Genomic DNA, 113,737 nt, shown 5'->3' with positions numbered 1-113,737 from the left:
CCGAAGATCATCGGCACCGTCGGGCCAAACCCGTGGTTGGCTCCTGATGCGAGCAACATCGTGTTGTTGGGCCCGGGCGTGATGGAGGTCACGAAGGCATAGGCGGTGAAGGCAAGAAGAAGATCTGAAGTCACAAGGGGAGCCAAAGAGACTGACGGGTGCTCGGCGGCACTATAAAAACGTGACGCTTTCCGATAAATCGATAAAGCGTCACGTGACACTTTTCTGGACCCTCGATGCGCCTTGCCTCTCCCTGGACGCCCCGCCTGGCCGAAACGAAGGGGCCGCCCTGCCAACGGCTGGTCGCTGCGCTCGCGGAAGATATTGCCTCAGGGGCCGTGCCCGGCGGCGCCCGCTTGCCGCCGCATCGCGATCTCGCCTATCGCCTCGGGATCGGCCTCGGCACCGTCACCAAAGCCTATGGCATTCTGGAACGGCGCGGTCTGGTGCATAGCGTCCGCGGGCGGGGAATGTTCGTCACCGGACTGCCGCCCAGGCCGGCGGGCATCATCGACCTGAGCATCAATACCCCGCCGCAGGTGCTGAGCGATCGCCTCCTGGCGGCGACGCTCACCAGGCTCGCCAGGCGCCTCGACGCCGGAACCTTCGGCGCCTATGCGTCCGCCGCCGGCAGCCACGCACACCGGGCCCGGATGACGCACTGGCTGGGCCTGCAACGGCTGGAGGTCACGCCGGATCGTGTCCTGCTCTGCAATGGTGCGCAGCACGCCCTGGCCGTCGCCTTCGCCGTGGCCTGCCCACGAGACGCCGCCGTCCTGACCGAATCCATCACCTATCCGGGAGCGATCGCACTGGCGCGGCAGAATGGCCACGTCCTGACCGGCCTTGCGATGGACGATCAAGGCCTGTTGCCGGAGGCGCTGGAGCGGGCCTTGCGGTTCCGCGCCGCCGAAATGTCCGCACGCGTTCTTTACGTCACGCCGACCCTGCAGAACCCGACCGCCGCGACGATGGGGCTCGCCCGGCGGCAGGACATCGTTCGACTGTGCCGGGCTCATGACGTCCTCATCGTCGAGGATGACGTCTATTCCATCTTCGCGCCGCCGGACCTGCCGCCGCTGGCGACACTCGCTCCCGAACGGACGCTCTATGTGGGCGGCCTGTCGAAGACGCTGAGCCCCGGCCTGCGGATCGGAGTGCTGGCCGTCCCCGAGGCACTGGTCGGCAGCGCCTTGTCCGCCCTGCAAGCCACATCCTCCATGGCCTCGCCGGTAACCAGCATGATGATGGAAGAATGGCTGACGGACGGGACCGCGGGCTCGGTTGCGGCGTCGATTTGCCTGGAGGCGCGGAAGCGCTGCGATCTTGCCCGCACCTTGCTGCCCTGCGGCCGGGTGTCGGCTTCGGCGGCAGGATTTCATCTCTGGCTGCCCATGCCGGTGACCGAGGCCGAAAATGTGGCGCGACGGGCGGCGGAGAGGGGCGTGATCGTGCCGTCTCCAACCATGTTTCTCGTCGATCCGGACGCCACGCAGTCCGGTGTTCGGCTCAGCCTCGGAGGACCGCCGATCGGCGCGTTGGAGCGGGCGTTGCCCCTTGTCGGACAGCTTCTCGCCCCCGGCGACGTGCAGGAGCAGTCCGGGTTCGCCAGACTTTGAACCGATCAGTGGATACAAAATCATTATCTGTCGGTTATAGGGATTATCTGGCGGCATAGGCGGGATTAAACGGGATCAGGCGGGATCGATCGAGACCGGGAAAGTACTCGTGATCGAGGCGTCAGGGAGAGCCAAGGAAGGCCGGCCCGGCCATGCCGCCGTCGTGAAGTGCGCCCAACGCGCGGCGCGTGCCCCGTTCGACTGCTCCGGCTGCCGCTCGTCCAATTTCCGCTGCCGTCGAAGGCGACGAGGTCTTGATGTTGACGGTATTGCTGACGTTGACAGGCATGTTCTGATTGAGCGTCTGGCTCTGGTCGATTTCGTTGACGACATCGGAGAGCATGCGCGGGACTGGCGCCGTGGGCTGTGCAACTGGCCCGGCCGGCGAATTTGACGATGCTGACGGCTTTTGCCAGCCTATCGTGTTGCGCACCCAGTCGGGGACCATGGCCGACCAGTCGATGGTGAGGGCGCTGCGGATCTCGCTCCCGAGATTGGCGATCCACGCCTTGATGTCCCGAGCGACCGACTTCATGCCCTCCCAGAGGGACATGAGGATGGAGCGGCCGATCTCGGTCAGGTCGATCTCGGCGAACATCGCCTTGATGTCGTCGATGACCTCACCAATCGAGCGGGCGACCTCGCCTTTCCACTCCTGCACGCGGTCGTTCGTCCGGCGGAACCAGCGGCCGAACGCCGTCTCGTTCTCCATCCAGCTGTTGAGGGTGTCGGCGGCTTCCCAGTTCTCGTTGATAAGCGCCAGGCGCTCCTCGCGCGTGCGCTTCAGATCGTCGAGGATCATGGAGCCGATGGCGAGCGCGCCTCCGGCGATCAGGACGCCACGCAGGCTGAGGCCGCGCAGAGCGTTGCGCAGGCCCTCGACCGCTCCGGACGAGCGGAGGAAGTAGCCGGCGAGCGGGGCGAAGGCGCGGACAGTGTTTGCGCCGATCGCGGCGACCCCCGAGGCCAGCTTGAAGAGCGACTGCCGCAACTTGTTGAGCGGCCGGACGAAGTACACTGCGATTGCGGCATAGCCCAGGGTCTTCCAGCCACCGACGGCATCGGCGACCGAGCGCACCGCGTCCGCGATGCCCCGCACGTCGGCGATGACCTGATTGAGATCGAAGCGGCCGAGCATCTCGCCGAAGGCGCGAACGAAGTCGACGATGCCGGTCGACACCAGTTCCCGGTTCGCGGCGATCCAGTCGCGCAATTGAACGAGCATCGGCGTCAGGACAGGCAGGGCCTTGGACGCGATGGCATCGCGCAGGCCGATAATGGTGGTGGTAACGTCACCGAGCGCGTCGTTGAAGGCCTCCGCCTCGCTGCCCGCTTCACCGCCCAGGACGCCCATGAGACGGCGCGCCTCGGCGGTCATGTCCGCCAGCCCATCCTTGCCGAGTTCGGCGATGCGGGTCATGACGAGGCCGGAGCGCCCGAACGCCGCCTGGGCAAGAGCCGCCCGCCGCGCCGGATCCTCGATCTTCGACAGGGCGTCGATCATGAGATCGAAGGCTGCTTCCGGTCCCTTGCTCTTCCTGAGTTGGCCCAGCAGCTTTGGATTGGCGCGTTTCAGATAGGAGACGAGTGAGCCCCGGCCGGTGCGCAGTTCGCCCATCCGCTTGTTGAGGCCGTCGAGCGACGTTGCCAGCTCGGAACCCGAGACGCCTTGCCGGCCCGCGACGAAGTTCAGTTCGCGCAGGCGCTGGATGGTGAAGCCGGTCTGCCGCGCCAGCTTGGCCTGCTCGTCAACCACATTCGCATAGGCGCGGCCCATGGCGACGAGGCCGCCGAAGGAAAGCCCGCCGGCAGCGGCAAGCCGCGTCCCGACGCGCACGCCGAGGCGTGCGGCAGTGGTCGCCTGCCGGCCGGCAAGCGCAACCCCGTCATACATCGACCGGATGCCCAATCCGATGCGCCGACCAGCAGCCTCATAAGCGGGGATGGAGGAGAGAAAGCGACGGCGGGTCTGAATGACCGCGCGGCCGAGGCCGAACTGCTGGCGCGTCAGGCCACGCGTGGATTTGGTCGCAGCGTCCGTCGCCTTGCGGACTTCCTTGGTCGTTTGCTCCACGCCGGCGAGGGAGGCCTTGGCCTTCTTCGCCGGGGCGCTGAGTTTGTCGACGAGCTTGAGGATGACATCGATATCGAGCGCCATCGCGCCCTCCGGCGAGGCGCTAGCCGACGTAGTGCGTGACCAGGAGATCGGCCGCACCGCGCCAGATGTTCGACGTGCCGTCGATGACATCGGCCATCAACAGGCGCCGGGCATCGGCCTCCAAGGCGGGAGGAACCACCAGCAGCTTGGGCGAGATGCCGAGCAGATGGCCGCGATCCCCCCTGAAGTCCATCATCCGCGACCGGGCGTCAGCGAAGTTGTCGGGCGTCAGCCCGGCCTTCGAGCCGAATGCAAGCTGCCAGAGACCGAAGCCGCAGTTCACGCGGGCGCGGATACCGTAGAGATAACGATCCTTGAGAAAGACTTCGGTATCGTTGTGGTCGTTGACCGCCTGAAACTCGTATTTCTCGCGCTCCTGCCAGATGATAGGCTTCACCTCGCGTGAGGTATCGAGCAGGAACCAGGCCGGCCCCGCGCCGGGCTGCATGTTGGACACGGCCTGATCGGCCAGGGGCGTGCCCGGCCCGGAAAGCGGGTGCTCCTCGTCAAAGAAGTTCTGCCCGTCATAGCACTTGGTCGTGAAGCCATCCCGCAGCAGCTTGAACACCAGCGTGTCGGGGTGCTGCTTCGTGACACGCCCCATCTCGGAGAGCATGGGACGATAGAGCCCGATGGTATCGTCGGCGATATCGTCCCGCTTGACCTCGACCGTGCTTTCGAACTTGCGGTTCCTGATCTTGAAGCCGTCCGCGCGCAGCCGGTTGATGTGCCTGTCGCCGATCCACTCGCGCAGTTCCGGGAATTGCCCGAGCCAGCCGTATTCCTCCTCCCGCGTGGAGCTGGAGACGGTCATGGCAATCTTGCTGTAGTGAGATTCCGTCTGTTCGAAGGCATTCGTGTAGATCGACTTGAAGCCCTTGAACAGCATCTGAAGGTTTTGGGAATTGATCAGCACGTCAGGTCTCCAGATTGGCGAAGGCGCTGCCGCATGAGGCGAACGCCACGTTCTGTCATGCCGAGCGCGAGCGCGACCGCCCGCACCGAGCGTCCGTCACGAAAGAGGGCCATGGCCTTTTCCTGGCGAATGCGCGTTGCTGCTGTGCATGCGCTCGATCCGCCAAGTGGAATGGCGAGTGAAAGGGAGCCGACGATGTTCAAGCCATCGGCGATCTTGCGTGCCGTCTCCAGCCCGACCAGTTCGACGAGCCAGTTGCCTTCCTTCATGCGGTCGGCAGGCAGGAAAGAGGTGGTCTGCCCGCCCCTAGCGAAAGCAATCGTCTCGGCGACCTCACGCCCTGCGATTTCCTCGATCTCCCCGAGGATGCCCGGCAGCGCCATGGACCAAACGCTGCCGGGCTCCTCGACCGTGGCGTCAACAGGCGAACCCGCCACGGAGGGAGAGGACGAAGGGCGAGGCTTCGAAGGGGATTTTTTGTCGGCCAGCATGAAGGCACACTGGCATGAGGAGGAACTGCTTCCTCCCCTGAATATCTTCCGGGATGTTGCCGGGAAGGGAGGGGCGCTCTCAGCCGAGCGGGGAGGGCTGCGCGCTCGTGGCTCATTAAGAGCAAATAAGAGCCCCTAAGAGCGGGATCGAAACATTCGCGAAGGGAATTCCCCGTCGCGCCCGCCATGCCCTCTTGTCGGCCTTCTCCGCCAAAACGGCCGATTGGCGATGCAGAGGGAACCACGTTATAAGAACTACGGCGGCCGTGCGAATTTCGCCAGTGCCGGTGCTAACCCGCGGAGGGGTCGCGACCTCCCGGCCGCCGTTCATTTGCCATTGGAAGGCCGGTCCTTGCGGCGGATCATGGCTTTAAGGCCGTTGATGGCGTCACCCGCCTTCGTCGATGACAGGAAGCGAAGCGCCGAGACGCCGAAGCTCCGCTCCAGCCAACGGCCGAGGGCCTGCTCATCGTCAGCGCCGGACCAGTCGCGCCAGAGGCTACGGATCAGGTCGATCTGCCTGGGCGTTGCCATGCCCGGTCTTCTTCCAAAGGTCCTCGCGTTCCACGTCGATCGGAAGCCGCAGGCGTTGAAGTAGCGCATGACGGCCTCAAACCCGGCCGGGGTGAGATCCTTCGCGCTGCTCACACCGGCATGGAACGTCAGAACGGCGCGATAGGTCTCGTCGTCGAGACCGAGGCTCTTCTTGGCGAGATGAATGACCGCCAGCTGGTTGCTCGGAAGAGGCATGGCGCTCACTCCCGAGGCGCGCAGGCGTCGAGCAGGCTCTTGTGGAGCTCCGACGTTTGCTCGTAAGTCTCGATCGCCTCCTTCGACAAGTTGACGATGACATCGAGCAGGGCCTTGGTGCGCGCTAGGCTGTCGCTTCTGCGGCCCTTGACCTTCTCGCGTGCGCACAGCACCAGGGTGTCGATCTGATAGAGGCTGTTGGTCACATCCTTGATGTACATGCGCTGGATAAGGTGCTTGACCTCTTCCGTCGTCGGGTTGCCGCCGTCGCGCCGCGCCTTTCTCGGCCTTTCGCCCGAAAAGGCGATGATGTTGCTGTCGTCAGGGGATACCGAACTGGTGACCTCGGAGCCGGTAACATCGTCCTTCATTGCCTCAACCCTCGTGTTCCTTGGCATTCCTTGAATTCACCTTCAGCGCGAAAGATGCGAAACCGGCGCGCCGATGTATTGGAGCGCCCTTTTCAGATGATCGATGGTCAGGGGCTCTTTCCATTCCACCATGGCGCTCGCTGCCCGGAGCAATTGGATAACCTTGCGCAGGCTGCGGTTCTCGCCGTAGGCGACAACGACTTCCAGCGCATCCGAACCTGAAACGGCCCATGCGCGCGCGATGGCTTCGATGTCGGAGGCAAGCGAGGCCTCCAACTCCACGATCTTCGTCACGCGGTCCTCGATCTGTGCCCAGGCCGCAGCGTTATTGGCCTGCGGCGTCAGGGCTTCGTTGTTGCCGATGAGAACAAGCGGCAGTCCTCCATGCTCGTTGAGGGACAGGAGCGACCGAACGCCGGCACTGTCCGCATTCTGGATTTCATCGACGATCAGACATGCGCAAGTACGGCGCTCGCGGATGCGAGAAAGGACCGCGCCGACATGCTGGCCGGCCCAGCTCGGGACATCCAGCGCAGTGCAAGCCCAACTGACAAGGTTCCGCTGGGTGCCGGCCCCGGCGGGAACCTCGAAGGCAACGATGCGCCATTTGTCGGATGCCAGCAGCTTGCCAACGGTCGCCGACTTGCCGATGCCCGGCGCACCGCGCACGCCGACAGCGCCATTGGTCATGATGGCGAACTCGACAGCATCTTCGATCCGCCTCGAAACGGAAGTCTCGGCGCAGAAATCCGGCGCCATGGGGGTGATGATCTGCAAGCTCAACCTGCCCTCCTCAGCTTGCTCGACATGGCCTTGTATTCCGCGAAGGACTCGATCTCTTCATGGGCCTTCAGCTCCCTCTCACGGCGTTCACGCTTCCGGCGCTCGGCTGGCGTCTCGTTCCACGCCGCAAGGAAACGCTCCGCCTCGTCAGACGCGCCAATGGTCGCGCCGATCGGCGCGACGGGCGCAGGCGGCTGAGCGTCCAGGAAGGCGGAACGCTCCCGCAAGAGATCGACGTCCGGCGCGGACCGCGCCATCGCGATGACTTCTTTCGTATGCAGTCGGGAAATCTCGCGCGCCTCGACGGCGCCGGCTGTGTCGAGCGGATGATAGGCGTGCTGCCGCTCCGCGAATCCGACCAGATTGCCGTCGCGATCCAGCAAGGGCAGACGGTTCCAATCCTCATATTTGGGGATGCGGACGGAGATCTTGCGCTCCTGCCACCTGACCAGTTCCCGGCAGGTCCAGCGCTCTCTCTTGAACGAGATCGCGCCCTGCCAGACGGTCAGCTCGCGCACATGGGAGAAGGCGAGGCGGAAGGCATCCGCCTGCACCGCCGTCATCGTCCACCCGGCGTCGATGGCCTCCTTATAGGCTTGATCCGGCGACCGGCCCTTGAGCTTGCCGCGTTGCTGGCAGATGCGATGATAAAGCCGGATCTGCATGCCGATGAGGTCGCGGAACTCCTCCAGCGTGCCCGGAAAGGGCTCCACCTTTCCGCCGACGCTGCTCGTCTTCTTCTTCATGCGGTCGCCAGCGATCCAGCCGGGGACCGCTTGGAAATAGTTGCGCTCGAGAACGCTGAAGATGCCTTCGATCGACTTCGCGGCGGCATTGTAAGGCTGAGCACGGACTATTCCCGCGCGGCCAGGCTCCACGCGCTCGATCAGCGGCTGTCCGGTTTTGTCCAGGAGTTGGAGCGCGTCGTCGATGAACTCGGCCCAGTTATACTCGCTGCCGTTGTCGAGATAGAGCGTCCTGGGCGCCCCCCATGCATTCACCATGTTGATGAAGCTCTGGATGACATCGCGGTTGCGGATGCCCTTGCCTTTCTCGACAAGAATGATGTCGAGCCAGACGCGTCGGGTCGCATCGTCCAGCCAGCCGATGGCACGGGCATGGGCGGTCGAGCCGTCCTCGCGCCGGAGTACGATATCCACGGGGTGAATGTCGCCATAGACGACTTCCATCGGCGCCCCCGCCAGCTTACGCAGGACGCGGGGCTTCTGATCCTCAAAGGTCTTGCGGTCCCGCCGCAGCAGCGCGACACGCCGATAAGCCTTTTCCTGATCCAGGAACGGCTGGGGGACGCGGCAAAGTTCGCTCGCCTGAGCGCCGAGGTCGCAGCCGGCCTTGCGCGTCAACTGCTCCAGTTTGAACGATGCGAGATCGGCGAGGAGGGCTCGGGCTTCGCCGGCCTTGTGCAGGCCGCGCACATACTGGCGCAGCGCATCGGCAATCCGGTGCTTCCCGGCATCGTCGAGCGGGACGGCCTTGTCCCATCGCCAGGAGACGATGACGCGCGGCGCGCCGGCATCGGCCCGCTTGCGCCGGGCGAGCCCGGCGTATCCCTCATCCTCGAAAGCGGCGATCTTGCGCTGCACGGTGCGCTCGCTGACGCTGACCCAGCGCCCATCGGGCCGCATGTGCCGGCGCGAGACGATTTCCGCGATGGCTGCGCCGCGTGCGCGGGAATGACGCTCGTGAACGAGGGCAGGGGCGATCAGTCCATACCACCAGTCCCGCTCCTGCTGGGCCTTCTCGCCATGCCTGAGAGGGCTCTCAGAGGTCGATTTCAGGGCTCTTAGACGCTCTTGAAGCTCAAGCGGGAGGCTGTCGACGCGGACTTCGTAGCGAATACCGGAACGGCCGCCACGGCCGTGAACTTTGCGGACGACGAGGGTGGCACCGCGCCATGTGGCCCGCTGGCCGGCGACAGTCCGGGTAATAGCTCTCTCAATAGCTCTATTTGTTAGACCAGCTGCTTGGGCAAGCTCCGAGACGGGGATAAAGCGTGTCACGCTTCATCTCCATTGGTCATAAGTTGTTCAATGATTTGCTGCCGGAGTTGCTTTGCTCGCCTGCTGTGTCGCTGCCCTTTCAGCGCTTTCTCAACCGTTTGCCTATTGATGCCCTGTGTCGTACACCAAGCGGCCAAACTCGTGCCACGGGCGACAAATGCCGCGCGTACCGCATGGTACAAGTTGTCCGAGGCCTCAGAAGAATGAGGGAAGGTGCGCTTGATCTGGTGCATAATGCACACGATTGCACCTAAATAGGTATATGTCAACAGCGCTTAACGATTCCCAGCTCGCCGCTCGCATGAGAGAAGTTATGAAGCTGCGGGGCGTTTCAATGAGATCCCTCAGCGCTGATCTAGGCATTCCTTACCGCTCGGTGCAAAATTATCTCAGCGGCGAGGTAAGGATACCTGCAACATTCCTGTTGCTTTTCTGTAGCCACATCGGCGTTGAAGCTGACTATTTTATATACGGAAACTTTCATCCAAGCCATGAAGAGCTTTATGATGCTCTTTTCTCAATTCTGCTGGAAGCCGGATGCCTCCCCGACCCGAAGGTAGCGCGGGATGATGAGACAGGGGGAGAAGTCATCGATTCCAGCGAGCGGATTGCGGTCGCGCGACGGATCACCGCCGTCGTTTCGGAACGATATGACCATTACCGACGTACGTGGCTCACTGAGAAGCATGGGAGCCGGGGCCTTCCGTTTGGCGAACGTCGGCCGTCGTGGAGAGGGTAATCTGGGTTCGCCAATCCGTTCGACAACGCTGCCTTCTAGCCGCGAACCAATATTTTGGGGTTCGGCAAAAAGCCTAGTAGTTGCAAAGGCTTCCGAAATGACTGCCGGAGTTGCGAGCGGCAGGCAGAAGGGGGCGGCAATTCCGCCGCTGCCAACGCCTTATCGATCAACGGGTTAGGTCGCTTTTAGCGACAAATAATTCCCGATCGCCGCCGACAAATATCTTTTGCGCATCCATCAGGGATCGGGGGGACACGCCCGAGCGCTCGCCGGAAATCGCATAAGCCTTCTTATGGAACCAGGCGGCAGCAGCAGTCGAATCACCTCATAGAGGCGTGCCGGTCCTGGTTTCCTGTCGATCTCCGCCAGTGGACCCGCTTTCCCGCGGAACAGTCTGTTGACCCGCCACGGCTGCCGCGATCCGCCGCTGCGGCCGGGCGATCGCGGTTCTCTCCATGCGCTCACTTCAGTGTTTCGCCGATAGCGCTAGCCCGAAGCACGCAGGTTCAGCATGCAAGGAAGGCTGATCGTCCGTCAGCCTGTTCCCCATCATCACGAACAACAGGAACACTCGTGCCGGGACCAACCACGTTCAACCCGATCCTGACCGCAACGAGAGCGGCCACCGATCGTCACAACGAGTGGATGGAGAAGCACCCGCGGCTGCAGCGCCGCAGCAAGGCGGCGCATTTGCCCACCCCTGGCGCGCCGCGCACGGGGGCCTTTCTGGCCCTGATGGCCCTGCTCGCGCATGCGCATGAAGCTGATGCAGCCATCGCTGCCTCCCTCCGCCGGCCGCACGCGCCGCAGCGACCTCAAGCAACAGGAACGGGAAACGGACGGCCGCCGGCCGCCGACGCCGTGGCGTCGAGCAGTGCTGCATCCGGCCATTCTGTGCAGCCCGGCTTCGCCAAGGCTCCTCCGGGCGCAGACCGCGCATCGTCTGACAGGCCGGTCGACATCTCGCACGCCGATCGGCCTTCCCAGCGTGTGCTGCGACAGACCCCGCCGGGCGCTCATCACCATCGGACGGGTGTCGTCAAGAAGGGGCACGACACCGGGACGATTGCGCTTGCCGAGACAGGCCATGCAAACGGAATGAAGCGCGCGGACAACGGGCTCCATGGCGACCTGCCGGTCCGGCACGGCGGCGTCCTCGCGGCACGCATCCTGGCGGCGAAGCGTCTGTTGGGGAAACAAGCCGCGGACCACGAGGACGAAGCCTTTCTCGAGCTCGCCAATATCGCGCATCGCAAGGCAGCCGAGCATCCCGACGATCAGGCTGCCCGGAACCTGTCGCTCGCCCTCCTCGCGGAAGAATGCGCCATCTGGAGCGAGCAAAATGGCGGCAGGCTCATCCACGTGCCGGCGGAGACGCGTATCGCCGCGTTCCAGGAAGCGTGGTCGTTCACCCTCGAAGCCTCTCCCCCACCCGTTTTCAAGACACGGGAACAGCTGGCCGAAGACTATGTCGCCGCCAACGAGGCCGAGCTCACGGCGCGATACAGGCAAGAGCTTCTCGGGCTCGTCGCGAAGTCCCTCGCCCCGCTCGTCAGAAATGCCGACAGCCCTCGGTCGGCACTCGACCCGAAGTTACCGTTCATCGAGGTCGACATTTCACGACCGAAACTCGTCGAACGATACAAGGAGGAGCCGGAAGTCGTCCGAGCCTACTATTCCCAATTCCATGCATACATCAAAGAGAACCTCGCGCGTTTCACCGCGGCGAAAGCCCTGTCTCTTGCCACCGATGCGGGGCTTGGCAGGCTGACGCTCGAGTACAGACCCGAAAAGGCGTGGATCATCTCGCGCGCCGACCGGGTCATCCGAAGACATCACCTCCTGCAGGTGCCAAATATCGTGCCCCGCGTGCACGCCTCGCATACGACCTCCCTCCTCCCCAAGGGCGCCAGCGCCGCCATCGTCGTGCGCATGCCGCGGGGCGAGTTTGGCCTCATAGGCCCCGACGGGTCCTTCAAACGTCTCGAGGGGCCGGTCGTGGGCGCCAACGGGCAGCTCCTGAAATCCGCCGTCCTGCGGGCCTTCGGCATCGGCTTCGGACGGGACAGGCACACCAGCGAGAGGTCGGGGAGATGCCTTCCGACCGATGGCGTGCCCTGCCACATGTCGGACTTCATCGTGAAAAGCGAGCGGGTCGACGCTTCCCGGGGCACCGCCTCGCTGAAGCAGATCATGGAGGGACAGGTCAGAAAGGCCGCCCTCGCGTCCTTCGACGCCTGGAAACAGCAGAGCTACAGTCCTTCGGCCCTGGAATCCGCGCTGAGAGCGATCGTTCCATTCTACGAGGCCACTCATAAAGTCCGCAACGACCCCGGATATCGGCTCAATCTCGGAGACGTTGCCTGGGATCTGGCGACCCTCGGCGTCACGGTCGCAACGATCGGCGCCTCCGCCTTGAGCGTCAGCGCCATCCGGTCCGGCATCGCTGCGGCCAGGGCGATGCAGGGCGCCAGTGCCGTCGCCCGGGCCTCCGCGGTCATCCGCTCGGCCATGGAAGGCTTCAAGACCAGTTCGTTCCTGCTGATGGCCGGCCGCGAACTGACCGATTTCGTCGTTCCGGTGTTCTCGGCCCGGGACCTCGTCATGGCAACGGCGCGCGGTGGCAAGGCCCTCGCCTCCCGCAGCCTGGCCGCTGCCATGCGTCAGCTGGACGCCGTCGTGGCCAAGGCCAGCGACCCGGCGGGCCTGCTCGATCGGCTCTACGAGAGCCTCTACAAGGTGCATCATTTCAGCTGGGCGCATTCGCCGGCGGAAATCAAGGCGATCATCGACAAGGGAGCGGCCCGCCCCATCCCGGGCACCCTTTACCGGGGCCAGTCGGTCACGGGCGCGCAGGACTTTCTCAAGAGCCCGTGGACGATCGACAGCCCCGCCGCCAGGGACGACTATCTCGCCGCCATCATCCGGCATTCCTCCCGCACCGGCGGCAGCCGGGGCGAGGTGCTGTCGCTGAGCGCGGACGAAGCCGTCGCGAAGCGTTTCGCACGCGGAAGGCAGAACGGGCGTGTCCTTGCGATCGATACCACCGCGGCGCCGAGCCAGTTTCGGACGATAGAGCACATCATCAAGCATGACGGACCGCGACTTGTCGCGGACGGGAAGATTACCGCCGCCACGCTGGCGGGCGCCATCAAGCATGCCGGGCGACAGGAGGAAAAGGAAATCTTCTTCATGCTCGGAAGCATTCCGGATCGAATGGTTAGGTTCATCTGATAGCCATCTGCACAAGATCATCGCACCGCCTTCGCCCCACCAAATCTCTTGCGCAGTTGACCAGCTGCCTCCTCGCATCATTGACGAACGGAGCCTCCGATGCCGCAACAGATGAGCTTCAATCCCCTCCTGAGCACGATGAGAGCGGCCATCGATCGTCACAATGAATGGATGGAGAAGCACCCACGGCCGCAGCGCCGCAGCAAGTCGGCGCCGCGGCCGTCGACCGGCGATCAGCGCGCGGGCGTCGCGCTGATCGGGATGGTCGTGCTGGCGCACCTCGGCGAGACGAGCGCGGCCATCTCGGGCGGGGCGCGCGGGTTGGACGGGCGTGGCGGCCATGCCGGGGAGCCGGGCCCGCCCCGGCCGGGCGACGGCGCAACCGCCGGCAAGGCGCCCGGCGCCTCGCGTGGATTCAACGAAACCGCTCTGGCGCCCGGTGCCGCCGGACCCTCGACAAGCAGAAATGCGGCTGCCATGTCCGCCGCAAGCGCCTCTCCCATCGGCAGCCTGCGGGCGCAAGAGGCCCCGCCCCCCTCAGCGTCATCAGGCCCAGCGGGCGGGCGTGCCGTGACGCGTTCGCAGAGCCTTTCGGAACTTGCCGGCCCCGCCCGCACCGTTAGGGCCCCGCGCGCAGCCGCCGCCGAGCCGGTGCGCGCAGGCGTACAGTTCAAGTCCTTCGCGGAGATCAGGAACGAAATATTGTCCGCCATGCCGTTGGAGCAAAGGGTGAAGTTCGAGCTCCCTTTCAACGGCAAAATAGCTGGAGGTCGCGCCCTCCTGCTCGAGAAGGCCGCGAAGAAACTGTTTCACAAGCAGTTTGACGAATACATCAGGACAAAAGTGCCCACCGTATCGTCAGTTCTCGCCCAGTGCTACGCAGGTGCAGCCGGAATAACTGACGCACATCTGAACCACATTCCAAACAGTATATGGCAAATAAACAAGATTTCGCAGTATCATTTCGGACCGCTCATGCTCCACCGGAACGTCGACCTGACGCGGCACATGAACATGCCCGCATATATCGTCGATGCGCCGAACGGCAAGTTCCTGTTCGTCTCGCCGGACGGGAAGCCGAGTATCGTGGGCGGGCAGCTCGCATGGAGACAGAGCAACAGGGCCCTGCTTCGGCTCCTTGCCGTCGAGCCGGGGGATTTTCACCTGGGCCGAAGCTATCTGCGGCGCGATGTGGAGGCGAGAGCCAACACGCAGAGACAGGCGATCAGGCAGCTCGTCGAGGAGAAGATCACGGGGGCTATCGTTCGCCACATCCGGGAGCTGGAGCAGAAGAGCGAGCCCAGCGAGTGGAAGGCGAAGCTCGAGGTGGTGGAGGAAATACTGGAAGGAGCCGCCCTGGCTGCGACCCTCCTGGCCGCCCCGGTCCTGATGCCGGAGGGCCTGGCGGCAGACGCGGTGATCGAAGCGGCGGAGGCGATGGAGGCCGAAGGAGCCCTGGCGGAGGGCGCGGGCGCTTCCGCCATCGCGTCGGAGGTGGACATGGCGGAGGCAGGCGCCCCCGAGATCATCGGAGGCGATGCCGCGCAGGTGCCAGAGGAGGCGGGAGAACTGACGGAAACGGAGACGCTGCTCCGCTGCCGCAGGGGCAATGGCTGCGCCAAGACGAGCGCGGTGGCGGCCCCCGATCCCGCACACATCCTGAACGGCGCTTATGCGGATGTCGCCGCGCGGCACGGCCTGACGACGGAGGCCGTTTCAAATATCATCGACAGCGAAGCCGCGGAGACCATCCCAAATTCCTTTACAGGGGGCAGTCCGGCAGCACCATTCGCAGCTCGGCGACCGTCGCCAAGGGTGACCTCGACGACTATCTCGTCGCCCTCCTGAAACACACGGGAGACGCCGAGGGCGGCGAAGGGGCGTCGTTGTCCATGCACCGGTGGGTCGCCAACGAATTCGCGAACGCGCGGCCGGGAGGAAGAGTTCTCCGGATCGAGACCCGGTTTGACCGGGCCAATTTCCGCACCGCTGCAGACCTCATCAAGAACGAGGGGCCGCGTCTGGTCGCGGAGGGAAAGCTGGAGAAGGCGACACTGGCGGAAGCCATAGATCACCTGATCATATCGGCAAGAACCGGCATGCCCGAAAAGGAAGTGTTCTATGTCGGCGGCACCATCCCGGAGGAATGGGTTCACGCCGCAGGTGTTCCCGTCTGAGGCCCCCATCGCGCCCGGCATGACCGGCGCGCAAGAGGAACAAAAGCTCAGAAGGTGAAGACGCCGCGCACGCCGAGATCGTCGTCGAGATGCACGATCTCGGCGACGGCACCGCGGCGCAGCCGTCCGCGCCGCGCGTCGCCGATGAGCTCGGCCGGATAGAGGCAGGCCATGCGCAGCGCCTCCTCCGTGCCGAGGCCGAGGTCCCGCGCCGCATAGCGCACCGCGCTCGCCATGTCGATGTCGGCTCCGGCCAGGGTGCCGTCCGCGAGCGTGAGCCGGCCGCCGCGGCGATAGACCGTGCGCCCGCCCAGTGTGAAGCTGCCGCCACTCCAGCCGACCGAGGCCATCGCATCGGTGACGAGATAGAGCCGTCCCGGCCCGCGCTTGGCCGCCAGCGCCACGCGCAGGCTCTCCGGATGCACGTGGTGGCCGTCGGCGATGATCCCGCAGAACACGGCGCCGGCCGCCAGGGCGGCGCCGACCATGCCCGGGTCGCGGTTGCCGAGCTGGCTCATGGCATTGAACAGATGGGTGACCGAGCGCGCGCCGGCATCGATGGCGGCCCGCGCCGCGTCATAGCCGGCATCGGTGTGGCCGAGGCTCACGATGACGCCGGCATCGGCCAGGCGGCGGATGAGCCGCAGCGGCGCCTGCTCGACCGCCACGGTCACCATGAGCACCCCGATGCGCTCCCTTGCCTCGATCAGGCGGGCAACGTCAGCCTCCGCCAACGGGCGCATCAGCTCGGCCAGATGCGCGCCCTTGCGGGCGGGCGCCAGATGCGGCCCTTCGAGATGAAGGCCGAGAACGCCGGGGACCCGCCCTGCCGCCTCCGCCGCCGCGGCGATGGCCGCCGCCGTCGCGGCGGGCGTGTCCGTGATCAGCGTCGGCAGCAGCCCCGTCGTGCCGAAGGGCCGGTGCGCAGCTGCGATCTGCTCGATCGCCTGCCCGCTCGGCCCGTCGTTGAGCATGACGCCGCCGCCGCCGTTGACCTGAAGGTCGACGAAACCCGGCGCCAGCAGCCCGCCGTCGAGCACGCGGCGCTCGGCATGCGCGGGCACGTCTTGCGCCCGCACCACGTCGAGGACGGTGCCGCCGGAGACGAGGACCGCCGCCTCCTCCCGGATCCGATCCCCGTCGAAGACGCGGGCGCCGACCATGGCGGTGAGAGACATCAGACGGTTTCCGTAACCTTGAGGAGATGGGGCGGGCGATCGGGATCGAAGCCGCGCAGACGGCTGACCTTCTCCATTAGTCCATAGAAGGACACCGCCATCGACAGAGGATCGAGATGGGCGTGACCGGTCGCGGCCACCGGCAGCCGCTTGCCGGGCGCATCGGCTGTCGCCGCCGGAAAGACGTGGCCGCCGGCCGCCTGCAGGCGCTGCAAGGCGGCGCGCCCGGCCGCGGCCGCCCTGTCTTCCGGCAGGAAGGCGAGGATCGGGAAATCCGCGCGCACGAGGCGCAAGGGGCCGTGCATGATCTCGGCGGTCGAGAAGGCCTCGGCATGAATGGCAGCGGTTTCCTTGCTCTTCAGCGCCGCCTCCTGCGCGATGGCCAGGGCTGGCCCGCGGCCGACCATGTAGCATGAAGAGGCCGTCGACAATGGCTCCTCGAGCGCGGACCAGTCGGCCGCCAGCGCCTCGGCAAGGCTCTGGGGCAGACCCCGGATCGCTGCGAGCAGGCGCTCGTCGCCGGCCCAGGCCGCGACAATGGTGGCAGCCGCGGCGGCGGCAGCGATGAAGGATTTCGTCGCCGCCACGCTGCGCTCGACGCCGGCCTGGAGCGGGATGGCGACATCGGCCGCCTGCGCCACCGGGCTGTCGTCGACATTGACGAGGGCGACCGTCAGCGCCCCGGCCGCCCGGGCGGCGGCCTGCAGCGCAACGATGTCCGGGCTCTGGCCCGATTGCGAGATGGTGAACAGCACAGCGCCGCGCAGGCGCAAGGGTGCGTCGTAGACCGAGGCCAGCGAAGGCCCGAGCGAGGCGACAGGCGTGCCGGTCGCAATCTCGAGGAGGTACTTCAGATAGCCTGCCGCATGGTCCGACGTGCCGCGCGCGCAGGTGGCGACGACCGGCGGCGCCATGCCGGACAGGCGGCGCCCCAGCGCCGCCAGGTCGTCGAGGCTGGCGTCGAGAAGCCGGGCGACGGCCTGCGGCGCCTCCCGCGTCTCCCGCTCCATCTCGGTCATGGGATTCAAGACATCCTCCGGATCGCCGTCAGCTCTCGTCCTTCGGGGTATCGGCGGGCTGCCGCGACCTTCCCTCGAAGGCCGCCATCGCCGCATGCAGGTCGTCGCCGGATGCGCGCAAGGCCTCCTCGGCCTCGGCCGGCGACAGGCCCTGCACCACGAGGATGGCGAGCTTGACCTGGAATTTCGTCTTTTCGAGAGCCGCCCGGGCCTCGGCGGGACTGCAGCCGGTGACATTCGTCACGATGGTCACGGCGCGGCGATGGAGCTTGGCGTTGGTCGCCTTCATGTCGACCATCTGGCCCTGGTAGACCTTACCGAGCCGGATCATCAGCGCGGTCGACAGGACGTTGAGGGCGATCTTCTGGCTCGTGCCCGCCGCAAGGCGCGTCGAGCCGGCGAGAACCTCGGTGCCGGTATCGAGCAGCACGCCGTAATCGGCGGCGGCCAGCAGCGGGCTGCCCGGGTTGTTGGCAAAGCCGATCGTGAGTGCGCCGCAGTCACGCGCAGCGTCGACCGCGGCGAGGGTGAAGGGCGTCGTGCCGCTCGCGGCCAAAGCCAGCACGACGTCGCGCGGCCCGCACGCGGCCTCGGCGATCGCTACGCGCGCCGCCGCCTCGTCGTCCTCGGCTCCCTCGGTCGCTTCCGAAAGGCTGATCGCGCCGCCCGCCAGCAGGAATACCGCGCGCTCCCTCGGCCACCCGAATGTCGGGTGCAGCTCGACGCCGTCGAGCATCGCGACACGGCCCGAGGTTCCGGCCCCGACATAGATCAACCGGCCGAGCGGATCGCGCAGGCGCGGCAGTGCCAGCGCAATGACCTGCTGGAGCGCCGGCATCGCGGCCGAGACCGCGCCGATCGCCCTCTCCTGCCCCTCGACCAGCGCGCGCAGCATCTCCTCGTCCGGAAGCTTCTCGAGGTTCCGGTACTTGGGGCTCCTGTGCTCGGTATGGCCGATCAGGTCCGCCTTCGTCATGCCTCCGCTCCATGAACCAATATAATACCAAAATAGGCCACGACCAAGACCGGTGCAATGGCATTTCCCAGAGACGCCGCCGAATGCCGGGGGATTGCGCCAAAAGAACCTACGCCCATGCCACCCTCCCCGCAAAGGCTTGCCCGCGCGGCAAGGCGCTTGAACGGGGGCGGCAATTGGTTGATAACTGGCACTCTCCGGCCCGCTGGCTGGCTCACCCGGGCTGCCCCCTTGGGAAGGGATGCGTCTTGGACCGACTCGAGATCATCGGTGACGTGCGCTTGGAGGGTACCGTCCAGGTCGCCGGTGCGAAGAATGCCGCCCTCCCGCTGCTCGCGGCCGGCCTCCTCAGTGGCCAATCGCTCACCTTGAGCAATGTTCCGGACGTTGCCGACGTCCATACGATGGCGGCCCTGCTGCGCGGGCTCGGCGCCGAGGTCCGCGAGGGCCCGCCCGGGGTGCTTGCGATCTCCTCCGGCTCGCTGACCAACACCGAGGCAACCTACGATATCGTCCGCAAGATGCGGGCGTCCTTCCTCGTGCTCGGGCCGCTCGTGGCCCGGCTCGGCGAAGCCCATATCTCCCTGCCCGGCGGCTGCGCCATCGGCACCCGCCCCGTCGATTTCCACCTCGCCGCCATCGAACGGCTGGGCGCCAGGGTGGACATCTCCGGCGGCGTCATCCACGTCGACGCGAGCCGCGGCCTCATTGGCACGCGCATCGTGCTGCCGTTGCCCTCCGTCGGCGCCACCCATACCGCCATGATGGCGGCGACGGGGGCCGCCGGCGAAACCCAGATCGTCAATTGCGCCCGTGATCCGGAGGTGGTCGATCTCGCCCACTGTCTCAACGCAATGGGAGCGAAGATCGAGGGCGCCGGCACGCACAGCATCCTCGTCCAGGGCGGCAACAGCTGGCGTGACGCGCGCCACGAGATCATCCCGGACCGGATCGAGGCCGGCACCTATCTGATGGCCGCCGCCATCACCGGGGGGCGCATCGAGGTGACGGGCGGACGCCTCGAGCATCTGGCCGCCGTGTGCCAGGTGCTCGACGAGGTGGGCGTCACCATCTTTCCGAGCGACCGCGGCCTCGTCGCCTCGCGCGACGGCCCCCTGCGCAGCGTGGACCTCGCGACCGAGGCCTTCCCCGGCTTTCCGACCGACCTCCAGGCGCAATATATGGCGCTGATGTGCGTCGCCGACGGCACCGCCATCATTCGCGAGGGCGTCTTCGAGAACCGCTTCATGCACGTGCCGGAACTGCTGCGCTTCGGCGCCGACATCCGGCACCGGGGCGCCACCGCCATCGTGCGCGGCGCGAAGCGGCTCGAAGGAGCGAGGGTGATGGCCACGGACCTGCGCGCCTCGGCCTGCCTCGTCCTCGCCGGGCTCGCCGCGAAGGGGCGGACCACCATCAGCCGGGTCTACCACCTCGACCGCGGCTATGAGGACATGGAGCGCAAGCTCAAGCGCTGCGGCGCCCAGATCGAGCGTGTGTCGGAGCCATGAGCGCGCCTGCGAAGGAGCCGGACGGGCGCACGCTCTATCTCGGCGTGGACGGCGGCGGCACGGGCTGCCGCGCCCGCATCGAGACGGCGGACGGCCGGGTGCTCGGCCGTGGCGTGGCAGGTCCCGCCGCCACCCGCTTCGGGATCGACAAATGCTGGCAGGCGATCGAGACCGCCTGGCGCGGCGCCATGGCCGAGGCCGGGCTGTCGGAGGCGGATCTCGGCCGTGTCCGTGCCGGCATCGGCGTCGCCGGCATTGCCCGCGAGGGCGCACGGGCGGCGCTCGAGGCCATCCCCCATCCCTTCGCCTCGATCAGCTTCGCCAGTGACGCGATCATCGCCTGCCTCGGGGCGCATAATGGCGCGGACGGCGGCATCGTGATCGTCGGCACCGGCAGTTGCGGCATCGCGCGCATCGCCGGCACCGATATCAAGGTCGGCGGCTACGGCTTTCCCATCTCCGACGAGGGCAGCGGCGCCTATCTCGGGCTGCGGGCGGTCCGCATGGCGATGCTCGCCTATGACGGGCGGCTCGATGCGACGGCGCTGCTCGAGGAGGTGCTGAAGCGCTTCGATCACCAGCCGCAGAACGCGGTGGCCTGGATGGACCGGGCCACGGCTACGGATTATGCGACCTTCGCGCCGATGGTGGTCCGCCACGCCGATCAGGGCGATCCGGCCGCGCGGCGGCTGATGCAGGAAGCCGCAGGCAAGATCGAGGGGATCTGCCGTGCACTGCTCGACAAGGGGGCGCCCCGGCTCGCCCTCGTCGGCGGCCTCGGCAGCGTGATGGAAGGCTGGCTGCCGCCCGACCTGCGGCGGCGGCTCGGCGCCCAGGCCGGCGATGCCATGGACGGCGCGGTGATCCTCGCCGGCCGCGCGCCGGTGGACAGGCCCGCCTGACGGCGCAGGCGGAGCGCCGCCTCTCGGAACGCGGGGCTTCGACGGGCCATCGGCACAAAGCGAACAGGGCAGTCATGAAGCAGAACGTCAACGCCGGTGTCCTCTACTTCCGCGACTGGCTGAGGCAGCACGAGGACGACCCGACGCCCCTCTACATCCAGCTGGCGAACGGACTGCGCAGCCTCATCCAGGACGGCAAGCTGAAGGTCGGAGAGGCCCTGCCCTCAGAGCGCTCGATCGCGGAGATGACGTCGCTGTCGCGCGTGACCATCCGCAAGGGCATCGAGCTCCTCGTGCGCGAAGGGCTGCTCAGGCAGCGCCGCGGCTCGGGCACCTATGTCACGGGCACCGTCGAGCGCATCGAGCAGCCGCTGGCGCGCCTGACGAGCTTCAGCGAGGACATGATCTCCTACGGGCGCAGGCCGTCGGTGCGCTGGATCGCCAGGGAATATGCCAGGCCCTCGGCGCGCGAGGCGATGGCGCTCGGGCTGTCCCCGGGCGAGGACGTGGTGCGCCTGCACCGCATACGGCTCGCCGACGATCTGCCGCTGGCGGTCGAGCTCGCCGTGGTGCCGGCGAAATACATCCCCTCGCTCGACCAGCTCGGCGATTCCCTCTACGAGGCGCTCGCACGGGCGAACGCCCACCCCGACAAGGCGCTGCAGCGGATGCACGCCTGCGCGCTGCCGCCCTTCGAGGCGCAGCTGCTGGAGGCGGATGCCGGCGAGCCCGCCCTGCATATCGAGCGCATCTCGCGCACGAAGGCCGGGACGGCCGTGGAGTTCACCCGGTCCTACTACAAGGGGGACCGCTTCGACTTCGTCGTCGAGCTCACCTTGCCGCGGCAAGAGGCGCCGCCCGAGAAGGCGTGAGCCTTCCCCCCTCCCCTTCCATGGCGAAGTGGCAGGCCGCCAGCCGCGCATCGGCGCCGCTCTGACCGACCTGCGACAGCGGCGGCGAGCTCGCGCGGCAGATGTCGGCCGCGGCGAAGCAGCGGGGATGGAACCGGCAGCCGGACGGGGGCTGCGACGGATCGGGCACCTCCCCCGGCAGGACCCTGCGCGCGCGCTTTGCGATGCCGCGACCGGCCGCCGCCGGCGGCGCCGGAATGGCCGATATCAGCGCCTGCGTATAGGGATGCCGCGGGTCGGCGAAGAGCGTGGCGGCGGGCGCGACCTCGACGAAACGGCCGAGATACATCACCGCGACGCGGTCGCTCAGGTGCCGGACCACGGACAGGTCGTGGCTGATGAAGATCATCGACAGCCCGAAGGCGGCGCGCAGCTCCGACAGGAGGTTGATGATCTGGGACTGGATCGACACATCGAGAGCCGAGACTGCCTCGTCGGCGACGATGATGCGGGGCGACAGGGCCAGCGCCCGGGCAATGGCGATGCGCTGGCGCTGGCCGCCCGAGAACTGATGCGGCAGCCGCTCTGCCGCGTTCTGCGGCAGTCCCACGAGGTCGAGCAGCTCCCTGACGCGGGCGCGGGCGTTCGGCCGGCGGTGGACGATGAGCGGCTCGGCGATGATCGTGCCCACCGTATGGCGCGGGTTGAGCGAGCCGAAGGGATCCTGGAAGACCATCTGCAGGTCGGCTCGCGCCCGCTTCAGCCCGGCGCGGCTGCATTGCGCGAGGTCCACGTCGCCGAGGCGGATCTCGCCGGAATCCGGCGGGTTGAGATAGAGGAGCGCGCGGGCGAGCGTGCTCTTGCCGCAGCCGGATTCGCCGACGATGCCCAGGATCTCGCCGGCGCCGAGATCGAAGCTGACATCGTCCACGGCCCGCACCGTCCGCCCGTCGGCCGTGGCGAAATGCTTGACCAGATGTCTGACGCTCAGGACGGCGTTCATGACGCCGGATTCCAGCAAGAGGCGACATGGTCGCCGCGCCGCACGAGCGGCGGCGCCTCGTCGCGGCAGCGCGCGGTCACGGCGCTGCACCGGTCGAAGAAGCTGCAGCCGCGCGCCCGCGCGCCCGGTGGCGGGACCATGCCGGGGATCGCCGGCAGCGTCCGGCCCGGCTCGTTCGAGGCGGGGATCGTGTCGATCAAGGCCCGCGTATAGCGGTGCATCGGCGCGCCGAAGAGGGCCTCGGCCGGGCCGGTCTCGACGATGCGGCCGGCATACATCACCGCGATGCGGCCGCACATCTCCGCCACCACGCCGAGGTCGTGCGTCACCAGGATGCAGCCCATGCCCAGCTCCGCCTGCATGCGCGCGATGAGCTCGAGGATCTGGGCCTGCACCGTCACATCGAGCGCCGTCGTCGGCTCGTCGGCGATGAGGAGATCGGGGCCGCAGGCGAGCGCCATGGCGATCATGACCCGCTGGCGCTGGCCGCCGGACAGCTGGAAGGGATAGCGGTGCATCTGCGCGCCGGCGGACAGGCCCACCATGGCGAGCAGCTCCGCCACGCGCGCCTCGGCGGCGCGGCCCCGCTGTCCCCGGTGGATCGCCAGCACCTCGGCGATCTGGCTGCCGACGGTCATGACCGGGTTGAGCGAGGTCATCGGCTCCTGGAAGATCATCGCGATCCGGCTGCCGCGCAGGGCCGTCATCCGCCGCTCGTCGCAGCCGGCGAGATCGTCGCCCTTGAACAGGATGCGCCCGCCCCCGATGCGCACGGACTGTTCCGGCAGCAGGCCGAGGATGGACAGCGCCGTCAGGGTCTTGCCGCAGCCCGATTCCCCGACGAGGCCGACCATCTCGCCGCGCGATACGGTGAGGCACACGTCCTCGACGATCGGCCCGACCGCCGTTTCGATGCGCAGATGCTGAATGTCGAGCAGCGGAGCCTCGCCTGCCATCATCCGCCCAACGGCCTCTCCACCAGCGGGCTGCGGCCGGCAGCCGCCACCCCTTGCCAGCCGCCGGCACCTACGCAGACCACGCCTGAACCGCACTTGAAATTGGTATTCATGTGGACTACGGTACCGCCCTGGAGGAACACGGGCAAGGCAAAAACAATGCACTCCAGCTCCCGGTCTCCTCCCGCTTCCGAGGAGGAGTAGCATGAACCGGTCTTGCATCGCCACGCTGTGCCTCGCCCTCACGGGGCCCGTGCTCTTCGGCCTCCCCCAGGCTGCGTCCGCCGCCCCGATCGCCGTCGCCGTCGATTCCTCCCCGTCGGGCCTCGACCCGCACATCGTGACGGCCTTCTCCTCCTTCCAGATCATCGAGGGGACGATCTACGAGGGCCTGACCGCGCTCGACAAATCCCTGTCGATCGTCCCCGGGCTGGCCGAATCCTGGACGATCTCCGAAGACGGCAAGACCTATGCCTTCAAGCTCCGCTCGGGCGTCAAGTTCCACAGCGGCGCGGCGATGACCTCGGCCGACGTCGCGGCCAGCCTGCAGCGGGTCATGAAGAAGGAGACGGGCTCGCCGCTCGCGAGCCGGCTGGCGACGGTGGAAGGCATCGACACGCCGGACGCTGAGACCGTCGTGATCCGGCTGTCGGCACCGACCGCCCCCCTGCTCTCCTCCCTGTCGAGCATCGCCATCGTCCCGGCCAAATACCTCGACGACGTCGACACCCTGCAGCGCAAGCCGGACGGCACGGGCGCCTTCAAGTTCGCCGAGTGGCAACCGAACGTCGCCATCCGCCTCGTCGCCAATCCGGACTATTGGCAGGCGGGCCTGCCCAAGCTCGAGGGTGTCAATTTCGACATCGTGCCCGAGGCGGCGACCCGCCAGGTCGGCCTTGCGAGCAACCAGTACCAGATGCTGCCCAATATCAACGCCGTAACGGCCCTGCAGCTCAAGGGCCAGCCGGGGGTCGAGCTCGTCGACACGCTGGAGCTCTCCTATACGCTCGTCGGCATGAACGTCACCCATCCCCTGCTCGGCAAGGCGAAGGTGCGCGAGGCTATCAATTACGCCATCAACCGCGACGACATCGTCAACGGGGCCCTGCTCGGCGCGGGCGTGCCCGGCGGCCCGCTGTCGCCGGCGCTCAAGCAATGGGCGGCGTCGGTCGACCGCTTCGCCTGCTTCAAGCACGATCCCGCCAAGGCCAAGGCCCTGCTGCAGGAGGCGGGCGTCGCCGGGCCGGTGTCGCTCAAGCTGCTCGTGCTGCCGCGCGACGACACGCGCGCCATGGCGCAGATCATCCAGCAGCAGCTCGCCGCCGTCGGCATCGACGTGACGCTCACCATCCCCGAGATCGGCCAGTTCGTGCAGGACTGGCGCAACTCGAACTTCGATCTCTTCATTTCCGCCAATGCCGGAACGACCGAGCCTGACGATTACTTCTACCGGTCGTTCCGCACCGGCGGCTCGACCAATGTCTTCAAATACAGCAACCCGGAGCTCGACGCGCAACTCGACCGCGGCCGCGCCGAGGTCGATCCGGCTGCACGGCGCGCGATCTACAACGAGGTCCAGTCCGTTCTCGCCTGCTCCGGCCCGGCGGCCTTCCTCACCTATGCGCAGCTCTACACGGGCATGCGCTCGAGCGTCGAAGGCTTCGACATCCTGCCGAACCGCTCGCTGGGCTCCCTGAAGAACGTCACCTTGAAGTAAGGCCGCGCGCCGCCGTTCGTCCGGGGGCCGACGGCGGCGTGGGAGCATTGCGGAAGCGTTCCATGATCAAGATGTTGCGCAGGCGTCTGGTCGATCTCGCCGTCGTGCTGTTCGGCGTCTCGATCCTCACCTTCGCCTTCATACGCCTCATCCCGGGCGATGCCGTCGCCATCATGCTCGGCGCCAATGCCGAGGTGACGCCGGAGCGGATCGAGGCCGTCCGCGAGCGCCTCGGTCTGCATCTGCCGTTCTACCAGCAATATTTCGTGTGGCTGCGGGACGTCTTCACGGGTGATTTCGGCGTCTCGATCTGGACCGGCCGGCCGGTCATCGAGGAAATCGCCGGCCATGTCTGGCCGACCCTGCAGCTGACGGTGCTCGCCCTCGCGCTGGCGGTCGTGCTCGCCATCCCGCTCGGCATCCTGATGGCGCAGTTGCGCGGCCGCCGCGCCGAGGCGTTCGTCCAGGCCGCGTCCGTGATCGGGCTGACCGTGCCGCCGTTCTGGCTCGGCATCCTGATGATCCTGTGCCTGTCCATGGTGGCGCCGCACCTTCAGCTGCTCGGCTACGTGCCGTTCAGCAAGGATCCGCTCGGCAACATCGCCCGGCTCCTCCTGCCGGCGATCGCGGTCAGCCTGCCGATCCTCGCCAATCTTGCCCGCCTCCTGCGCTCGACGCTGCTCGAGGCGATGCAGCAGGACTATATCCGCACGGCGCGCGCCAAGGGCGTCTCGCGACGCGGCCTGCTCTATCGCCATGCCCTGCGCAATGCGCTGATCCCCTTCGTCACCAGCGTCGGCATCATGGCCGGCTACCTCCTCGGCGGCGCCATCGTCATCGAGCAGGTCTTCGCCATTCCCGGCCTCGGCCGGCTCATCCTCGGCGCCATCGCCGAGCGCAACTATCCGCTGCTGCAGGCGACCATCCTCCTGGTCACGCTGAGCTTTGTCCTCGTCAACCTCATCGTCGACCTGCTCTATGCGGTGATCGACCCGCGGGCGGCGAAGTAGCATGGCAGAGCATGCCGACAACAGCCCGCGTCCGGCGACCGGCCCCGGCGCCCTGATGCGCTATTTCCTCGGCAAGTCCGTCCTCTTCAACATCGCTGCCGCGCTCGTCGCGCTGCAGGCCGTCGTCGCCCTTTGCGCACCGCTGCTGGCGCCCTACGATCCGCTGTACCAGGACATCCTGCAGCGCATGAAGGGCCCGAGCGCGGCCCATTGGCTGGGCACGGACCAGTTCGGGCGCGACGTCCTCGCGCGCATCATCTACGGCCTGCGCGCCTCGCTCGGCATTTCCGCCTCCGCGGTCGTCCTCGCGTTGCTCGTCGGCGGCACGCTCGGCCTCGCGGCGGCCTATTACCGCGGCATCGTGGACCGCATCATCATGCGCGTCATGGACGTCTTCTTCGCCTTCCCGGTCATGCTGCTCGCCATCGGCGTGATCGCGACGCTCGGCCCGGGGGCTCTCTCGACCGCAATCGCCATCGCCATCGTCTATTCGCCGATCTTCGCGCGGCTGCTGCGCGGTCCGGCGCTGGTCATCGTCGAAAGCGACTATGTGACGGCCGCGCGCTCGATCGGCGCCTCCGATGCGCGCATCATCTTCCTGCACATGCTGCCCAACCTCGCCAGCGTGGTCGTGGTGCAGTTCAGCCTGCTGCTGTCCTCGGCCATTCTGGTCGAAGCCTCGCTGTCATTCCTCGGCCTCGGCACGCAGCCGCCCGTTCCCTCGCTCGGCATGATGCTGTCGGAGGGCCGCGCCTTCCTCTTCCTGTCGCCCTGGGCGGCGGTGTTCTCCGGCCTTGCGATCCTCATCGTGGCCTTCGGGCTGAACCTCTTCGGCGACGCGCTGCGTGACGATCTCGACCCGCGCCTGCGCCAGGCCCCGTCCTGACCTCGAAGAGATGCGATGCAGGCCTGCCTCGCGTCCTGGAGGCCGGTCGCGGCGATCGGCGCCTCAGCCGAGCGTATGGCTCGCGAGCGCCATGCGGCGCGGGCCGTCGGCGCTCGCCGGCCTGAAGGGCGCGCGGCCAAGCCCCATCGACGTCACCGTGTCATAGACCTGCATGCCGGCGGCGGCGAGAAAGCCGGTAAAGGCCGCGTTGGCGGCCGGCGTGTCGGCGCGCAGGAAATTTCCGACATGGGCCTCGACATGCGGCATCGCGACGGCGATCGCGTCCTCTTCTGAGGCAGCGATCACCGGACCGATGACATGGCCGCGCCCGAACTGGCGGCAGAGCGCGAAGGCGACCGTCTCGCCGTTGCGGACGAGCACATGGCCCTTCGATAGCGGCAGCAGCCGGCGGAACATGGCGGACCGGTCGCAGCCCACCGCCGCCCGGTCGAGGCCGAGCAGGGCGTCGTGATCCTCCGGGCGGACGGGCCTGAGGCTGCCCGCGACGACGGCCCGCACATCCGCGGGCACGACGGCCCGGCCCTGGCACTGCAGGACCTTCTGCTCATGGCCATAACCCAGCGAGCGATAGAGCCGCCTCGCCGCACGCGTCGCCGTGAGGCCGAACACCGACCCCTTGTTCAGATCGTGCACGCGCTGCATCAGCCAGCGTCCGGCACCCTGCTCCTGCAGGCGTGGCGAGGTGATCAGCATGCCGACCTTGACGAAGTCCGGCGCATAGCGGAACCACATGACAGAGCCGACCACGCGGCCGATCTCGTCGACGGCCGCGATGCCCCGTCCGAGGTCGAGCAGCATGCGCCAGTCGCTCTCACGATGGGGCCAGCCGACGGCAACGGACAGGGCGTGCAGCTGGTCGATGCCCACCACCGCGATGTCGCGCAGGGTGATCTCGAAGGCATCCAGCTGCAGTTGAACGTCCGTCTCCAAAACCGAAAGCTCCGGCGAGTCACCGCCTCGCGGGCGGCACGATCGGGCCACCAGCCCAGAGCTGTTTCTAAACCATTCCGTCGACAGGAAGCACTGTTCTTCCGCGGCATTTCGGCAGGTTCGACCGTCGGCGCGCGCACAAACGAAGGGACGGCCGCTGCGCCCGGCCTATCTTGTTCGCGACCCCGATAGCCCGATGTTGCCGGAGAACGCCTCTTGACCTTCCTCTTCAACTCCACCGAGGAGCGCGCCAGGGTGTTCGCGGCGCGTTTTGCTGAGGAGCTCCCCGACATCCGCTTCGTACAGAGCGGCGACGCCTTCGATCCCGCCGACGTGCGCTACCTGATCACCTGGACGGCGCCGGACGATCTCGGCCGCTTCTCCAGCCTCGAGATCCTGTTCTCGATCGGCGCCGGCATCGACCAGATGAACACGGATGCCCTGCCCCCGCACGTCCTCGTGGTGCGCATGGTCGAGGAGGGCATCACGCGCATGATGCAGGAATATGTCACGCTCGGCGTGCTCGCCCTGCACCGGCAGTTGCCGCTCTATATCGCCCAGCAGAAGGAGGCGCGCTGGCAGGCGCACGACCTCCTCCCGGCAACGCAACGACGCGTCGGCGTGCTCGGCCTCGGCATGATGGGCTCGGCCGTCATCGAGCGACTGAAGCCCTTCGGCTTCCCGATCGCGGGCTGGAGCCGCTCGCCGCGGTCGCTCGACGGCATCCGCTCGTTCCACGGCAAGGAGGACCTGGCCGCCCTCCTCGCCGAAACCGACATCCTGATCTGCCTGCTGCCCCTCACCCCGGAAACCGTCGGCATCCTCGACGCCGATCTCTTTTCGCGGCTCCCCGCCGGTGCCGGGCTCGTCCATGTCGGGCGCGGCCAGCATCTCGACCAGGCGGCCCTCATCGAGGCGCTCGACAGCGGCCACCTGTCGGGCGCCGTCCTCGACGTCACCGACCCGGAGCCGCTGCCGGCGGATCACCGGCTCTGGAACCACCCCGGGGTGATCCTGACGCCGCACATCGCGAGCAAGGTCGAGGCCGAGCCGGCGGCCAAGGCCGTCATCGAGAACATCCGCCGCCACCGGGCCGGCCTGCCGCCCGTCGGCCTCGTCGACCGCGGCCGCGGCTACTGACACCCCACCAGGAAAGGTTGACCCATGTCCCTTCTCGTTCAGCTCGATCTTGCCCCGACGGGCGAGCCCAGGCACAGCAGGCCGGCGCCCGACCGGCTCGTCGCCGGCGATCCGGCCTTCAAGACCTGGGCACAGGACGCCTCCCGCGACGACACCGTCAGGACCGGCATCTGGGAGGCGACGCCCGGCGAGACCCGCTCCATCAAGGGCGAGACCTTCGAGTTCTGCTACATCCTGTCGGGCGTCGTCGAGCTCACGGAGGAAGCCCAGGCGCCGCGCATCTTCCGTGCCGGCGACAGCTTCGTCATGAAGCCCGGCTATGTCGGCGTGTGGAAGACCATCGAGACCGTGCGCAAGATCTACGTCGTCGTCGGCTGAACGCCTGGCGGCAGGTTCCCCCGTCGCGGGCGCGGCGAACGGGATTTCCCGTCGAGCCGGCCCGCCCTTCCGATCTCACCTGCGGACCGCGGCATGCGAGGCTTGCGCCCGCATCCGGAGATGAGCCCTTGTCGCTGAGTTTCGATCCTGCCGCGGTCGTCATGCCGCAGGCCCATTTCATCGGCGGCGAGCGTGTGGCCGCGGCCGATGGCATCACGCTTCACCGCCCCTCAGACGGCGCCGCCTTCGCCGGCTGCCCGGTCGCCGATGCCGATGTCGTCGACCGCGCCGTCGGCGCCGCCAGAAGGGCCCTCGCGACCAGCGGCTGGAGCCGGGCACGGCCGCGCGAGCGCGTCGATGCCCTCCACCGCTGGGCCGATCTCATCGCGGCCGAGGCGGTGACGCTGGCGCGGCTGGAGGCGGTGGCGTCGACCCGGCCGGTCGCGGAGCTGATCAGGTTCGACATTCCGATTACGGTCGAGCAGATCCGCTTCTTCGCGGAATTCGCCGACAAGGAAGGGGGCGACCTCGCCCCCACCGCCGCCGACAGCGTCGGCATGATCGCGACGGAGCCCTATGGCGTCATCGGCGCCATCACGCCGTGGAACTTTCCGATCTCCATGGCCGCCTGGAAGCTCGGCCCGGCTCTCGCCGCCGGCAATGCCGTGGTGCTCAAGCCGTCGGAGATGACGCCCTTCGCCACGCTTTTCATGGCGGAGCTGTCTGTGCGGGCGGGATTGCCGGCGGGGCTGATCAACGTCGTGCTCGGCGACGGGCGCACCACCGGCGCGGCGATCACCGGCCATCCCGACATCGCCAAGGTCAGCTTCACCGGCTCGACGGGCGCCGGGGCGGCGATCATGGAGAACGTCGCGCGCACCGGCATCAAGCCGATGACGCTGGAGCTCGGCGGCAAGAGCCCGCAGCTCGTCTTCGCCGACGCGGACCTCGCGCTCGCCGCCGGCGCCATCGCCCGCAGCATCCTCGCCAATGCCGGCCAGGCCTGCGTCGCCGGCTCCCGGCTCGTCGTCGAGGCCAGCGTGGCGGACGAGCTCATCGGCCTGATCGCGACGCACATGGCCGCGATCCGGCCGGGCCCGACCTGGGACGAGGCCACCGGCTATGCGCCGATCATCTCCGCGCGCCAGCTCGGCCGCATGGAGAGCATCGTCGGCGCCACGCTCGCACAGGGCGCGCAGTGCCGCCTCGGCGGGAAGCGGCTCGACCGGCCGGGCTTTTTCTACGCCCCGACCCTCATCGACGGCGTCGACGCCACCTCTCCCGCCGTCGCGGAGGAAATCTTCGGGCCGGTGCTCACCGTCCAGACCTTCCGCGAGGAAGAGGAGGCGCTCGCGCTCGCCGAACATCCGACCTACGGTCTCTGCGCCGGCCTCTACACGCGGGATCTGTCGCGGGCGCTGCGCCTGAGCGGCCGGCTCCAGGCCGGCACGGTCTGGGTCAACCGCTATGGCCGCTCGCGCGACCACATCCTGCCGACCGGCGGCTACAAGCAATCGGGGCTCGGCAAGGACCTCGGTCGGGAGGCCTATCTCGCGAACCGCAAATCGAAGAGCGTCCTGATCGCCATCTGAGGAGGAAGACCGGTGAAATCCTACAAGATCGCCCTCATTCCGGGTGACGGCATCGGCGGCCCCGTCACCGAGGCCGCCTGGGAGGTGCTCGGCAGGGCCGCGCGCGGCGCCGGCTTTTCCCTCGAAGGCACGACCTTTCCCTGGTCCTGCGACTTCTACGAGCGGACGGGCACGATGATGCCGGCGGACGGCATCGAGACCCTGCGCGGCTTCGACGCCATCCTGCTCGGCGCGGTCGGATGGCCGGCGCGCGTGCCCGATGCGGTCTCGCTGCACGGGCTGCTGCTGCCGATCCGCAAGGCCTTCGTGCAATATGCCAATATCCGGCCGCACCGCCTGCTGCCGGGCGTCGAGGGGCCGCTGCGCGCAGGCGCCTTCGACATCCTCTGCATCCGCGAGAATACCGAGGGCGAGTATTCCGGCGCCGGCGGCCGCGTCCACAACGGCACGGACGACGAGGTCGCGGTGGAGACGTCGATCTTCACGCGCAAGGGGGTGGAGCGCATCCTGCGCTTCGGCTTCGAAGAGGCGCGCCGGCGGCGCGGCAGGCTCGCCTCCGTGACCAAATCGAATGCCCAGAAACATTCCATGGTGTTCTGGGACGAGGTCACGGCGCGGCTCGCAGCCGACTATCCGGACGTCACGGTCACGAACTACCACATCGACGCGATGGCGGCGCGGATGGTGATGGCGCCGGAGAGCCTCGACGTCGTCGTGGCCTCCAACCTGTTCGGCGACATCCTGACCGATCTCGGCGCCGCCATCCAGGGCGGGCTCGGCTTCGCCGCCTCCGCCAACATCAATCCGGACCGCACCGCCCCGTCGATGTTCGAGCCGGTGCACGGCTCGGCGCCGGACATTGCCCATCTCGGCATCGCTAACCCGATCGCGGCGATCTGGTCCGGGGCGATGATGCTGGAGCATCTCGGCGAGCCGGCCGCAGCGGCAGCCGTCATGGCCGCCATCGAGGCCGCGACCGCACGCGGCATCGGCACAGAGCCCGGCAAGCACCGCACCACCGAGATCACCGCCGCCGTGCTCGCGGCACTCGCCTGACAGGAGACGAACGACATGACCATCGAAGGCCTTCGCGATCCCGGCCTCGTCCGGGAGGCCTGCCTCGTCGGGGGCCGCTGGAGCGGAGCCGCCTCCGGCCGGACGCTCGACGTGATCGACCCGGCCACGCAATCCGTGCTCGGCACGGTGCCCGATGCCGGCGCCGAGGAGACCCGCGCCGCGATCGACGCGGCGGCCGCCGCATTCGAGCCCTGGCGCGCCAGGACGCCCGCCGAGCGCGCGGCCCTGCTGGAAGCCTGGCACGCGCTGATGCTGGAGCATCTGGAGGACCTCGCGCTGATCCTGACGTGCGAGCAGGGCAAGCCTCTCGCCGAGGCGCGCGGCGAGATCCGCTACGGCGCCTCCTTCGTCAAGTGGTTCGCCGAGGAGGCGCGCCGCATCTACGGCACGACGATCCCCGCCCCGACGGCGGACCGGCGCATCCTGGTGCTCAAGCAGCCGGTGGGCGTCTGCGGCATCGTCACACCCTGGAACTTCCCCAATGCGATGATCACCCGCAAGGTCGCCCCGGCGCTCGCCGCCGGCTGCACGGTGGTCATCAAGCCCTCGGAGCTGACCCCCTTCTCGGCGCTGGCGCTCGGGGTGCTCGCCGAGCGCGCGGGCATTCCGGCCGGCGTGATCAACATCGTCACCGGCATGCCGACGCCGATCGGGGCGGAGCTGACCGGCAACACCGCAGTGCGCAAGCTCTCCTTCACCGGCTCGACGCGCGTGGGCGCCCTGCTCATGCGCCAGGCGGCCGACAGCATCAAGCGGCTCAGCCTCGAGCTCGGCGGCAATGCGCCCTTCATCGTCTTCGACGACGCCGACCTCGACCTCGCCATCGAGGGCGTCCTCGCCTCGAAGTTCCGCAACGGCGGCCAGACCTGCGTCTGCGCCAACCGCATCCTCGTGCAGGACGGCATCTACGACCGCTTCGCCGAGAAGCTGTCCGCCAAGGTCGCGGCGATGAAGGTCGGCCCCGGCACGCAGGAGGGCGTCGCCATCGGCCCGATGATCAATGCGGCCGCGCTCGAGAAGATCGAGCGCCACGTCGCGGACGCGCTCTCCAAGGGCGCCCGGCGGCTCGCGAGCGCCGCCGAGGTGCCGGACGGGCCGCAATACGCGACGCCGACCGTGCTCGGCGGGGCCAGCACCGAGATGCTGCTCGCGAGCGAGGAGACCTTCGGGCCGGTGGCGCCGCTCTTCCGCTTCCGCCACGAGGAGGAGGCGATCGGGATCGCCAACGGCACGCCCTTCGGGCTCGCGGCCTATTTCTTCACGCAGGACCTGCGGCGCTCCTGGCGCGTCGGCGAGGCGTTGGAGTTCGGCATGGTGGGGCTCAACACCGGCGCCATCTCGATGGAGGTCGCGCCCTTCGGCGGCGTCAAGCAGTCCGGCCTCGGCCGCGAGGGCTCGCAGCTCGGCATCGAGGAATATCTGGAGGTCAAGGCCTTCCACATGGGCGGCCTTGCCTGAGCGCATGGAAAAGGCGCCGGGAGGATCCTCCCGGCGCCTGCAGCGTCATGTGGCCTACTGGATGCGGTCGAGCATCTTGTAATAGAGCCCGACCAGCGGCAGGAACCACGGCTTGCCGAAATGGCCGGGCACCGCCGGCCAGGCGAGGTCCTTCAGGGGATTGCGGTCGGACCGGCCGAGGATCGCATCGGCCATGATCATGCCCAGATGCGTCGACAGCTGCGCGCCGTGGCCGGAATAGCCCATGGCGTACCAGACGCCGTCGGTGCGGCCGGCGCGGGGATAGCGGTCCTTGGTCATGTCGACGAGGCCGCCCCAGCAATAGTCGATCTCGACATCGGCCAGCTGGGGGAAGATGCGTGCAAGGCTCGCCCGCAGGATGGCGCCGCTCTTCGCATCGGACGCCTCATCGGAGGTGGCCGAGAAACGCGCGCGCCCGCCGAAGATCAGTCGGTTGTCGGGCGCGAGGCGGAAGTAGTTGCCGATGTTGAGCGAGGTCACCGCCGTGCGGTTGCCCGGCATGGTCGCCGCGATCTCGGCCTCGCTCAACGGCCGCGTCGCGATGATGAAGCTGCCCACCGCGATGATGCGCCGCCGGAACCAGGCGAAGGTCCCGCTGGTATAGGCCCCCGTCGCCAGCAGCACCTCCCGGGCCGAGACGCTGCCGCGCGGCGTGTCGAGAACATGCCGGCCACCCTCTTCCCGCCGCGCGGTCACTGGGGCATGTTCGTGGATCACCGCGCCATGCCGCACGGCCGCATCGGCCATGCCGGTGACGAAGCGACCCATGTGCATCATGGCGCTCTTCTTCGAAAGCATGGCGCCGTGGAAGCCGTCGGAGCCGATCTCGCCGGCAAGATCCGCCCGGCCGAGGAGGGCCGTGTCGGGATCGACCTCGCGATGCACCGCTTCGAAGTTGCGCGCGATCGCGTCAAGATGCCCGGGCTTGGAGGCGAGCTTCAGCTTGCCGGCGCGGCGGAAGGCGCAATCGATGCCCTCCTCGGCGACGAGGCGCTCGATCGTGTCGACCGCATCGTCGAAGGCTTTGTAGAGCGCGATCGCCCGCTCGGTCCCCAGCGCCGCCTTGGCGGCGATGAAGCTGTGCGCGAGGCCGTTGTTGAGATGGCCGCCGTTGCGGCCGGAGGCGCCGCAGCCGACGGTGCCGGCCTCCAGCACCACGACTTTTGCACCCGCCATCGCGAGCGCACGCGCGGCGGCGAGCCCCGTGAAGCCGCCGCCGACGACGGCGACGTCATAGGCGCCCTCGACCGGGCCGGAGGCTGCGCCCGCGAAGGGCGGCGCCGTGTCGTGCCAGTAGGACCGGAACTGCATGGGCTGCCTCACAGGCCGAAGACGCCGGGAAGTCCCGAGATGTCCTTGATCTCGACGTAGCCGTAGTAGGGGTTCGCCGGCTCGTGGCCGCGGTTCACCCAGACCTTGTGCCTGATGCCGAGATCGTGTGCCGACATGAGGTCGTAGCGGAACGAGGACGAGCAGTGCACGATGTCCTCCGGCCCGCAGCCCAGCATGTCGAACATGTATTCGAAGGCCTTGAAGCGCGGCTTGTAGGCGCCGGCCTGCTCGGCCGTGTAGACGGCATGGAACGGCGCGCCGAGCTTGGCGACATTGGAGGGGATCTGCGCATCCATCGCGTTCGAGAGGATGACGAGCGGGATTTCCTTGGCCACCTTCGCGAGGCCGGCCGGCACGTCCGGATGCGGCCCCCAGGTCGGGACCTGCTCGTAGACCCAGCGCGCATCCTCCGGGTGGAAGGCGACATCGTTCCTGCGGCAGGTCCGCGCGAGCGCGTTGTAGACCACCTCCTCATACGGCTTCCAGTCGCCGAGCACCTCGTCGAGCCGATAGGCGGCGAAATCGGCGATGAACTGCTGCATGCGCGGCTCGTTAAGCCTCTCGCCGTAGAGCGTGCGCGCGGCATCGGCCATGGCGAAATAGATCAGCGTGCCGTGGCAGTCGAAGGTGACGTATTTGGGCTTGAAGGCGCTCATGGGTTCATTTCCTGCTGGCGAAAGGTCGGTTCGCTCCCGCACCGATCATAGTCCGGGCCGATCCGGCCCCGGGCACCGCATTGCCGCCGCAGGGAAGCACAAAGTGCCGTCAGCCTTGCGGCCTTTGGCAGAGAGTTGCGCCTGCCACCGCCGCGCGGACTGCCGGAGGGACCCTTCGCCCACCCATTGCAGGGGGCTTTGGCATTCCATGCGGTCCCCGCCCACTCCTTCGGTCGAAGATGTCGCTCGGTGCCGATCCACAAGAGCAACTGCGCCGGCGTCTGTCTTATTCATGGAGCAAGGGAAACGGACCGAGGCACATGAATCAGGACACCATCGACCTCGCGATTTTCGACGAAAGCCACCTCGACGGCGCCCACGTCCTGTCGCGGGAGGCGAACTGGCCGCATCGGCGCGAGGACTGGGCCATGGTCCTGTCGCTCAGCCGCGGCTTCGTCGCCTTGGAGGACGGCGCCGTCGTCGGCACGGCGATGATGACGCCCTTCGGCGACACCGCCGCGACCATCAACATGGTCATCGTTGCCGCCGAGATGCGCGGCCGCGGCCTCGGCCGCCGGCTGATGGACAGGGCCCTCGCCGCCGCCGGCCCGCTGGAATGCCGCCTCGTCGCGACCGCGGAGGGCCTGCCGCTCTATGAAAAGCTCGGCTTCCGCGCGACGCACGAGATCCGCCAGCACCAGGGCGTGCCCGACGGGATCGCAGCGGTTGCGGTGCCGCACGAGGGCCGGGTCGACTGGGCCGGCGCCAGGGACCTGATAGCGATTGCCGCGCTCGACCGCCTCGCCCTCGGCATGGACCGGGGTTCTCTGCTGCGCCTCCTCGCCGAAGCGGGGCGCATGGCCGTCCTGCGCGCTGCCGACGGGCAGATCGCGGGCTACGGCGTGCTGCGTCCCTTCGGGCGCGGCGAGGTGATCGGGCCGGTGATCGCCGGCAGCGAAGAGGAGGCGCAGGCCCTGATCGCCTTTCTGATGGCGGCCCGCCCGGGCGCCTTCCTGCGTGTCGACACGCCCGAGCTCACGCGCCTTTCGCCCTGGCTCGCCGCCTGCGGCCTCAAGGAGGCGGGCGGCGGCATCGCCATGCGCACCGGGCCCGCGTGGCCCGAACCGTCCGCCCCGTGCAAGCCCTTCGCCCTCGCCAGCCAGGCGCTCGGATAACCGGAGAACCGCCATGTTGAGCAATTCGCTGATCGAGCTCGATCGCGCCCATTGGGTCCACCCGGTCGCCTCCTATCGCGGCCACGAGAAGGCCGGCGTCCGCGTGCTGCGCTCCGCCAAGGGCGCGACCGTCACCGACGCGACCGGCCGCCAGCTCATCGACGGCTTCGCCGGGCTGTGGTGCGTCAATGCCGGCTACGGCCACGACAGCATCGTCGAGGCCGCCGCCAACCAGATGCGGGAACTGCCCTACGCGACGGGCTATTTCGGCCTCGGCTCCGAACCGGCCATCCGGCTCGCGGCGGCGCTCGCCGAGCGGGCCCCCGGCGACCTCGACCATGTCTATTTCACGCTGGGCGGCTCCGACGCCATCGACAGCACGGTGCGCTTCATCCGCTATTACCAGCAGGCGCGCGGCAAGCCGCAGAAGGACCAGTTCATCTCCATCGAGCAGGGCTATCACGGCTCGTCCACCGTCGGCGCCGGGCTGACGGCGCTGCCCGTCTTCCATGCTGGCTTCGGCGTGCCCTACGACTGGCAGCACAAGATTCCGTCGCACTACACCTACCGCAACCCGGCAGGCTCCGAGCCGGCGGCCGTCATCGCCGCGTCGCTCGCGGCGCTCAGGGCGAAGGTCGACGCCCTCGGCGGCCCCGAGCGCGTCGCCGCCTTCTATTGCGAGCCGATCCAGGGGTCGGGCGGCGTCCTGGTGCCGCCCCCCGGCTGGGTCAAGGCGATGCGCGATCTGTGCCGCGAGCTCGATATCCTCTTCGTCGCCGACGAGGTGATCACCGGCTTCGGGCGCACCGGGCCGCTCTTCGCCTGCGAGGACGAGGGCATCGTCCCCGACCTGATGACGACAGCCAAGGGCCTGACCTCCGGCTACGTGCCCATGGGCGCCGTGCTGATGGCGAGGCACGTCTACAACGTCATCGCCGACGGGGCGGGCGCGGCGGCGATCGGCCATGGCTATACCTATTCCGCCCATCCGGTCAGCGCCGCGGTGGGGCTCGAGGTGCTGCGCCTCTATGAAGCGGAGCTGCTCGACAACGGCCGCAGGGCCGGCAGGCGGCTGATGCAAGGGCTGCGCAGCCTCGCCGACCACCCGCTCGTCGGCGAGGTGCGCGGCCGCGGCATGCTGGCCGCCGTCGAGCTCGTGACCGACAAGGCGCGGAAGACCCCCCTGCCGGCGGCCTCTCTGCCGGCGCAGCGCATCTTCGACCGGGCCTGGGACAACGGCCTCATCATTCGTGCCTTCGGCAACGGCGTGCTCGGCTATGCGCCGCCCCTGTGCTGCACCGAGGCCGAGATCGACGCCATCGTCGAGCGCACGCGCGCGACGCTCGACGAGACGCTCGCCGACCCGGACGTGCGGGCCGCGATGGCATGAGGCAGGGGCTGCGGCCCGGCCGGCGCCGCAGCCGATATTCCGCCAGGCCGGCGAATTCGGAATTTTGTGCCGCTCTGTTTTCGACATTCGGCGAATCCGGCGATCCGGGCGTGAGACAGTAGAGTTCAGAGCCGACGCAGACGCGGCAGGGGAACAGAGCGTAAGCATCGCAACAGGCGCCCGAGCGGCGCGGCGATGACGTGACTGTGCATTGCAGGTGATCACGGGATGTCCCGCCGGCGACAGGCGGGACGGACGCGGAGGGACCATGGCCAAGAGTTTCGGCGATTTCCGCTACATGACCTTCGACGTCGTGGGCACGCTCATCGATTTCGAAGGCGGCCTTGTCGGCTGCCTTGAGGAGATCGCCCGAGAGGCCGGCGTCTCCTTCGACGGCGAGGGGGCCCTCGCGCTCTATCGCGCCGCCCGCTACATGCCGGATGTCGGGCATTTCCCCGACGATCTCGCCCGGGTCTACGGCGTGATCGCGCCGCAGCTGGGCCTGCCCTCGGGCGCCGCCCATGGCCAGCGCCTGCGGGACAGCGTGAAGGACTGGCGGCCCTTCCCCGACAGCGCCGACGCGCTCGCACGGCTGGCGCGGCGCTACAAGCTCATCGCCATGACCAATGCCCAGCGCTGGGCCTTCGCGCACTTCTCCCGCGCCCTCGGCGATCCGTTCTACGCCGGCTTCACGGTCGACGACACCGGGACGGAAAAGCCCGATCCCGCCTTCTTCGAGCATGTCTTCGCCTTCGTCGGGAAGGACGGCGGTTCGCGCGACGAGATCCTGCACGTGGCGCAGAGCCAGTACCACGACATCGGCATCTCGCGCCGGCTCGGCCTCACCAATTGCTGGATCCAGCGGCGCCATGCCCAGCCCGGCTACGGCGGCACGATCGAGCCGGAGCGCTTCACCGAGCCCGACTTCCATTTCATCTCGATGGCCGGCCTCGCCGATGCCGCCGGGACCAAACCGGCCGCCTGAAAGGCGGAACCGGACAAAAAGCCGGCGGCAAACGCCGGCGACAAAACCAGAGAAGGGAAAGACCGTGAGCGAGAAGATCACCTCCAGCTGGACGGGCGCTGACGACGCCCTTGTCGAACATGCCATCCGCCGTGGCGCCAGCCGCCGCGACCTCCTGCAGATGCTGATGGCCGGCGGCCTCGCCGCCTCGGCCGGCAGCCTCGTGCTCGCCCGCGCCAGCTCGGCGCTGGCCGATACCCCGGTCAAGGGCGGAAGCCTGAAGGCGGCCGGCTGGTCGTCCTCCACCGCCGACACGCTCGACCCCGCCAAGGCCTCGCTGTCGACGGACTATGTCCGCTGCTGCGCCTTCTACAACAGGCTCACCTTCCTCAACCAGGGCGGCGTCCTGCAGATGGAACTCGCCGAGGCGATCGGCACGGAGGATGCCAAGGTCTGGACGATCAGGCTGAAGAAGGACGTGACCTTCCACGACGGCCGGCCGCTCACCTCCGCCGACGTCATCTATTCGCTGAAGCGCCATCTCGACCCGGCCACCGGCTCGAAGGTGAACGCCATCGCCAAGCAGATGGTGGACTTCAAGGCCGTCGACCCGCTGACGGTCCAGATCACGCTGGCGGCCCCGAACGGCGACCTGCCGACCATCCTGGCGATGCACCATTTCATGATCGTCGCCGACGGCACCACGGATTTCTCGAAGGCGAACGGCACCGGCGCCTTCGTCTGCGAAAACTTCGAGCCCGGCGTGCGCTCGATCGGCGTGAAGAACAAGAACTACTTCAAGCCCGGCGGGGCGAACCTCGATTCCTTCGAATTCTTCGCCATCTCGGAGGACACGGCCCGCGTCAATGCGCTCCTGTCCGGCGACATCCAGCTCGCGGCCTCGATCAGCCCGCGCTCGATGCGCCTCGTCGAGAGCCAGCCCGGCGTCGCCCTGTCGAAGACCACCTCCGGCAACTACACGAACCTCAACATGCGCCTCGACATGGCTCCGGGCGACAAGATGGATTTCGTGACGGGCATGAAATACCTGCTCAACCGGGAGCAGATCCAGAAATCGGCGCTGCGCGGTCTTGCGGAGATCGCCAACGACCAGCCGGTCTCGCCCGCCAACGTCTACCACAACAAGGAATTGAAGCCGAAGGCGTTCGATCCCGAGAAGGCGAAGTTCCACTTCGAGAAGGCGGGTCTCCTCGGCCAGTCGATCCCGATCGTCACCTCCGAGGCGCCCAATGCGGCCATCGACATGGCGGTGCTCATCCAGCAGGCCGGCAACGCCGTCGGCATGAAGTTCGACATCCAGCGCGTGCCGTCTGACGGCTATTGGTCGAACTACTGGCTGAAGGCGCCCGTCCATTTCGGCAACATCAACCCGCGGCCGACCCCGGACATCCTGTTCTCGCTGCTCTACGCCTCGACCGCGCCGTGGAACGAGAGCCAGTACAAGTCCGAGAAGTTCGACCGGATGCTCCTCGAGGCACGCGGCTCGCTCGACGAGGCCAAGCGCAAGGAGATCTACGGCGAGATGCAGGTGATGGTCGCCGATGAGGCGGGCACCGCGATCCCCGTCTACATCTCGAACGTCGACGCGATCTCCAGCAAGCTCAAGGGCCTCCAGCCCAACCCGCTCGGCGGCATGATGGGCTATGCCTTCGCCGAGTACGTGTGGCTCGAGGCCTGAATCTTGCTTGCCTTGTAGCGCGTTGAGAGCAGGGCATTTCGCCGCCGGACGGGATCCGGCCGGCAGAAGGTGCTCGCGGGCCGGGTCCCATGTGGCCCGGTCCCCCTTCCTCGTGTCACACTCCGCCTGGAGGTGCCAGCTGCAGGAGCGCCCGATGAACACTCACCTGTTGTCCCTGCTGGGCGGCCGCCTCCTCGTCGCGTTGTTCACCCTCTTCGTGGTGTCCTTCGTCGTGTTCGGCGCGACGCAGATCCTGCCCGGCGACGTGGCCGAGGTTCTCCTCGGCCAGGCCGCGACGCCCGAGGCGGTGGCTGGCCTGCGCTCGGCCATGCATCTCGACGATCCGGCGATCCTGCGCTTCTTCTATTGGCTCGGCGGCCTCGCGACGGGCGATCTCGGCACGTCCTACGCCAACAACATGCCGATCGCGCAGCTGATCGGCGGGCGCCTCAAGAGCTCGCTGCAGCTCGCGGCCGCAACGGCGCTGTTCTCGGTCCCGATCGCGCTCGCCCTGGGCATCACCTCGGCCATGCTGCGCGGCACGCTCTACGACCGCGCCGTCACCACGGCGACGATCACGGTGATATCGGTCCCCGAGTTCATGGTCGCGACCGCGGGCGTCCTCATTTTCGCCGTCTGGCTGAAATGGCTGCCCTCGCTCTCGATCGCGCGCAACGTCGATTCCTTCGGCGAGCTCATCCGCATCTACGCCATGCCGGTCTTCACCCTGAGCTTCGTCATCTCCGCGCAGATGATCCGCATGACGCGGGCGGCCGTCGTCGAGGCGCTCAACACCCCTTACGTCGAGATGGCGCGGCTCAAGGGCGCGTCCCGCACGCGCATCGTGCTGCGCCATGCGCTGCCCAACGCGCTCGGGCCGATCGTCAACGCCGTGGCCCTGTCGCTCTCCTATCTGCTCGGCGGGGTCATCATCGTCGAGACGATCTTCAACTATCCCGGCATCGCCAAGCTGATGGTCGATGCCGTCTCGACGCGCGACCTGCCGCTCATCCAGAGCTGCGCGATGATCTTCTGCTTCGTCTACCTGCTGCTGATCACGACGGCGGACATCATCGCCATCCTGTCGAACCCGAAGCTGCGCTGAGCCATGGCCATCGACGTCTCCCCCACCTTCAAGCCGCGCCTTCCGGGCTACCGGTTCAACCTGACCGGCTGGGCGAGCCTCGCCGTCGTCGTCGCCTGGGCGGCGGTCGCGATCCTGGCGCCCTACCTGACGCCGCACGGCGTCGGCGACATCGTCGACCTCGACTATTTCGGCCCGATGAGCGCCGAATTTCCGCTCGGGACCGACTATCTCGGCCGCGACATGCTCTCGCGCATCCTGTTCGGGGCGCGCTACACGGTCGGCATCTCGCTCGCCGCGACGCTCATCGCCTGCACCACCGGGGTGACGCTCGGCATGGCCGCTGCCGTCAGCGGCGGGTGGTTCGATGCGGCCCTCAGCCGCTTCCTCGACGCCTTGAACTCCATCCCGAGCAAGCTCTTCGGCCTCGTCGTCGTGGCCGGCGTCGGCTCCTCGATCCCCGTGCTCATCCTCACCCTCGCCATCATCTACACGCCTGGCTCCTACCGCTTCGCACGGGCGCTCGCCGTCAACGTCAACACGATGGACTTCGTGACCGTGGCCCGCATCCGCGGCGAGAGGCTGGGCTATCTGATCGGCTCGGAGATCCTGCCGAACATCATCGGCCCGGTCTTCGCCGATGTCGGCATCCGCTTCGTCTTCATCGTGCTGCTGCTCTCGGGCCTGTCCTTCCTCGGGCTCGGCGTGCAGCCGCCCGAGGCCGACTGGGGGGCGCTGGTGCGCGAGAACATCGGGGGCCTGCCCTTCGGCGCCCCGGCGGTGATGGCGCCCTCCTTCGCCATCGCCAGCCTGACGATCGCGGTGAACCTGCTGATCGACAACCTGCCGCAGAAGATCCGGGATCGGAGCGCCTGATGAGCCACCTCGTCGAAATCCGGAACCTCAAGGTGGAGGCGACGACCGATGCCGGCCGGCGCGTCGACATCATCAAGGGCGTCGACTTCGACATCGCCGAAGGCGAGATCGTCGCGCTCATCGGCGAGAGCGGGTCGGGCAAGACCACGATCGCGCTGACCCTGCTCGGCTATACGCGGACGGGCTGCCGCATCGCCGGCGGCAGCATCCGCGTCGCAGGACGTGACATGGCACGGCTGACCGAGAAGGAGCGGACCAGGGTCCGCGGCAGCGAAGTCGCCTATGTGCCGCAGAGCGCCGCCGCGGCCTTCAACCCGGCGCAGCGGATCATGGATCAGGTCATCGAGATCACCCGCATCCACGACCTGATGCCGCGCGCCGCGGCCGAGGCCAAGGCGGTGGAGCTGTTCCGCGCCCTTTCCCTGCCCTCGCCCGAGACGATCGGCACGCGCTATCCGCACCAGGTCTCAGGTGGCCAGCTGCAGCGCCTGTCGGCGGCCATGGCGCTGATCGGCGACCCGAAGCTCGTGATCTTCGACGAGCCGACCACGGCGCTCGACGTCACCACGCAGATCGAGGTGCTGCGCGCCTTCAAGTCCGTCATGCGGCAGAGCCGGATGGCCGGGGTCTACGTCTCGCACGACCTTGCCGTCGTCGCCCAGATCGCCGACCGCATCGTCGTGCTGAAGGGCGGCGAGGTGCAGGAGATCGGCACGACGAGCGAGATCCTGTCCGCACCGAAGCACCCCTATACGCGCGAGCTGCTCGCCGCCTTCTCCCCGCCCGGCCGGGTCGCGGCGCAGGCGGCGGCGGAGAGCGACGCCGCCCGGCCGGTTCTGGAGCTCGAGGCCGTGAGCGCCGGCTATGGCAAGCCCGGCGCCGACGGGACGCCGCTGATCCTCGCCGTCGACAAGGTCAGCTTCAGGCTCGAACGCGGCCGCAACCTCGGCATCATCGGCGAATCCGGCTGCGGCAAGTCCACGCTCGCCCGCACCATCGCCGGCATCATCCCGCCCGCCTCGGGCCAGATCTACTTCGACGGCAAGCCCGTCGCCCCTCATGCACGCGACCGTAGCCCGGACGAGTTGCGCAGGCTGCAGATCGTCTTCCAGTCGGCGGACACCGCGCTCAACCCGGCGAAGTCGATCGAGGACATCCTCGGCCGGCCGCTCGCCTTCTACCACGGCCTGCGCGGCGCGGCGCGCGACGCCCGCATCGACCGGCTGCTCGACCTGGTGCATCTGCCGCGCGCCCTGAAGCACCGGCTTCCGGCGGAGCTGTCGGGCGGTCAGAAGCAGCGCGTCAACCTGGCGCGCGCCCTCGCCGCCGATCCCGACCTCATCCTGTGCGACGAGATCACCTCGGCGCTCGACACGGTGGTCGCCGCCGCCATCATCGAACTGCTGAAGGACCTCCAGCGCGAGCTCGGCCTGTCCTATGTCTTCATCAGCCACGACCTCCACACCGTGCAGGCGATCTGCGACGAGGTCGCGGTCATGTATCGCGGCGAGAAGGTGGAGCAGCTGCCGGCCGGCGATGTGGGCAGCGCCGCCGGGCACCCCTACTCCCGCCTGCTGATGTCGTCGGTGCCGAAGCTCGACCCGACATGGCTCGACCGGCTGGAGCGCGACCCCGAGCTCGTGGCCGCCTTCGCGAAGCGCTGAAAGCCGTCACGCGCTGACGGGAAAGAGGCTCGTCAGCGGCAGGTGCGGCTTCACGATCGGCGACTTCAGCACGACGAAGCTGAAATACTTGTCGATGCCGATGTCGAGGTCGATCAGCCGCTCCATGAGCGTCTGGTACTCGATGATGCCGCTGGTGACGAACTTGACGAGATAATCGTAGCCGCCGGAGACGAGATGGCACTCGACCACCTGGTCGAGCTTGTCGACGGCCGCGAGAAAGCGGGCGAAATCGATCTGGCGGTGGTTCTTCAGCGTCACTTCGGTGAAGACCGTCAGCGTCTGGCCGAGCTTGCCGATGTTGATGAGGGCCGAATAGCCGAGGATATAGCCTTCCTGCTGCAGCTTCTTGACCCGCGTCAGGCAGGGGCTCGGCGAAAGGTGCACGAGATCGGCCAGCTCGACATTGGTGATCCGGCCGTTCTTCTGCAGCTCGCAGAGGATTTTGACGTCGATCTGGTCGAGCTTCATCGGAACCTCGTGGGGCTGGGCGCTTCGCCTTCGAGGCGCCGTCTTGCTCTCGCGAGCTGGCCGTGGGCGACAGCCTGCACCAACCATACAGCAGATACTGCCGTAGAAAAATCAAGAAATCCGCAGGCGTTACCGGAATAATATCGCGGATAGCCAGGGTGGCCGCGAAAGGAAATGCCGCGCCGGCTCGATCTGCGGTGCCCGCGCCCTCTGCGCGCGCGCTAGGGTCGTTGCATCCAGGGAGACCCAAGATGCCGGCGCCGCTTTTCGATATCGAGACCAGCCCGACCCTGCCCGAGCGGGCCGATGTCGTCGTGATCGGCGGCGGCATCGTGGGCGTCTCAACCGGTTATTATCTCGCGCGCCGCGGCCTCAAGGTCGCCCTGCTGGAAAAGGGCAGGATCGGCGCCGAGCAGTCGAGCCGCAACTGGGGCTGGTGCCGCCAGCAGAACCGCGACGCCCGCGAGTTGCCGATGGCGACGCAGAGCCTCGCGCTCTGGGACCGCCTCGCCGCGGAGATCGGCGAGGACCTCGGCTTCCGCCGCTGCGGCCTGCTCTATCTCAGCGACGACGAGGCCCAGCTCGCCATCTGGGCCAAGTGGCGCGATTTCGCCGCGGGCGCAGGTGTCGTCACGCACATGCTCTCGGCCGAGGAGGCCTCCGCCCGCGGCCGCGCGACCGGCCGGCGCTGGAAGGGCGGCGTCTTTTCCCCGAGCGACGGCACGGCCGACCCCGCCCGGGCCGCTCCGGTGATCGCCCGCGGCATCATGGCCGCCGGCGGCACGGTGCATCAGTTCTGCGCGGCGCGCGGCATCGAGACGGCCGGCGGGCGCGTCGCTGCCGTCGTGACGGAGAAGGGCACGATCCGCACCGCGACCGTCGTCCATGCGGGCGGGGCCTGGGCCTCCTCCTTCCTCAACCAGCGCGGCATCCGCTTTCCCCAGTCCTCCGTACGCGCGTCGATCCTCTCCGTCGCTCCGGGCGCGACCGGCCTGCCCGATGCGCTCCATACGACCGAGGTTTCCGTCACGCGCCGCGCCGACGGGGGCCATACGCTGGCGATCAGCGGCGGCGCCCGCGTCGATCCGACCCCGCAGCAGCTGCGTTTCGCCCGCCAGTTCGTGCCCATGTTCCTCCGGCGCTGGCGCAGCCTCGCTCCTGGCGGACTCGAGGGCTGGCGGGCCGGGCACGAGACGCTCGCGCGCTGGCGGCTCGACGCGCCGACGCCGATGGAGGCGACGCGGATCCTCGATCCCACCCCCGATCCGCGCCAGATCGCCGAGACGCACGCCCGGGCCCGGCGCCTGCTGCCGGCCCTCGACGCCGTCCCCGTCGCGGCGCGCTGGGCGGGCTATATCGACAGCACGCCGGACGGCGTGCCGGCCATCGGCGAGCTCGCGGCCCTGCCTGGCTTCATCCTCGCGGCCGGCTTCAGCGGCCATGGCTTCGGGATCGGCCCCGGCGCCGGCCACATGATCGCAGACCTCATCACCGGCGCGAAACCCATCGTCGACCCGGCGCCCTACCGGCCGGAACGGCTCGAAGGCTCCGCCTTCGGCAAGGTCGCGGAGTTCTAGGGGCCGTCCTCAGGCGGCGCGGCTCTGACGGGGGGCGGCGGCGTCCTTCAGCGAGCCCTCGACGACCACATAGGGCGCGCCGGATGCGGTGCGCTCCATTCGCGCGGCGATGCCGTAGACCTCGGCAAGCAGCGCCGGGGTGATGACTTCGGCCACCGGGCCGAGCGCGACGAGGCGGCCGCCGGCGAGCACCATGACACGGTCGGCCACCTGCAGCGCCTGGTTGAGATCGTGCAGGGAGATGAGCACGCACAAGCCCCGCTCGCTGGCGAGGCGGCGCACGAGGGAGAGCACCTCGAACTGGCGGTGGAGGTCGAGCGCGCTCGTCGGCTCGTCGAGCAGCACGATCTCCGGCTCGCGCGCCAGCGTCTGGGCGATGGAGACGAGCTGGCGCTGGCCGCCGCTCAGTTCGCCGAGGGAACGGAAGGCGAGATCCTCGATGGCGAGCGCCCGCAGCACGGCGTCGATGGCGGCGAGCTCGTCGTCGCTGACGCGCCAGGAGCCGCCCTGCTTCTTGGCGAGGAGGACGGATTCATGGACGGTGAGCACCGCGTTCACGGCCGTGTCCTGCGGCAGGTAGCACGGGGCCCGGCCGGTGGGGCTCCCGACGCGGACCTCGCCCGGGCCGCGCGTCAGGCCGGCGATGCGGCGGAAGAGGCTCGACTTGCCGGCGGCGTTGGGGCCGATCACCGCCACCACCTCCCCGCCCCGCAGCGGAGGCGTGGTGATGCCGGAGAGGATCTCCCGCCGGCCGTAGCGGACGCCGACGCCGACGAACTCGAGACTCACCATGACCGCCTCCGCGTCGAGAGGATGAGGCTGAAGAAGAAGGGCACGCCGATCAGCGCCGTGACGATGCTGATGGGGAAGACGAGGCCCGGGATGAGCGACTTGCTCACCACGGAGGCGGCGGAGAGGATGGCCGCCCCGGCGAGCGCCGAGGCCGGCAGGAAGAAGCGCTGGTCCTCGCCGATGATCATGCGGGCGATGTGCGGCCCGACGAGGCCGATGAAGCCGATGGTGCCGACGAAGGCGACGGGGACGGCCGCGAGCAGGCTGACGAGCAGCATGGTCTCGAGCCTGAGCCGGCGCACGTCGATGCCGAAGCTCGCCGCCTTGTCGTCCCCGAGCCGGAGCGTCGTCAGCGCCCAGGCGCGGCGGACGAAGACCGGCAGGCACAGCGCCAGCACGGCCGTGGTGATGGCGAGCTTGTGCCAGGTGGCCTTGGTCAGGCTGCCCATCGTCCAGAACACGACGGCGCCGAGCGCCTGTTCCGAGGCGAAGAACTCGAGCAGCGCCAGGAGGGCGTTGAAGGTGAAGACGAGCGCGATGCCGAGGAGGACGATGGTCTCGGTGGTCACGCCGCGCCGCTGGCTGAGCACGTGGATGATGAGCGCCGCGGCCATGGCGGCGAGAAAGGCGTTCACCGCCACCACATAATTGATGGCGAAAGGCACGATGGCGATGCCGAAGACGAGGGCGAGCGCGGCGCCGAAGCTCGCCGCCGCCGAGATGCCGAGCGTGAAGGGGCTCGCCAGCGGGTTGTTGAGGATGGTCTGCATCTGCGCTCCGGCGATCGCGAGCGCTGCACCGACGACGACGGCCATGAGCGCGACCGGCAGGCGGATGTCCCAGATGACGACGCGCACCGCCACGGGCGCCGCATCCGGCGTGAACAGCGCCGCGAGCACCTCCCCGGCGCCGTAGCGCGCCGGGCCCAGCATCATGTCGGCGACGAGGCTCGTGAGCAGCAGGACCGCCAGCGCGAGCAGGATGAGCTGCTTGCGGAGGGTGCGAGCGCGGTAGGCGAACCGCGCTCCCTCCGGCTGCTCGGCGGCGATCGTGTCGCCGGTCACGGTCACTGCGCCTTCTCCAGCGAGACCCAGTAGCCGGCCTTGTACGGCAGGGGCAGGAAGCGCTCGTGCAGCGCCTTCAGGGTCGCGTCGGCGTCGACGTCCTTGAACAGCTCCGGATGCAGCCACCTGGCGATCGCCTGGATGGCCACGAACTGGTACGGGCTGTTGTAGAACTGGTGCCAGATGGCGTGGACGCGGCCGTTGCCGACGGCGGCGGTGTGGGCGAAGGCCGGGCGCTGGGTGAGGTTCACGAGCTTGCGACGCGCCTCGGCGAGGTCCGTGCCCGGTCCGAGGCCCACCCAGGCACCGCCCGGCACATAGGCGTCCCAGTTGCCGCCGGTGACGATGACGACGTCCGGATTGGCGGCGACGATCTGCTCGGGATTGACGACGCCGAAGGTTCCCGGGATCAGGTCGGCGGCGAGGTTGCGGCCGCCGGCGATCTCCACCATCTTGCCGAAGTTCTCACGGCCGAAGGACATGCAGCAGTCGTCGGAATAGCCGCCCGCGCGCTCGATCATGACCAGCGGCTGGTCGACCTTCGCGCCCTTCAGCCGGTCGGTGATACGAGCGATCTCGGCGGCGCGGAAGGCGATGAACTCCTCCGCCTTCTCCTCCTCGCCGAAGAGCTTGCCGATGAGGCGCATGGATGGCTCGGTGTTCTCGAAGGGCCGCTCGCGGAAGTCGACATAGACGACCGGGATGCCGACGGCGGCGAGCTTCTCGACCAGCTTCGCCTCGTCGCTCGCGACCTTCGATTCGATGTTCATGAAGAGCACGTCGGGCTTCAGCGCGATCGCCTGCTCGACGTCGAACGAGCCCTCCTTCATGCCGCCGAAGGTCGGCAGCTTCGCGATGTCCGGATAACGCGCGAGATAGGCCTTGTGGTTGTCCGGGTCGGCCTTCGGCAGGTCGTCGCGCCAGCCGACGATGCGCTTGAAGGGATCGTCCTTGTCGAGCGTGGCGACGAAATAGATCTGGCGCCCCTCGCCCAGGATGATGCGCTCGACCGGCGCCTTGACCTCGACCTCCCGGCCGAGCACATCCGTCACCTTGACGGTCTCGGCCCACGCCGCCGAAGGAGCCGCCAAGGGAGCCGCGAGAGACACCGCCATCGCGACCGCCACCGTCACCTTGCGAAGAAACTGCATTGTCGCCTTCCACCACACCGGGCAAGTTGGGGCAGGCAGGTAGAGAATGTATTCGAAAGGGTCAATCGCTATCTTTTTTAACTGATACAATGTGCATTACATGAATTAGAACAATTTAAAAGAAACCTCTGGAAGAATTGTCGCAGGCAACCCGCGCCAAAGCGCTTGTTCGCGCTTCCATGCCGGCCTAATACTGCGCGCCCGCACACGACCCACAAAGGCCGGGCGTGAGGACAGGAAGGCGCCATGACCCAATCCGCTCCCTTGTCGAACTTCTCGCTCAAGGAGGAGATCCGCTCCTACTGGTCGGACCGGGCGCCGACGTTCGATCGCGACGTGCAGCATCGCATCGCCGCCGGCCCGCAGTTCGACGCCTGGACGCGGGAGGTCCGCGAGCGGCTCGGCGCGGCGCCCCTGCGCGTGCTCGAGCTCGCCAGCGGCACGGGGGAGGTGACGCGGGTCCTGACCGGGCTCGGCCACGAGGTGACGGGGCTCGACTTCTCGCCCGCCATGCTGGAGCTGGCGCGGGACAAGCACCGTGATAACCCGCGGGCACGCTTCATCCTCGCCGACGCCGAGAACACGATGGAGCCGGACGGACATTACGACGCCGTGGTGTGCCGCCATCTCGTGTGGACGCTGACGGACCCCCGCGCCGCCCTCGCCGACTGGCACCGCGTCCTCAAGCCGGGCGGCCATCTCCTCATCTTCGATGGCGACTGGGTGCGGCAGGGCCTCGTCGGGCGGCTGGCGGCGTGGCTCATCGCCCGGCAGCAGCAGAGCGCGGCCGTGCCGGGCGGGCGGGACGCGACGAGCCGCGCCCGGCACGCGGCGATCATGCAGCAGCTGCCTTTCAGCGACGGCCTGACCTATGAAGCGCTCGCCGGGCTCGTCTCGGCCGCCGGCTTCACGGACATCCGCCGCGGCAGCCATGCGCGCATCGGCGCGGCGCAGCGCCGGGGCGCGACCTTCGCCGACAAGCTGCGCACCCTCACCTATACGCGCTTCATCCTCCACGCGCGCCGCGGCTGACGCTAGCGCTCCCCGATCTCCAGCAGGAAGCTTTCGAGAACCTTCCGGCTCTGGGCCAGCTTCTCCGCCTTCAGGTCGGCGAGACGGATCTGCTCGTTGAGAACGGTACGCAGTTCGTCGCACGGCTCGAAGACCGGACCTTCTCCGCGCACACACGGCAGAAACTGCCGGATGGTCGCCAGCGTCATGCCCGCCGAGCCGAGCAGCCTGATCCGCTCGACCGTGCGCACCTCGGCCAGGTCGTAGTCCCGATAACCGCCCGTGGTGCGCTGCGGCTTCAGCAGCCCCTCGGCCTCATAATAGCGCAGCATGCGAATGCTGACGCCGGTGCGTCTGGACAGTTCGCCGATCTTCATGTCACGCCCTTGACTCTGACAGCACTGTCAGACCCTAAGCCCCTTGCTCATCGATGTGAACACAACGAGGAGCAAGACCATGTCTTCTGACGCCAGCCTTCATGGGGCCTGGATCGACGGGCGCCCGGCCACCCCTGATAAGCTGATACCCCTGGCCTTCGCCGGGTTCGCCCATTTCACGGCGATGCAGGTGCGCGCCCGCGGGGTCAAGGGACTGGATCTGCATCTGGCGCGCCTGCGCGAGGCATCCATCGCGCTTTTCGGAAGGGCGCTGCCCGACGAGCAAGTCGCGTCCCGGATCGCGGCGGCAATCGCGGCGGGCCCCGAAGACCTGTCCCTGACGGCCACAGTCTTTTCGCGCAAGGGCGAGTTCACGGCGGACAGCATGGATGTCGAGCCGGCGGTTCTCGTGCGGACGGCGGCACCATCCAGCGGCCCAAAGGGGCCGCTCCGGTTGGCTGCGGTCGACTACGAGCGGCCGCTCGCCGCCATCAAGCATGTCGGCGAGGTGGGCAAGACCCACTACTTGCACCAGGCCATACGCCAGGGGTTCGACGACGCCGCCTTCCTCGACCGGCAGGGGCGCTTGAGCGAGGCCACCATCTGGAACCTCGCCTTCTGGGATGGCGACGCCGTCATCTGGCCGAAGGCCGCGATGTTGACCGGCACGACGATGGGCATCGTGCAGCGGCAGCTCGATCGCTTGGGGATCCCCCAGCGCCGGGAGGAGATCACCCTGGAGAAGCTCCAATCCTTATCCGGCGCGGCCGTGATGAACTCGTGGACGCCGGGCATCGCAGTGACCGCGATCGGTTCGAACGTCCTGCCGGAGGCAAAGCCGTTCATCGCCCTGCTGCATGACGCCTACGAGGCCGAGCCCGTCAGGGAAATGAGCTGATCGTCCTTGAGGGCGACGCCGCTGAGGCGCCGGCGCAGCATCTCGCCGGCGAACCAGACGATCTTGTCCGCCGCCGCGGCATAGGACAGCCCGCCGTTGCGGTGGATGTTGGAGATGCAGTTGCGCTCGGCGTCGCGCGTGCCGCGTTTTGGCGCATAGGTGAGATAGGCGCCGACGCTGTCCGGCACCGTCAGGCCGGGTCGCTCGCCGATGATCACGACGACCGCCCGGGCGCCAAGCGCCTCGGCGATCTCGTCACCGAGGGCGACGCGGCCCTCTTCGGCGACGACGAGCGGGGCGAGCCCGAGGTCCCGCGGCAGGCGCGCCTTGATGGCGGCGACGAGCGCCGGCGCATGGGCGGCGATGCCCGTGGCGGAGAGGCCGTCCACCACGATGAGGGCAAGGTCGTGGTCGCCCTTCGGCAGCGACGGCAGGCAGGCGGGATCGAGCCGGCGGCCGAGGTCGGGGCGCCTCAAATAGGTCGGCCGGTCCGGCGCGAGGCTGCGCACGCGGATGGCCGGCGGATCGGCCAGCGCCGCCGCGAGCGCGGCAGCGTCGAGCCGGGCGTGGACAGCGTCGCGCGCCAGGGCATGGGCGGCCTGGAAGGCGAGCACCGCGCGCGTCGGCTGGGCATCGCCCACCTGGCCGAGGCCGATGCGGGCCGGGGTCGCGGCCCTCAGCCGCGCCCATGGATCGGGCTGCTGCGGATCGGGCTCGTGCCGGACGGGAGGCCGCTCAGCCATCGGTGCCACTCGCAAGGGCGAGGAAGCGCTGCGCCGGCAAGGCATCCTGATCGAGCGCGCGCAGGCGCCCGTCAGGGCGGGCAAGGCCCGTCCCCGCGAGCCATGCCTCGAATTCCGGCGCCGGGCGCAGGCCGAGGGTCGAGCGCAGGTAGAGGACGTCGTGGAAGGAGAGCGACTGGTAGTTGAGCATCACGTCATCGGCCCCCGGCACGGCGATGAGGAAGTTGACCCCGGCGACGGCGAGCAGCGTCGCCAGCGTGTCCATGTCGTCCTGGTCGGCCTCGGCGTGGTTGGTGTAGCAGACGTCGACGCCCATCGGCAGGCCGAGCAGCTTGCCACAGAAGTGGTCCTCGAGCCCGGCGCGGATGATCTGCTTGCCGTCGTAGAGATATTCCGGCCCGATGAAGCCGACGACGGTGTTGACGAGCAGCGGCCGGAAGGCGCGGGCGACGGCATAGGCGCGCGCCTCCAGCGTCTGCTGGTCGACGCCGTGGTGGGCATCGGCGGACAGCGCCGAGCCCTGCCCCGTCTCGAAATACATGACATTGTCGCCGAGCGTGCCGCGCTTCAGCGACAGCGCGGCCTCGTGCGCCTCGCGCAGAATGGCGAGGTCGACGCCGAAGCCGCGATTGGCCGCCTCGGTGCCGGCGACCGACTGGAAGACGAGGTCGACCGGCCCGCCCCGCGCCATGATCTCGATGGTGTTCGTGACATGGGTGAGCACGCAGCTCTGGGTGGGGATGGAATGGCGCTGGCGCAACTCGTCCAGCACCTCGAGCAGGGTGATGGCATTGCCGACGCTGTCGGTAACCGGATTGACGCCGATGACGGCATCGCCGCTGCCGAGGAGAAGCCCGTCAAGCGTGGCAGCGACGATGCCGGCAGGATCATCGCTCGGGTGGTTGGGCTGCAGGCGGCTGGCGAGCCGCCCCGGCAGGCCGAGCGTCGTGCGGAAGGCGACCTCGACGCGGCACTTGCGGGCAACGGCGATCAGGTCCTGGTTGCGCATCAGCTTCGACACCGCCGCCACCATCTCCGGCGTCAGGCCGGACGCCAGCGCCGTCAAGACCGGCGTCGTCGCCGCATCGGACAGGAGCCAGTCGCGAAAGTCCCCGACCGTCATGTGGGCCACGGGCGCGAAGGCCGCGGCGTCGTGGCCGTCGATGATGAGGCGCGTGACCTCGTCCGTCTCGTAAGGCACCACGACCTCGTCGAGGAAACGGGCGAGCGGCACCTCCGCCAGCGCCTGCTGCGCGGCGGCGCGATGCGCCGCATTCACCGCCGCGATGCCGGCCAGTTCGTCGCCGGAGCGCGGCGGAGAGGCGGCGGCGAGCAGCTCGGAAAGCCCGGCGAAGACGTAGCGGGTGCCGCCGAGATCGGCGGTGAACTCAGCCATGCGATCCACCCCCTCGTGCCAGGATCTCCGTACCCACTTAACGAGGCAATGCTAGCACGGTCCCGCTCCTGCGCGAGGCCGCCGCGTCAGCCATTCTCCTCGGCGACGATGAGGTCGACGCCCGCCTCTGCGAGCGCTCCCGTCATGAGGGCCGACGGCCTCGCATCGGTGATGAGCGTGTCGATGGCGGTGAGCGGAGCCACCTCGAAGACGGCGCGCCGCTCGAATTTGTCGTGGTCCGCGAGCACGATCGTCCGCTCCGCGCGTTCGATCATCGCCTTGGCGACCTCGGCCTCCTGAAGATCGTAGTCCATGATGCAGGACGCATCGATGGCGCCGATGGTGAGCATGACGCACCGGGCGCGGAACTTGACGATCTGCTCGAGCGCCAGCGGCCCCAGCGTCTCGCCCGCATCGGCGCCATAGGCGCCGCCGATCAGGAAGATCTTGTGCGTGCCGTTGCTCGCCACAGTCGAGGCGATCTTCGGCGAGTTGGTGATGATGACGAGAGAGCGCAGCTCGGCCAGAACCTCCGCCAGGAAGACCGTGGTGCTGCCGGTATCGATGAAGACGGCATCGTCCGGCGCCAGGAGACGGCCGGCAGCGCGGGCGATCCGGCGCTTCGCCTCGACGTTCTGGGCCATGCGCTGGGCGAACGGTCCTTCCTTCTCGGAGGCGCCCGCCACCGGAACGGCCCGTGCGCCGCCATGGAACTTGCGGACCCTGCCGGCCTCGTCGAGCCGGGCGAGGTCGCGCCTGATCGTCTCCCGCGACACCTTGAGCTGCTCGGCCAGCGCCTCGACGCTCATTTCGCCTGCGCGCTGCAAGACCGAGACGATCTCTTCATGGCGTCGGGAGGGTTGCACGGTCGGGGCCTCTTGCTGGGATGGAGCCGTCAGCGCTGCGGGAAGCGCACCGGAGCGACGGGACCTGCCGGCCATCCCGATTCCACATCCGGCTCGCGCGGCAGCCTGCGCCATTCCTAGGGCGCCATCATCAAACGGTCAACCGATCAGGCCGTTCGGTCGACGAGGGATGACCATTCGGCCGGTGTTTTGACGCTTTTTTCGCCCCGACAGGCAAAAATTCGGCAGGCTCATGCTCGAAACTCGGTCACAAGCCGAGCGGCTACCGGCTTGCATCCCGGTGCGACGGCCGATAGGCTCGCCAAAACAAGGAATGGACCGGCACGGGGAGCATGCCCGAACGGGCATCTTCCAGGGGAACAGGTGTTGCATCATCAAGCGTCAGGAAGCCGGCTCGCGGCGGCCGCGAGGAGCCGGCGAGTGGCACGGTATTCCTGCAGCAAGGGCCGCTGACCGGGCGCCCCGGTTCGCCATGAGAGCGGGGCCGGCGCGGCAGGGCATGGTGAAGGCAGTCGGGAGGCGGCGTATGCCTGGCATTGTCGTGAGATACGTCCGTCTTATCGACCGCATTTCCGACTATGTCGGCTATCTGGCGGCCTCGCTGATCTTCCTGATGGGCGGGACGCTGATGTTCGACGCCTTCACGCGGAACTTCATCAGGATGCCCGTGCACTGGGCGATCGAGCTCACGCAATTCACCCTTGCGGCCTATTACTTCATGGGCGGGGCGTTCACGCTCAAGAACGACAGCCATGTGCGCATGGACCTGTGGTACTCGACCCTGACGGAGCGCGGCCGGGCAAGGCTCGATCTCCTGACCTCGGTCTGCCTGATCTTCTATCTCGCCGTCCTGCTCCTCGGTGCGATCTCCAGCCTGCAATATGCGATCGCCACGGACGAGCGGCGCTTCTCGATCTGGAACCCGTCGGTCATCCCCATCAAGTCGCTGATGGTGGCCTGCCTCATCCTGATGCTCATGCAGGGGCTCGCGCTCGTCCTCAAGCATCTCGCCGTCCTGCGCGGGGAGAAGCTGCAGTGAGCTACGAGACGATCGCGCTTCTCATGTTCGCGTCCATGGTCGTCCTGCTGACGACCGGACAGCGCGTCTTCGCCGCCATCGGCTTCGTCGCGTCCGGCGCCGCGCTGCTGCTCTATGGCAACGGCGCCATCGAGCTGCCGTTCAACCAGGTGTTCAAGCTCTTCAACTGGTACCCGATGCTGACTTTGCCCATGTTCATCTACATGGGCTACATCCTGGCGGAATCGGGAATAGCCGAAGATCTCTACAAGATGCTGCATGTCTGGTGCGGGCGCATCCGCGGCGGGCTTGCCGTCGGCACCATCTTCCTGATGGTCATCATCTCGGCGATGAACGGGCTCTCCGTCGCAGGCATCGCCATCGGCGCGACCATCGCCCTGCCCGAGATGCTGCGGCGCGGCTACGACAAGGTCCTGATCACCGGCGTCGTCCAGGGCGGCTCGTCGCTCGGCATCCTGATCCCGCCGTCGGTCGTGCTCGTGCTCTACGGCATGATCGCGCGCCAGCCGGTCTCGAAGCTGTGGTTCGCCGGCCTCGTGCCCGGCCTCATCATGGCGGCCATGTTCGTGGCCTATATCCTGCTGCGCGCCCGCCGCAATCCGGCGCTGACCCCCATCGTCCCGGCGGAAGAGCTGAACATGCCGCTGCGCGAGAAGCTGGCGCTCGCCCGGGCCGGGATCATTCCCTTCGCCATCTTCTTCTTCATGACCGGCCTGTTCGTCTTCGGCTACACCAGCCTCGTCGAAAGCTCCGCCGTGGGCGCCACGGCGGCGACGCTCGCCGCCATCGTCAAGCGCCGCTTCACGTGGAAGCTGATCCGCGACACGTCGCTCAAGACGCTCGCCGTGTCGTGCATGTTCCTGTGGCTGATCCTGGCCGCCCTCGCCTTCGGCGCCGTGTTCGACGGGCTCGGCGCCGTCAGGGCCATCGAGAACCTGTTCATCCGGCAGTGGGACCTCTCGCCCTGGACCATCATCGTGATGATGATGATCAGCTTCATCGTCATGGGGATCTTTCTCGACGACACGGCGATGCTGGTGATCGTGGCGCCGCTCTACGTGCCGCTGGTCAAGACTCTCGACCTCGGCTTCAGCAACCAGCTCATCTGGTTCGGCGTGCTCTACACCATCACCTGCCAGATCGCGTACATCACGCCGCCGTTCGGCTACAACCTGTTCCTCATGCGCTCGCTCGCGCCGCGCGAGATCACGCTGATCGACATCTACCGCTCGATCTGGCCGTTCGTGGTCATGATGGCCATCACCATCGCGCTGATCATGCTCTTCCCGCAACTCGCCCTGTGGCTCCCGGAGCACATGAACGTCCGAGGCTGAAGCACGACGCACACACCGATCCCACAGCAACCAGAGAGGAGCGTTCGATGACCGAGGAAACCAAACAAAGTCCATCCGAGCGAATTCTGGCCACCCGCCGCAATTTCCTGCGCAAGGCAGGACTTGGCGCAGGCGCCGCCGTTGCGGGATCGACACTCGCCGCTCCCTACATCAATGCGCAGACGGGCCCCATCCGGTGGCGTCTCCAGACCTATTCGGGCGCGCCGCTCGGAGCCCATGTGATCCAGCCGCAGATCGAGGCCTTCAATGCGGCCGCCAACGGCGAAATGGTCATCGAGCTCTTCTTCGCCGACCAGCTCGTCCCGACCGCCGACCTGTTCCGCGCCCTGCAGGCCGGCACCCTCGACGCCGTGCAGTCGGACGAGGCGACCATGGCCTCGCCGGTCGATATCGCCGTGTTCGGCGGCTACTTTCCCTTCGCCACGCGCTACAGCCTCGATGTGGCGGCGCTCTTCCAGTACTACGGGCTGAAGGAAATCTGGGAGGAGGCCTATGCCGGCGTCGACAACGTCACCTGGCTGTCGACCGGCGCCTGGGACCCCCTCCACATCTTCACGGTGAACAAGCCGATCCGCAGCCTCGCCGACCTCAAGGGGCTGCGCGTGTTCGGCGTGCCGACCGCCGGCCGGTTCCTCTCCCGCTATGGCCTCGTCCCGGTGACGATCCCCTGGGACAATGTCGAGGTCGCCATGCAGACGGGCGAGCTCGACGGCGTCGCCTGGTGCGGCTTCACGGAAGCCTATGAGGTCGGCTGGGCCGACGTGTGCAAATACGCCCTGACGAATTCCGTGACGGGCGCCTGGTTCGGCAGCTATTTCGCCAATACGCCAAGCTGGCAGAAGGTGCCCCCGCATCTGCAGCAGCTCTTCCGCAGCACCATCGATCAGTCGCACTACTACCGCAACGTCTGGTACTGGGGCGGCGAGGCCAAGCTGCGCGTCGAAGGCGAGAAGATGGAGCTCACCGCCCTCCCCGAGGAAGAATGGGCGCAGGTGGTCAAGGACGCCGAAGGCTTCTGGAACGAGGTCGCCGCCTCCAGCCCGCGCGCGGGCAAGGTCGTCGAGGCTTTCAAGAAATACGCCGCCACCATGGACAAGGCGGGCTATCCGTACCGCTGACGACCGGCCTGAAGCTCGTGACGTGCGGAATACCCGGATCAAGGGGCTGTCCGGGTATTCCCTCGCCAAGAGGCATGAGCGCCGATGCCAGGCGGCCCGGACATACCCTCGCAGGACCCGACCATGAGCCTCACGCCCGTGTCCCCGCGCGAAGACCTGTTCGACGTCGCCGTGATCGGGGCCGGGGTCGTGGGCTGCGCCGTCGTGCGGCGCTTCGCACTCGCGGGGGCAAAGGCCATCCTGATCGAGAAAGGCGCCGATATTCTCTGCGGCGCCTCCAAGGCCAACAGCGCCATTCTCCACACCGGCTTCGATGCGCCGCCATCGAGCCTGGAGCTGGCGCTCATTCGCGCCGGCCGGCAGGAATATCTGGAGATCCACGAGAGTCGCAACCTGCCGCTGGTGCGCACCGGCGCGCTCGTCTGTGCCTGGAACGACGACGAAGCGGAGAGGCTCGAGAGCATCGCCGAGACCGGCCGCGCGAACGGCATCGACGGCCTGACGCTGCTGAGCGGCGCCGAGGCACGCCGCACCATGCCGGCGCTGTCGGACCGCCTCGCCGCGGCGCTCGAGGTGCGGGACGAGCACGTGATCGACCCCTGGTCGGCGCCGCTCGCCTATCTGAGCGAGGCCGTGGCCCTCGGGGCGCGCTTTCTGCGCCAGGCCGAACTGCTCGCGGGCCGCTTCGACGATATCTGGCACCTTGAGACCTCCGCCGGCCCCGTCAGCGCCCGCGCCGTGGTCAACACGGCCGGCCTTCATGGCGATACGGTCGACGAGCGTCTCGGCTTCGCGCCCGAATTCCGCATCAAGCCCCGCAAGGGGCAGTTCGTGGTCCTCGACAAGGCGGCCGCCCGCCATGTGCCGCGCATCGTCCTGCCGGTGCCGACGGAGATCACCAAGGGCATCGTCGTCTGCCCGACGGCCTTCGGCAACGTCCTCATCGGCCCCACGGCCGAGGAGCAGGAGGACCGCAACCGAGCCGCCGTCGATGCGAGGACCTTGCAGGCCCTGCTCGCGCGCGGCAGCGAGATCGTTCCGGCGCTCGCGGGAATGCCCGTGACGGCCGTCTATGCCGGGCTGCGGCCGGCGACGGAAAGCAAGGCCTACCGCATCTTCGTGCGGCGGGAGAAGCGCGCGATCACCCTCGGCGGCATCCGCTCGACGGGCCTCAGCTCGGCGCTCGGGCTCGCCCGGCACGCCCTCGAGCTCCATGCGACGTTCGCAGCGCCGCTCGCCCCGCCGCAAACGGCCCCTCCGGTTCCCGTTCCCAACCTCGCCGAGACCCGTGAGAGGGACTGGCAGCGGCCGGACCACGGCGAGATCGTCTGCCACTGCGAGCTCGTGACGCGGCGGGAGATCGAAGCGGCGCTGGAGAGCCCCGTCCCGCCGGGCGATTTCGGCGGCTTGCGGCGCCGGACGCGCGCCGGGATGGGGCGCTGCCAGGGCTTCTACTGCCATGCGCGCCTGGCCGAGATGACGAAAGGCAGGCTTGCCACGCCGCTCGCCGTCGACGCGGAGGACCGTAACCGATGAGCGGGACGGATGCCGACGTCATCATCATCGGCGGCGGGCCTTCGGGGGTTGCCGCCGGCCTGGAGCTGCGCCGCCGGGGCGTCGAGAAGATCGTGCTTCTCGAGCGCGAGGCGCAGCTCGGCGGGGCGACCCGCCATTGCAGCCACTCCCCCTTCGGCATGCGGGAGTTCGGACGCGTGTATTTCGGCGCTTCCTACGGCCGGCGGCTGGAGGAGGAGGCGCAAAAGCACGGCGTCGATGTCCGCACCGGGCACAGCGTCGTCGGGCTCGGGATGGACGGCAGCGTCGAGGTAGCGACCCACCGCGGCGTCGAAGCGATGACCGCCCGGCGCATCATGGTGACGACGGGCGCCCGGGAGCAGCCGCGCGCGGCACGGCTCCTTCCCGGCGACCGGCCGATCGGCATCCTGACGACGGGCACGCTGCAGGCCTATGTGGCCTTTCACGGCCTCATGCCGTTTCGTCGGCCGCTGATCGTCGGGTCCGAGCTGGTATCGCTGTCGGCCGTGCTGACCTGCCTCACCCATGGCGCACGGCCCGTCGCCGTCGTCGAAACACGGCCGCATGCGCTGGCGAGAGCCCCCCTGTCCTGGTTCCCGGGCCTTGTCGGCATCCCCTTCCGCAAGGGCGTCGAGATCCTCGACATCCTCGGGTCGTCGCGGGTCGAGGCCGTGACGCTGCGCTGCGACGCCCGGTCCGAGACGCTCGCCTGCGACGGCGTGCTGCTGACGGGCGTGTTCACGCCGGAATCGGCGCTTTTCCTGCAATCGCCGCTCGGCGTCGATGCCGGGAGCGCCGGCCCGGCGGTGGACCAGGACGGACGCCTCGCCAATCCGCTCTACTTTGCCGGCGGAAACGTGCTGCGCGCGGTCGAGACCGGCGGCTGGGCCTTCCGGGAGGGCCGCGCCGTCGGGGCGGCCATCGCGCAGGACCTCGAAAGCGGAAGCCCCGCGGCGGACCACGTGTCCGTGTCCTACGAGGACCCCGTCAAGCTCGTTGTCCCCGCCCTCGTGCGGCGGCGCGACATCCGTTCGGCGGCCTTGCGCCAGTTTCAGCTGCGCTTCCTCCGCAAGGCGCGGGGCACGCTCTCCCTCACCATCGACGGCCGGACGGTCTGGCACGGGCGGGGGCGCTGGCTGCCCGAGCGGCGCATCCTCGTCCCGATCCCGGATTCGGCGCAGGATGCACGGCACATCGGCTTCCGCTTCGCCGAGGAGCCCTGAATGCGCGTTGCCGCCCTCGATCAGGGAACCACATCGACCCGCTGCCTCGTCATCGAGGACGGCGGGACATGGCGCCTCGCCGGCAGCCGCCGGCATCGCCAGTCGCATCCCGCCCCCGGCCGGGTCGAGCACGACCCGGAAGAGCTTCTGCACAATATCGAAGCCGTGCTGGAGGCGGCCGGTTCGGTCGATGCGATCGGCCTCGCCAACCAGGGCGAGAGCTGCCTTGCCTGGGATGGAGCGACCGGCAAGCCGCTCTCCCCGGTGATCGTGTGGCAGGACGCGCGCACGGCCGGTGCGCTCGCGGCGCTCGGCCCCGCGGCCGAGCAGCGCTCCAGGCAGATCTGCGGGCTGCCGCTCGACCCCTATTTCTCCGCCGGCAAGCTCGCCTGGCTGGTCGACAATGTGCCCGAGGTCGCATCCGCGCGCGCGGCGGGGCGGCTTCGTCTCGGGACGACCGACGCCTTCTTTCTCGACCGGCTTTGCGGTTCCTTCCTCACGGACGCCGCCACCGCATCGCGCACGGGCCTCCTCGACCTCGAGACGGGAGCCTGGAGCGCCGAACTGTGCGACCTGCACGGCGTGCCGCTGGACTGCCTGCCCGAGATCAGGGCCGTCGACAGCGGCTTCGGCCGGATCGGCAGCACGCCGGTCAAGGTCTCCATCGTCGACCAGCAGGCGGCGCTTTACGGGCATGATTGCCGCGCGCCGGGCGACTGCAAGATCACCTTCGGCACCGGCGCCTTCCTGCTCGCCGTCTCGGGCGAGCAGCCACCGCCGGCATCCAGCCTGCTGCCGACGGTCGCCTGGCAACGCCAGGGGCAGGGCCGGATCTTTGCCGTCGAAGGCGGCGTCTATGATGCAGGTGCCGCGCTCGAATGGGCGCGCGGCATCGGTCTCTTCTCGACGATGGAGGAGCTCGGCGCCTTCGAGGGGCCCTCGGCGCTCAGCCGCGGCCTTGTCTTCGTGCCCGCCCTGTCCGGACTGGCCGCGCCCTATTGGGACAGACGGGCTGCGCCCCTGTTCATCGGCATGGACCATGCCACCGACCGGCGCGACATGGCGCGCGCGGTGATGGAAGGCATCGCCATGCTCACCGCGGACCTCGTCGAGGCGACGTCACGAGTCGTGCAACTGGGCTCCGCCATCTCGATCGACGGTGGGCTCTCCCGCAGCGCCTATTTTGCCCGGTTCCTGGCGTCCGCCTGCAACCGAACGATAACGGTGCCCGCGATGCATGAATTGACCGCGCTGGGCCTCGCCGAGCTATGCGGCGTCGATGTCGGGGCGGCCCGGGCGCCGGCGGCCACCTTCATCCCCGACGGTTCGGTCACCGCCGATGACCGCCGGCGTTTCGCCGAGGCGGTCGAACGCGCGCGGGGCTGGAAAGGCTGAACGCGCGGGACGTCGTGCCGCGACAGGGAAATCCCCGCCACTCACCCCGGAACAATCCCGGCTCTCGATCGCTTGGGGCGAAACGAGGGAGTGCATGCCATGGGCGACGACAGTGTCAGCACCATCCGCGGGACCTTCGCCACACGGGAGGCCGCCGAGCGCGCGATCGAGCATCTCGTGCAGGAGCACGGCATCGATCGCTCCGATGTCTTCGTGGCGGCGGCCGACGCCGCCAACACCGCGGGTGCCGCCGCATCGGAGCGTGAGACCGCCCGGGCGGAAAACTCCGGCCTCGACGCCGCACTGCGCGGCAGGATCGCGGTATCGGCCGACGTCAGCCGCAGCCAGATCGCACGGGCCGAGCAGGCCTTTCGCGAGGCCGGCGCGGCCGATGTCGAGACAGGTTGAGGGCCGCCCCATGTCCGAGCTCAGTCCCTTCGAACTCGAAGGCCGCATCAACGGCCTGAAGGAAGTCCTGGCCATCGTCGTCGGGCATCTCGTCAGGAACGGCGCGGACGATCTGAAGGCCGCGCTCGAGGACCGCCTGACGGTTGCGGACCAGCAGGAGGATCCCGGCGCCGTCATGCAGTCGAGCTTCGCCGCCGAGGCTGCCGCTGCCCGGGAGATTCAGTCGCTCGTCGAGCACGCCCTGGGCCGCACGCAGCAGCCGACCGGCACAGGGCAGCGAGCCCATGCCGGACCGGGGCAGGAGGCCCATCGCGCAAGGGATGATCCGGAATGAAGACCGACCATACGAACCACGAGCCGCTCGAAACGAAGGCGATCACCGCCGTTGTCGAGGAACTCGAGCGGCAGGCTGCCGAGAACCCATCCAGGCTGCGGGTGCGCCGGGCCGGCGAGCGGGTCGCCGTCGAAGGCGAGATCGACGTCGACGCGCTGGTCATGGTCGTGGTGGGATCGATGGCCGGCGGACCGTAAGGCAGACGCGGGCCCATGCCTTTGGTCGCGCCGCGATATGCGGCGGCTGGCGCCCCTTGCCGGCGCCCCCGAGGCTTCCTGAAAATCAGCGCAAGCCGGGCTTCCGGGCAGGGTCCCTCAAAGTTTAGTTTTCTCTGGGGCGCCGATCGGTAGGATGCGTCGGCATGGACGAGGTCTTCAAAGAGCTGTTCGGGCTGTACGAAGAGACGCCGGTCCTGATCGCCGCCTATGACGGTTTCGATCGTCTGCGCTATGCCAACAAGGCCTTTCGCGCTGCCTATTTTATCGCGCCAGACGAGACGCCGCTGTGGGCGGACCTGATGCGGCGCAACCATCAGGCCGGCCGAGGCACGGTCATTCATGCCGCCGATTTCGAGGAATGGCTGCGCTCCACGCAGTCGCGCCGCGGCAAGATCGGCTTCCGCGCTTTCGAGACCGACCTCTTCGACGGCCGCTGGCTGTGGATGACGGAGACGATGCAGGCCAACGGCTGGATGCTGTGCATCGCCAGCGACATCACCGGCCTGCGGGCCAGGAGCCGCGCGGTCCGCCAGGACCGGGACCTCGCCATCAAGGCCTCCTACACCGATGAGCTGACCGGCGTCGCCAATCGTCGCTTCGTCATGGCGCGGATCGAGGACATGCTGCAGCGCGCCGACGCCGGGCGCGGCTGCCTCGCCGTCCTCGACATCGACGGCTTCAAGGCCATCAACGACCGGTTCGGCCATCAGGTGGGCGACCAGATCCTGTGCGACTTCACCGTCAAGGTGCACGGCCTCGTGCAGCGCACCCACTGCTTCGGCCGGGTCGGCGGCGAGGAGTTCGTCCTCGTCATGCCGGGCACCTCCATCGCGGAGGCGGCCCTGATCGTGGAAAGAATGCTCGTCGTCGTGCGCCAGTCGCGGCCGCTCGTCGAGCGGCCGGACTTCGGCTACACGTTCTCGGCCGGCATAGCCGCCTGCCAGGACGGGGACATCGCCCTCAGCCTCTATTCGCGCGCCGACAACGCGCTCTATTGCGCCAAGATGGCCGGCCGCAACTGCATCCAGCTCGACGGCTCCGACTCCGACCAGTCGGCCGCCAGCGGATAGAAAGCGCCTCCCCCTTCCCTCCTCTCGCTCCGGCAGCCACGTGACCCTTGCGCCGGCGAAAGGGCATTGGACTGCGTGGCGGAGTGTCATAGCTTGCGCCGCGCGGGCAGCGAAGGGAGCGGACATGGCGAGCGGCAGCCGGTTGGACGAGGCGGCGCGGGCGGGGTGGCTCTACTACGTCGCCGGCAACACGCAGGACCAGATCGCCGCCAAGCTCGGCGTCTCGCGCCAGTCGGCGCAGCGCCTCGTCTCGCTCGCCATGGCCGAGGGGCTCGTCAAGGTGCGCATCGACCACCCCATCGCCCGCTGCATGGACCTGGCGCGGCGCCTGACGGACCATTTCGGCCTGAAATATTGCGAGGTGGTGCCGACCGACCCTGCATCGGACTCAACGACGCTCGGCGTCGCCGAGGCGGCGGCCGCCGAGATCGAGAAATGGCTGCGCCGGGAGGAGCCCGTCGTCATGGCGATGGGCACGGGGCGGACGCTGAAGGCGGCCATCGAGGCGCTGCCGCGGCTCGAATGCCCGCAGCACAAGGTGGTCTCGCTCACCGGCAACATCGCCCCGGACGGCTCGGCCGCCTATTACAACGTCGTCTTCACGATGGCCGACAAGATCAAGTCGCGCTCCTTCCCCATGCCGCTGCCGGTCATCGCCTCCTCCCGCGCCGAGCGCGACACGCTGCACCAGCAGCCGATGATCCGCTCCACGCTGGCGCTGGCGGCCGAGGCCGACATCACCTTCGTCGGCGTCGGCGACTTCGGCGACGAGGCGCCGCTCTACGTCGACGGCTTCATCACCCGCGCGGAGCTCACGGCCCTGCAGAAGGCCGGCGCCATCGGCGAGATCGTCGGCTGGTCCTTCGACGCCGAGGGGCGCCTCGTCGCGGGCATCACCAACGAGCGGGTGACGAGCGCCGCCATCCCCGACCGCGCCCGCTCGCTCGTCATCGCCACGGCCAAGGGCACCCGCAAGCTGCCCGGCATCGCCGCCGCCATCCGCGGCGGGCTCGTCAACGGCCTCATCACCGACGAGGCAACGGCCGAGGCGCTGCTGGACTAGCCAGGCTTCGGCCCTCCCGGTCCCGCCGGTCCCGGCGCACAACATAGACATGGTCTCCCGACGGTCTCCGCCGTCATGCCCGCGACGGGCGCGGGCATGACGGGAAGGCGATCCCGGCCGCGACCGCTGCCACCGCCGCAGCGCGGCGACGATTTCGTATTGACTCCCGACTCGCTTGAGCAAATATTTGCTCATCAATGTGGCAAATGCTCAACGAGATCGCATTGGGAGGAACATCATGAAGCTCAAGACATGGCTCCTCGGGGCCGCGTGTCTGTTTGCGACGACCGGCCTCGTCGCCGCCGAGACGCTCACCATCGCCACGGTGAACAACGGCGACATGATCCGCATGCAGGCGCTGTCCGGCGAGTTCACCAAGGCCAATCCGGACATCCAGCTCGAGTGGGTGATCCTCGAGGAAAACGTGCTGCGCCAGCGCGTGACCACCGACATCGCCACCAAGGGCGGGCAGTACGACGTCATGACCATCGGCACCTACGAAGTGCCGATCTGGAGCAAGCAGAACTGGCTCCTGCCGCTCGACGACCTCGGCGCGGACTATGCCGCCGACGACCTGCTGCCGGCCATCCGCAACGGCCTCACCGTCGACGGCAAGCTCTATGCCGCCCCGTTCTACGGCGAGAGCTCGATGACCATGTACCGCAAGGACCTCTTCGAGGCCGCCGGGCTGACGATGCCGGACGCGCCGACGTGGGACTTCGTCGCCGAGGCGGCCCGCAAGATCACCGACAAGAACAAGGAGGTCTACGGCATCTGCCTGCGCGGCAAGGCCGGTTGGGGCGAGAACATGGCCTTCCTCACGGCCATGGCCAATTCCTTCGGCGCGCGCTGGTTCGACGAGAGCTGGAAGCCGCAGTTCGACACGCCCCAGTGGAAAGAGGCCCTGACGTTCTACCTCGACCTCATGCGCGACGCCGGCCCGCCCGGCGCCTCGTCCAACGGCTTCAACGAGAACCTCGCCCTCTTCCAGAGCGGCAAGTGCGCCATGTGGATCGACGCCACGGTCGCAGCCTCCTTCGTCACCAATCCCAAGGAGAGCCAGGTGGCCGACAAGGTCGGCTTCGCGCTCGCGCCCGACAAGGGGCTCGGCAAGCGCGGCAACTGGCTGTGGGCATGGTCGCTCGCCGTCCCCGCCGGCACCAAGAAGGAAGAGGCCGCGAAGAAGTTCATCGCCTGGGCCACGAGCAAGGACTATCTCGCCCTCGTCGCCGAGAAGGAAGGCTGGGCCAACGTGCCCCCGGGCACGCGCAAGTCGCTCTACGACAACCCGCAGTACCAGCAGGCGGCGCCCTTCGCCGCGATGACGCTCGCCTCTATCGAGGCGGCCGATCCGACGAAGCCGACGGTCGATCCGGTGCCTTACGTCGGCGTGCAGTTCGTCGCGATCCCGGAGTTCCAGGGCATCGGCACTGCCGTCGGCCAGCAGTTCTCGGCCGCCCTCGCGGGCCAGGCGAGCGCGGACCAGGCGCTGAGCAATGCGCAGCAGCTGACGACACGCGAGATGACCCGGGCCGGATACATCAAGTAGGCCCGGCTCCCCCCTCCCCCCTTGCGGGGAGGAGTTGGGGTGGGGGTCGCTCATGCAAGAGCGCCGCCGCTGTCCTGGCGGTACCGCCCCCTCAGCCCTCCCCCCAAACAAGGGGAGGGAACGAAGGGCGATGCCCCGGATGAATGGGCACCCGGACCACCGCATCCCGCAGCGAACGGACGAGCCATGGCGACCCTGCACACACGCGCGAGCGCACGGCTGATGATGGCGCCGGCGGTCATCCTGCTGCTGGCATGGATGATCGTGCCGCTCGGCATGACGCTCTACTTCTCGCTGCTGCGCTACAACCTGCTGATGCCGGGCATGGAGAGCTTCACCGGCCTCGGCAACTACGTCTATTTCCTCACCGATCCGGCCTTCGGCACGGCGCTCGCCAACACGCTCCTCCTCGTCGGCGGCGTGCTGGCGATCACGGTGATCGGCGGCACGGGGCTCGCCCTCCTGCTCGACCAGCCCTTCTTCGGCCGCGGCATCGTGCGGCTGCTCGTCATCGCGCCGTTCTTCGTCATGCCCACCGTCTCGGCGCTGGTGTGGAAGACCATGCTGATGCACCCGGTGAACGGGCTCTTCGCCTGGATCGCGCGCTCACTCGGCTTCGCGCCGGTCGACTGGTTCGCCGACCTGCCGCTCCTGTCCATCATCCTCATCGTCGCCTGGCAGTGGCTGCCCTTCGCCACCCTCATCCTGCTCACCGCCCTGCAGTCGCTCGACGAGGAGCAGAAGGAGGCGGCGGAGATGGACGGGGCCGGCGCCGTCTCGCGCTTCGTCTATATCGTGCTGCCGCATCTGGCGCGGGCGATGACGGTGGTCGTCCTCATCGAGACGATCTTCCTCCTCTCCGTCTTCGCCGAGATCCTCGTCACCACCAACGGCGGGCCCGGCGTGCAGACGACGACGATCACCTATCTCGTCTACATGCAGGCGCTCCTGCAGTTCGACGTGGGCGGCGCCTCCGCCGGCGGCATCGTCGCCGTCGTGCTCGCCAACATCGTCGCCATCTTCCTCATCCGCCTCATCGGCAAGAACCTCGACAGGTGACAGGATGGCGCGCGCCGCTTCCGCCAGACGCCGGATCGCCTTCACCATCATCGGATGGGCCGTCGGCTTCCTCGTCTTCTTCCCCATCCTCTGGACGGTGCTGACCTCGTTCAAGAGCGAGGGCACAGCCATCGCCATCCCGCCGCAGTTCCTCTTCTTCGACTGGACGGCGGAGAACTACGCCACCGTGCAGAGCCGCTCCAACTACCTGCGGCACATGACGAACTCGATCGTCATCTCGCTCGGCTCGACGCTCCTCGGGCTTCTCATCGCCATCCCGGCGGCCTGGGCGATGGCCTTCTCGCCGACACGGCGCACCAAGGACGTCCTGATGTGGATGCTCTCGACCAAGATGCTGCCGGCGGTCGGGGTGCTGGTGCCGATCTATCTCCTCTTCCGCGACTTCGGCCTGCTCGACAGCCGCGCCGGCCTCACGGCGGTCCTCACCATGATCAACCTGCCGATCATCGTGTGGATGCTCTACACCTACTTCCGCGAGATCCCCGCCGACATCCTCGAGGCGGCGCGCATGGACGGCGCCTCCCTCGGCAAGGAGATCGTCTACGTGCTCGCGCCCATGGCGGTGCCAGGCATCGCCTCGACGCTGCTGCTCAACGTCATCCTCGCCTGGAACGAGGCCTTCTGGACGCTCAATCTCTCCACCTCGCAGGCGGCGCCGCTGACCGCTTTCATCGCCGCCTATTCGAGCCCCGAGGGGCTGTTCTGGGCCAAGCTCTCCGCCGCCTCGACCCTCGCCATCGCCCCCATCCTCGTCCTCGGCTGGTTCGCCCAGCGCCAACTCGTGCGCGGGCTCACCTTCGGCGCCGTCAAATAGGAAGACCCGCCATGGGCAGCATCGTTCTCGACAACGTCTCCAAGACCTTCGGCGACGCCGTCGTCATCCCCGCGATCGACCTCGACATCGCCGACGGCGAGTTCGTCGTCTTCGTCGGCCCCTCCGGCTGCGGCAAGTCCACCTTGCTCCGGCTCATCGCCGGGCTCGAGGACGTGTCCGGCGGGCGCATCCTCATCGACGGCGAGGACATGACCGAGACGCCGCCGGCGCGGCGACGCCTCGCCATGGTCTTCCAGTCCTACGCGCTCTATCCGCACATGAGCGTGCGCGGCAACATCGCCTTCCCGCTCAAGATGGCGGGCCTCGCCTCGGACGTGGTCGAGCGCAAGGTCGCGGACGCGGCGCGCATCCTCAACCTCACCGACTATCTCGACCGCAAGCCGCGCCAGCTCTCCGGCGGCCAGCGCCAGCGCGTCGCCATCGGCCGCGCCATCGTGCGCGATCCGGTCGCCTTCCTCTTCGACGAGCCCCTGTCGAACCTTGATGCGGCGCTGCGCGTCGCCATGCGGCTCGAAATCAGCGAGCTGCACCAGCAGCTGAAGCGCACCATGATCTACGTCACCCACGACCAGGTCGAGGCCATGACCATGGCCGACAAGATCGTGGTGCTGAACGCCGGCCGCGTCGAGCAGGTCGGCTCGCCGCTCGAGCTCTACCGCAACCCGAAGAACCTCTTCGTCGCCGGCTTCATCGGCTCGCCGCGCATGAATTTCCTCTCCGGCGAGGCGGCCCGCAAGCTCGGCGCCGCCACCATCGGCATCCGGCCGGAGCACCTTGCCCTCTCCACCAGCGACGGCCTGTGGGAAGGCAAGGTCGGCGTCGCCGAGCACCTCGGCTCCGACACCTATCTCCACCTCACCATCGACGGCGTCGGGCCGCTCACCGCCCGCATGAGCGGCGAGTTCGCCGCCCGGCCGGGCGAGACGCTGCGCATCGCGCCCGAGGCCGGCAAGATCCACCGCTTCGACGACAAGGGGATGGCCCTCTCATGAGACGCCTCGACGGCAAGTCCGCCCTCATCACCGGCGCCGCGCGCGGCATCGGCCGCGCCTTCGCGGAGGCTTACGTGCGCGAGGGCGCCCGCGTCGCCATCGCCGACATCGACCTCGCGCGGGCACGGCAGGCCGCGGATGCGATCGGCCCGGCGGCGATAGCCGTCGAACTCGACGTCACGCGGCAGGATTCCATCGACGCGGCGGTCGCGGCGGTCGAAGAGGCCTTCGGCGGCATCGACATCCTCGTCAACAACGCCGCGCTCTTCGACCTCGCGCCCATCGTCGACATCACGCGCGAGAGCTACGAGCGTCTCTTCTCCGTCAATGTGGCGGGCACGCTCTTCGTCATGCAGGCCGTGGCCAGGGGCATGATCGCGCGCGGCAGGGGCGGCAAGATCATCAACATGGCGAGCCAGGCCGGCCGGCGCGGCGAGCCGCTCGTCGCCGTCTATTGCGCCACCAAGGCCGCCGTCATCAGCCTCACCCAGTCGGCCGGGCTCAACCTCATCGCGCACGGCATCAACGTCAATGCCATCGCCCCCGGCGTGGTCGAGGGCGAGCACTGGGACCATGTCGATGCGCTCTTCGCCCGTTACGAGAACCTGCCGCCTGGCGAGAAGAAGCGGCAGGTCGGCGCCGCCGTGCCCTTCGGCCGCATGGGCCGGGCGGAGGACCTGACAGGCATGGCGATCTTCCTCGCTTCGCCAGAGTCCGACTACGTCGTCGCGCAGACCTACAATGTCGACGGCGGCAACTGGATGAGTTGAGGCCATGGACACTCCCCTCCCCCTCTGCGCCGCCAACCTGCCCGCCATCGCCGGGCGGGCCCGCGTGCCGGCCTATGACCGCGGCAGGCTTTCGGCCGGCATCCTCCACTTCGGCATCGGCAACTTCCACCGGGCCCACCAGGCGCTCTATCTCGACGACCTGTTCAATGCCGGGCTCGACCACGACTGGGCCATTCTCGGCGCTGGCGTCCGCCCCGCCGATGCCGAGATGCGGCGGCTGCTCGCCGCGCAGGACTATCTGACGACCGTGGTCGAGCAGGAGGCCTCCGCCAGCGCCGCCCGCATCACCGGCCCCATGGTCGGTTTCCTCGAGCCGGGCGACACCGCCGCCATCCTGAAGGCCCTCGCCGATCCCGCCATCCGCATCGTCTCGCTGACGATCACCGAAGGCGGCTATTTCATCGACCCGGCCTCCGGCGTCTTCGATCCGGACCACCCGGAGATCCGGGCGGACGCAGCGGCCCCGGACGATCCAAAGACCGTCTTCGGCCTCATCGTCGCCGGGCTGAAGCGCCGCCGCGCCGCGGGCACCGTGCCCTTCACGGTCATGTCCTGCGACAACCTCCCGCACAACGGCGCGGTGACGCGCGATGCCGTCACCGGCCTTGCCCGCCTCCTCGATGCGGATCTCGCCGCCTGGATCGCCGACAACGTCGCCTTCCCCAACGGCATGGTCGACCGCATCACGCCGGCGACGGGCGAGCGCGAGCGGCAGCTCTTGGCCGACGATTACGGCATCGCCGACGGCTGGCCGGTCTTCTGCGAGGGCTTTCGCCAGTGGGTGCTGGAGGACCGCTTCCCGGCCGGGCGGCCGGCGCTGGAGCGGGTCGGGGTGGAATTCGTGCCGGACGTCTCGCCCTACGAGACGATGAAGATCCGCATCCTCAACGGCGGCCATGCGGTCATCGCCTATCCGTCCGCCCTCATGGACATCCATTTCGTGCACGAGGCGATGGAGAACCCGCTGATCCGCGCCTTTCTCGACAAGATCGAGCACGAGGAGATCATCCCGGTCGTGCCACCCGTGCCGAACACGGACCTCGCTGCCTATTTCCGCCTCATCGAGGAGCGCTTCGCCAATCCGAAGATCGGCGACACCATCCGCCGCCTCGCCCTCGACGGCTCCAACCGGCAGCCGAAGTTCATCCTGCCGACCGTGGCCGACCGGCTGCGCCAGGGCCTGCCGGTCGCGGGCCTCGCCCTCGAGGTGGCGCTGTGGTGCCGCTACTGCTTCGGCACAACGGAGAGCGGCGCAACGACCGCGCCCAACGACCCGAACTGGGACCGGCTGACGGCCGCGGCCGCCGCCGCGCGCAACGATCCCCTAGCCTGGCTTGCCATGGAGGACATTTTCGGCGATGTCGGGCGCTCCGATGCGTTCCGCTCCGCCTTCGCCGCGGCGCTGACGGCGCTCTGGCGCGACGGCACCGGAGAGGTGCTGCGGCGCTATGTCGAGGAAGGATGAGACGGCCGGTGCTGCCTGAACTCGTGATCTTCGACTGCGACGGGGTGCTCGTCGACAGCGAGCCCATCTCCATCGCCGTCCTGCGCGAGGTCGTCGCCGGCTCGGGCGTCATCCTCGAGGAGGAGATCGCCTACCGCCGCTTCCTCGGCCGCTCCATCACGTCGGTTGCAGCGACGATGGAGGAGGAATTCGGCCTCGCCATCACCGACGGCCACCTCGCCGACATGCGCACGCTGCTCTACGAGCGCTTCCGCAGCGAGCTGAGGCCCATCCCCGGCGTCGCCGAGGCCATCGACGCGCTCACGATGCCCCGCTGCGTCGCCTCATCCAGCCAGCCCGAGCGCATCCGCCTGTCGCTCGCCGTCACGGGGCTGCTGGAAAGGCTGGAGCCGCACATATACAGTGCGAGCATGGTCAAGAACGGCAAGCCGGCACCCGATCTCTTCCTGCATGCGGCGAGCGCCATGGGCGCATCGCCGGCCGCCTGCGTGGTCGTCGAGGACAGCACGGCGGGCATCGAGGCCGCCAGGCGCGCGGGCATGCGGGTCCTCGCCTTCACCGGCGGCTCCCATGCCTCCCGCTGCGGGTTGCGCGAGGCGGCGGCGGCCCTCCGTCCCGACGCGATCTTCGACGACATGCGGCAGCTGCCGGCGCTGATCGGCGCGCTCGAGCGAACGGGGCCTTGATGCGCGACCTCGTCTGCGCCGTCGATGTGGGAACGGGCAGCGCCCGCGCCGGCATCTTCGACCGGACGGGCAGGCTTCTCGGACGCGGCGAACACCCCATCGCCATGAACCGCCCGCGGGCGGACCATGCCGAGCACGATTCGGAGGACATCTGGCGCGCCGTCTGCACCGCCGTGCGGACGGCACGCGCCGTTGCCGCCGCGCCGGCCGAGGCGATCGCCGGCATCGGCTTCGATGCGACCTGCTCGCTCGTCGTGCGCGACACGGACGGCCGGCCGCTGGGCGTCTCGACCGACGGCGAGGCGCGCTGGGACACCATCGTCTGGCTCGACCACCGGGCGCTGGCCGAGGCTGACGAATGCACGGCGACCGGCCACCGGGTGCTCGACCACATCGGCGGCGTGATGTCGCCGGAGATGCAGGTGCCGAAGCTGATGTGGCTGAAGCGCAACCTGCCCCGGGCCTGGGCCGCGGCCGGGCATTTCTTCGACCTTGCCGATTTCCTCACCTGGCGCGCCTCGGGCTCCACTGCCCGCTCGCAATGCACGCTGACGGCGAAATGGACCTACCTGCCCCATGCCGGCGGCTGGGCGCGCGACTTTCTCGCTGCGGTCGGCCTCGCCGATCTCACGGCACGCGGTAACCTCCCCGAGGCGGCGAGCCCGGTCGGCGCCCGGCTCGGCACCCTCACGCGGGAGGCCGCCGACGACCTCGGCCTCGACACCGGCTGCGCGGTGGGCGCCGGCCTCATCGATGCCTTCGCCGGGGCGCTCGGCGTCATCGGCGGCGAGGACGACGTCGGGCGGCGGCTGGCGCTCATCGCCGGCACGTCGAGCTGCCTCATGGGGTTTTCCCGCGAGCCGGTCTATGTGAGCGGCGTGTGGGGACCGTATCTCGGTGCCGCCCTGCCCGGCCATTGGGTCTACGAGGGCGGCCAGTCCGCGACGGGGGCGCTGCTCGACCATGTCGTGCGCGTCCACGCCGCCGGCGGCACGCCCGATGCGCGGCTGCACGCGCGGATCGTCGAGCGCATCGCCGTGCTGCGTGCCGAGGAAGGCTCCCGCTTCGCCGCAGGCCTCAACGTCCTGCCCGACTTCCACGGCAACCGCTCGCCGCTTGCCGATCCGCACGCCCGCGGCGTGATCAGCGGGCTCACGCTCGATGCCTCCTTCGACGGGCTCTGCCGGCTCTATTTCCGCACGGCCGTGGCGATCGCGCTCGGCGTGCGCCACATCCTCGACCACCTGAAGGCGAGCGGCGTGCCGGCCGAGGCGCTGCACGTCACCGGCGGCCACCTGCGCAATCCGCTGCTCATGGAGCTCTATGCCGATGCCGCAGGCTGCGCCGTCCATGAAACCGGCGCGGACGACGCCATGCTGCTCGGCACCGCCATGGCCGCCGCCGCGGCTGCGGGATTGTATCCCTCGCTTGCCGGTGCCTGCCGCGCCATGCGCCCGGCCCTGCGCCACCGTGCGCCCGACCCGGCGCGCCGGGCCGGCTACGAACGGGACTACCGCATCTTCCTCGCCATGCACGAGCAGCGCCGCGCGCTCGCGGGGCTGGCGGAAGGTCTCTGGTCGACCGACGGATAGACGGGGCGCCCTAAACGGGGCGGCCTCCGCTCAATCCTGCAGGTATTTCCACTTCACCATCCGCTCCCGGAGGTCGATCATGCGGCCGTCGACGGTGAAGGTGCCGTCGCCCCGGTGGTGGAGCGTCCGCCTTTCCCTGCGGTCGGCGTCGATCCAGATGCGGACCGCCTCCAGGATGAAAAAATTGTAGCGGTCCACCAGGCTCGCGTCCGCCACCCGGCATTCGATATTGGCGAGGCAGTCGGCGATGAGCGGCACGGCGACATCGCGCGCGGGGGCGGAGGCGAGGCCGAAGGTCTCGAACTTGTCGGTGTTCTCGCCGGAGCAGTTGCCTATGTCGACGACCTTCGCCGCAAGATCGACCGTCGGGATGGCGATGACGCATTCGCCGCTGTCGCGCAAAGCGCGGAAGCTGTAGTCCCACGGGCCGATGATGCAGCCGATCAGCGGCGGCGTGTGCTGCATCACCATGTGGAAGCCCATCGTCATCACGTTCGGCTTTCCGTCGCGGACGGTCGCGACGAGGACGATCGGGCCGGCCTCGAGCAGACGGTAGGCCTTGGAGGCGGGCATCTCCTGCATGGTCTCGTCTCCTCGGCAGGACGAAGGGCAATCCTACTCCGCCGCTCGCGCGGTGTCATCGAACCGTGCATCGCCGGCGACAGGCGGCCGGACCGCTGGAACCATTCCGCCATCCTCGCTGTTCGCCGGGTTCCCCCGAAAGGAGATGAGCGATGGCGGCGATGACGGGAGTGATCAGGGTCTGCCAGGAAGGCCGCTTCAGGCTCTACATGGCCGACGGCCGCTCCGAACTCTTCATCCTGTCGCGGCGCGCACCGCTCGAGCCGCAGGATCTCGAGGAGCTGGCACGGCGAAAGGCGTCCGTGACCGTCCGCTGCGAGGACGCACCGGGCCGGGCCGCACGGCTCGCCGAGGATGTCACGGCGGCCGGGACGGCCCGGCGATGACGGCGAACCGGCAGACACTCGGGCGCCGCGCCGCCTCCTTCCTGCGCGACTGGTCGCTGCCGCGGCAGCTCAGGGGCGAGGACCACAGGTCGGACGCCGCGCGCAGCACCCTGTCGGAGCGCCTGCGGCCGCGGCTGGAGCACGCCGATCATGTCGGCGTCAGCGTCTGTCCCTATTGCGCCGTCGGCTGCTCGGTCCTCGTCTATGCCGAGGACGGGCGCATCACCCATGTCGAGGGCAACCCCGAGAGCCCGATCAACGCCGGCACGCTCTGCCCGAAGGGCGCGACGCTGTTCAGCCTGATGAGCAACCCCGACCGCCTGACGAAGGTGAAATACCGGGCGCCCCACTCCGATCGCTGGGAGGAGCGGCCGCTCGACTGGGCGATGGAGCGCATCGCGCAGCTCGTCAAGCGCACGCGCGACGAGACCTTCGTCGAGGCCCTGCCGGACGGCACGAAGGTCAATCACACCCTCGGCATCGCCTCGCTCGGCGGGGCGACGCTCGACAACGAGGAGAACTACCTCATCAAGAAGCTGTTCGGCGGCGGCCTCGGCATGGTCTTCATCGAGAACCAGGCGCGCGTCTGCCACGCCAATTCGGTACCGAGCCTCGCCGCCTCCTTCGGGCGCGGCGCCGCGACCATGCCCCAGTGGGACCTCGCCAATTCCGACTGCATCCTCATCATGGGCTCGAACATGGCGGAAGCGCACCCGATCGCCTTCCGCTTCGTCATGGAGGCCAAGCGCAAGGGCGCGACGGTGATGCACGTCGACCCGCGCTTCACCCGCACCTCCGCCCTCGCCGACATCCACGCGCCGATCCGCGCCGGCACGGACATCGCCTTCCTCGGCGGCATCATCCGCTACATCCTCGAGCACGACCTGATGTTCCGGGACTACGTGCTGCCCTACACGAACATCGCCACGATCATCGAGGGCGACTTCAAGGACGCCGCGGCCCTCGACGGGCTGTTTTCCGGCTGGAACCCGGACAAGAACTCCTACGACTTCGACAGCTGGCAGTACGAGGGCGTCGTCGTCCCCTCCGCGCTGGCCGAGCACTATCTCGACACGGCCGAATCCTTCTCGGAGCTGACCGGCCGGCTGCACGAGCGACCGCCGCCGCAGGACCCGACGCTCGAACATCCGAACTGCGTCTACCAGATCCTGAAGCGCCATTACGCCCCCTACACGCCCGAGATGGTGGAGCGGGTGACCGGCTGCCCGCAGGAGACCTTCCTCAAGGTGGCCGAGGCCCTGACACGCAATTGCGGCCGCGAGCGGACGGGGGCGATCTGCTATGCGGTGGGCTGGAACCATCACAGCATCGGCGTGCAGATGATCCGCGCCGCGGCCATCGTGCAGGCGCTTCTCGGCAACATCGGCCGGCCCGGCGGCGGCATCCTGGCGCTGCGCGGCCATTGCAGCATCCAGGGCTCGACCGACATCCCGACGCTCTACAACATGCTGCCGAGCTACCTGCCGCAGCCCAACGCCTTCAAGCCGCAGGCCCGCGACTTCGACAGCTTCCTCGACGACGAGACCATCCCGACCGGCTGGTGGTACAACTTCCCCAAATACATGACGAGCCTGCTGCGCGCCTGGTACGGCGGGGCCGCGGGCCCGCACAACGGCTGGGGCTATCACTGGCTGCCGAAGATCGTCGGCGACCACTCGCAGCTCGCGCTGACGCTGGCCATGGACGATCGCATGATCCGCGGCCTCTTCCTGCTCGGCCAGAACGTCGTCATGGGCGGCAGCAACTCGAAGCTTATCCAGCGCGGGCTCGGCAAGCTCGACTGGCTCGTCGTGCGCGACACCGACATGGTGGAATCCGCCACCTTCTGGCAGAAGGGCCACGCGGTGCGCGACGGCGAGATCCGCCCGGAGGAGATCGGCACCGAGATCTTCGTGATGCCGGCGGAGCTCGCCGGCGAGAAGGAAGGCAGCTTCACCAACACCCACCGCCTGGTGCAGTGGCACGACAAGGTGGTGGACGGGCCGGGCGACAGCCGCTCCGAACTCTGGTTCCTCTATCATCTCGGCCGCCGGCTGAAGGCGCTCTATGCCGACAGCACGGCCGAGCGGGACGCGCCGATCCGCAACCTGACCTTCGACTATCGCACGAAGGGGCCGCGCGACGACGTCGAGGCCGAGGACGTCCTGCGCGAGATCAACGGCTACACCTTTCCCGGCAGGCGCCAGTTGAAGAACCTCGCCGAGATCGCGGCCGACGGCTCCACCGCCTGCGGCAGCTGGCTCTATTGCGGCTGCTTTCCCGAAGAGAGCCACAACCAGACGCGCATGCGTGAGGCCGACGGCCCGGACGGGCCGGGCACCCATCGCGGCTGGGCCTTCTCCTGGCCGGACAACCGCCGCGTGCTCTACAACCGCGCCTCCGCCGATCCCGAGGGCCGTCCCTGGTCGGAGCGCAAGCGCCTCGTCTGGTGGGACGAGGCGAAGGGCGCCTGGCAGAGCCACGACGGCATCGACTTCGAGCCCGACAAGCGGCCGGACTACCGGCCGGACTGGTCGAAGAAGCCCGAGGGCATGGACGCGCTGCGCGGGGACGAACCCTTCATCATGATGCCGGACGGCCGCGGCGCCCTGTTCACCGCGTCCGGGCTGAAGGACGGGCCGCTGCCGGCTCACTACGAGCCCGTCGAGAGCCCGGTTCACAACCCGATGTACCGCCAGCAGACGAGCCCGGTGGCGAAGCGCTGGCGCCGGCCGGGCAATCCGCTCCACCCGGTCGCCGACCCGCGCCACCCGCATGTCCTCACCACCTACCGGCTCACCGAGCACCATTGCGGCGGCACCCCGACGCGCGGCGTGCCGCACACGGCGGAGCTGCAGCCCGAAGGCTTCGCCGAGATCCCGCCCGAGCTCGCCGAGGAACTGGGCATCCGCCAGCTCGACTGGATCGTGCTGGCGACGGCACGCGGCGAGATCGAGACGCGCGCCATGATCACGCGCCGGCTGCGTCCGTTCCGCATCGACGGGCATACCGTCCACCAGATCGGCCTGCCGTGGCACTTCGGCTGGGAGGGCTATGCCACCGGCGATATCGCCAATGTGCTGACGGCCGTGGTCGGCGACGGCAACACCAGCATGCACGAGAACAAGGCGCTGACCTGTGCGCTGCGCAAGGGGCGGCTCACGCGAAGCCTGGCGCGGCGCCCTGAACGGGACGGCCGGAGAGGGGAGCCATGGACCAGCAGCTGACGCCCTATACGACCGAGGCCGAGCGCACCGCCGGCGTCCGCATCGAGCCGGGCAAACGCTACGGCTTCTTCACGGACACCACCGTGTGCATCGGCTGCAAGGCCTGCGAGGTCGCCTGCAAGGAGTGGAACCAGCTGCCGGCCGAGGACATGTCGCTCACCGGCATGAGCTACGACAATACCGGCGCGCTCTCCGCCACCACCTGGCGGCACGTCGCCTTCATCGAGCAGGTCCGGCCGGCGCAGGACCACGAGCGGGATGACGGCGTTCCCGACCGCTGGCTGATGATGAGCGACGTCTGCAAGCACTGCGCCAACGCCCCCTGCCTCGACGCCTGCCCGACGGGGGCCATCTTCCGCACCGAGTTCGACACCGTCGTGGTGCAGCAGGACATCTGCAACGGCTGCGGCTATTGCGTGCCCGCCTGCCCCTTCGGCGTCGTCGCCATCGACGACTGCGACGGCAAGGCCCACAAGTGCACGCTCTGCTACGACCGGCTCAAGGGCGGCCTCGAGCCCGCCTGCGCCAAGGTGTGCCCTACGGACTCCATCCGCTTCGGCGAATTGTCGGAGCTCGACGCCGTTGCCCGCGAGCGGGTGGAGGAGCTCAAGGCGCAAGGCGTCGAGGAAGCCTATCTCTACGGCACGCCCGACGCGCCGGGCGCGACCGGCGGCCTCGGCCGGCTCAACGCCTTCTTCCTCCTCGTCGACCGCCCGGAGGTCTACAACCTGCCGTCCGCCCCGACCCGCCCGTCCCAGCGCATCGGGGCCGCGCTCGGGGCCGGCCTCGTCGCCTTCGCCGGGCTCGCCGCCGCCGCCGTGACGCTGCTCGCCGGCACGCGCAACGGAGGCGGACGATGAAGGCGGTCACGGTGCGCACGCGCAGCCCCGCTGCCGGAGGGCCGTCGCTTCCCGCCCGGCACGGCCGCTACCGCGGCGAGACCTATTACGACCGGCCGGCGCTGAAGGCGGCGCATTGGGACTGGACGGTCAGCAGCTACATCTTCCTCACCGGCCTTGCCGGCGCCGCCCAGGCCATCGCCGCCATCGGCCAGGCGCTGGACCGGGACCGCTATCGCGGCGTCCTGCGCAACGCGCGCTTCCTGTCGAGCATCGGGTCCGCCGTCGGGGCGGGGCTCCTCATCGCGGACCTCAAGACGCCGAAGCGCTTCTACAACATGCTGCGCATCCTGCGGCCCACCTCGCCCATGTCCTTCGGCAGCTACATCTTCGGTGCCTTCGGCGGCCTGAGCTGGCTGTCCGCCCTGGGCGAGCTGCGGTCCGGCCGGGGACGCCTCGCGCGTCTGGTGCGCCGCTCCGCCGATGTCGCTCAAGTCGGGGCCGGCCTCACCGGCGCCGGCGCCAGCACCTATACCGCCGCGCTGATGGCCTCGACGAGCACGCCCTTCTGGGCCGCGGCGCCGCGCTGGCTGGGGCTGCAGTTCGCGACCTCCGCCGTCGCCTCGGCCGCCGCGACCCTCTCGCTGGCCGAGCGCTGGGGCGGGCGGACCGACAACAGCCGGCGGCTCGACCGGCTCGCGGCGCTCGCCACGGCGGCCCACCTCGTCGCCAGCCTCGGCGCCCGGCGTCAGCGGCACGACAAGGGGCTCGACGAGGTCAGCGAGAGCCCGCAGGGACGCCGGCTCGAACTGGGCGATCTCGTCATCGGCGGGGCCGTACCGCTCGCCGCCTATGCGCTGCACCGGCTGACGCGCGAAAGAGCCCCCGCCCTGTCGGTGGTCGGCTCGCTCGCCGTCATCGCCGGCGGCTTCCTGCTCAGGCACGGCACCATGAATGCCGGCCACGCGAGCGCGCGCAAGCCGCGGGCCTATTTCCGCTTCGCGCAGCCGGAGAACCTGCCGCGCGACCGTTCCGTCATTCGCCTAGGGCCGCCGCGATGAGGATCATGGACGACGAGGCGCTGAACGAGGCGCAGGAGACGCTGGCGGCGCTCGATGCGCTGGTGACCGGCGGCCCGGAGACGCCGCACGAGGAGATTGCCGAGGCCATGCGCCGTCTCGCCGGCCTGCGCAACCGCATCATCGAGAAGGCGCGGGAGGGCAAGGCGACACCGGACTGTCGCGACAGGGCCAATGCCCTGATGAGCCTCGCCTATGGCGCGGAATTCCCGCTGATCGGCTTTCACCACCATCGCATCGTGCAGACGCGCGATAGCCTGCGGGCCCTCGTCGCCGAATGCGACGCTCAGGTGATGAAGGCGAAGCCGACGTAGATCGCACCAGCCATGAACAGCGTGGCGAGGATCGCGAGAAGGCCGTCGCGCGCCACGAGCGCCAGCCCGAACAAGGCAATCGCCGTCGCGGTCAGCGAATTGCTCAAGGGCACGATCTCGAGCGGCGGCATGAGGAGCGCGAGCAACAGGCACAGCAGCCCGATGAGATAGGCGAAGGGGCCTTCCGTCAGGAAGCTGAGACGCGGCCCCACCAAGCGGTCGATCATCCGGGCCGGGCGCGCCAGCCAGGTCGCGGCCTTGTCGAGCCGCTCGCGCGGCACCGAGCGGCAGCGCAGGAAGCGCGGCAGCCAGAAGTGCTTGCGGCCGAGCAGCATCTGGGCGGCGATCAGCGCGATGATGGCGGCGCCGATGGTCGGCAGCCCCGGAATGCCGCTGAGCGGCGTGATGATGATGATGGCCGGCGCCAGCAGCAGCGCCCCGAACGACCGCGGCCCGATCGACTGCAGAACGTCGTCGACGGAAACGGTCTCCTCTTCCCCCGCGTTGCGGATGCGGTCGAGAACCTGCTGCAGGTTCTGCACCGCCGGCGGCCCCGCGACCTGCTGGCTCGTCATCCTCGCTCCTCGCTATTGCGTCCTGGAGGAACGCCCGGCCCGGCGAAACGATCCATGCCGCATGCCGGACGCCATCCGCCGCGACCTCGACCGGCGGGCGCGAAAGAGGTAGAGACGCAGCATGGCCACCGTCCTGCGCACGCCCCAGTCCTTCCGCGAACGCGTCGGTGCCCTGCGCCACCTGCCGGCCTTCATCCGCCTCGTCTGGGCCGCGAGCCCGGCGCTGACCTCGGCGAGCATCGCCCTGCGCCTCGCGCGCGCCGTCGTGCCGGTGCTGATGCTCTATGTCGGCAAGCTCATCATCGACACCGTCGTCGCCGAGGCGCGCGTGCCGCATCCCGACTGGTCGCTCGGCGACTGGATCGGGAGCGGCCGGCTCGCGCATGTCGGCACGCTCGTGGCGCTGGAGCTTTGCCTCGCGATCGTGGCGGATGTCTCCGGCCGCCTCAGCTCGCTCGTCGACAGCCTCCTCGCCGAGACCTACAGCAACTTCGCCAGCATCCGCCTGATGGAGAAGGCGGCCTCGCTCGACCTCGAGCAGTTCGAGAGCAGCGAGCAGCAGGACCGGCTCGACCGCGCCCGGCGGCAGGTCACGGGTCGCACCAGCCTGCTCGGCCTCGTCTTCGGCCAGATCCAGGACATCCTCGGCGCCGTCACGCTGATGATCGCGCTCGCCGCCTACTGGCCCTCGCTGATCCTGCTGATGCTCATTGCGCTGCTGCCGTCGCTGCTCGGCGAACTGAAGTTCAACGCGCTCGGCTACCGCCTCGACTATTTCCGCACGCCCGAGCGGCGGCAGCTCGACTACGTGCGCTATCTCGGCTCCAGCATCGAGACCGCCAAGGAGGTCAAGCTCTTCGGCCTCCAGCGCTTCCTCATCGAGCGTTTCCGCCGCTTCGCCGAGACCATGTACCGCGACAACCGGCGCCTCGCCACCCGCCGGGCCTTCTGGGGCGGTCTGTTCGCCGCCTTCGGCACCCTCGCCTATTACGTCGCATATGCCGCCGTCATCTGGCGCACCATGGCGGGCGACTTCAGCGTCGGCGACATGACGTTCCTCGTCGGCTCCTTCCTGCGGCTCAAGGGCCTGCTCGATGGGCTGCTGCTCGGCTTCTCGCAGGTGGCGGGCCAGGCGCTCTATCTCGAGGACCTGTTCTCCTTCTTCGAGATCGCACCGCGCGTCGTCTCGCCGCCCGATCCGGTGCCCGTCCGGCAGTCGATCCGCTCCGGCTTCGTCTTCGAGGACGTCGGCTTCCGCTACGAGGGCGCGCAGCAATGGGCCATCCGGCATCTCGACCTCGAGATTCCGGCCGGGGAAGTGCTGGCCCTCGTCGGCGCCAACGGCGCGGGCAAGACGACGCTCGTCAAGCTCCTCGCGCGGCTCTACGATCCGACGGAGGGCCGCATCCTGCTCGACGGCCGCGACCTGCGCGACTACGACCTCGACATGCTGCGCAGCCGCGTCGGCGTCGTCTTCCAGGATTTCGTGCGCTTCCACTTCACGGCGTCGGAGAACATCGCCATCGGCGACATCGGCGCGGCGGGCGACCACGAGCGGATCGCCGAGGCGGCGGACCGCAGCCTCGCCGGCGCGATCATCGCCCGGCTGCCGCTCGGCTTCGAGCAGCCGCTCGGCCGGCGTTTCGGCGGCGGCGTCGACCTCTCGGGCGGGGAATGGCAGAAGATCGCCATCGCGCGCGCCTATATGCGCGACGCCGAGGTGCTCATCCTCGACGAGCCGACCTCGGCGCTCGACGCCCATGCCGAATACGAGGTGTTCCAGCGCTTCCGCGACCTGAGCGCGGGCAAGACGACGCTGCTCATCTCGCACCGCTTCTCCACCGTGCGCATGGCCGACCGCATCATCGTGCTCGAAGGCGGCCGCATCCTGGAGGCGGGCACGCATCAGGCGCTCGTCGCCCGCGGCGGTCGCTATGCGCAGATGTTCGAATTGCAGGCCGCCGGCTACCGCTGACGGCCTGCGCCTTGCGGCTCAGCGCTTGCGCAGCACCGCCTTCGCGTCCTCCACCAGCTTCTCGGCCGCCTCGGCGACGGTCAGCTTGCCGTAGGCGAGCTGGTCCGCAACCGGGCGGAAGACGTTGCGGTCGTATTCGTTGGCGCCGATCGGCGCGGGCGGCGGATAGTCCATCACCCGGTCCTCGAGCATGTTGACATAGGCGACCGTCGCCTGCTCGGTCGGGTTGAGATTGGGCAGGATCGCCTCGCGCACCTTCGGCGACATGGGCACGCCACGCTCGACGCCGAGGATCTTGCCCGCCTCGACGTCGTTGACGAAGAAGCTGATGAACTCGGCCGCCGCCTCCGGGTTCTTGCAGCTCGCGCCGATGCTCCAGATGAGCGCCGGGCGATAGAAGTGGCCGGACGGCGCCCCGTTGCCCGCCTGCGGCACCATGGCGATGCCGAGCTTGTTCTTGATCAGCAGCTGATAGCCGACGAGCTGGTTGGAATAGGTGAAGCCGATGGCCGACTTGCCGAGCGCGAGGCAGTTGTTCTGGATGGAATTGTCGTCGACGGAGGCGACGTCGGCCGGCACGATGACCTTCTTCTCGCGCAGGCCCTGCCAGTAGGTATAGAACTCCTTGATGTCGTCGACGGTGAAGCCGATGCCGCCATCCTCCGAGAAGGTCGTCTTGCCGCGCTGGCCGAGCCAGACCTGGAAGACGTAGTGATAGCGGCTGCCGTCCGGCGAGGCCCAGTATTCGCCCGGGCGGCCGACGGCCTTGTTCAGCTCCGTCACGAGCCGGGCATAGTCGTCCCAGGTCGTGTCCGGCGTCGGCGCCGGCAGGCCCGCCTTCTCGAACATCGCCGTGTCGTAGAACATCGAGAAGGAATTGAGACCGAGCGCGACGCCGTAGAGATTGTCGTAGACACGCCCGAGATCGACCATGCGCTGGCCGAAGCCTTCGATGTCGAGGGGCTTGGGCAGGAATTTCGTGAGGTCGAGGCAGGCGCCGCGCCCCGAATAGTCGGGCAGCGTGTTGGGCTCGAGCTGGAACACGTCCGGAATGTTGCGGCCGGCCATCTGGGTGGCGAGCTTCGGCCAGTAGGCGTCGCCGCCGACGGGCTCGCCGATGACCGAGATGCCCGGATGGGTCTTCGAGAAGAGCTCGGCCACGGCGAGCGTGCGCTGGGCCCGGTCCTGCGAGCCCCACCACGTCGCGCGCAGCCGGACCGTCTGCTGCGCCTGCGCGGGGCCGCCGGCGAGCGCCGGCAGCGCGGTCGCGGCACCCGCGGCGAGGGACGATTTCAGAAAGCTCCGCCGATCCAAGCGCATCATTTCCTCCTCCGGGTTATGACGGCCGACGCCGGACAATGCTCGCCGGTCCGCAATTTTGCAGAAGGATATGCAAACAGGAAAATGAGCGCAAATGTTTTCTTGTATTGCAAATTTGCATTAACTCACGCAAACATGAGCCCATGACCGACGCCGCATCCATATCAGCAAGACGCCCCCGCCAGGCGGACATCGCCGACCGGGCGGGCGTTTCCATCAGCACGGTCTCGCGCGTGCTGGCCAACGAGCCGGGCATCAGCGACAGCGTGCGTCGCCACGTGCTCGAGGTGGCGGAAGAGATCGGCTATCTCGCGCGCCGGCAGGCCTCCGGCCCCGGTCATCAGCTCGTCGCCCTGGTCCATGCCGTGCAGGCGACGGCCGACCTCAGCTCCTTCTACGACGGCGTGCTCAGGGGGCTCCGTGAAGCCGCCGAGGACGCCGGCATGCCGCTCGCGGTGCGCCTCACCTATGCCGACGCCATCACGCGGGAGGAGCTCGAACGCCACCTCGCCGAGGAGGGGGCGGGCGGGCTCTTTCTCGTGGGTGTCGACGCGCCGGAGGCGACCGGCCGCTGGCTGCGCGAAGCGGGGATCCCCGTCGTCCTCGTCAATGGCGCCGATCCGGGCCTCCAGTTCGATTGCGTCTCTCCGTCGAACTTCTACGGGGCGCGGCAGGCGACCGAGATCCTGCTCGCGGCCGGCCACCGGCGCCTCGCCTATCTGACGCGCAGCGTCCGGCCGACCCTGCGCGAGCGCATCCGCGGCTTCGAGGCGGCCATCGCGGCGACGCCCGGCGCGCGCGGCACGGTCGTGGAGCTGAAGCAGGGCGAGACCGGGCTGCAGGAGGGCATCAACACGATGAAGGCCCTCATCGCGGAGGGGACGGACGTCACGGCCGTGCTGTGCCTCAACGACCTCATCGCCGTCGGAGCCATGGAGGCGGCCCAGCGCGCCGGCCGCCGGGTGCCCGACGACATCTCCTTCATGGGCTTCGACGGCCTGCCCTGCGCGGCCATGGCGAGCCCGCGGCTCGCCACCATGGACGTGCCGCGCGAAAAGCTCGGCCGCGAGGCCCTGGCGCTGATGCAGGCGCGCCTCGCCTCCCCGCACGAGCCGGCGCGGCAGGTGCTGCTCGCGGTCCGGCCGCAGGCCGGCGGCAGCGTCGCCCCGCCCGGATCGTAAGGAAGCGGCGGCCCGGCCGGGCCGCGTCAGAGCCCATGAGATCAGCGCCCACCACCAGCGATCCGCCCAGACAAGGCGAGCCCCCGATGCCCATCGATCCCTCGCGCAGCAACCCCTTCGCCGGCAACCCGTTGCGGACCCGCGCCGATGTCGTCAAGGCGCTCGACGACAGCTTCGCGCCGCTGCTGCCCTATTTCGACCCGGGCGGCGGCGCGCGCGTACGCCTCGACGCCGCGGCGGCGCATTTCGACCGTGCCGCGGCCGATTTCGAGGGCTTCGCCCGGCCGCTCTGGGGGCTCCTGCCGCTCGCGAAAGGCGGCGAGCCCTTCGCCCACTGGGCCATGTACCGCGACGGCCTCGCGAACGGGCTCGATCCTGAGCATCCCGGCTTCATCGGCCGGGCCGGCCCGCGCGACCAGCGGCTCGTCGAGCTCGCGGTGATCGGGCTGGCGCTGCGCCTCTGCCCCAACATCTTCTGGGAGCCGCTCGACGCCCGCGCGCGCAAAAATGTCGCGAACTATCTCCTCGAGGCCCGCCGCCACGACTATGCCGACAACAACTGGCGCTTCTTCCGCGTCCTCGTCGACATGGGGCTGAAACACGTCGGCGTCGCCTTCGACGAGAGCCTGACGGAGGCCTATCTCGACGAGATCGACGGCTGGTATCTCGGCGACGGCTGGTATCGCGACGGCAATGTGCGCCGTATCGACCACTACATTCCCTTCGCCATGCATTTCTACGGCCTCATCTATGCGGCGCTCGCCGCGCCGGGCGATCCGCGCGCCGCGCGTTTCCGCGAGCGGGCGCGGCTGTTCGCGCAGGACATCCGCCACTGGTTCGATGATGCGGGCGGCGCCCTCGCCTTCGGCCGCAGCCTCACCTATCGCTACGCCATGGCCGGCTTCTGGGGGGCGCTCGCCTTCGCCGACGAGGAGGCGCTGCCCTGGGGCGTGGTGAAGGGCCATTACCTCAGGCACCTGCGCTGGTGGGCGGACAAGCCCATCGCGCATCGCGACGGGGTGCTCTCCGTCGGCTACGGCTATCCCAATCTCCTCATGTCGGAGAACTACAATTCCGCCGGCTCGCCCTATTGGGCCTTCAAGGCCTTCCTGCCGCTGGCGCTACCCGAGAGCCACCCCTTCTGGCAGGCCCGGGAAGAGCCGGCCGAGCCGGCGTCGGAGCCGGTCCCCCTCCGGCATCCGGGCATGGTGATGACGCAGAGCCCCGGCAACGTGGTGGCGCTCTCCTGCGGGCAGGAGAACCTCGCCATGCGCTTCGGCTCCGAGAAATACGCCAAGTTCGTCTATTCGAGCCGCTACGGCTTCAGTGTCGAAAGCGACGAGCGCAACTTCGGCCTCGCCGCGCTCGACGGCATGCTCGCCTTCAGCGACGACGGCCTGCACTTCCGCGTGCGCGAGGGCAACGAGGAGGCGCAAATCGCCGGGGACAGCCTCTTCGCGCGCTGGCGGCCCTTTCCCGACGTCCTGGTCGACACCTGGCTGGTACCGGCTGGCCTGTGGCACATACGCCTCCACCGGATCGTGACGCCGCGGCCGCTCCTGACCGCCGAAGGCGGCTTTGCCATCGCCCGGGCCGACGGCGCCGCGGACAGGACCGAGGAGGCGGACGGCCGAGCCTGCGTCACGAGCGCCACGGACTTCAGCGGCATCGCCGACCTCGGCTCCACGGTGACGCGGCGCGGCATCGCCAGCAAGGTCGCGCCGAACACCAACCTCATCGTCGCCAAGACCACGGTGCCGCAGCTGCGGGCCACTGTTCCCGCGGGCGAGAGCCTTCTCGTCACGGCGGCGCTCGCGAGCCCGGACCGCGCGACGGCCCGGGCGGCGTGGGCGAGCCCACCGCCGGCGCCGGAGCTGCCGACCCTGGAGCGATTGTTCGCCACCAGGGGCGAGCGTGTCAGCGCCATCATGATCGAGGAGGCGCCGCGATGAAGCCGGGCATCGCCTTCGCCATGGATCCGGCCCGCACCGGCCATGTGCTGCCGCCGGATCTCCTGGCACGCCTTGCAACGCTCGGGCGCATCGTCGATCCCGTGCCGCTGGAGCGCTTCGACGACGCGCGCGCCCGTTCCGTCCTGGCCGCCACCGAGATCCTCGTGACCGGCTGGGGCTGCCCGACCATCGACGCGGCGGTGCTCGGCCTCGCTCCGCACCTTCGGCTGGTCGCCCATGCGGCGGGGACGGTGAAGCATTTCATCGGCGAGGAGGTCTATGCCGCCGGCATCCGCGTCACCCACGCGGCGGAGGCCAATGCGGTGCCGGTGGCCGAGTTCACGCTGGCGGCCATCCTCTTCGCGGCCAAGCAGGTCTTCCGCTTCCACCGGCTCTACCGCGAGGATCGCCACCGCGGGCGCATCGATGCGCTCAAGGGCGAGCCGATCGGCAATTACCGCAAGACGGTCGGCATCGTCGGCGCCTCGCGCATCGGCCGGCGGGTCGTCGCCCTGTTGCAGCCCTTCGGCTTCACCGTGCTGCTCTACGATCCGCATGTCGATGCGGCGGAAGCCGCGCTTCTCGGCGTCGAAGCCGTGCCCCTCGGGCAACTGATGGCGCGTTCCGACGTCGTCTCGCTGCACGCGCCGGCCCTGCCCGCGACGCGGCACATGATCTCGGGGCCGATGCTGGCACGCCTGAGCGACGGCGCGACCCTCATCAACACGGCGCGCGGCATCATCGTCGACGAGGAGGCGCTGATCGCCGAGCTGCGCACCGGCCGCATCAGCGCCATCATCGACGTGACGGAGCCGGAGGTGCCGCCGCCCACGTCGCCGCTCTACGACCTGCCGAACGTGTTCCTGACGCCGCATATCGCCGGCGCCGTCGGCACCGAGCGCACCCGGCTCGGCGAGATGGCGGTGGACGAGATCGCCCGTTTCCGCGCCGGCGAGCCGCTGCTCTACGAGGTCCATCCGGCCCTGCTCGAGCGGCTCGCATGATCCCGCTCGCGCCGGCCCTCTGCTCCGTCACCTTCCGGCAGCTGCCACCGGAGGAGATCGTGGCGCTCGCCCGGCAGGCGGGGCTCGCCGCCATCGAATGGGGCGGCGACGTGCACGTGCCCGCCGGCGATGTCGCCCTGGCGCGGCACGTGCGCCGCATCACCGAGGAAGCGGGCCTCTTGCCCGCCTCCTACGGCTCCTATCTCTACCCGCCGGACCACGGCCTCGAAGACTTCCGCCGCGTCCTCGACACATGTCACGCACTGGGCTCGAGCAACGTGCGGATCTGGCCGGGCCGGCGCAACCGTCCCTCGGCAACCTACGACGCCGCGGAGCGCAGCGAGGCGGCCGGCCTCATCCGCGCCATGGGTGAGCTGGCGGGCGGGGCCGGCATCTCCGTCTCGCTCGAGTACCACCCGAATTCGCTCACCGACGAGACGGGCTCCGCCGCAAATCTGATGGACGCGATCGCCCACGCCAATGTCCATCTCTACTGGCAGCCGCGCCCGGGCCTGCCGCTCGACGAAGCCTGCGAGGAGATCGCCCGCATCGGTACGCGTGTCTCCCATGTCCATGTCTTCGCATGGGACGGCGCGCGCCGGCGCTATGCGCTCGCCGAGCACGCGAAGTGGTGGTCGGCCGTCTTCGCGGCGCTGCCGGAAAGCCGCTTCGAGGGGGTGCGCTACGCCATGCTGGAATTCGTGCGGGACGACGCGCCGGAGGCATTCCTTGCCGATGCCGCGACCCTTCGCCACCTCCTCGACCGCCAAGGGCGGGCGCCGGCGAACGCCTGACCCATCGCCCGCATCAGCGCACCGCCGCGACGATCCGCGCGAACAGATTGTGCAGGTTGTCCCGGTCGGCGATCGTCGTGGGACGCGGACTGTCGTCCGAGGTCACGGCGACGGTGAGATCGAGTCCCGGCACGATGTAGAGCATCTGCCCGCCGTAGCCCCAGGCATAGCGTATCTCCAGGCCGTCGATTTCCCTGAGGAACCAGCCGTAGCCATAGCCGTCGCCGGTGTAGCGGGAGTTGGTCCGCGCCGTCCACGACCGGTCGATCCATGCGCGCGACATGATCCGCGTACCGTCCGCGGCGAGCCCGCCGGTGCGGTAGACCTCGCCGAAGGCCAGCAGCGACCGCGGGCTCATCGCCATCTCGTTGCCGCCGAGATAGATGCCCTGCGGATCGCGCTGCCAGCCGCCGATGGCGAAATCCGCGACGGGCGCGAACCAGTCGCGCGCGAGGGCCAGCGTCGAGCGGCCGGAGACCTTCGTCAGGATGGCCGAGAGCAGGTGCGTCGAGCCGGTCGAATAGAGCATGCGCCCGCCCGGATCGTCCTCGAAGGGCTGCTCCAGCACGGCCCGCACCCAGTTGCGGCTGGCGATCCAGCGGCCGTAATTGGGCCCCGAGGTCGGCCTCAGCCCCGCCTGCATCGAGAGCAGGTGGCCGATCGTGATCTTCTCGATGCGCGGATCGGCACCGCCGGGAACGTCGCTTCGAAGGATCGGGGCCACGCGCTGGTCGACGCCCTGAAGCAGGCCGCGGTCGACCGCGATGCCGACGAGCGCGGAGACCACCGCCTTCGAGGCCGACTTGATGTTGGTCGGCGCGGTCAGCGAATGCCCGTCATAGGCCCGTTCCGCGACGACCTCGCCTTTCCGCGCCACGATGACCGTCTCGAGCGGTGCAAGCTGGGCCGCCTCCGCCAGGATTTCCGGAAGAGAGCCCTCGCCGGCGGGGACGGGTCGGGCCTCAGCCGGGCCGATCGCGGCAAGACCGGTGGCAACGGCCGCGCTGCCGCACAGGAAGCCGCGGCGGGACATCGGTCCGGGTTGATCTGACATTGTCGCTTCCTGGCCTTTCGTCGGCAGCCGTGCGCGTCCGATGGAGCCAGCATCGGCCCATCGGCGCAAGCTCCTTCCGTCGCGGAGCACTATGGAATCCAAAGCGCAGCAAAGCCTTACTACAACTATAAATGCCCGCCAATCAACGTAATGTGATGAACTAACCTACTGCTTTCATATTACCGTTCTGTCTAGCGCGGATTCGATACCACGCTCAGACACGGGAGAAGTGCGTTGTCAGCCGAATTCAACCAAAATTTGTCGCAGCGATACATTTTGTTACATTCTCCCAGCGACATTCAGCATGAGCAGCAACAAACGATTACGCCAACCAGAAGCCTGCGGATAAGCCTTGCCCGCGCGGCCGCGGCGGCATTCGTGGCGACAGGTCTCGTCTTGGCGCCGGTCGCCCTGCGGGCCGAAACGGGGACGGCGGCACCGGCCGGGACATCCGCCGCCCCTGCCGCATCGCCCGAGGCGAAAGGCGAGACCTACGTGCCCGAATCCGGCCAGCCGGGGAAGGATGTCGTGTGGGTGCCGACGCCACAGGCGCTCGTCGACCGCATGCTCGACATGGCGAAGGTCACGCCGGACGACTACCTGGTCGATCTCGGCTCGGGCGACGGCCGCACCGTCATCACCGCCGCCAAGCGCGGGCTCCGGGCGCACGGCATCGAATACAACCCCGACCTCGTCGCCCTCTCGCAGCGCAATGCCGCCGAGGCGGGCGTCGCCGAGCGTGCGACCTTCGAGCAGGCAGACCTGTTCGAGAGCGACTTCTCCTCGGCGCAGGTGGTCACCCTCTTCCTGCTGCCGTCGCTCAACGAAAGGCTTCGTCCCATCCTCCTCGACATGGCGCCCGGCACACGCGTCGTCTCCAATTCCTTCGACATGGGCGACTGGCCGCCGGACGAGACCGCACAGGTGGCAGGCTGCGAGCAATGGTGCCGCGCGCTGATGTGGATCGTCCCGGCCAAGGTCGAGGGCAGCTGGAAGATCGGCGATCAGGATCTCGCCCTCACGCAGCAATACCAGAGGATCAGCGGCACCCTCGGCGGCACGCCCATCGCGGACGGGCGCCTGAACGGCCGCGAGATCACCTTCACCGCCAACGGCGTGACCTATACCGGCACCGTCGACGGCGACAGCATGTCGGGCACCACCGCCGGCGGCCAGACGTCCGACTGGACCGCAACCAGGAGCTAGGACGACCGCCCCATTCCCATCCGCTGCGGGCGGCCGGCGCCGGCCGCCCGAGACGCTTCGCCATGCCCGAGCCCGGCGCCCCTCGCCGGAGCAAGCCGTCAGATCACTGCCCGACAGCACCCTCGCCGCTGTCCGCGCCGTGGCGCCATGGAGGAAAACTTGCAACGCACAGCCACCCCCCAAGCGTCGGTGAAGACGGCCGCGCGAGCCGCCGGAAGCGGCGCCGCCGCGCCGCACGCGAGCCTGAGCGTCCTCGACGGCGTCGCCATCCTCATCGGCATCGTCGTCGGCATCGGCATCTTCCGCACGCCACAGATCGTCGCCGCCAATGTCGGCAGCGAATTCGCCTTCATCGCGGTCTGGATCGCCGGTGGCCTCGTGACGCTCGTCGGCGCCTTCATCTATGCCGAGCTCGGCTCCGCCCATCCGCACACCGGGGGTGAGTATCATTACCTCGACCGCGCCATCGGACGGCCGCTCGCGCTGCTCTTCGCCTGGGCGCGGCTCACCGTCATCCAGACCGGAGCCATCGCGGCGGTCGCCTTCGTTTTCGGTGACTATGCCCAGGAGATCGTGCCGCTCGGCCCCGCGGGCCCGGCGATCTACGCTGCCGCAGCGATCCTCGTCTTCACCGGCGTCAATCTCGTCGGCTCGCGCCAGAGCCGCAGCCTGCAGATCTTCTTCAGCCTCCTCACCATCGGCTGCGTGGTGATGATCGCGGTCCTCGGCCTCGCCCTCGGCGGCGGCACCGCCGAGCCGGCGCCGGCAACCGGCGCGAGCTCCGCAGGCGCCGTCGGGCTCGCCATGGTGCTGATCCTCCTCACCTATGGCGGCTGGAACGAGGCGGCCTATCTCTCCGCCGAGATGAAGGACGTGCGCCGCAACATGCCGCGCGTGCTGGCGCTGAGCGTCTTCGCGATCATGGCGCTCTATCTCCTCGCCAACCTAGCCTTCCTGCACGTCCTCGGCCTCGAGGGCCTGCGCGGGAGCGACGTCGTCGCCGCCGAGACGCTGCGCCAGCTCTTCGGGCCGGGCGCCTCGCTCACCGTCGCCTTCATCGTCTGCCTCGCCGCGCTGAGCACGCTCAACGCCACCATCTTCATCGGCGCGCGGCTCTATTATTCCATCGGCCGCGACCTGCCCCTGCTCGGGCGCATCGGCACCTGGGAGGAGCGCTCCGACATGCCGAGCAACGCCATCCTCGCCCAGAGCGCCATCGCCCTCCTCCTCGTCGGCCTCGGGGCAGGCACCCGTGTCGGCTTCCAGGCCATCGTGGAATATACGGCGCCTGTGTTCTGGTTCTTCCTGCTGATGGTCGGCATTTCCTTCTTCGTGCTGCGCGAGCGCGAGGGCGGGCACCGGAATGCCTTCCGCGCCCCGCTCTACCCGCTGACGCCCGCCATCTTCTGCCTGACCTGCGCCTATCTGCTCTATTCGAGCCTCGTCTATACCGGCCTTGGCGCGCTGGTCGGCGTGGGCGTGCTGCTCGCCGGCCTGCCCTTCGTGCTGCTCGGCCGCCGTAGCACGCCGGCGAAAGTAACGGCCAAGCTCGCCACCCGCGAGGGGTGACGCGCCCGGCCCGTCGGGTCAGAGGTTCCGGCCGCCCGAGACCTCGATGCGCTGGGCGGTCATCCAGCCCGTGCCCGGCGCAAGCAGGGCCGCGACAGCGGCTCCGATGTCATCCGGCCGGCCCGCCCGGCCCATGGCGGTCGTCTCCGCGACCATGCGGTTGACGTCCGGCACGTCGCGCACGGCGCCGCCGCCGAAATCGGTCTCCGTCGCGCCCGGCGCGATGGTGTTGACGGCGATCCGGCGCGGACCGAGCTCTTTGGCGAGGTAGCGCGTCAGGACCTCGACCCCGCCCTTCATGGTGGCATAGGCCGCATAGCCCGGCAGGCTGAAGCGCGCGAGGCCGGTGGAGACGTTGAGGATGCGCCCGCCGTCGGCGATCATCGGCAGGAGCGTCTGGGTCAGGAAGAACACGCCCTTGAGGTGCACCGCCATGAGGCCGTCGAACTCCTCCTCGCTCGTCTCGGCGAAGCTCCTGTGCACGCCATGGCCGGCGTTGTTCATGAGGATGTCGAAGGTCGCGCTGCCCCAGTGCTGCCGCAGCGCGCCGGCCAGGGACTCTGCGAAGGCGCGAAAGGTGCCCACGCGGCCGGTGTCGAGCGGCAGGGCGACGGCCTTGCCGCCCTCCGCCCGGATCGCCGCGACGACCTCCTCGGCCGCCGCCGCGTTGCTCTGGTAGGTCAGCACGATGCCGACCCCGTTCCTAGCAAGGTGAAGGGCCGCGCTGCGGCCGAGGCCACGGCTGCCGCCGGTGATGAGTGCGATCGTCATGTCGTCATCCCTTCCTGTCAGATGAGCTCCATATGACGCGCCGCGCCTCCCGGTGCCTGCCACATCCTCCGCGATACCTGCCCGATCCTCCGAATGGTCGGAAAAAGCGCATGTCCCGCGACGCAGGTGGTGTAGAAAGTTGGAATGACCCAGACCGCTCCAGCCTTGATCACGCGCTGCATCGCCATTGCCGACGAACGCAAGGCCGGTAGCGCCCCCGTGCCGGCCGGCCTCGACGGCGTCAGCGTGGTGCGCGCCCATGCACCGGCAGAGATCGAGCCCAGGCTCTATCACCCCATGGTCTGCCTCGTCCTCCAGGGCGCCAAGGAAATCGTGCATCGCGATCATGCCGTCCGCTTTGCCGCGGGCGAGACGGCCATCGTCTCGCACGACCTCGTCACGCGGGCGCGGATCGTGTCGGCCACGGCGGCCGCGCCCTATGTGGCTGTCGCCAGCGAGATCGACCTCGACCTCCTGCGCGCGCTCCATGCGGAGATCGAGCCCGCCGCCATCGAGGACGCGCGCGCCGCCGCCGTCGCCGCGGGCACGGCGGACCGGACGGTCGTCGACGTGATGGCGCGGCTCCTCGATCTCGCCGACAAGCCGCTCGAGCAGCGGGTGCTGCTGCCGCTCGTCCGGCGCGAGCTGCATTTCCGCGTGCTCTTGTCCCGCCACGGGGGAATGCTGCGCCAGCTTGCCCGGGCCGACAGCCGCGCCAGCCGCATCGCCAAGGCCATCGCCCATATCCGGCGGCACTGGTCCGCCCCCATCCGCACGCAGGAGCTGGCCGCCATCGCCGGCATGAGCCCGTCGAGCTTCCACGAGCACTTCAAGGCGGTGACGGCGACCTCGCCCGTCCAGTACCAGAAGTCCCTGCGTCTGATCGAGGCGCGCCGCCGGCTCGTCGAGACCGGCGAGCCCGTCTCGGCCGTCGCCTTCGCCGTCGGCTATGAAAGCCCCACCCAGTTCAGCCGCGACTACCGCCGCGCCTACGGAACGGCGCCGCGCGCCGAGCGCGGCCCGCGGACGCACCGCAGCGGCCCCGCCATCGCTTCGCCAGCGCCTCGTTTCTGAAGCGATGGTTGCGGCGGCGCATGGACTTGCGCCACCGATGTGCTACTGCGGCTGCCGTCGAGCGACAGGGGCACGCATGCGTCTCAGGGACTGCCACAACTTCCACGACTTCCGCCGCATGGCGCGGCAACGCCTGCCGGGGCCGATCTTCAACTACATCGACGGCGCGGCCGACGACGAAGTCACCTATCGCCGCAATACGGAGGCCTTCGACCGCTGCGACCTCGTGCCCAATGTGCTGCGCGGCGTCGGTGACGTCGACATGTCGGTGAGCGTCATGGGGCAGAGGCTCGCGCTGCCGGTCTATTGCTCGCCGACGGCGCTGCAGCGCCTCTTCCACCATCAGGGCGAGCGCGCGGTGGCGGCGGCCGCCGCGCGGTTCGGCACGATGTTTGGCGTCTCCTCGCTCGGCACCGTCAGCCTGGAGGAGGCGCGCCGCATCAGCAGCGGCCCGCAGGTCTACCAGTTCTACTTCCACAAGGACCGCGGCCTGAACCGCGAGATGACGGCCCGGGCCAAGGAGGCGGGCGTCGAGGTGATGATGCTGACCGTGGACAGCATCACCGGCGGTAACCGCGAGCGCGACAAGCGCACGGGCTTCTCCATCCCCTTCCGGCTCAATCTCGCCGGCATCACCCAGTTCGCCGTCAAGCCCTCCTGGGCCCTCAACCATTTCCTCCACGAGCCCTTCCGGCTGCCGCAGCTCGAGAGCCATGTGGACATGGGCGGCGGCGTGATGTCGATCAGCCGCTACTTCACGGAGATGCTCGACCCCTCCATGTCGTGGGACGACGTCGCGGGGATGGTGCGCGAATGGGGCGGGCAGTTCTGCCTCAAGGGCGTCATGTCGGTCGAGGATGCGCGGCGCGCCGTCGAGATCGGCTGCACCGGGATCGTCCTCTCCAACCACGGCGGGCGCCAGCTCGACGGCTCGCGCACCGCCTTCGACCAGCTGGCCGAGATCGTCGATGCGGTCGGCGACCGGATCGACGTCATGATGGACGGCGGCGTGCAGCGCGGCACCCATGTGCTCAAGGCCCTCTCGCTGGGCGCCAAGGCGGTCGGGCTCGGCCGCTACTACCTCTTCCCGCTCGCCGCCGCCGGACAGGCCGGCGTCGAGCGCGCCCTCGAGCTGATGCGCAACGAGATCGAACGCGACATGAAGCTGATGGGCTGCGCCTCGGTCGGCGAACTCACCCGGCGGAACCTGCGCTTCCGCTGAGGACTATCCGGCATGATGGCGCTCCTGCGCGTGTCCGTCATCACGACGACCTTCTGACGGAGGAGAAGCGGGGGGCCACGACGTAGATCCGGTTCCGCGCAGGCCGATGGTGGCACTCAGACCCCAGCCGAAGGGCTTTTGAGAGTCCGTTGCCACCGGTGGCGCCTCCGGACCTCCTGTGAGAGGCTAGGGGCATCGACCGCCCGCCCTGCGATGGCGCATCCTGGGCGCAGAGCCGGCATCCATCATCCCGAGCTTCAGGGAGGACCGCTCCATGCACGACTATGACGCGATCATCATCGGCACGGGCCAGGCGGGCCCCGCCCTCGCCGCGCGGCTCTCCGAGGCCGGCATGAGGCTCGCCGTCATCGAGCGCAAGTTCTTCGGCGGCACCTGCGTCAACACCGGCTGCATCCCGACGAAGGCGCTGGTCGCCAGCGCCTATGCCGCGCACATGGCGCACCGCGCGGCCGATTTCGGGGTGGCGATCCAGGGCGAGGTCGCCGTCGACATGGAGCGCGTGAAGGCGCGCAAGGATGCGATCTCGGGCAAGTCGCGCTCGGGCGTCGAGAGCTGGGTCAGGGGGCTGGCGAACTGCACCGTGCTCCAGGGCCACGCCCGCTTCACCGGCCCAGATACCGTCGTGGTCGGCGGCGAGACGCTGCGGGCAAAGCGCATCTTCATCAATGTCGGCGGGCGCGCCGCAGCGCCGCCGATCCCCGGCCTCGACAGCACGCCCTATCTCACCAACAGCAGTATGATGGACGTCAGTGAGCTGCCGGAGCATCTCGTCGTCATCGGCGGCAGCTACATCGGCCTCGAATTCGCGCAGATGTACCGGCGCTTCGGCAGCCGCGTGACGGTGGTCGAAATGGCGCCGCGGCTCATCGCGCGCGAGGACGAGGACATCTCGGCGGCGGTGGCCGAGATCCTGGAGAAGGAAGGCGTCGCGCTGCGCCTCGGCGCCGAATGCACCAGCGTCTCGGGGCGCGAGGGAAGCATCACCGTCAAGGTGGACTGCACGCGCGGCGCGCCGGAGATCGCCGCCAGCCACCTGCTCGTCGCCACCGGGCGGCGGCCGAACACCGACGATCTCGGCCTCGATGCGGCCGGGGTCGAGACGGACGAGCGCGGCTACATCACCGTCGACGACCAGCTGCGGACGAATGTCGAGGGCATCTGGGCGCTCGGCGACTGCAACGGCCGCGGCGCCTTCACCCACACCGCCTACAACGATTTCGAGATCGTCGCCGCCAACCTGCTCGACGACGACCCGCGCCGCGTCGACGACCGCATCCCCGCCTATTGCCTCTACACAGATCCCCCGCTCGGCCGCGCCGGCATGTCGGAGGCCGAGGCGCGCAAGGCCGGCAAGCGCTACCTCGTCGCCCAGCGGCCGATGGCCCGGGTCGGCCGGGCGGTGGAGAAGGGCGAGGCGCTCGGCTTCATGAAGATCCTGGTGGACGCCGGGGACCGGCGCATCCTCGGCGCGGCCCTGCTCGGCGTCGGCTGCGACGAGGTGGTCCACACCATCCTCGACGTGATGTATGCCAAGGCGCCCTACGATGTCATGCAGCGCGCCATGCACATCCACCCGACCGTCTCGGAGCTGCTGCCGACGATGCTCGGCGACCTCAAGCCGGCCGACGCGGCCTGAGACCGGAGCGGATCAGGAGCCGTCGCCGAAATATTTCGCCCGCAGCCTGGCGATCTCCCCGCGCTCGTGGGCCGCGAGGATCTGGACCGTGACCGGGCGGCGGAGATCGCTGCCGTGTGGCGTGCCGAAGGCGTACTTGTCCGGCTCGAAGAGGCGCCCGACCACCCTCACCCCGGCTCCAGGACGGGAATGGGCGTAATATTCCAGGACCGGCGCATCCTCGACGATCGCCGCGATGCTGCCGTCGCCCAAGGCCGCGACGGCCTCCTCGATGCTGAGGAAGGAGCTGTGGCGCAGCCCCGCCCCGCGCACATATTCATGCGCGACGGTATCCCTGAGGACGCCCACCGTCCGGCCGGCGAGATCCTGGATGCCGTGGATCTGGTTGGTGAGCGCCAGCGTGGTCATGACGCTCGTCACCGACGAGGTGACGAAGGCAAGAACCGCGACGCCCGCCACCAGCCAGAGCCCCTGCCAGATGCGCCCGATCCAGCCAAAGAGGTTTTTTCGCGATGCGGGCCGGCCGGTGGTGGCGACCTGCATGACCGTATAGAAGCTCTCCGCGAAGCCGTCGCGCCAGCGCCGCGGGAAATCCTTGTCGAAATACCGGTCGAAAGCCGTCAGCAGCACCGCTGCGGCCAGGATGACGAGGGCGATCCAGGCGTAGGAGCGCAGATAGCCCGAATCGCTGAGGCCGCCGACGACGTCCCAGAAGCCGGCGCCGGCGCCCGCGCTGACCATGATCCGCAGCCCGCCGTCGAACCAGGGCTGGGTGAAATCGATCTGCTGCGCCCGGCGCTCGGTCACGGTCAGGTTGGAAACCGCGAGGTCGACCTCCCCCGCCTCGGTCGCCCGCACCAGGTCGCCGAACGTCGCGTATTCGCGATAGGTGTACGGGCGCTCGAGGCGCGCCGCCAGTTCCTCCCAGAGCTCGACCGCCATGCCGTTGAAACGTGCGCCGTCCTTCATGACGAAAGGCGGGCTGACATGGACGCCGACGGCGATAGGCTCGCCACCCGGCCGGCTTGTACCTGCCTCCTGGGCGCGGGCATGGCCTGCGGCGAGAAGGATGAAAGCGAGCGCACACAGGATCGTGGTTGTCGCGCGCAAGCAAGCAATTCGCATTGCCGCCACCTCTCGCTCTGGCAATTAAACAGTTGCGCGGCGTTGATCCGGCCTCACGGCCTCGATCAGAAGATGATCGGCGAGGGACTTCCGGACGGAATGGCCCGCCGGCTGCCACAGCAGGACTGCAGCTCTTCCCGCTTAACCTGTCCTCTCATGAGGGGTCAACCGCGACAGCACTGGAATCTGCAGCACACCAACCTCGAACTTCACTTCACAGGCAGCCCGGGCTGCACCAGAGCGGCGAACGAGGCAGCCGCCACCTCGGCCCGCTTGAGAAAGCCGGGCCGAGGTCTTCTGCAAGCCACGCGACGGGACGACGATGACCGCGCGGGCGCGGCCTCACATACCGCCGAGGCAGACGTATTTCAGCTCGAGGAAGCCCTCGATGCCGTATTTGGAGCCCTCGCGCCCCATGCCCGACTGCTTGACGCCGCCGAAGGGCGCCATCTCGTTGGCGATGAGGCCGGTGTTGACGCCGACCATGCCGCTCTCCAGCGCCTCGGCCACACGCCAGACGCGCGCCATGTCCCTGGCATAGAAATAGGAGGCGAGGCCGAACTCGGTGTCGTTGGCCATGGAAATCACCTCCTCCTCGTCGCGGAAGGCGATGATGGGCGCGAGCGGCGCGAAGGTCTCCTCCTTGGCGACCTTCATCTCCTGGGTGATGCCGGTCATCACCGTCGGCTCGAAGAAGGTGCTGCCGAGGTCGGAACGCTTGCCGCCGAGAACGAGCCGGCCGCCCTTGGCGAGGACATCGGCCACGTGCTCCTCCATCTTGGCGACGGCGCGCTCGTCGATCAGCGGGCCCATGGCGACGCCATCCTCGGTGCCGCGGCCGAGCTTGAGCGCGCGTGCCTTCGCCACGAGCTTCTCGGTGAAGGCCGCGACCACATTCTCCTGCACGTAGATGCGGTTGGCGCATACGCAGGTCTGGCCGGCGTTGCGGTACTTGGAGATGATCGCGCCTTCGGCGGCGGCGTCGAGATCCGCATCGTCGAAGACGATGAAGGGCGCATTGCCGCCGAGTTCCAGCGACAGGCGCTTGATGCCGTCGCCCGCTTCGCGCATCAGCCAGCGGCCGACGCCCGTCGAGCCGGTGAAGGTGATCTTGGCGACCTTCGGGTTGCGGCAGAATTCCTCGCCGATGGGCCGCGCCTCGCCGGTGATGACCGAGAAGGCCCCCTTCGGGACGCCCGCCCGTTCGGCGAGCACGGCAAGCGCGAAGGCGGACAAAGGCGTCTGCGCCGCCGGCTTCAGCACCATGGTACAGCCGGCCGCCAGCGCCGGGCCAACCTTGCGGGTGATCATGCCATTGGGGAAGTTCCACGGCGTGATAGCCGCACAGACGCCGACGGGCTGCTTGAGCACGACGATGCGCTGGTCGGGACGCGCACCGGGAATGACGTCGCCGTCGATGCGTTTCGCCTCCTCGGCGAACCACTCGAGATAGGCGGCGTTGGAGACGATCTCGCCCCTGGCCTCGGCGAGCGGCTTGCCCTGCTCCGTCGTCAGGATCAGCGCGAGGTCGTCGACATTGGCGAGGATGAGCTCGTACCAGCGCCGCAGGACCTGGCTGCGCTCCTTCACCGGGCGCTTCGCCCATGCCTTCTGCGCCACCTGCGCCGCGTCGATGGCACGGCGGGTGATCTCGGGTCCGAGGTCCGGCACCTCCATGATGAGCGCGCCGTCGACCGGATCGGTGACGGGAAACGTCCGGCCGTCCGGCGCGTCGATCCACTCGCCGGCGACATAGGCCTTGCCCGACAGCAGCGAGGGGTCCTTGAGGTCGAGCACGCGGCGGCCGGCTGTCTTGTCGTGTACGGTCATCAATGCACTCCCAGGAGGCGCAGGACGGCGGGGGCGCCCAGCGACACCCCCGACAGGAAGAGGAGGACGAAGACGATGCGCCGCATCACCTGCGGCGCGATCGGCGGCGGCCGGCGGCGCGCGGCGAAGGTCGCCGCCATCACGGCCGGGATGGCGAAGAGGCCGGTCAGCGTCGAAGGCCCGGGCAGGTTGCCGGAAAAGACGACGAGGCCGATGCGGAACACGGCGTTGAGCGCGAAGACGCCGACCAGCGTCTCGCGGATCGTCGCCAGCGCCAGCGGCTGGCGATAGAAATGGAAGACGAGCGGCGGCCCGGCCGTGGAGAACATGCCGCCCATGAGGCCCGCGACGCCGCCGAAGAAGAGGAAGGAGGCGCCGCCGGACTTGCGCGCGAGCGGCGCCGGCCGCATGGCGAGCTGCAGGCTGGAGGCGATGATGACGGCGCCGAGCACGAGGCGCAGCATGTCGGCCCGGGTGTCGGCGAGCCATTCGAGCAGCCAGTAGCCGACGAAGAGAAGCGGCACGCTCGCGGCCATGACAAAGGCGAACTCGCGCCAGGCGACGTCCCGCCAGCCCTTCAGCAACATCTGCGTCGCGTTGACGAGCGTGAGCACGCTCACGATCATCGCCGCGTCGGGCAGGGACAGGAGGCCGGTGAGACCGACGCCGCCCATGGTGATGAGGCCGAAGGCGAAACCCGTCAGCGTCTGGGCATAGGCGGCGACGAACGCGAGCGCCAGGAAACCGATGAGCTCGCCTGGCGACATGCCTCAGAGGGTCCTCGGACCGGCGGAGAGCTTCGCGAAGGCCGAACCGGCACGGCGGACGACCGGCGCGACGATGAGGTCCGGCCCATGCAAACAGGCATCATGCGCGGCATCGGCGCGCGGATCGTCCTCGAAGTGGAGGAAGAGCGGGCGCTGCGCGGGCCGGCTGCGGACGGAGGCTTCGTTCACGAGGGACTTCAGGTGGAGCACGAGGCGGGCATGGATTCGCGTGATGCGCGCGGAATGTGCCAGCACTTCGCCGTCCTGATCAATCTATAGATTGTCGCGCGGGCGATTTCCCTCGCGGCCGGCATCACCGGGGGACGGAAGCGCCGGGGAAGGCGTGCACGGCGCCCCGCCGCTCAACGCGGCGCCTCGGAGACGCGCGCGCCGCGCGCCTCGTACCATCCCTGCGAGCGGTTCACGATCCAGACGACGGACAGCATCACCGGCACCTCGATGAGCACGCCGACGACGGTGGCGAGCGCCGCGCCGGAGTTGAAGCCGAACAGGCTGATGGCGGCGGCGACCGCGAGCTCGAAGAAATTGGACGCGCCGATGAGCGCCGAGGGTCCGGCGACGCAATGGGCCTCGCCGCTCATGCGGTTGAGGAGGTAGGCGAGGCCGGAGTTGAAATAGACCTGGATCAGGATCGGCACCGCAAGGAGCGCGATGACGAGCGGCTGTGCCAGGATCTGCTCGCCCTGGAAGGCGAAGAGCAGCACCAGCGTCGCGAGCAGCGCGACGAGCGAGAGCGGCTGCAGGACGCCGAGGAAGCGCGCCAGCGCCGCCTCGCCGCCCGTCTTGAGAAGCCGGGCGCGGATGACCTGCGCTGCGATGACCGGCACGACGATGTAGAGCGCCACCGACAGGATGAGCGTGTCCCACGGCACGGTGATCGCGGACAGGCCGAGCAGCAGGCCGACGATCGGTGCGAAGGCGACGATCATGATGGCGTCGTTGAGCGCCACCTGCGACAGGGTGAAGTGCGGCTCGCCCTTCGTCAGGTTCGACCACACGAAGACCATGGCCGTGCACGGCGCGGCTGCGAGCAGGATGAGGCCGGCGATATAGCTGTCGATCTGGTCGGCAGGCAGATAGGGCCGGAACAGGTAACCGATGAAAAGCCAGCCGAGCAGCGCCATCGAGAACGGCTTCACCGCCCAGTTGACGAAGAGCGTCACGGAGATGCCGCGCCAGTGCCTGCCAACCTCCCCGAGGGCGGCGAAGTCGATCTTCACCAGCATCGGCACGATCATGAGCCAGATGAGCACGGCGACCGGCAGGTTGACACGCGCCACCTCGAGCCCGGCGATGGCGTGGAACACGGCGGGCGCCAGCGAGCCGAGCGCGACGCCCGCGACGATGCACAGGAAGACCCACAGGGTCAGATAGCGTTCGAAGGTGGACATGGGAATTCCTCAGGCCGTCGCGACGCGGCGGCCGTGCTCGTCGACGACGCGCTCGCCGTCTTCCTTGACGAATTCGCCGCGCTGCGGCGGCAGGAGGTCGAGCACCTCCTCGGACGGGCGGCAGAGGCGCACGCCCTTCGGGCTCACCACGATCGGCCGGTTGATGAGAATGGGATGGGCGAGCATGGCGTCGAGGAGTTGATCGTCGCTCAGCGCCGGGTCGCCGAGGCCGAGCTCGGCATAAGGCGTGCCCTTCTCGCGCAGCAGGTCGCGCACCGGGATGCCCATGCGCGCGATCAGCCACTGCAGCATGGCGCGCGCCGGCGGCGTCTTCAGATATTCGATCACATGCGGCTCGACGCCGGCATTACGGATCATCGCCAGGGTGTTGCGCGACGTTCCGCAGGCGGGGTTGTGATAGATGACGACGTCCATGGTGCTCCTCATGCCGCGCTGGGGCGCGGCTTCGTCGCCCCTTCGAGCTGTCCGATCTCGGCGAGCCGGGAGCCGAGCGCGATATGCTCGAGGCTCCGCATCGGCAGCGCCGTGAAGACGGAGATGCGGTTCTTCATGTAGCGAAAGGCGGCGACGAAGGCGGCTTCCCGTTGGATGTCGGTCCCCTCGACGGCGGCGGGATCCTCGATGCCCCAATGGGCCGTCATCGGCTGGCCGGGCCAGAGCGGGCAGGCCTCGCCGGCCGCGCTGTCGCAGACGGTGAAGACGAAGTCCATCACGGGCGCGTCGGTCCGGGCAAACTCCTCCCAGTTCTTCGAGCGTAGCCCAGCGGTCGGATAGCCGTAGCTCTCGAGCACCTTGAGCGCCAGCGGATGGACGACGCCCTTGGGCCGGCTGCCGGCGGAGAAGGCGCGGAACCGCCCTGCCCCGTCCTTGGCGAGGATGCTCTCGGCCAGGATGGAGCGGGCGGAATTGCCGGTGCACAGAAAGAGCACGTTGTAGATCGGGTCAGCCATGATCAGGCCTCGTGGGTGGCTTGGGCGTTCGTTCGGGCTGGAGGGCAACAGGGCACGAGCTCGGCGACGAGCGGAGCGCAGATCTCGGGCCGCCCGCCGCAGCAATCCTTGAGCAGGAAGGCGGTCAGGGCGCGCACCGTGTCGAGCTCGGCCCGGTAGACGATGGAGCGGCTGCGCCGCTCGGCGCTGACGAGGCCGGCCCGCGCGAGGATGCCGAGATGGGAGGACATGGTGTTGTGCGGCACGGCGAGGCGCCGCGCGATCTCTCCGGCCGCGAGCCCCTCCGGCTCGCTCTCGACGAGCAAGCGGAACACTTCGAAACGGGTCGGCTGGGCAAAGGCCGCGAAGGCGAGAATGGCCTGTTCGTTTTCCATATGTCGAGACTAGCCGACATATGGACGGGATGCAACGGGTCCTGGCGCCGTTCCGGTCGTCGGACACGCGACCACCGCCGCCGACATGCGGCCGGGCCGGACATCCACAAGGGACCGGTGGAGCGTCACGAAACTGTTGCCGCTCCTTCATCGAAGCGTCATCCGCCTTCGCTACGCCGCTTCCCGGATACCCGAGCGCTGGTTGCTCAATTCACACCCTGTGTCATAACAGAAATAATCGAAACGCCGATCACTGCCCGATAACGTTTCATGACTGGTCAGGATGGGCAAACAGCGTTGCGGGACATGGCAGAAATCGTCGTCGACAATCTGACGAAGGTCTGGAGCGGCTCGCCGGCGGTCGACGGCATCAGCTTTACCTGCGCCTCGGGTGAATTCACGGTCCTGCTCGGCCCCTCCGGCTGCGGCAAGTCGACGACGCTGCGCCTCATCGCGGGGCTCGAGCAGCCGAGCGCGGGCGCCATCGCCATCGGCGGGCGCGACGTCACGCGCCGCTCGCCCGCCGAGCGCGGCATCGCCATGGTGTTCCAGTCCTACGCGCTGTTTCCGCATCTCTCGGTGGCCGAGAACATCCTGTTCGGATTGAAGGTGCGGCGCGTGCCGCGCGCCGAGCGCGACGAGCGGCTGAAGCGGGCGGCGCAGACGCTCGGCCTCACGCAGCTTCTCGACCGCAAGCCCGCCGCGCTCTCCGGCGGCCAGCGCCAGCGCGTCGCCCTCGGCCGCGCCATCGTCGCCGATGCCGCCGTCTGCCTGATGGACGAGCCGCTGTCGAACCTCGACGCCCAGCTGCGCCAGGAGATGCGCGCCGAGATCCGCGGCCTGCAGCGCCGGCTCGGCATGACGATGATCTATGTCACGCACGACCAGGTCGAGGCCATGACGATGTCCGACCGGGTGGTGCTGATGCGCGACGGGCGTATCGAGCAGCAGGGCACGCCCGCCGAGCTCTACGATTGTCCGGCGAGCGGCTTTGCCGCCCGCTTCCTCGGCACGCCGCCGATGAACCTGCTGCCCGCCGCGGCAGGCGCCGGGCTCGCGCCCGATGTCCCTGCCGCCGCCGAAGGCAGCATCGGCGTGCGGCCGGAGCGGCTGCGCGTCGATGCGCCCGGGCACGGGCTCACGGCCACCGTCGAGGCGATCGAATATCTCGGCGCGGACACGCTGCTGACCCTCGACGCCGCCGGGGCGAAGCTCATTGCCCGCACCGACGGCCACGCGCGCCACCGCATCGGCGAGGCCGTCGGCGTCAGCTGCGCGGCGGGCGATCTCCACTTCTTCGACGCGGGCAGCGGCCGGCGCGTCGAAGCGAACGGCAACGGCTGCAACGCACCCGAACGGGGAGAAGGGGCATGAAGTTTTTCACGCAGGTCCGCTGCGGGGCGGCCGCGCTTGCCGCGTCGCTCGCGCTCGCCGTGGCGCCGGCCTCGGCCGAGACCACGGTCAACATGTACTATCCGGTCGCCGTCGGCGGCCCCATCACCAAGATCATCGACAAGATGGTCGCCGATTTCTCGGCCGCGAATCCGGACATCAAGGTCAACCCGATCTATTCCGGCAGCTACCAGGACACGATCACCAAGGTCGTCACCGCGCTCAAGGGCGGCAACGCGCCGGAATTCGCCGTCATCCTCTCGACGGACATGTTCACGCTGATCGACGAGGACGCGATCGTCCCCTTCGAGGAGCTGGTGTCCGACGCCGACAAGGCCTGGCTCGACGGCTTCTACCCGGGCTTCATGCTCAACAGCCGCACCGGCGGCAAGACCTGGGGCATTCCTTTCCAGCGCTCCACCATCGTGCAGTACTGGAACAAGGATGCCTTCAAGGAGGCCGGGCTCGATCCGGAGGTGGCGCCGAAGACCTGGGACGAGATGGTCGCGGCCGCCGAGAAGCTGACCAAGCGCGACGCCTCCGGCAACGTGACCCGCTGGGGCGTGCAGATCCCGTCCTCGGGCTTCCCCTACTGGCTGTTCCAGGCCCTGACGACGCAGAACGACGTCATCCTCGCCAACGAGGCCGGCACGAAGGTGACCTATGACGACCCGCGCGTCGTCGAGGCGCTGCAGTTCTGGGTGGACCTTTCGAAGAAGCACAAGGTGCATCCGGAAGGCATCGTCGAGTGGGGCACCACCCCGAAGGACTTCTTCGAGGGCAAGGTCGCCATGATGTGGACGACCACCGGCAACCTGACCAACGTGCGCAGCAACGCGCCCTTCCCCTTCGGAGTCGGCATGCTGCCGGCCAAGGTGCGCGGCGGCTCGCCCACCGGCGGCGGCAACTTCTACATCTTCAAGAACGCCTCGCCCGAGCAGCGCAAGGCCGCCCTCGCCTTCATCAAGTGGGCGACGGCGCCGGAGCAGGCGGCCGCCTGGTCGATCGCCACCGGCTATGTCGCCGTCACGCCGGCCGCCTGGGAGACCGAGGCGATGAAGAAATATGCCGCCGAGTTCCCGGCCGCAGCGGTGGCCCGCGACCAGCTCGACGTCGCGGTGGCGGAATTGTCGACCCACGACAACCAGCGCGTCACCAAGGCCCTCAACGACGGTCTGCAGGCGGCGCTGACCGGCGCCAAGGAGCCGGCCCAGGCCATGAAGGACGCCCAGGCCGAGGCTGACCGCGTGCTGCGCCCCTTCCAGTGATCTGACCCTCGCCCGCGCGGGTTCCTCACCCGCGCGGGCCCTTTCCCCGGACCCTGCCGTGAGCCGCCTCCGCGCCTCGATCCATGCCTCGCTGTTGCTTTTGCCCGCCGTCGTGCTGCTGGCGGCCTTCACGCACGTGCCGGCGGTGCGCACCTTCATCGGCGCGCTCTACACCACGCCGCGCGGCAACCGGCCGGAGGTCTTCATCGGCCTCGGCAACTATCGCCATCTCCTCGACGATCCCGTCTTCTGGCAGGCGATGGCGAACAACGTCTGGTACGCCGCCCTCACCATTCCGCTTTCGGTCATCCTCGCGCTCGTCATGGCACTCGCCGTCGACGCACGCCTGCCCGGCCGGGCGGCGCTCAGGATGGCCTATTTCACGCCCACCGTGCTGCCGATGATCGCGGTCGCGAATATCTGGCTCTTCTTCTACACGCCCGGCTACGGCCTGCTCGACCAGGTCCTCGGCCTCTTCGGCGTGGCGCAGACGAACTGGCTCGGCTCGCGCGACACCGCCCTCAATGCCGTCATCGCCGTTGCGGTCTGGAAGGAGGCGGGCTTCTTCATGATCTTCTATCTCGCCGCCCTGCAGACGATCCCGCACGACCTGCGCGAGGCTGCGGCGATCGAGGGGGCGAGCCGCTTCACCTTCTTCCGGCGCGTGACCCTGCCGCTCCTGATGCCGACGACCCTGTTCGTGCTGGTCAATGCGGTCATCGGCGCCTTCCGCCTCGTCGACCACATCGTGGTCATGACGCGCGGCGGGCCGGACAATGCCACGGCCCTGCTGCTCTACTACATCTACGAGATCGGCTTCCGCTTCTGGGATTCGGCCTATGCGGCAACGCTGACGACCGTGCTTCTCGCCATCCTCGCCGTGCTGGCGGCCGTGCAGTTCCTCTTCCTCGAGCGACGGATCCACTATCGATGAGCTTCGCCGACCGGTCCGCCGGCGCGATCGAGACGGTCGGCGCCTGGCTTCTCGGCCTCATATGGATCCTGCCGCTCGCCTATGCGGTGTGGACCGCCTTCCATCCCTCGGCCTACGCCACGCGCTTCGACCTCCTGGCGCCGCTGACGCTCGCGAACTTCGTCGCCGCCTGGGAGGCCGCGCCCTTCGGCCGCTATCTGCTCAACACGACGGCGATCGTCACCATGATCCTCGCCGGACAGTTCCTCGTCTGCACGCTCGCGGCCTATGCCTTCGCGCGCTACAGCTTTCCCGGCAAGTCGCTGCTGTTCGCGCTGGTGCTGATGCAACTCATGGTCATGCCGGACATCCTCATCGTCGAGAACTACCGCACGATGTTCGGCCTCGGGCTCGTCGACACCATCGGCGCGGTGGCGCTGCCCTACATGGCCTCGGCCTTCGGCATCTTCCTCCTGCGCCAGACCTTCATGACCGTGCCGAAGGAACTGGAGGAAGCGGCGATCGTCGAGGGCTGCTCCACTCTCGGCGTGCTCTGGCGTGTCTACGTGCCGCTCGCGCGGCCGGTCTTCGTCGCCTATGGCCTCGTCTCGGTGAGCCACCACTGGAACAACTTCCTGTGGCCGCTCATCGTCACCAATTCGGTCGAGACACGTCCGCTGACAGTGGGGCTCGCGGTGTTCTCCTCCACCGACCAGGGCATCGACTGGTCGATCATCTCGGCCGCCACGCTGATGACGGCGGCTCCGCTCCTCGTCGCCTTCCTCATCTTCCAGCGCGCCTTCGTGCAGTCCTTCCTGCGCGCCGGCATCCGCTGAATGCTCAGCCGACGCCCTTCAGACGATAGATCCTGATCGCGTTGGCGCTGAAGAGCCTTTCCTGCTCCGCGCGGGCAAGGTCGGCCACCGCGGCGCGAAAACCGTCGATGACGGTGTCGAAATCGCCGACGAGGCCGTCGACCGGGAAGTTCGAGGCGAACATGGCCCGCTCGGTGCCGAAGATCTCGATCGCGTCGCGGATGATGGCGCGGTTCTCTTCGAGCCGCCATGGGCGCCCCTTGAGGCCGAGGCCGGAGATCTTGATGGCCGCGTGGGGCAGGCGCGCGAAGTGCCGCAGCGCCGCACGCCAACCTGCCAGTCCCTCGGGCGAGCGGTCGGCGGGCAGGCCCGTGTGGTTGAGGATGATAGGCACGTCGGGGTGACGTTCGGCGAGCGCCGCGGCCTCCCCGAGATGCCACCAGGGCGTCTGCAGGTCGAAGCTCAGGCCATATCGCGCAAGCAGAGCGTAGCCGCGCCCGAAGGCGGGATCGCCCATGGATCCGGCCTCGCCCATCCGCGCCGCATCCGGGCTTTCGGCGCTGCGCGGCTTGTGGCGCACGCCGCGCACGAAGGGGAAGGCCGCCTGGGCGGCGAGCACCTCCTCCACGTCGTCCGCATCGAGCCACGCCTGCGCCACATGCGCCGCCGGCGCGCCGTGGCGCTCGCGCAGGCGGGCGAGCCAGGCCGTCTCGCCGACCGGGTCACGCCGGTCCCACTCACCCTCCATGGTGACCGAGGCAATGACGTTCTGGCGCGCCGCCACGACCTGGTAATCCGCGGCGAGGAAGGGCCGGCGGATGGCGCCGTAATCACCGTAGCGGAAGGGGATCATCGGCTCCTCGACGAGCCAGGGATGCGGGTTCGCCGAGGGGTCCCAGAAATGGTGATGGGCATCGACGAAGGGCAGCCGCTCCATCGCCCTCATGCCTCCCTGGGGCCGGCCGCGACGCCCGCTCCACGCGCCGGCCGCACCAGCCGGAACAGCGTGACGGCCCAGACGAGGAGCGTGACGACGCCGAGGCCCGCCGCCACCGGCCGCATGAAGAAGGCGAGGAGATCGCCGTCGGACTTGATGAGCGTCGTCGTGAAGTTGAACTCGAGCATGCCGCCGAGCACGAGGCCGAGGATGGCGGGGGCGACGGGAATGCCGTTCTCCTCCATGAGCCAGCCGATGACGCCGAAGGCCAGCATCACCCACACGTCGAAGAGGCTGTTGTTGAGGCTGAAGGCACCGACGATGCAGGCCATCAGCACGAGCGGCGGCAGGATGGTGGGTGGCACGCGCACGACATGCCGCGCGACGCGGATGAAGGCGAGCCCCAGCGGCAGCATCAGGAGGTTGGCGAGAAAGAAGCTGATCAGCACGCCGTAGATCATCTCGGGCTGCTTGATGAAGATCGCCGGCCCCGGCTCCATGCCCTTGAGGATGAGGACGCCGATGACGATGGCGGTGATGCTGTCGCCGGGGATGCCGAAGACGAGCGTCGGCACCCAGGCGCCGGAGAGCGAGGAATTGTTGGCCGCCCCGGCCTCGGCGAGGCCCTCGAGGCTGCCCTTGCCGAAGTCCTGCGGCCGACGGGCGAAGCGGCGCGAGATGGCATAGGCGATCCAGGCGGCGATGTCGGCGCCCGCCCCCGGCAGGGCGCCGACGAGGGTGCCGACGACGCTGCCGCGCGCGATGTTGCGCCCATGCTCACGCGCCCTCTGCCACAGCCCCGCCGTGACGCGGCCGAAGGTGCCGATGCCCTCGCGAACCGCCGGGGCGCCGTGCAGGGCGCCACGCATGATTTCCGAGATGGCGAAGAGCCCGATGAGCGCCGGGATGAGGTTGATGCCGCCCATCAGGTCGATGGAGCCGAAGGTGAAGCGCGGCACGCCCGAGGCGGGGTCGAGCCCCACGGTGGAGACGGCAAGGCCGAAGAGGAGGGAGAAGAGGCCCTTGAGCGGCTTGCCCGTGCCGATGAAGGCGGCGCAGGAGAGCCCGAGCAGGGCGAGCCAGAAATATTCCGCCGTCGAGAAGCCGAGCGCGATGCGGGCGAGAAGCGGCGCGCAGACGATGAGGAAGATGGAGCCGACGAGTCCGCCGGCCGTCGAGGCGACGAGCCCGAGCCCGAGCCCGACCTCCGGCTTGCCGCGCCGCGTCAGGGCATAGGCCTCGTCGACATAGGCCGCCGAGGCCGGCGTGCCGGGAATGCGCAGAAGGGCGCCGGGGATGTCGCCGGCGAAGATCGCGGTGGCCGTCATCGCCACCATGGCCGCGATTGCCGGCACCGGATCCATGAAGAAGGTGATGGGCACGAGCAGCGCCGTGCCCATCACGGCCGTGAGGCCCGGAATGGAGCCGATGAGCATGCCGAGCAGGCTCGCCCCGACGATGACGAGGAGTGTCGCGGGATCGAGGACGATCGCGAAGGCCCCGGCGATGGCGGTCATGGTGCTCGCCTCTCAGAACGGCCAGAGGGCGGACAGCCACGGCGTCGGCGGCAGCGGCACGCGCAGCAGGTGGCTGAAGACGAGGAACAGGGTGAGGCTGCCGGCAACGGCTGCTCCCGCGGCGAGCCGCAGCGAGGCGCCGAAGACGAGCGCAAGGCCACCGATGACCGCCGCCGCCGCGGGCACGAAGCCGGTCCGCGCCGCAAACAGGCCGTAGAGGATGGCGGCGAGGAAGACCGACAGGCAGCGCACGAGCCCTGCGAGGGTCGGCGGCTGCCCTGCTTCACCCTGCTGATCGGCGCCTGCACCCCGCCAGCCCTCGGCGGCGATGCCGAGGCCCGCGAGTGCCCCGCCGCAGCCGAGGATCATCGGCACGAAGCCGGCGGAGAACTCGGTTCCCGGCGCGGTCGGCAGGCCGCTCGCCTCGACGGCGAAGGCGGTGCTGAGCCCCGCGATGACGAGACCGAGGGCGATGTCGGAGCGCGCCATGCGTCTCGAGCTCCCTCTCGGCATGCGGCGAACAACCCTGGATGACCTGCTGCTGCGGCCGCTCACCGACCGCAGCCTTCAGGACATTGCGTCCACGACCTTGCTTGGCCAGCTTACTTGGCCAGCTTACTTGGCCAAGCCGAGATCCTTGAGCAGAATCGCAGCGGTTCCCGCGAAGGCGTTCGCGAATTCGGCGAACTGCTCCGGACCGTCCCACACGGGCGTGATGCCGCGCTCCTTGAGGTTCGTCTGCACGCTCGGGGCGGCATGGCCCTTCTTGCCGGTCTCGACGATCTTCGCCTTCACCTCGGCCGGCAGGCCGGGCGGTGCGCAGAGCGAGAACCAGTTCGACAGCGTCCAGTCGACGCCGATCGCCTCCTTGACCGTCGGCACGTCCGGGAAGGCGGCGAGGCGCTCCTTCGCCATGACGGCGACGACCTTCACCTCGCCCGATTCGGCGAGCGACTTGGCCTCGACGGGCGAGCCCGTGAAGAGGTCGATGCCGCCGGCCATGACATCCTGCAGGGCCGGCGCGCCGCCCTGGCTCGGCACGAACTTGACGGTGCTCGCCGGCAGGTTCTCCATCCTGGCGAGACCGGCGATCGCGAGGTGCCACGGCCCGCCGAGGCCGGAGCCGGAGCTCGTCAGCGTGCCGGCCGGCTCCGACTTCATCGCCTCGACGACGGACTTCAGGTCCTGGAAGCGGCCGCCGGTCTTGACGGTGACGCCGGCCGGGATCTCGGCGATGCGCGAGATGAGGTCGAAGGATTCCGGCGTCAGCGGCGCGAGGTTCATCGTCTTGAAATAGCTGATCTCGGAGGTGCAGGCGCCGAGCGTGTAGCCGTCCGGCGCCGCGGTCGCGATGGCGGTGTGGCCGATGACGCCATTGCCGCCGGTGCGGTTGACGATGTTGACGGGCACGCCGAGCGCTTCCTCGAAACCCACGGCGAAGAGACGCACGATGGTATCCGTGCCGCCGCCGGCACCCCACGGCACGATGATCGTCACCGGCCTGTCGGGATATTCGGCCTTCGCGGCATCACCGGCCGCGCCGGCGACGAGAAAGCCCCCGCCGAGCAGGGACATGGCAAACAACCGCGAGAACCCGCTCGTCATCCACCCGTTCTTCATCACTTCCTCCCTTATTCCTTCTTCGTCGTCTCGACCGCCCGCTCAGGCCGACGCCTTCTGCGCCGCCGAGGCGTCAATGCGTTTCGCGGCGATATTTGCGGCGAGGCTGAATGCGGCGCGTGTAGCGCCGATATTGGCGATGCCCTTTGCGGCGATGTCGTAGGCGGTGCCGTGGGC

The 113,737-nt window shown here is 68.7% G+C and carries 105 protein-coding genes and 1 pseudogene (1 of these 106 cut by a window edge); 64 read left to right on the top strand and 42 right to left on the bottom strand.

Annotated features, from left to right (window positions below; translation table 11 throughout):
* Positions 1-134, bottom strand: partial view of a LysE family transporter gene (locus GGR16_RS16700; RefSeq protein WP_183317332.1) — the 5' portion only. Its footprint begins 469 nt before the window's first position; the window shows 134 of its 603 coding nt (coding positions 1-134); its start codon is at positions 132-134; its stop codon lies beyond the left edge, outside the window.
* Positions 135-236: 102 nt separating this feature from the next.
* Between GGR16_RS16700 and GGR16_RS16695 the strand changes: the two genes are divergently transcribed.
* Entirely contained in the window at positions 237-1,619 is a 1,383-nt protein-coding gene (locus tag GGR16_RS16695) for an aminotransferase-like domain-containing protein (protein ID WP_183317331.1), read from the top strand.
* A 121-nt stretch (positions 1,620-1,740) separates the two neighbouring features.
* Here the strand turns inward: GGR16_RS16695 and GGR16_RS16690 are convergent, their stop codons facing one another.
* The 7 genes from GGR16_RS16690 to GGR16_RS16660 all read right to left on the bottom strand — a co-directional run bounded on the left by GGR16_RS16690 (position 1,741) and on the right by GGR16_RS16660 (position 9,109).
* Entirely contained in the window at positions 1,741-3,777 is a 2,037-nt protein-coding gene (locus tag GGR16_RS16690) for a hypothetical protein (RefSeq protein WP_183317330.1), read from the bottom strand.
* Positions 3,778-3,796: 19 nt separating this feature from the next.
* Positions 3,797-4,693, bottom strand: coding sequence for a Mu-like prophage major head subunit gpT family protein (locus tag GGR16_RS16685; protein ID WP_183317329.1), 897 nt, complete (start codon positions 4,691-4,693; stop codon positions 3,797-3,799).
* Positions 4,687-5,184, bottom strand: coding sequence for a hypothetical protein (locus tag GGR16_RS16680; protein ID WP_183317328.1), 498 nt, complete (start codon positions 5,182-5,184; stop codon positions 4,687-4,689). The genes GGR16_RS16685 and GGR16_RS16680 overlap by 7 nt, the downstream gene beginning before the upstream one ends.
* A gap of 327 nt (positions 5,185-5,511) precedes the next feature.
* The gene (locus GGR16_RS16675) at positions 5,512-5,934 is read right to left on the bottom strand and encodes a regulatory protein GemA (protein WP_183317327.1); all 423 of its coding nucleotides are present in this window, start codon (positions 5,932-5,934) and stop codon (positions 5,512-5,514) included.
* Between the two features lie 5 nt (positions 5,935-5,939).
* Complete coding sequence (locus GGR16_RS16670) at positions 5,940-6,305, bottom strand: hypothetical protein (RefSeq protein WP_183317326.1); 366 nt, start codon at positions 6,303-6,305, stop codon at positions 5,940-5,942.
* A gap of 42 nt (positions 6,306-6,347) precedes the next feature.
* Positions 6,348-7,088 (bottom strand): AAA family ATPase, encoded by a 741-nt coding sequence (locus GGR16_RS16665; protein ID WP_183317325.1) that lies wholly within the window; start codon positions 7,086-7,088, stop codon positions 6,348-6,350.
* Entirely contained in the window at positions 7,085-9,109 is a 2,025-nt protein-coding gene (locus tag GGR16_RS16660) for a hypothetical protein (RefSeq protein ID WP_183317324.1), read from the bottom strand. Before GGR16_RS16660 ends, GGR16_RS16665 begins: the two co-directional genes overlap by 4 nt.
* A 262-nt stretch (positions 9,110-9,371) precedes the next feature.
* On the opposite strand from GGR16_RS16660, the gene GGR16_RS26590 reads away from it, so the two are divergent.
* From GGR16_RS26590 to GGR16_RS16640, 4 genes are all read left to right on the top strand, one after another.
* The gene (locus GGR16_RS26590) at positions 9,372-9,848 is read left to right on the top strand and encodes a helix-turn-helix domain-containing protein (protein ID WP_425486578.1); all 477 of its coding nucleotides are present in this window, start codon (positions 9,372-9,374) and stop codon (positions 9,846-9,848) included.
* A 573-nt stretch (positions 9,849-10,421) separates the two neighbouring features.
* Positions 10,422-13,082: a hypothetical protein gene (locus tag GGR16_RS16650; RefSeq protein ID WP_183317322.1), complete on the top strand. Its 2,661-nt coding sequence runs from the start codon at positions 10,422-10,424 to the stop codon at positions 13,080-13,082.
* A gap of 99 nt (positions 13,083-13,181) precedes the next feature.
* A complete protein-coding gene (locus GGR16_RS16645) occupies positions 13,182-14,930 on the top strand; it encodes a hypothetical protein (RefSeq protein WP_183317321.1) in 1,749 nt (582 codons plus the stop codon).
* A 44-nt stretch (positions 14,931-14,974) separates the two neighbouring features.
* A complete protein-coding gene (locus tag GGR16_RS16640; protein WP_183317320.1) occupies positions 14,975-15,259 on the top strand; it encodes a hypothetical protein in 285 nt (94 codons plus the stop codon).
* 47 nt (positions 15,260-15,306) lie between these two features.
* Here GGR16_RS16640 and nagA read toward each other — a convergent pair whose 3' ends face one another.
* Genes nagA through GGR16_RS16625 form a run of 3 tightly spaced genes read right to left on the bottom strand, consistent with a single transcriptional unit; the run spans position 15,307 to position 18,432 of the window.
* Positions 15,307-16,437, bottom strand: a complete 1,131-nt coding sequence (gene nagA / locus GGR16_RS16635) for an N-acetylglucosamine-6-phosphate deacetylase (RefSeq protein ID WP_183317319.1) — start codon at positions 16,435-16,437, stop codon at positions 15,307-15,309.
* Positions 16,437-17,456 carry an SIS domain-containing protein gene (locus tag GGR16_RS16630; protein WP_183317525.1) on the bottom strand — a complete coding sequence of 340 codons (1,020 nt, stop codon included), beginning with the start codon at positions 17,454-17,456 and terminating at the stop codon, positions 16,437-16,439. The genes nagA and GGR16_RS16630 overlap by 1 nt, the downstream gene beginning before the upstream one ends.
* Positions 17,457-17,484: 28 nt before the next feature.
* Positions 17,485-18,432 carry an N-acetylmuramic acid 6-phosphate etherase gene (locus tag GGR16_RS16625; protein WP_019402327.1) on the bottom strand — a complete coding sequence of 316 codons (948 nt, stop codon included), beginning with the start codon at positions 18,430-18,432 and terminating at the stop codon, positions 17,485-17,487.
* Positions 18,433-18,680: 248 nt separating this feature from the next.
* Between GGR16_RS16625 and murA the strand changes: the two genes are divergently transcribed.
* The 3 genes from murA to GGR16_RS16610 all read left to right on the top strand — a co-directional run bounded on the left by murA (position 18,681) and on the right by GGR16_RS16610 (position 21,717).
* Positions 18,681-19,943, top strand: a complete 1,263-nt coding sequence (murA, locus tag GGR16_RS16620) for a UDP-N-acetylglucosamine 1-carboxyvinyltransferase (protein ID WP_183317318.1) — start codon at positions 18,681-18,683, stop codon at positions 19,941-19,943.
* Entirely contained in the window at positions 19,940-20,845 is a 906-nt protein-coding gene (locus GGR16_RS16615) for a glucosamine kinase nucleotide-binding domain-containing protein (protein ID WP_183317317.1), read from the top strand. The genes murA and GGR16_RS16615 overlap by 4 nt, the downstream gene beginning before the upstream one ends.
* Before the next feature lie 74 nt (positions 20,846-20,919).
* Positions 20,920-21,717: a GntR family transcriptional regulator gene (locus GGR16_RS16610; RefSeq protein WP_183317316.1), complete on the top strand. Its 798-nt coding sequence runs from the start codon at positions 20,920-20,922 to the stop codon at positions 21,715-21,717.
* Here the strand turns inward: GGR16_RS16610 and GGR16_RS16605 are convergent.
* Both GGR16_RS16605 and GGR16_RS16600 read right to left on the bottom strand, forming a co-directional pair.
* A complete protein-coding gene (locus GGR16_RS16605) occupies positions 21,677-22,699 on the bottom strand; it encodes an ABC transporter ATP-binding protein (RefSeq protein WP_183317315.1) in 1,023 nt (340 codons plus the stop codon). The genes GGR16_RS16610 and GGR16_RS16605 overlap by 41 nt on opposite strands.
* Positions 22,696-23,658, bottom strand: a complete 963-nt coding sequence (locus GGR16_RS16600; RefSeq protein ID WP_183317314.1) for an ABC transporter ATP-binding protein — start codon at positions 23,656-23,658, stop codon at positions 22,696-22,698. The genes GGR16_RS16605 and GGR16_RS16600 overlap by 4 nt, the downstream gene beginning before the upstream one ends.
* Positions 23,659-23,860: 202 nt before the next feature.
* On the opposite strand from GGR16_RS16600, the gene GGR16_RS16595 reads away from it, so the two are divergent.
* From GGR16_RS16595 to GGR16_RS16585, 3 genes are all read left to right on the top strand, one after another.
* Positions 23,861-25,372 carry an ABC transporter substrate-binding protein gene (locus tag GGR16_RS16595; RefSeq protein WP_183317313.1) on the top strand — a complete coding sequence of 504 codons (1,512 nt, stop codon included), beginning with the start codon at positions 23,861-23,863 and terminating at the stop codon, positions 25,370-25,372.
* 62 nt (positions 25,373-25,434) lie between these two features.
* Complete coding sequence (locus GGR16_RS16590) at positions 25,435-26,382, top strand: ABC transporter permease (protein WP_183317312.1); 948 nt, start codon at positions 25,435-25,437, stop codon at positions 26,380-26,382.
* Between the two features lies 1 nt (position 26,383).
* Positions 26,384-27,268: an ABC transporter permease gene (locus GGR16_RS16585; RefSeq protein ID WP_183317311.1), complete on the top strand. Its 885-nt coding sequence runs from the start codon at positions 26,384-26,386 to the stop codon at positions 27,266-27,268.
* A gap of 63 nt (positions 27,269-27,331) precedes the next feature.
* Here the strand turns inward: GGR16_RS16585 and GGR16_RS16580 are convergent, their stop codons facing one another.
* Positions 27,332-28,219, bottom strand: a complete 888-nt coding sequence (locus tag GGR16_RS16580) for a GNAT family N-acetyltransferase (RefSeq protein ID WP_183317310.1) — start codon at positions 28,217-28,219, stop codon at positions 27,332-27,334.
* Between the two features lie 216 nt (positions 28,220-28,435).
* Here GGR16_RS16580 and GGR16_RS16575 point away from each other — a divergent pair, with 216 nt between their 5' ends.
* From GGR16_RS16575 to GGR16_RS16555, 5 genes are all read left to right on the top strand, one after another.
* The gene (locus GGR16_RS16575; protein WP_183317309.1) at positions 28,436-29,359 is read left to right on the top strand and encodes a 2-hydroxyacid dehydrogenase; all 924 of its coding nucleotides are present in this window, start codon (positions 28,436-28,438) and stop codon (positions 29,357-29,359) included.
* A 24-nt stretch (positions 29,360-29,383) separates the two neighbouring features.
* Positions 29,384-29,737 carry a cupin domain-containing protein gene (locus GGR16_RS16570; protein ID WP_183317308.1) on the top strand — a complete coding sequence of 118 codons (354 nt, stop codon included), beginning with the start codon at positions 29,384-29,386 and terminating at the stop codon, positions 29,735-29,737.
* A 128-nt stretch (positions 29,738-29,865) separates the two neighbouring features.
* Positions 29,866-31,329 carry an aldehyde dehydrogenase family protein gene (locus tag GGR16_RS16565; protein ID WP_183317307.1) on the top strand — a complete coding sequence of 488 codons (1,464 nt, stop codon included), beginning with the start codon at positions 29,866-29,868 and terminating at the stop codon, positions 31,327-31,329.
* Between the two features lie 12 nt (positions 31,330-31,341).
* Positions 31,342-32,385, top strand: coding sequence for a tartrate dehydrogenase (locus GGR16_RS16560; protein ID WP_183317306.1), 1,044 nt, complete (start codon positions 31,342-31,344; stop codon positions 32,383-32,385).
* A gap of 15 nt (positions 32,386-32,400) precedes the next feature.
* The gene (locus tag GGR16_RS16555; protein ID WP_183317305.1) at positions 32,401-33,864 is read left to right on the top strand and encodes an NAD-dependent succinate-semialdehyde dehydrogenase; all 1,464 of its coding nucleotides are present in this window, start codon (positions 32,401-32,403) and stop codon (positions 33,862-33,864) included.
* A gap of 54 nt (positions 33,865-33,918) precedes the next feature.
* Here GGR16_RS16555 and GGR16_RS16550 read toward each other — a convergent pair whose 3' ends face one another.
* Positions 33,919-35,196, bottom strand: coding sequence for an NAD(P)/FAD-dependent oxidoreductase (locus tag GGR16_RS16550; RefSeq protein WP_183317304.1), 1,278 nt, complete (start codon positions 35,194-35,196; stop codon positions 33,919-33,921).
* Positions 35,197-35,204: 8 nt separating this feature from the next.
* Positions 35,205-35,873, bottom strand: coding sequence for a haloacid dehalogenase type II (locus tag GGR16_RS16545; protein WP_183317303.1), 669 nt, complete (start codon positions 35,871-35,873; stop codon positions 35,205-35,207).
* A 320-nt stretch (positions 35,874-36,193) separates the two neighbouring features.
* On the opposite strand from GGR16_RS16545, the gene GGR16_RS16540 reads away from it, so the two are divergent.
* From GGR16_RS16540 to GGR16_RS16510, 7 genes are all read left to right on the top strand, one after another.
* Entirely contained in the window at positions 36,194-37,048 is an 855-nt protein-coding gene (locus GGR16_RS16540) for a GNAT family N-acetyltransferase (RefSeq protein WP_183317302.1), read from the top strand.
* Between the two features lie 13 nt (positions 37,049-37,061).
* The gene (locus tag GGR16_RS16535) at positions 37,062-38,438 is read left to right on the top strand and encodes an aspartate aminotransferase family protein (protein ID WP_183317301.1); all 1,377 of its coding nucleotides are present in this window, start codon (positions 37,062-37,064) and stop codon (positions 38,436-38,438) included.
* Positions 38,439-38,706: 268 nt separating this feature from the next.
* Positions 38,707-39,423 (top strand): HAD-IA family hydrolase, encoded by a 717-nt coding sequence (locus tag GGR16_RS16530; RefSeq protein ID WP_019402346.1) that lies wholly within the window; start codon positions 38,707-38,709, stop codon positions 39,421-39,423.
* A 64-nt stretch (positions 39,424-39,487) separates the two neighbouring features.
* Entirely contained in the window at positions 39,488-41,101 is a 1,614-nt protein-coding gene (locus GGR16_RS16525; protein WP_019402347.1) for an ABC transporter substrate-binding protein, read from the top strand.
* A gap of 154 nt (positions 41,102-41,255) precedes the next feature.
* Positions 41,256-42,206 (top strand): ABC transporter permease, encoded by a 951-nt coding sequence (locus GGR16_RS16520; RefSeq protein ID WP_183317300.1) that lies wholly within the window; start codon positions 41,256-41,258, stop codon positions 42,204-42,206.
* 3 nt (positions 42,207-42,209) lie between these two features.
* Positions 42,210-43,061, top strand: a complete 852-nt coding sequence (locus GGR16_RS16515; RefSeq protein ID WP_019402349.1) for an ABC transporter permease — start codon at positions 42,210-42,212, stop codon at positions 43,059-43,061.
* Positions 43,061-44,725: an ABC transporter ATP-binding protein gene (locus GGR16_RS16510; protein WP_053194176.1), complete on the top strand. Its 1,665-nt coding sequence runs from the start codon at positions 43,061-43,063 to the stop codon at positions 44,723-44,725. Before GGR16_RS16515 ends, GGR16_RS16510 begins: the two co-directional genes overlap by 1 nt.
* Before the next feature lie 6 nt (positions 44,726-44,731).
* On the opposite strand, the gene GGR16_RS16505 is transcribed toward GGR16_RS16510, so the two are convergent.
* Entirely contained in the window at positions 44,732-45,214 is a 483-nt protein-coding gene (locus tag GGR16_RS16505; RefSeq protein WP_019402962.1) for an Lrp/AsnC family transcriptional regulator, read from the bottom strand.
* Between the two features lie 251 nt (positions 45,215-45,465).
* Between GGR16_RS16505 and GGR16_RS16500 the strand changes: the two genes are divergently transcribed.
* Positions 45,466-46,791, top strand: coding sequence for an NAD(P)/FAD-dependent oxidoreductase (locus GGR16_RS16500; protein WP_183317299.1), 1,326 nt, complete (start codon positions 45,466-45,468; stop codon positions 46,789-46,791).
* Between the two features lie 9 nt (positions 46,792-46,800).
* On the opposite strand, the gene GGR16_RS16495 is transcribed toward GGR16_RS16500, so the two are convergent.
* Genes GGR16_RS16495 through GGR16_RS16485 form a run of 3 tightly spaced genes read right to left on the bottom strand, consistent with a single transcriptional unit; the run spans position 46,801 to position 49,798 of the window.
* Positions 46,801-47,583 carry an ABC transporter ATP-binding protein gene (locus GGR16_RS16495; RefSeq protein WP_019402960.1) on the bottom strand — a complete coding sequence of 261 codons (783 nt, stop codon included), beginning with the start codon at positions 47,581-47,583 and terminating at the stop codon, positions 46,801-46,803.
* Positions 47,577-48,653 carry a FecCD family ABC transporter permease gene (locus GGR16_RS16490; RefSeq protein WP_019402959.1) on the bottom strand — a complete coding sequence of 359 codons (1,077 nt, stop codon included), beginning with the start codon at positions 48,651-48,653 and terminating at the stop codon, positions 47,577-47,579. Before GGR16_RS16490 ends, GGR16_RS16495 begins: the two co-directional genes overlap by 7 nt.
* A complete protein-coding gene (locus GGR16_RS16485) occupies positions 48,650-49,798 on the bottom strand; it encodes an ABC transporter substrate-binding protein (protein ID WP_425486577.1) in 1,149 nt (382 codons plus the stop codon). Before GGR16_RS16485 ends, GGR16_RS16490 begins: the two co-directional genes overlap by 4 nt.
* A 246-nt stretch (positions 49,799-50,044) precedes the next feature.
* Here GGR16_RS16485 and GGR16_RS16480 point away from each other — a divergent pair, with 246 nt between their 5' ends.
* Positions 50,045-50,830 carry a class I SAM-dependent methyltransferase gene (locus tag GGR16_RS16480; protein WP_183317298.1) on the top strand — a complete coding sequence of 262 codons (786 nt, stop codon included), beginning with the start codon at positions 50,045-50,047 and terminating at the stop codon, positions 50,828-50,830.
* 2 nt (positions 50,831-50,832) lie between these two features.
* Here the strand turns inward: GGR16_RS16480 and GGR16_RS16475 are convergent, their stop codons facing one another.
* Positions 50,833-51,186, bottom strand: coding sequence for a MerR family transcriptional regulator (locus tag GGR16_RS16475; protein WP_183317297.1), 354 nt, complete (start codon positions 51,184-51,186; stop codon positions 50,833-50,835).
* A gap of 79 nt (positions 51,187-51,265) precedes the next feature.
* On the opposite strand from GGR16_RS16475, the gene GGR16_RS16470 reads away from it, so the two are divergent.
* Positions 51,266-52,084, top strand: coding sequence for an aminotransferase class IV family protein (locus GGR16_RS16470; RefSeq protein WP_183317296.1), 819 nt, complete (start codon positions 51,266-51,268; stop codon positions 52,082-52,084).
* Here the strand turns inward: GGR16_RS16470 and eutC are convergent.
* From eutC to GGR16_RS16455, 3 genes are all read right to left on the bottom strand, one after another.
* Positions 52,051-52,827 carry an ethanolamine ammonia-lyase subunit EutC gene (eutC, locus tag GGR16_RS16465; RefSeq protein ID WP_183317295.1) on the bottom strand — a complete coding sequence of 259 codons (777 nt, stop codon included), beginning with the start codon at positions 52,825-52,827 and terminating at the stop codon, positions 52,051-52,053. The genes GGR16_RS16470 and eutC overlap by 34 nt on opposite strands.
* On the bottom strand, positions 52,820-54,223 hold the full coding sequence (locus tag GGR16_RS16460; protein WP_183317294.1) for an ethanolamine ammonia-lyase subunit EutB: 1,404 nt from the start codon (positions 54,221-54,223) through the stop codon (positions 52,820-52,822). Before GGR16_RS16460 ends, eutC begins: the two co-directional genes overlap by 8 nt.
* Positions 54,224-54,309: 86 nt before the next feature.
* Positions 54,310-55,089, bottom strand: coding sequence for a DeoR family transcriptional regulator (locus tag GGR16_RS16455; RefSeq protein ID WP_183317293.1), 780 nt, complete (start codon positions 55,087-55,089; stop codon positions 54,310-54,312).
* Between the two features lie 526 nt (positions 55,090-55,615).
* On the opposite strand from GGR16_RS16455, the gene GGR16_RS16450 reads away from it, so the two are divergent.
* From GGR16_RS16450 to GGR16_RS16360, 19 genes are all read left to right on the top strand, one after another.
* On the top strand, positions 55,616-56,128 hold the full coding sequence (locus GGR16_RS16450) for a TRAP transporter small permease subunit (RefSeq protein WP_019402951.1): 513 nt from the start codon (positions 55,616-55,618) through the stop codon (positions 56,126-56,128).
* Positions 56,125-57,462, top strand: coding sequence for a TRAP transporter large permease (locus GGR16_RS16445; protein WP_019402950.1), 1,338 nt, complete (start codon positions 56,125-56,127; stop codon positions 57,460-57,462). The genes GGR16_RS16450 and GGR16_RS16445 overlap by 4 nt, the downstream gene beginning before the upstream one ends.
* 47 nt (positions 57,463-57,509) lie before the next feature.
* The gene (gene dctP / locus GGR16_RS16440) at positions 57,510-58,601 is read left to right on the top strand and encodes a TRAP transporter substrate-binding protein DctP (RefSeq protein ID WP_019402949.1); all 1,092 of its coding nucleotides are present in this window, start codon (positions 57,510-57,512) and stop codon (positions 58,599-58,601) included.
* Positions 58,602-58,724: 123 nt separating this feature from the next.
* Positions 58,725-60,137, top strand: a complete 1,413-nt coding sequence (locus tag GGR16_RS16435) for an NAD(P)/FAD-dependent oxidoreductase (protein WP_183317292.1) — start codon at positions 58,725-58,727, stop codon at positions 60,135-60,137.
* Positions 60,134-61,360, top strand: coding sequence for an NAD(P)/FAD-dependent oxidoreductase (locus GGR16_RS16430; protein WP_183317291.1), 1,227 nt, complete (start codon positions 60,134-60,136; stop codon positions 61,358-61,360). Before GGR16_RS16435 ends, GGR16_RS16430 begins: the two co-directional genes overlap by 4 nt.
* Complete coding sequence (locus GGR16_RS16425; RefSeq protein WP_183317290.1) at positions 61,361-62,755, top strand: FGGY family carbohydrate kinase; 1,395 nt, start codon at positions 61,361-61,363, stop codon at positions 62,753-62,755.
* 99 nt (positions 62,756-62,854) lie between these two features.
* Entirely contained in the window at positions 62,855-63,163 is a 309-nt protein-coding gene (locus GGR16_RS16420) for a hypothetical protein (protein WP_183317289.1), read from the top strand.
* 10 nt (positions 63,164-63,173) lie between these two features.
* A complete protein-coding gene (locus GGR16_RS16415; RefSeq protein WP_183317288.1) occupies positions 63,174-63,497 on the top strand; it encodes a hypothetical protein in 324 nt (107 codons plus the stop codon).
* Positions 63,494-63,694: a hypothetical protein gene (locus GGR16_RS16410; RefSeq protein ID WP_019402178.1), complete on the top strand. Its 201-nt coding sequence runs from the start codon at positions 63,494-63,496 to the stop codon at positions 63,692-63,694. Before GGR16_RS16415 ends, GGR16_RS16410 begins: the two co-directional genes overlap by 4 nt.
* 164 nt (positions 63,695-63,858) lie before the next feature.
* Positions 63,859-64,785, top strand: a complete 927-nt coding sequence (locus GGR16_RS16405; protein ID WP_183317287.1) for a GGDEF domain-containing protein — start codon at positions 63,859-63,861, stop codon at positions 64,783-64,785.
* A gap of 124 nt (positions 64,786-64,909) precedes the next feature.
* A complete protein-coding gene (locus GGR16_RS16400) occupies positions 64,910-65,848 on the top strand; it encodes a sugar-binding transcriptional regulator (RefSeq protein WP_019402176.1) in 939 nt (312 codons plus the stop codon).
* 238 nt (positions 65,849-66,086) lie between these two features.
* Positions 66,087-67,397, top strand: a complete 1,311-nt coding sequence (locus tag GGR16_RS16395; protein WP_183317286.1) for an ABC transporter substrate-binding protein — start codon at positions 66,087-66,089, stop codon at positions 67,395-67,397.
* A 186-nt stretch (positions 67,398-67,583) separates the two neighbouring features.
* On the top strand, positions 67,584-68,456 hold the full coding sequence (locus GGR16_RS16390; protein WP_183317285.1) for a carbohydrate ABC transporter permease: 873 nt from the start codon (positions 67,584-67,586) through the stop codon (positions 68,454-68,456).
* Positions 68,457-68,460: 4 nt separating this feature from the next.
* Positions 68,461-69,291: a carbohydrate ABC transporter permease gene (locus tag GGR16_RS16385; protein WP_183317284.1), complete on the top strand. Its 831-nt coding sequence runs from the start codon at positions 68,461-68,463 to the stop codon at positions 69,289-69,291.
* A gap of 11 nt (positions 69,292-69,302) precedes the next feature.
* Positions 69,303-70,304, top strand: coding sequence for an ABC transporter ATP-binding protein (locus GGR16_RS16380; protein ID WP_183317283.1), 1,002 nt, complete (start codon positions 69,303-69,305; stop codon positions 70,302-70,304).
* Positions 70,301-71,074 carry an L-iditol 2-dehydrogenase gene (locus GGR16_RS16375; protein WP_183317282.1) on the top strand — a complete coding sequence of 258 codons (774 nt, stop codon included), beginning with the start codon at positions 70,301-70,303 and terminating at the stop codon, positions 71,072-71,074. The genes GGR16_RS16380 and GGR16_RS16375 overlap by 4 nt, the downstream gene beginning before the upstream one ends.
* Before the next feature lie 4 nt (positions 71,075-71,078).
* Entirely contained in the window at positions 71,079-72,560 is a 1,482-nt protein-coding gene (locus GGR16_RS16370; RefSeq protein ID WP_183317281.1) for a mannitol dehydrogenase family protein, read from the top strand.
* Positions 72,557-73,246 carry an HAD family hydrolase gene (locus GGR16_RS16365; RefSeq protein ID WP_183317280.1) on the top strand — a complete coding sequence of 230 codons (690 nt, stop codon included), beginning with the start codon at positions 72,557-72,559 and terminating at the stop codon, positions 73,244-73,246. Before GGR16_RS16370 ends, GGR16_RS16365 begins: the two co-directional genes overlap by 4 nt.
* Positions 73,246-74,838, top strand: a complete 1,593-nt coding sequence (locus GGR16_RS16360) for an FGGY-family carbohydrate kinase (protein WP_019400835.1) — start codon at positions 73,246-73,248, stop codon at positions 74,836-74,838. Before GGR16_RS16365 ends, GGR16_RS16360 begins: the two co-directional genes overlap by 1 nt.
* Before the next feature lie 30 nt (positions 74,839-74,868).
* Here the strand turns inward: GGR16_RS16360 and GGR16_RS16355 are convergent, their stop codons facing one another.
* A complete protein-coding gene (locus GGR16_RS16355; protein ID WP_019400834.1) occupies positions 74,869-75,420 on the bottom strand; it encodes a flavin reductase family protein in 552 nt (183 codons plus the stop codon).
* 152 nt (positions 75,421-75,572) lie between these two features.
* Here GGR16_RS16355 and GGR16_RS16350 point away from each other — a divergent pair, with 152 nt between their 5' ends.
* The 5 genes from GGR16_RS16350 to GGR16_RS16330 are packed head-to-tail and all read left to right on the top strand — an operon-like array spanning position 75,573 to position 81,265.
* Positions 75,573-75,806, top strand: a complete 234-nt coding sequence (locus tag GGR16_RS16350; RefSeq protein WP_019400833.1) for a hypothetical protein — start codon at positions 75,573-75,575, stop codon at positions 75,804-75,806.
* On the top strand, positions 75,803-79,033 hold the full coding sequence (gene fdh, locus GGR16_RS16345) for a formate dehydrogenase (RefSeq protein ID WP_183317279.1): 3,231 nt from the start codon (positions 75,803-75,805) through the stop codon (positions 79,031-79,033). The genes GGR16_RS16350 and fdh overlap by 4 nt, the downstream gene beginning before the upstream one ends.
* On the top strand, positions 79,018-79,893 hold the full coding sequence (locus GGR16_RS16340; protein WP_183317278.1) for a 4Fe-4S dicluster domain-containing protein: 876 nt from the start codon (positions 79,018-79,020) through the stop codon (positions 79,891-79,893). The genes fdh and GGR16_RS16340 overlap by 16 nt, the downstream gene beginning before the upstream one ends.
* A complete protein-coding gene (nrfD, locus tag GGR16_RS16335) occupies positions 79,890-80,933 on the top strand; it encodes an NrfD/PsrC family molybdoenzyme membrane anchor subunit (protein WP_183317277.1) in 1,044 nt (347 codons plus the stop codon). The genes GGR16_RS16340 and nrfD overlap by 4 nt, the downstream gene beginning before the upstream one ends.
* Before the next feature lie 5 nt (positions 80,934-80,938).
* Positions 80,939-81,265 (top strand): hypothetical protein, encoded by a 327-nt coding sequence (locus tag GGR16_RS16330; protein ID WP_183317276.1) that lies wholly within the window; start codon positions 80,939-80,941, stop codon positions 81,263-81,265.
* On the opposite strand, the gene GGR16_RS16325 is transcribed toward GGR16_RS16330, so the two are convergent.
* On the bottom strand, positions 81,238-81,840 hold the full coding sequence (locus GGR16_RS16325) for an exopolysaccharide biosynthesis protein (protein ID WP_019400828.1): 603 nt from the start codon (positions 81,838-81,840) through the stop codon (positions 81,238-81,240). The two genes, GGR16_RS16330 and GGR16_RS16325, sit on opposite strands and share 28 nt — an antisense overlap.
* A 121-nt stretch (positions 81,841-81,961) precedes the next feature.
* Between GGR16_RS16325 and GGR16_RS16320 the strand changes: the two genes are divergently transcribed.
* Positions 81,962-83,815 (top strand): ABC transporter ATP-binding protein, encoded by a 1,854-nt coding sequence (locus GGR16_RS16320; RefSeq protein WP_183317275.1) that lies wholly within the window; start codon positions 81,962-81,964, stop codon positions 83,813-83,815.
* 18 nt (positions 83,816-83,833) lie between these two features.
* On the opposite strand, the gene GGR16_RS16315 is transcribed toward GGR16_RS16320, so the two are convergent.
* Positions 83,834-85,135 (bottom strand): ABC transporter substrate-binding protein, encoded by a 1,302-nt coding sequence (locus GGR16_RS16315; RefSeq protein ID WP_183317523.1) that lies wholly within the window; start codon positions 85,133-85,135, stop codon positions 83,834-83,836.
* A 143-nt stretch (positions 85,136-85,278) separates the two neighbouring features.
* Here GGR16_RS16315 and GGR16_RS16310 point away from each other — a divergent pair, with 143 nt between their 5' ends.
* The 4 genes from GGR16_RS16310 (at position 85,279) to GGR16_RS16295 (ending at position 90,066) form a co-directional block, all read left to right on the top strand.
* Positions 85,279-86,316, top strand: a complete 1,038-nt coding sequence (locus GGR16_RS16310) for a LacI family DNA-binding transcriptional regulator (RefSeq protein WP_019400825.1) — start codon at positions 85,279-85,281, stop codon at positions 86,314-86,316.
* An 86-nt stretch (positions 86,317-86,402) separates the two neighbouring features.
* Positions 86,403-88,268: a DUF2264 domain-containing protein gene (locus GGR16_RS16305; RefSeq protein WP_183317274.1), complete on the top strand. Its 1,866-nt coding sequence runs from the start codon at positions 86,403-86,405 to the stop codon at positions 88,266-88,268.
* Positions 88,265-89,272 (top strand): hydroxyacid dehydrogenase, encoded by a 1,008-nt coding sequence (locus GGR16_RS16300; RefSeq protein ID WP_183317273.1) that lies wholly within the window; start codon positions 88,265-88,267, stop codon positions 89,270-89,272. Before GGR16_RS16305 ends, GGR16_RS16300 begins: the two co-directional genes overlap by 4 nt.
* On the top strand, positions 89,269-90,066 hold the full coding sequence (locus GGR16_RS16295; RefSeq protein ID WP_183317272.1) for a sugar phosphate isomerase/epimerase family protein: 798 nt from the start codon (positions 89,269-89,271) through the stop codon (positions 90,064-90,066). The genes GGR16_RS16300 and GGR16_RS16295 overlap by 4 nt, the downstream gene beginning before the upstream one ends.
* A 13-nt stretch (positions 90,067-90,079) precedes the next feature.
* Here GGR16_RS16295 and GGR16_RS16290 read toward each other — a convergent pair whose 3' ends face one another.
* Entirely contained in the window at positions 90,080-91,099 is a 1,020-nt protein-coding gene (locus GGR16_RS16290; RefSeq protein ID WP_183317522.1) for a serine hydrolase domain-containing protein, read from the bottom strand.
* Positions 91,100-91,498: 399 nt separating this feature from the next.
* Between GGR16_RS16290 and GGR16_RS16285 the strand changes: the two genes are divergently transcribed.
* Positions 91,499-92,326: a methyltransferase domain-containing protein gene (locus GGR16_RS16285; protein WP_183317271.1), complete on the top strand. Its 828-nt coding sequence runs from the start codon at positions 91,499-91,501 to the stop codon at positions 92,324-92,326.
* A 159-nt stretch (positions 92,327-92,485) separates the two neighbouring features.
* Positions 92,486-93,895, top strand: a complete 1,410-nt coding sequence (locus tag GGR16_RS16280; RefSeq protein ID WP_246373140.1) for an APC family permease — start codon at positions 92,486-92,488, stop codon at positions 93,893-93,895.
* An 18-nt stretch (positions 93,896-93,913) separates the two neighbouring features.
* Here GGR16_RS16280 and GGR16_RS16275 read toward each other — a convergent pair whose 3' ends face one another.
* Positions 93,914-94,666, bottom strand: a complete 753-nt coding sequence (locus GGR16_RS16275; protein ID WP_183317270.1) for an SDR family NAD(P)-dependent oxidoreductase — start codon at positions 94,664-94,666, stop codon at positions 93,914-93,916.
* Between the two features lie 144 nt (positions 94,667-94,810).
* Between GGR16_RS16275 and GGR16_RS16270 the strand changes: the two genes are divergently transcribed.
* The 3 genes from GGR16_RS16270 to GGR16_RS16260 all read left to right on the top strand — a co-directional run bounded on the left by GGR16_RS16270 (position 94,811) and on the right by GGR16_RS16260 (position 98,619).
* Positions 94,811-95,740, top strand: a complete 930-nt coding sequence (locus tag GGR16_RS16270; protein WP_183317269.1) for an AraC family transcriptional regulator — start codon at positions 94,811-94,813, stop codon at positions 95,738-95,740.
* Positions 95,741-95,816: 76 nt separating this feature from the next.
* On the top strand, positions 95,817-96,962 hold the full coding sequence (locus GGR16_RS16265) for an alpha-hydroxy acid oxidase (protein WP_019404731.1): 1,146 nt from the start codon (positions 95,817-95,819) through the stop codon (positions 96,960-96,962).
* Positions 96,963-97,236: 274 nt separating this feature from the next.
* Positions 97,237-98,619, top strand: a complete 1,383-nt coding sequence (locus GGR16_RS16260) for an FAD-containing oxidoreductase (RefSeq protein ID WP_183317268.1) — start codon at positions 97,237-97,239, stop codon at positions 98,617-98,619.
* 12 nt (positions 98,620-98,631) lie between these two features.
* Here GGR16_RS16260 and GGR16_RS16255 read toward each other — a convergent pair whose 3' ends face one another.
* The 8 genes from GGR16_RS16255 to GGR16_RS16220 form a co-directional block, all read right to left on the bottom strand.
* Positions 98,632-99,729: a transporter substrate-binding domain-containing protein gene (locus tag GGR16_RS16255; protein ID WP_281380627.1), complete on the bottom strand. Its 1,098-nt coding sequence runs from the start codon at positions 99,727-99,729 to the stop codon at positions 98,632-98,634.
* Between the two features lie 357 nt (positions 99,730-100,086).
* Entirely contained in the window at positions 100,087-101,574 is a 1,488-nt protein-coding gene (locus tag GGR16_RS16250) for an NAD-dependent succinate-semialdehyde dehydrogenase (protein WP_183317266.1), read from the bottom strand.
* The gene (locus GGR16_RS16245) at positions 101,574-102,341 is read right to left on the bottom strand and encodes a sulfite exporter TauE/SafE family protein (RefSeq protein WP_183317265.1); all 768 of its coding nucleotides are present in this window, start codon (positions 102,339-102,341) and stop codon (positions 101,574-101,576) included. The genes GGR16_RS16250 and GGR16_RS16245 overlap by 1 nt, the downstream gene beginning before the upstream one ends.
* Positions 102,342-102,344: 3 nt before the next feature.
* On the bottom strand, positions 102,345-102,530 hold the full coding sequence (locus tag GGR16_RS26285; RefSeq protein WP_343059844.1) for a hypothetical protein: 186 nt from the start codon (positions 102,528-102,530) through the stop codon (positions 102,345-102,347).
* Between the two features lie 173 nt (positions 102,531-102,703).
* A complete protein-coding gene (gene arsB / locus GGR16_RS16235) occupies positions 102,704-103,753 on the bottom strand; it encodes an ACR3 family arsenite efflux transporter (protein ID WP_019404724.1) in 1,050 nt (349 codons plus the stop codon).
* Positions 103,754-103,762: 9 nt separating this feature from the next.
* On the bottom strand, positions 103,763-104,188 hold the full coding sequence (gene arsC, locus GGR16_RS16230) for an arsenate reductase (glutaredoxin) (protein WP_019404723.1): 426 nt from the start codon (positions 104,186-104,188) through the stop codon (positions 103,763-103,765).
* Positions 104,189-104,196: 8 nt separating this feature from the next.
* Positions 104,197-104,724 (bottom strand): arsenate reductase ArsC, encoded by a 528-nt coding sequence (locus GGR16_RS16225; RefSeq protein WP_019404722.1) that lies wholly within the window; start codon positions 104,722-104,724, stop codon positions 104,197-104,199.
* A 2-nt stretch (positions 104,725-104,726) separates the two neighbouring features.
* Positions 104,727-105,098 carry an ArsR/SmtB family transcription factor gene (locus GGR16_RS16220; RefSeq protein ID WP_019404721.1) on the bottom strand — a complete coding sequence of 124 codons (372 nt, stop codon included), beginning with the start codon at positions 105,096-105,098 and terminating at the stop codon, positions 104,727-104,729.
* Between the two features lie 306 nt (positions 105,099-105,404).
* On the opposite strand from GGR16_RS16220, the gene GGR16_RS16215 reads away from it, so the two are divergent.
* Genes GGR16_RS16215 through GGR16_RS16200 form a run of 4 tightly spaced genes read left to right on the top strand, consistent with a single transcriptional unit; the run spans position 105,405 to position 109,507 of the window.
* Positions 105,405-106,472 (top strand): ABC transporter ATP-binding protein, encoded by a 1,068-nt coding sequence (locus GGR16_RS16215; RefSeq protein ID WP_019404720.1) that lies wholly within the window; start codon positions 105,405-105,407, stop codon positions 106,470-106,472.
* Positions 106,469-107,758: an ABC transporter substrate-binding protein gene (locus tag GGR16_RS16210; protein ID WP_019404719.1), complete on the top strand. Its 1,290-nt coding sequence runs from the start codon at positions 106,469-106,471 to the stop codon at positions 107,756-107,758. Before GGR16_RS16215 ends, GGR16_RS16210 begins: the two co-directional genes overlap by 4 nt.
* Before the next feature lie 58 nt (positions 107,759-107,816).
* Positions 107,817-108,692 (top strand): carbohydrate ABC transporter permease, encoded by an 876-nt coding sequence (locus GGR16_RS16205; RefSeq protein ID WP_053194165.1) that lies wholly within the window; start codon positions 107,817-107,819, stop codon positions 108,690-108,692.
* Entirely contained in the window at positions 108,689-109,507 is an 819-nt protein-coding gene (locus GGR16_RS16200; protein WP_019404717.1) for a carbohydrate ABC transporter permease, read from the top strand. Before GGR16_RS16205 ends, GGR16_RS16200 begins: the two co-directional genes overlap by 4 nt.
* 4 nt (positions 109,508-109,511) lie before the next feature.
* Here GGR16_RS16200 and GGR16_RS16195 read toward each other — a convergent pair whose 3' ends face one another.
* From GGR16_RS16195 to GGR16_RS26280, 5 genes and pseudogenes are all read right to left on the bottom strand, one after another.
* Positions 109,512-110,432, bottom strand: coding sequence for an amidohydrolase family protein (locus GGR16_RS16195; protein ID WP_040405610.1), 921 nt, complete (start codon positions 110,430-110,432; stop codon positions 109,512-109,514).
* Positions 110,429-111,940 carry a tripartite tricarboxylate transporter permease gene (locus GGR16_RS16190; RefSeq protein WP_019404715.1) on the bottom strand — a complete coding sequence of 504 codons (1,512 nt, stop codon included), beginning with the start codon at positions 111,938-111,940 and terminating at the stop codon, positions 110,429-110,431. Before GGR16_RS16190 ends, GGR16_RS16195 begins: the two co-directional genes overlap by 4 nt.
* A 12-nt stretch (positions 111,941-111,952) precedes the next feature.
* The gene (locus GGR16_RS16185; protein ID WP_019404714.1) at positions 111,953-112,429 is read right to left on the bottom strand and encodes a tripartite tricarboxylate transporter TctB family protein; all 477 of its coding nucleotides are present in this window, start codon (positions 112,427-112,429) and stop codon (positions 111,953-111,955) included.
* 126 nt (positions 112,430-112,555) lie between these two features.
* A complete protein-coding gene (locus tag GGR16_RS16180; protein ID WP_019404713.1) occupies positions 112,556-113,560 on the bottom strand; it encodes a tripartite tricarboxylate transporter substrate binding protein in 1,005 nt (334 codons plus the stop codon).
* A 42-nt stretch (positions 113,561-113,602) separates the two neighbouring features.
* Positions 113,603-113,737 (bottom strand): annotated as a pseudogene (locus GGR16_RS26280) (4-hydroxythreonine-4-phosphate dehydrogenase PdxA); the annotation flags it as partial.

This window comes from Chelatococcus caeni (assembly GCF_014196925.1).
Lineage (GTDB): Bacteria > Pseudomonadota > Alphaproteobacteria > Rhizobiales > Beijerinckiaceae > Chelatococcus_A > Chelatococcus_A caeni.
Note: the sequence above shows the minus strand (reverse complement) of the source record. Positions and strands in the feature narration are given on the sequence as shown.

Bases quoted from the DNA above. Each gene is read 5' to 3' on its own strand.
- GGR16_RS16695 (WP_183317331.1), top strand. From the start codon at position 237: ATGCGCCTTGCCTCTCCCTGGACGCCCCGCCTGGCCGAAACGAAGGGG.
- GGR16_RS16690 (WP_183317330.1), bottom strand. From the start codon at position 3,777: ATGGCGCTCGATATCGATGTCATCCTCAAGCTCGTCGACAAACTCAGC.
- GGR16_RS16680 (WP_183317328.1), bottom strand. From the start codon at position 5,184: ATGCTGGCCGACAAAAAATCCCCTTCGAAGCCTCGCCCTTCGTCCTCT.
- GGR16_RS16675 (WP_183317327.1), bottom strand. From the start codon at position 5,934: ATGCCTCTTCCGAGCAACCAGCTGGCGGTCATTCATCTCGCCAAGAAG.
- GGR16_RS16670 (WP_183317326.1), bottom strand. From the start codon at position 6,305: ATGAAGGACGATGTTACCGGCTCCGAGGTCACCAGTTCGGTATCCCCT.
- GGR16_RS26590 (WP_425486578.1), top strand. From the start codon at position 9,372: ATGTCAACAGCGCTTAACGATTCCCAGCTCGCCGCTCGCATGAGAGAA.
- GGR16_RS16645 (WP_183317321.1), top strand. From the start codon at position 13,182: ATGCCGCAACAGATGAGCTTCAATCCCCTCCTGAGCACGATGAGAGCG.
- GGR16_RS16640 (WP_183317320.1), top strand. From the start codon at position 14,975: ATGCACCGGTGGGTCGCCAACGAATTCGCGAACGCGCGGCCGGGAGGA.
- nagA (WP_183317319.1), bottom strand. From the start codon at position 16,437: ATGTCTCTCACCGCCATGGTCGGCGCCCGCGTCTTCGACGGGGATCGG.
- GGR16_RS16630 (WP_183317525.1), bottom strand. From the start codon at position 17,456: ATGACCGAGATGGAGCGGGAGACGCGGGAGGCGCCGCAGGCCGTCGCC.
- GGR16_RS16625 (WP_019402327.1), bottom strand. From the start codon at position 18,432: ATGACGAAGGCGGACCTGATCGGCCATACCGAGCACAGGAGCCCCAAG.
- GGR16_RS16615 (WP_183317317.1), top strand. From the start codon at position 19,940: ATGAGCGCGCCTGCGAAGGAGCCGGACGGGCGCACGCTCTATCTCGGC.
- GGR16_RS16610 (WP_183317316.1), top strand. From the start codon at position 20,920: ATGAAGCAGAACGTCAACGCCGGTGTCCTCTACTTCCGCGACTGGCTG.
- GGR16_RS16605 (WP_183317315.1), bottom strand. From the start codon at position 22,699: ATGAACGCCGTCCTGAGCGTCAGACATCTGGTCAAGCATTTCGCCACG.
- GGR16_RS16600 (WP_183317314.1), bottom strand. From the start codon at position 23,658: ATGATGGCAGGCGAGGCTCCGCTGCTCGACATTCAGCATCTGCGCATC.
- GGR16_RS16595 (WP_183317313.1), top strand. From the start codon at position 23,861: ATGAACCGGTCTTGCATCGCCACGCTGTGCCTCGCCCTCACGGGGCCC.
- GGR16_RS16590 (WP_183317312.1), top strand. From the start codon at position 25,435: ATGATCAAGATGTTGCGCAGGCGTCTGGTCGATCTCGCCGTCGTGCTG.
- GGR16_RS16585 (WP_183317311.1), top strand. From the start codon at position 26,384: ATGGCAGAGCATGCCGACAACAGCCCGCGTCCGGCGACCGGCCCCGGC.
- GGR16_RS16570 (WP_183317308.1), top strand. From the start codon at position 29,384: ATGTCCCTTCTCGTTCAGCTCGATCTTGCCCCGACGGGCGAGCCCAGG.
- GGR16_RS16555 (WP_183317305.1), top strand. From the start codon at position 32,401: ATGACCATCGAAGGCCTTCGCGATCCCGGCCTCGTCCGGGAGGCCTGC.
- GGR16_RS16550 (WP_183317304.1), bottom strand. From the start codon at position 35,196: ATGCAGTTCCGGTCCTACTGGCACGACACGGCGCCGCCCTTCGCGGGC.
- GGR16_RS16545 (WP_183317303.1), bottom strand. From the start codon at position 35,873: ATGAGCGCCTTCAAGCCCAAATACGTCACCTTCGACTGCCACGGCACG.
- GGR16_RS16540 (WP_183317302.1), top strand. From the start codon at position 36,194: ATGAATCAGGACACCATCGACCTCGCGATTTTCGACGAAAGCCACCTC.
- GGR16_RS16535 (WP_183317301.1), top strand. From the start codon at position 37,062: ATGTTGAGCAATTCGCTGATCGAGCTCGATCGCGCCCATTGGGTCCAC.
- GGR16_RS16530 (WP_019402346.1), top strand. From the start codon at position 38,707: ATGGCCAAGAGTTTCGGCGATTTCCGCTACATGACCTTCGACGTCGTG.
- GGR16_RS16520 (WP_183317300.1), top strand. From the start codon at position 41,256: ATGAACACTCACCTGTTGTCCCTGCTGGGCGGCCGCCTCCTCGTCGCG.
- GGR16_RS16515 (WP_019402349.1), top strand. From the start codon at position 42,210: ATGGCCATCGACGTCTCCCCCACCTTCAAGCCGCGCCTTCCGGGCTAC.
- GGR16_RS16510 (WP_053194176.1), top strand. From the start codon at position 43,061: ATGAGCCACCTCGTCGAAATCCGGAACCTCAAGGTGGAGGCGACGACC.
- GGR16_RS16505 (WP_019402962.1), bottom strand. From the start codon at position 45,214: ATGAAGCTCGACCAGATCGACGTCAAAATCCTCTGCGAGCTGCAGAAG.
- GGR16_RS16500 (WP_183317299.1), top strand. From the start codon at position 45,466: ATGCCGGCGCCGCTTTTCGATATCGAGACCAGCCCGACCCTGCCCGAG.
- GGR16_RS16495 (WP_019402960.1), bottom strand. From the start codon at position 47,583: ATGGTGAGTCTCGAGTTCGTCGGCGTCGGCGTCCGCTACGGCCGGCGG.
- GGR16_RS16485 (WP_425486577.1), bottom strand. From the start codon at position 49,798: ATGCAGTTTCTTCGCAAGGTGACGGTGGCGGTCGCGATGGCGGTGTCT.
- GGR16_RS16480 (WP_183317298.1), top strand. From the start codon at position 50,045: ATGACCCAATCCGCTCCCTTGTCGAACTTCTCGCTCAAGGAGGAGATC.
- GGR16_RS16475 (WP_183317297.1), bottom strand. From the start codon at position 51,186: ATGAAGATCGGCGAACTGTCCAGACGCACCGGCGTCAGCATTCGCATG.
- GGR16_RS16470 (WP_183317296.1), top strand. From the start codon at position 51,266: ATGTCTTCTGACGCCAGCCTTCATGGGGCCTGGATCGACGGGCGCCCG.
- eutC (WP_183317295.1), bottom strand. From the start codon at position 52,827: ATGGCTGAGCGGCCTCCCGTCCGGCACGAGCCCGATCCGCAGCAGCCC.
- GGR16_RS16460 (WP_183317294.1), bottom strand. From the start codon at position 54,223: ATGGCTGAGTTCACCGCCGATCTCGGCGGCACCCGCTACGTCTTCGCC.
- GGR16_RS16450 (WP_019402951.1), top strand. From the start codon at position 55,616: ATGCCTGGCATTGTCGTGAGATACGTCCGTCTTATCGACCGCATTTCC.
- dctP (WP_019402949.1), top strand. From the start codon at position 57,510: ATGACCGAGGAAACCAAACAAAGTCCATCCGAGCGAATTCTGGCCACC.
- GGR16_RS16435 (WP_183317292.1), top strand. From the start codon at position 58,725: ATGAGCCTCACGCCCGTGTCCCCGCGCGAAGACCTGTTCGACGTCGCC.
- GGR16_RS16430 (WP_183317291.1), top strand. From the start codon at position 60,134: ATGAGCGGGACGGATGCCGACGTCATCATCATCGGCGGCGGGCCTTCG.
- GGR16_RS16425 (WP_183317290.1), top strand. From the start codon at position 61,361: ATGCGCGTTGCCGCCCTCGATCAGGGAACCACATCGACCCGCTGCCTC.
- GGR16_RS16420 (WP_183317289.1), top strand. From the start codon at position 62,855: ATGGGCGACGACAGTGTCAGCACCATCCGCGGGACCTTCGCCACACGG.
- GGR16_RS16415 (WP_183317288.1), top strand. From the start codon at position 63,174: ATGTCCGAGCTCAGTCCCTTCGAACTCGAAGGCCGCATCAACGGCCTG.
- GGR16_RS16410 (WP_019402178.1), top strand. From the start codon at position 63,494: ATGAAGACCGACCATACGAACCACGAGCCGCTCGAAACGAAGGCGATC.
- GGR16_RS16405 (WP_183317287.1), top strand. From the start codon at position 63,859: ATGGACGAGGTCTTCAAAGAGCTGTTCGGGCTGTACGAAGAGACGCCG.
- GGR16_RS16400 (WP_019402176.1), top strand. From the start codon at position 64,910: ATGGCGAGCGGCAGCCGGTTGGACGAGGCGGCGCGGGCGGGGTGGCTC.
- GGR16_RS16395 (WP_183317286.1), top strand. From the start codon at position 66,087: ATGAAGCTCAAGACATGGCTCCTCGGGGCCGCGTGTCTGTTTGCGACG.
- GGR16_RS16390 (WP_183317285.1), top strand. From the start codon at position 67,584: ATGGCGACCCTGCACACACGCGCGAGCGCACGGCTGATGATGGCGCCG.
- GGR16_RS16385 (WP_183317284.1), top strand. From the start codon at position 68,461: ATGGCGCGCGCCGCTTCCGCCAGACGCCGGATCGCCTTCACCATCATC.
- GGR16_RS16380 (WP_183317283.1), top strand. From the start codon at position 69,303: ATGGGCAGCATCGTTCTCGACAACGTCTCCAAGACCTTCGGCGACGCC.
- GGR16_RS16375 (WP_183317282.1), top strand. From the start codon at position 70,301: ATGAGACGCCTCGACGGCAAGTCCGCCCTCATCACCGGCGCCGCGCGC.
- GGR16_RS16370 (WP_183317281.1), top strand. From the start codon at position 71,079: ATGGACACTCCCCTCCCCCTCTGCGCCGCCAACCTGCCCGCCATCGCC.
- GGR16_RS16365 (WP_183317280.1), top strand. From the start codon at position 72,557: ATGAGACGGCCGGTGCTGCCTGAACTCGTGATCTTCGACTGCGACGGG.
- GGR16_RS16360 (WP_019400835.1), top strand. From the start codon at position 73,246: ATGCGCGACCTCGTCTGCGCCGTCGATGTGGGAACGGGCAGCGCCCGC.
- GGR16_RS16355 (WP_019400834.1), bottom strand. From the start codon at position 75,420: ATGCAGGAGATGCCCGCCTCCAAGGCCTACCGTCTGCTCGAGGCCGGC.
- GGR16_RS16350 (WP_019400833.1), top strand. From the start codon at position 75,573: ATGGCGGCGATGACGGGAGTGATCAGGGTCTGCCAGGAAGGCCGCTTC.
- fdh (WP_183317279.1), top strand. From the start codon at position 75,803: ATGACGGCGAACCGGCAGACACTCGGGCGCCGCGCCGCCTCCTTCCTG.
- GGR16_RS16340 (WP_183317278.1), top strand. From the start codon at position 79,018: ATGGACCAGCAGCTGACGCCCTATACGACCGAGGCCGAGCGCACCGCC.
- nrfD (WP_183317277.1), top strand. From the start codon at position 79,890: ATGAAGGCGGTCACGGTGCGCACGCGCAGCCCCGCTGCCGGAGGGCCG.
- GGR16_RS16330 (WP_183317276.1), top strand. From the start codon at position 80,939: ATGGACGACGAGGCGCTGAACGAGGCGCAGGAGACGCTGGCGGCGCTC.
- GGR16_RS16325 (WP_019400828.1), bottom strand. From the start codon at position 81,840: ATGACGAGCCAGCAGGTCGCGGGGCCGCCGGCGGTGCAGAACCTGCAG.
- GGR16_RS16320 (WP_183317275.1), top strand. From the start codon at position 81,962: ATGGCCACCGTCCTGCGCACGCCCCAGTCCTTCCGCGAACGCGTCGGT.
- GGR16_RS16315 (WP_183317523.1), bottom strand. From the start codon at position 85,135: ATGCGCTTGGATCGGCGGAGCTTTCTGAAATCGTCCCTCGCCGCGGGT.
- GGR16_RS16310 (WP_019400825.1), top strand. From the start codon at position 85,279: ATGACCGACGCCGCATCCATATCAGCAAGACGCCCCCGCCAGGCGGAC.
- GGR16_RS16305 (WP_183317274.1), top strand. From the start codon at position 86,403: ATGCCCATCGATCCCTCGCGCAGCAACCCCTTCGCCGGCAACCCGTTG.
- GGR16_RS16300 (WP_183317273.1), top strand. From the start codon at position 88,265: ATGAAGCCGGGCATCGCCTTCGCCATGGATCCGGCCCGCACCGGCCAT.
- GGR16_RS16295 (WP_183317272.1), top strand. From the start codon at position 89,269: ATGATCCCGCTCGCGCCGGCCCTCTGCTCCGTCACCTTCCGGCAGCTG.
- GGR16_RS16290 (WP_183317522.1), bottom strand. From the start codon at position 91,099: ATGTCCCGCCGCGGCTTCCTGTGCGGCAGCGCGGCCGTTGCCACCGGT.
- GGR16_RS16275 (WP_183317270.1), bottom strand. From the start codon at position 94,666: ATGACGATCGCACTCATCACCGGCGGCAGCCGTGGCCTCGGCCGCAGC.
- GGR16_RS16270 (WP_183317269.1), top strand. From the start codon at position 94,811: ATGACCCAGACCGCTCCAGCCTTGATCACGCGCTGCATCGCCATTGCC.
- GGR16_RS16265 (WP_019404731.1), top strand. From the start codon at position 95,817: ATGCGTCTCAGGGACTGCCACAACTTCCACGACTTCCGCCGCATGGCG.
- GGR16_RS16260 (WP_183317268.1), top strand. From the start codon at position 97,237: ATGCACGACTATGACGCGATCATCATCGGCACGGGCCAGGCGGGCCCC.
- GGR16_RS16250 (WP_183317266.1), bottom strand. From the start codon at position 101,574: ATGACCGTACACGACAAGACAGCCGGCCGCCGCGTGCTCGACCTCAAG.
- GGR16_RS16245 (WP_183317265.1), bottom strand. From the start codon at position 102,341: ATGTCGCCAGGCGAGCTCATCGGTTTCCTGGCGCTCGCGTTCGTCGCC.
- arsB (WP_019404724.1), bottom strand. From the start codon at position 103,753: ATGTCCACCTTCGAACGCTATCTGACCCTGTGGGTCTTCCTGTGCATC.
- arsC (WP_019404723.1), bottom strand. From the start codon at position 104,188: ATGGACGTCGTCATCTATCACAACCCCGCCTGCGGAACGTCGCGCAAC.
- GGR16_RS16225 (WP_019404722.1), bottom strand. From the start codon at position 104,724: ATGGCTGACCCGATCTACAACGTGCTCTTTCTGTGCACCGGCAATTCC.
- GGR16_RS16220 (WP_019404721.1), bottom strand. From the start codon at position 105,098: ATGGAAAACGAACAGGCCATTCTCGCCTTCGCGGCCTTTGCCCAGCCG.
- GGR16_RS16215 (WP_019404720.1), top strand. From the start codon at position 105,405: ATGGCAGAAATCGTCGTCGACAATCTGACGAAGGTCTGGAGCGGCTCG.
- GGR16_RS16210 (WP_019404719.1), top strand. From the start codon at position 106,469: ATGAAGTTTTTCACGCAGGTCCGCTGCGGGGCGGCCGCGCTTGCCGCG.
- GGR16_RS16200 (WP_019404717.1), top strand. From the start codon at position 108,689: ATGAGCTTCGCCGACCGGTCCGCCGGCGCGATCGAGACGGTCGGCGCC.
- GGR16_RS16195 (WP_040405610.1), bottom strand. From the start codon at position 110,432: ATGAGGGCGATGGAGCGGCTGCCCTTCGTCGATGCCCATCACCATTTC.
- GGR16_RS16190 (WP_019404715.1), bottom strand. From the start codon at position 111,940: ATGACCGCCATCGCCGGGGCCTTCGCGATCGTCCTCGATCCCGCGACA.
- GGR16_RS16185 (WP_019404714.1), bottom strand. From the start codon at position 112,429: ATGGCGCGCTCCGACATCGCCCTCGGTCTCGTCATCGCGGGGCTCAGC.
- GGR16_RS16180 (WP_019404713.1), bottom strand. From the start codon at position 113,560: ATGAAGAACGGGTGGATGACGAGCGGGTTCTCGCGGTTGTTTGCCATG.